Raw genomic sequence first — 115,343 nt, 5'->3', positions numbered from 1 at the left:
GCCCCTGTCCTGCAGGCGCCGACGCTCGCCGCCTGCTCCGCGGTCCCGGCCGCGCAGTGGACCGACCGGGTCCTGCTCACCGCGCTGCTGCCCACCGCGAAGGTCTGCGTCCGCACCGGCGAGCAGCGCTTCGGCTGGTTCAGCCCGCGGTCCGGCGACGCCGTGATCAGCGGCCAGCTCTACACCACGTATCTCGATTTCACGGTGTGGAAGAAGACCGGCGACTGACCGCTCAGGCCGGCACGTCGGCGAAGTGCTCGACCGTCGGCGCGCCGTCGAAGAACGGGCCGAGCAGCGCGCGCCACTGCGTGAACCGGTCGGTGGCGCGGAAGTTGTCCAGGTGCGCGTCGACCGAGTCCCACTCGACCAGCAGCACGAACCGGGTCGGTGACTCGACGCCGCGCGTCATGCGCACCGACCGGCAGCCGGGGGTGGTCGCGAGCAGGGTGTGTCCCTTGCGGTACGCGGCGGAGAACTCTTCCTCGCGACTGGCGAGCACGTCGATGAGCGCAACTTCCAAGACCATCCGGAAAGGGTAGAGGACATCGTGCTCGACTGGCTCACCTCCGCTGCCTTCCATGCTTTCGGTGCCCCGACCACCTGGGCGGAGCTGCTGGGTTTCCTGACCGGTCTGGTCACGGTCTGGCTGGTCGTGCGGCAGCACATCGCGAACTGGCCCGTCGGCATCGCGAACGTGCTGCTGCTCATGGTCGTGTTCTGGCACGTCGGCCTCTACGGCGACGCCTGGCTTCAGGTGGTCTATGTGGTGCTCGGCGCCTACGGCTGGTGGCGGTGGCGTCCGGGTGCCTCGACGGTAGTGCGACGCACGAGCCGCGTCGAGTGGGGTGCACTCGCCGTCGCCGGAATGTTGCTCACCGTGATTCTTTGGTGGTACCTCGACCGGTTCACCACCTCCACCGTGCCGCTGCCGGACGCCGCGACGACCGCCGTCTCGCTGCTCGCGACCTACGGCCAGACCCGCCGCCTGGTGGAGAGCTGGTGGCTGTGGATCGCCGTCGACGTCGTGTACGTGCCGCTCTACGGATACAAGGACCTGTGGCTCACCGCGGTGCTGTACCTCGCCTTCCTCGCCCTCTGCGTCCTGGGCCTGCGCGCCTGGCGGGAGGCGCTGGCCCCGAGCCCGCATCCGGTGCCGGCGTGACGCACGGCCTCGTCGTCGGCAAGTTCTATCCGCCGCACGCCGGACACCACCACCTCATCGACACCGCGGCCCGCGCCTGCGACCGGGTCACCGTCGTCGTCGCGCCGTCCAGTGCGGAGTCCATCCCCCTCGAGACCCGCCTCGCCTGGCTGCGTGAGGTGCACTCGGCCAGCCCGCACGTGCGTTTCGCCGGCGTCTACTGCGACCTGCCCATCGACTACAACGACCCCGACCTCTGGCAGGCGCATTACGAGGTCTTCCGCGGGGCCGTCGGCCCGTCGCAGGTGGACGTGGTCTTTTCCTCCGAGGTGTACGGGGATGAGCTCGCCCGCCGTTTCGACGCCCGGCATGTGGCGGTCGACCCTGGCCGGGTCGGTGTGCCGGTCTCGGGCACGGCGGTGCGCGCGGATCCCGTGGCGAACTGGGCGTTCCTGGCGCCGCCGGTACGCGCCTGGCTGGCCCGCCGGGTGGTCGTCGTCGGCGCCGAGTCGACCGGCACCACCACCCTGGCGCGCGCCCTCGCGGCCCAGTTCCGGCTGCGCGGCGGAGCATTCGCCGGCACGCGGTGGGTGCCCGAGTACGGCCGGACCTTGACGGAACTGAAGATGGCCGCCGGGCCGGGCGGCAGTGTCAAGGTCGAGGACCTCGTCTGGGACCGTGGGGACTTCCTGACCGTCGTGCGGGAGCAGAACGCCGCCGAGGACGCCGCGGCGCGGGCCGGTGGGCCGCTGCTGATCTGCGACACCGACGCGTTCGCCACGGCGATCTGGGAGGAGCGGTACCTCGGCTCCACCTCGCCGCAGGTCCGTGCCGCCGCCCGCGAGCCGGCCCTGTACCTGCTGACCTCCGACGACGGCGTGCCGTTCGAGGACGACGGGATGCGCGACGGCGAACATCTGCGCGGATGGATGACCGGGCGGTTCCGGACCGAGCTCGCGGCCGGCCGGGTGCCGTGGATCGAGCTGACCGGGACGTACCGGACGAGACTGCGCACCGCGCTCGCGGCCTGCGACGATCTGCTGGTGCGGGGCTGGCGGTTCGCCGCGCCGCAACTGCCGCGCTGACCGCTGGCCCGGGCGCCCGTTTCGGGGGCTGGTTCAGTGCCCGGGCGGGCCCCCGGAATTGTCGGTGGGTCCTGTTAAGGTCCGGCGCATGAGGCACATCACGACGTTTGCCGGGCTTCCGGTGATCGAGTTCGAGCCCGGCATCGTCGACAAGCTGGACGTCGAGGGGACCCCGCGCAGCGCCGTCGCCTGGCGGATCTCGGCGGACTACGAGGACACCGAGGAGGCGTTCCGGGTCCTCCTCGACCGGTGCCTAGACGTCGTCGGCGGCGAGTCCGTCCAGGCGCTCGTCATCGGCGAGTGGGGCGAGGCGTATGACACGCCACCGCCGCTGCACCTGCTCGTCGCCGCCCGCGCGCGGCTGCCGCACCTGCGGGCGCTGTTCCTCGGTGAGATGACCGGCGAGGAATGCGAGATCTCCTGGATCAACCACACCGACGTGGCGCCGCTGCTCGCCGCGTTCCCGGGGCTGGAGATCCTGCGCATCCGCGGCGCCGAAGGGCTGCAGCTGTCCCCGGTGCGGCACATGCGCCTGCGTGAACTGGCGGTGGAGAGCGGTGGGCTGCCCGCCGGCGTGGTGCGCGGCATCACCGACTCGCACCTGCCGGCCCTGACCGATCTGGAGCTGTGGCTCGGCGTCAGCCAGTATGGCGGCGACGTCACCGTGGAGGACCTGGCGCCGGTGTTCAGCGGCACGGGCCTGCCCCAGCTGCGCCGGCTCGCGCTGCGCAACGCGGAGATCGCCGACCAGGTCGCGGCCGCGCTCGCCGGCGCGCCGGTCGTGCCGCGCCTGGAAGCACTCGACCTGTCGCTGGGCATCCTGTCCGACCGGGGCGCCGAGGCGCTGCTGCTCGGCCAGCCGCTGACCCACCTGCGCCGGCTCGACCTGTCCCACCACTTCATCTCGGCCGAGCTGGCCGACCGGCTCCGGGCCGAACTGCCCGGCGTCGACGTCGACCTGTCCGACCAGCAGGAGGAGGACGACGGCGAGCGCTACACGGCAGTGTCGGAATGACCGCCGTCACCGTCGTCGGCGTTCCCGGCCATCGGCGCGTCCGGCTGTTCCGGGACGCGGCCGTCGCCGCGGGCCTGCCCGAGCCGACCGTGGTGAGCTGGCGCGACGTGTGCGCCGGCGACTTCGCCCTGGGCGGCGACCGCATTCCGGGCAGCGACCGCATTCTGGATGGCGCAGCGTGGACGGGCGATGGGCCGGTCTGGGTGCGGTTGGAGTCGCCGGGTGAGGACGCGGAGACCGACCGGCTGCTGCGGGGCGCGCCCACGCGCGCCGCGCACGGTGAGATCGTCGGGCTCGCCGCCTGGCACCGCGGTCTCGTTGCCGCGGCCCGCCGGGTCGAGGCCCGTGGGGTGCCGCTGCTGACCGCGGTGGACGAGCTCGACGTCATGTTCGACAAACGTCGCTGCCACGCGCTGTTGCGGTCCCGGGGCGTGGCCGTGCCCGAGGCGTTCACCGCGGGCAGCTACCAGGAGATCCGGGACAGAAGCCGGCAGCAGGGCGGGCAGCAGGACGGCAAACAGGGCTGGCGGCGGGTGTTCGTCAAGCCGCCGCACGGGTCGTCGGCGTCGGGGGTCGTCGCGCTCGCGTTCGGTGGGGCGCGGGGGGAGGACCGGGCGGGTGGGGTCCGCCGGGTCAGCGCCTACACGTCCGCGGTGCTCGACGGCGACCGGCTGTACAACGAGCTGCGGGTCCGCCACTACACCGACGAGCGGACCGTCGCCGCGATCATCGACCGGCTCGCCGCCGACAGCCTGCCCGCCGCCGGCGGTCTGCACGTTGAGCGCTGGCTGCCGAAGGCGTCCCATGACGGGCTCGTGTTCGACCTGCGGGTGCTCGTCGTCGCCGGCCGCGTCAGCCACGTCGTCGTGCGCACCGGCCGGTCACCGATGACCAACCTGCACCTCGGCAACGCCCGCGGCGACCTGCCCGGCGTCCGGGCCGCCGTCGGTGAGGAGCGCTGGGCCGCCGCGATGCGCACCTGCGAGGCGGCCGCCGCCTGCTTCCCCGGCAGCCTGCACGTCGGCGTGGACCTGATGTTCGGCCGGGACTACGGCACCCACGCGGTCGCCGAGGTCAACGCCTTCGGCGACCTGCTGCCAGGGCTGCTCGTCAACGGTCGCGACACCTACGCGGCGGAGCTCGACGCGCTGCTGTCGGGCCGGTTCACGGCACCACCGGCGGCCACCCGCCCCGGCGTGCTGGCCGGTGCCCCGTGAAGGCGCTCGTCGGCAGCCACGACCTGCTCTTCGTCACCCTCGACACGCTGCGCCACGACGTCGCCGCCGGGCAGCTCGCGGCCGGACGCACCCCCAACCTTGCGAGGGTGCTCCCCGGTGGGGTGTGGCAGCGGCGGCATACGCCGGCGTCGTTCACGTATGCGGCGCACCACGCGTTCTTCGGCGGGTTCCTGCCGACGCCGGTGACGCCGGGTCCGCACCAGCGGCCGTTCGCGGCCAGGTTCCCGGGCAGCACCACCGTCGGGGAGGACACCTGGGAGTTCGACGCCGCCAACGTCGTCACCGGGCTGCGCGCGGCCGGCTATCACACGGTCTGCATCGGCGGGGTCGGCTTCTTCGCGATGACGTCGGCGCAGGGCGCGGTGCTGCCCGGCCTGTTCGACGAGGCGCACTGGACCCCCGAGTTCGGCGTGACCAACCCGGCCTGCTTCGAGGCGCAACTCGACCGGCTCAAGACCGTGATCCACGAAGGCAAGCACGACAAGCACAGCGACGGGCCGCTGTTCACGTTCGTCAACGTCGCCGCCATGCACCAGCCCAACCGGCACTACCTGCCCGGCGCGGCGCAGGACACGGTCGCGTCACACGGTGCGGCCCTGGCGTATGTCGACCGGCACCTGCCGGCGCTGTTCGGCCTCGTCACGTCCCGCGGCCGGCCCTGCCACGTGATCATGTGCAGCGACCACGGCACCGCCTACGGCGAGGACGGGCACACCGGGCACCGCCTCGCGCACGAGGTCGTGTGGACCGTGCCGTATGCCGAGTTCACCCTCGAACCAGGGGAGTGGTGATGCTCGGCTCTCCCTACCAGGGTTACCTGTATGCGTATCCGCACAAGACCGCGTACCGGCCGCTGCGCCCCCGGCCGCGGCTCGCCGACGTGTGGGCGGGCGAGCCGACGGACGCGCTGTTCCTCTACGTCCACGTGCCGTTCTGTGAGATGCGGTGCGGGTTCTGCAACCTCTTCACCCGCGCCAATCCGCCCGCCGAGCAGGTCACCGCCTACCTCGACCAGCTGCGGCGGCAGGCGGACCGGGTCGCCGCCGCGGTGCCCGCCGCGACCTACGCCCGGGCCGCGATCGGCGGCGGGACCCCGACGTATCTGACCGCGGCCGAGCTGACCCGGCTCTTCGACACCGTCGAGCGAGCCACCGGCGCGGACCTGCGGGCCGTGCCGACGTCGGTGGAGACGTCACCGGCGACCGCGACCGCCGACCGGCTCGCGGTGCTGCTCGACCGCGGCACGAGCAGGGTCAGCATCGGGGTGCAGAGCTTCCTGGACGCCGAGGCGCACGCCGCCGGCCGGCCGCAGCACCGCGCCGAGGTCGACCGGGCCCTCGACACGATCCGAGCCGCCGGCCCGGTCGAGCTCAACATCGACCTCATCTACGGCATCCCCGGCCAGACCGTCGACACCTGGACGGGTTCGCTGCACACCGCCCTGACCTGGCGGCCCGAGGAGCTGTACCTGTACCCGCTCTACGTCCGCCCGATGACCGGCCTCGGCCGGCGGGCACCCGGCACCCCCGACCCCGAGTGGGACGCGCAGCGCCTCGCCCTCTACCGGCACGCCGTCGACCTGCTCGCCGCCGCCGGCTATGAGCAGCAGTCGATGCGCGCATTCCGCCGCCGGGACGCGCCGCCGACCGGCGCCGCCACTGCCGACCCCGCCGGCGGTGCCACTGCCGGCGGTGCCACCGCCGTTCCCGGCTACTGCTGCCAGGACGACGGGATGGTCGGGCTGGGGTGCGGGGCCAGGTCGTACACGTCGAGGCTGCACTACTCGTTCGACTATGCGGTGAGCGTCCGGCAGGTGCGGGGCATCCTCGACGACTATCTGGCCCGGCCGGCGGAGGACTTCGACGTCGCCGAGGTCGGGTTCGCCCTCGACGGCACCGAGCAGCGCCGCCGCTGGCTGCTCAAGTCGCTGCTGCGGGCGCCCGGGATCGCGCCCGGCGACTACCTGGCGCGCTTCGGCACCGGCGTCGACGACGACTTCCCGGCGCTGCGCCTGCTCCGCGAGACCGGCCACCTCGACGGGCACCGGCTCACGGCGGAGGGGCTCGCGCACTCCGACGCGATCGGGCCGTGGCTCATCTCCGACGGCGTCCGCGCCGCCATGGCCGGGCACGTGCCGCGGTGAGGATCCTCTACCGCGGCCCGCTGGCCAGCTGCAACTACGACTGCGCGTACTGCCCGTTCGCGAAGCGGCGCGACCCGCCCGACCTGTTGCGCGCCGACCGGGCCGCGCTCGAACGGTTCGTCGGCTGGGTCGCGGCACACGAGCCACCCGGCGGCGAGCCGGTCGAGGTGCTGTTCACGCCGTGGGGTGAGGGGCTGACCCGGTCCTGGTACCGGGCGGCGCTCATCCGCCTCTCGCACCTGCCGCACGTCGGGCGCGCCGCGATCCAGACGAACCTCGCCGGCCGGCTCGACTGGGTCACCGAGGCGGACCCGGACACCCTGGCGCTGTGGTGCACGTTCCACCCGGGGCAGGTCGGCCTGGAGCGGTTCCTGCGGCAGTCGGCGACCCTGCACCGGCACGGGATCCGGCATTCGGTCGGCGTCGTCGGCCTGCCCGAGCACCTCGCCGCCGCCGTCGCGCTGCGCTCGGCATTGCCCCGCGACGTGTACCTGTGGGTCAACGCCGCCGACGGCCACACGTACACGCCGGCGGAGGAGGAGGCGTGGACGGCGATCGACCCGCTGTTCGGCTACAGCGTCCGGCCGCACCGGTCGCTGGGGCGGGCCTGCCGGACCGGCGACGAGGTGATCTCCGTCCTCGGCGACGGCACGGTCCGCCGCTGCCACTTCGTGCCCGAGCCGCTCGGCAACCTGTACGACGGGACCTGGCGGCCGACCACGCGACCGTGCCCGAAGGAGGAGTGCGACTGCCACATCGGCTACGTGCACCTGCGGACACTGCCGCTGTATGACGTGTTCGCCGGCGGCGTGCTGGAACGCGTCCCGCACGAGCTGCCGCTGTGGTCCGTGCCGGCAGCCGCGCTCAAGGAGACGCCGGCCGCGCTGCGGGAGACGGCAACGGGGGCCGCGTAGCGGCCCCCGTTGATCAGCAGATGTTGATCAGCAGATCAGGCGTGCGAACGCTTCCGGGCGGAGCGCTCGCGGTCCTTCTGGTCGAGCATGACCTTGCGGATGCGGACTGCGGTCGGGGTGACCTCGACGCACTCGTCCTCGCGGCAGAACTCGAGCGCCTGCTCCAGGGTGAGCTTGCGCGGCGGGATCAGCTTCTCCGTCTCGTCGGAGGCGGAGGAGCGCATGTTGGTGAGCTTCTTCTCCTTGGTGATGTTGACGTCCATGTCGTCGGCGCGCGAGTTCTCGCCGACGATCATGCCCTCGTACACCTCGGTGGTGGGCTCGATGAACATCGAACCGCGCTCCTGCAGGTTCATCATCGCGAACGGGGTCGCGACGCCGGCCCGGTCGGCGACCAGGGAGCCGGTGGCGCGCATGCGCAGCTCGCCGAACCACGGCTCGTACTTCTCGAAGACGTGGTGCAGGATGCCGGTGCCGCGGGTGTCGGTGAGGAACTCGGTCCGGAACCCGATGAGGCCGCGGGCCGGGACCAGCCACTCCATCCGGATCCAGCCGGTGCCGTGGTTGACCATCTGCTCCATGCGGCCCTTGCGGGTGGCGAGGAGCTGGGTGATCGCGCCGAGATACTCCTCGGGCGAGTCGATGGTGAGCCGCTCGACCGGCTCGTGCACCTTGCCGTCGACCTCGCGGGTGACGACCTGCGGCTTGCCGACGGTCAGCTCGTAGCCCTCGCGGCGCATCTGCTCCACGAGGATGGCCAGGGCCAGCTCACCACGGCCCTGGACCTCCCAGGTGTCGGGGCGCTCGGTGGCCAGGATCCGCAGCGACACGTTGCCGACCATCTCGCGGTCGAGCCGGTCCTTGACCAGGCGCGCGGTGACCTTCGTGCCCTTGACCTTGCCCGCGAGGGGCGACTGGTTGGTGCCGATGGTCATCGAGATCGCGGGCTCGTCCACGGTGATGAGTGGCAGCGCGATCGGGTTCTCCGCGTCGGCGAGGGTCTCGCCGATCATGATGTCGGGGATGCCGGCGAGGGCGATGATGTCGCCCTGCCCGGCCTCCTCGGCGGGCTTGCGCTCCAGGCCCTGGGTCATCAGCAGCTCGGAGATCCGCACGTTCTGCACGGTGCCGTCGATGCGGATCCAGGCGACGGTCTGACCCTTGCGGATGCGGCCCTCGCGGACGCGGCACAGGGCGAGCCGGCCGAGGAACGGCGACGCGTCGAGGTTGGTGACGTGCGCCTGCAGCGGCGCGCCCTCGGTGTAGGACGGGGCCGGGATCGTGCCCAGCAGCGTCTGGAACAGCGGCTGCAGGCTGTCGCTGTCGGTGGGGACGGTGCCGTCCTCCGGCTGGCTCAGCGAGGCGACGCCGTCGCGGGCGCAGGCGTAGACGATCGGGAACTCGATCTGGTGCTCGTCGGCGTCGAGGTCGAGGAAGAGCTCATACGTCTCGTCGATGACCTCCTTGATCCGGGCGTCGGGCCGGTCCACCTTGTTGATCACCAGGATGATCGGCAGGCGGGCCTTCAGCGCCTTGCGCAGCACGAACCGGGTCTGCGGCAGCGGGCCCTCGCTGGCGTCGACGAGCAGGATCACGCCGTCGACCATGGTCAGGCCGCGCTCCACCTCGCCGCCGAAGTCGGCGTGGCCGGGGGTGTCAATGATGTTGATCGTGGTCGGGTCGCCACCGTCGGCGGGGACGTAGCGCACGGCGGTGTTCTTGGCGAGAATGGTGATGCCCTTCTCGCGCTCCAGGTCCCCTGAGTCCATGACCCGGTCGATCTGCTCCGCGCGCGCGTGGAACGCTCCGCTCTGGCGCAGCATCGCGTCGACAAGGGTGGTCTTGCCGTGGTCGACGTGGGCGACGATGGCGACGTTGCGGAGGTCTGCGCGGGTCTGCATGACCTCCATTGTTCCAGGCGCACTCAGGTTGCCGTCACGCACTGTGCGCGATGTGACGTTCCGCGCCCCGCCCATCGAAATCGGCGCCCCCGGCGTCTTAGGGGACAGCGGGCATCAGCCGTCCGCGATAGCGTGCCAGAACGGGGAGGCATCGATGAGCTACGGCAGCTTCTATGACGACGACAACACCGCTGAGCAGCCCTGGGACGACGACCGGGCGGACCGGCCGCGCAGGCGCCGCGCGGGGTTGATCTTCCTGGTCGGCGCGCTGGTCGTGGTCGGCCTGATCGCGGTCGGCGGGCTCACGGTCCTGCTCAAGGGGCACGACACGGTGCCGACGGCGGTCGAGTCACGCCCGTCCAGGAGCGCGGCGGAGCCGAGCGTCGAGCCGACGGAGGTGGTCCTGGAGACCACGTCGGCGCCGCCGAGCCCGACCCCGTCCGCCACGCCGTCGAAGACCCCCGCGGCGAAGAAGTCGATCGCGCCGCCGAAGCAGACGGCGCTGCCACCGCCGCCGCCCAAGGTCAGCACGAAGCCCGGCTGTCAGCCCGAGTACAAGGGCACGCAGCTGCCGAAGTCGACGGTCCGGGAGTATCTCGACGCGGCATCGGTGAAGCAGTTCTGGGGCAGCGCCACCCCCGCCGAGGTGCAGGCGATCCGGGTGCCGAAGCGCCTCCTGTACGGCGTCGCGGAGCAGGAGAGCGGCTGGCAGTCCAACATCTACGCCTGCGACGGCGGGGTCGGCGTCATGCAGATCATGCCCGACACCGAGACCTGGATGAACCAGCGCTTCGGCACGTCCTGGAAGATCGGGACCCCGCAGGACAACGTGATGCTCGGCGGGCAGTATCTCGCCTGGGCGATCCGCTACTTCGGCGAGCAGCTCGGCACCTTCGACGTCATGGGCGAGGACACGACGCTGCTCAACGCGGTGATCTCCGCGTACAACAACGGCGCGGGCGCGGTCGACCTCACCAAGGGTAACGCCGGGATCACCAACTGGACCTACGTGAACAACGTCAGGGCGCTCATGACCAGGTGCTGCGCCAACTACTGAGTGCCGGCCACTAAGGCTCCAGAGCGGGAGACAGAGCGGGAGACACGCCAGGGGCTAACGTAGGGCGGCATGAGGCTCGACCCGGTAGGCCGACTGCTGAAGCTGCCGCCCGCGCTGACCGGGCGGGTCCGCACCACCAAGGGCATCCCGGTCCGTATGCGGGACGGTGTGATCCTGCGCGCCGACCACTACGGGCCGGCCCTGGACGCCGAGCTGCCCACGGTGCTGGTCCGCACGCCGTACGGCAGGGGCGCGCCGACCAGCCTGCTGTGCCGGGCCGTCGCGCAGCGCGGCTTCAACGTGCTCATCCAGTCCTGCCGCGGGACCGGCGACTCCGGGGGCACCTTCGAGCCGCTGCTGCAGGAGCGCGAGGACGGCCTCGACACGCTCGACTGGTTGCGCCTGCAGCCGTGGTACGACGGCCGCCTCCTCACCTACGGCCCCAGTTATGTGGGTTTCGTGCAGTGGGCCCTCGCCGCCGAGGCAGGCGACGAGCTCAAGGCGATGGCCACGATCGTCACCGCGTCGGACTTCGGCCCGCCGACGTACGCCGGCGGTGCCTTCTCCCTCGACACCGTCCTCACCTGGTCGGCGATCCTCGACGCCCAGCGCGGCCCGCGGCTGGAGAACGCCGTCGAGCTGCTGCGCGGCCAGCCGAGGCTGCAGCGCGGGCTGGCCCGGGTACCTCTGGCGGAGGCCGACCGGATCACCACCGGCGCGGAAATCGAGTTCTTCCAGCGGTGGCTCGCCGAGGCCGACCCGACCTCCGCCTACTGGACCCAGCGCGGCCACACCCACAGCCTGCCGAAGATCACCGCTCCCGTGCTCATGATCGGCGGCTGGTATGACATCTTCCTGCCGTGGCAGCTGGTCGACTACGCGGCGCTGCGGGCAGCGGGCCTCCAGCCGCACCTGACCGTCGGCCCGTGGCACCACGGCAGCGCCGGGCTGTTCCAGCACTCCGCGGCCGAGGCCGTCGCCTGGTTCCGCGCCCACACCGGCGGGCCGGAACGCATCCGTGAACGTCCCGTCCGGGTCCATGTCGGCGGCACCGCGGGCTGGCGAGAGCTGCCCGAGTGGCCTCCCGTCACGAGCCAGACGCAGCCCTGGTACCTGCGGCGGAACGCCACCCTCAGCACGACACCGGCACCCGGCGGTGAACGCCTCGACGGCTTCACGTATGACCCGAAACACCCGACGCCGGCGCTGGGCGGGCCGCGGCTCATCGGCAAGATCTCCGGCCGGCGCGACAACCGCCCCCTGGAGGCGCGCCCCGACGTGCTGACGTTCACGTCGGAGCCGCTCACCGAGCCCCTCGAGGTGGTTGGCCCGATCTCCGCCGAGATCACCGTCCACGCGACCTGCGTGCGGCCGAACGGGTCGACACCCCCGACCCGTGATCTGGTGCCGTACTTCGACGTGTTCGTCCGGCTGTGCGAGGTCGACGAGCAGGACCGGTCATGGAACATCTGCGACGGCCTGGCCCGCGCGGCGGCGACCGAAACGGGCCCGGCGACCGGCACGGACCCGGCGAGCGAGCCGGCCGCGGCGGGGCAGACCGTGCGGGTGGAGCTGTGGCCGACCGCGTACCGGTTCGCGGCGGGGCGACGCATCCGGGTGCAGGTCAGCGGGGGAGCGCATCCGCGCTTCTCCCGGAACCCGGGCACGGGCGCGCCGCTCGGCCATGAACTGGAGCTGCGCGCCGTCCGGCAGGAGATCCTGACGCCGTCGTCGATCAGCCTGCCGGTACTGCGACCAGAACCGGAGCCAGAATCAGAGCTGGCGCAAGAATCGGAGCCGGTGGCTCAGTCCTCGAACGTGGACGGGCCGACGTCGGTGTAGGTGCCGGCTTCGGCGTCCCACTCGAACTGCCGCCCCTCGGAGCCGGCGCTGACGATCTTGCCGAACGCCGGGTAGCGCTCGACGAGCCACTCCAGATCGGGCATCAGCAGCTCACCCGCGTCGGCGAGCTGTTCGTCGGTCTCGTCGCCGACCAGCAGGTTCCACCCGCTGGCCTTGCGGCCGTCGGGCGCGGCCGGCAGGGTGGCGTCCTCGGGGTCGTGGTACACGTACCCGGGGAGCAGCGACTCGTCCTCCACCAACCGCCGCGACGCGAACGCGATCAAGTAGCTCATGCGCTCAAGTATCCCCACGCCCGACCGTGACCTCGGCGGTGGGGAGCCCCCGCGCCGCCGCCAGCCATTGCGCCTCGGCGTCGATCGCGGCCCGGACCGGGGCCCGCAGCGGCGCCCAGGGCGACACCGTCACCGCGAGTCGCTTCCCGGCGATCCTGGCCCGCCACGTCCCGGCGAGGTCCCCGTCGAGCAGCAGCGCGCCGGGGTTGCCGAGCACCCGCCACACCTCCTTCTCCCGCGTCTTGTCGGGGGTCAGCACCGACCGGTCCCGGGCCTGCAGGAACGGATCCGACGACGGCAGCAGCCGCACGCCGCGCACCGGCTCCGCCTCGATGAGCCCGGTGAGCGACTCCTGCGGTATCCACGCCTTCCGCCCGTCGACGGTGACCTCGGCGAGCCCGCCGGGCCAGGCCGGTCTGAGCGCGGTCACCGTCGTGCCGAGGTACTTCGCCACGTCGGCGGGCGTGGCCGGGCCGAGCAGCCGCAGATACGCGTGGATGAGCCCGGACGGGTCGCCGGGCCCGTCGGGGACCGCCGGCGCGCCGTCGATCGGCAGCAGCACGGTCGTCGTCGCGGCCTCGTCGAGCTGGACCCCGCCGGCGAGGCCGGCCTGCTGGAACACCGAGCCCGAGATGTGCCGGGCCTTGCACGGCCCGCAGTAGTAGGTCAGCGCCTCCGGGACCCGGTCGCTGACGCCGCGGCTCGCGTCGCCCTTCGACGTCGGCCCGGCGACGACGGCCGCGAACGCCTCGGCGGTCGCCCGGAACGCGGCGATCCCCAGCTTGCCGCCGTCGGGGATCTGCTTGCTGCCGAACCGCGCCTCCGCGTCGGCGTCGCTGATCGGCCACAGCGCCGTGACGAGCCCCGGCAGATCCTCGGGCCGGTGCAGGTGCCGCGCACCCCGGGCCGACCAGACCAGGCTGAGCGGTGCGTCGTCGGCGCTGAACCTGCTCGTCCGCGCGGCCAGGGCCTGCCGCGCCGTCCCGGCCGGAACGTTGGGCACCCCGAGGTCGAAGACCGCCAGGTCGCCGGGGTCGGCGTCGACCCGCTCGTGCAGCTGGTTGGTGACGGCCCGGTACGCGAGCACCTTCGCCCGTCCGACAGTCGGCATCGACCCATTCTCACGCCGCCGGCGGCGCCCCGCATCCCGCACCGAAGAGCCCGCAGAGCTCCCAGAGCCCGCGCCGCCGGAGTTGCTTGCGCGACCGGGCCGCGCGGCGGGACGATCGAACCATGACCAGTGAGGCGAGCCGGGCCGGGGACGGCTCGGGCGAGATCCGATTCTCCGATCCCGACCTGGCGTTCCTGCGCCACGCCAGGTTCGGCGAGCTGCCCGCCAGGGTCCGCCCCGCCGAACTGGTCGAGCTGGTCGAGACCGACCCCCGCCGCGACTGGCCCGACACGGGGCCCAGCCGGGAGCAGGCCGAGACCCACTGGGGCGGCGGCTGACCACAGCCGGCCCGCTGCGGAGACCCGCGGTCAGGGCTGCGGGTCAGGTCTGCACGAGCGGCTGATACTCCTCCTCGGTGAGGCCGAACGTCCATGCGACGCCCGCGCGGGCGGTGCGGGTCGTCGGGGGGACGCGCAGCCAGTAGACCCGGCTGGTGCCGTCGGGCTCGGGGGTGCTGTTGACGACCTCGACCATCGTCAGCGGCTCGTCGTCGTTGAAGCTCAGCTGCCACAGCACGCCGCACGCGTCGGCGCCGAGGCGCCGGGCGCCGGCCTCACGCAGATAGCGCTCATAGCCGAAGTGCTCCAGCATGACGCGGCGCAGCTCGGCGTTGCGCTCGGCGGCGATCTGCGCGTGCGTCAGGTGGGCGAGCCGATGGACGAGCTCCGACGGGATCGGCATGCCCCGCCACGCGTGCAACGCGAACCCGTCGCTGTAGTGCAGGGCCGGCGTCTCCGCGGCGTGCAACCGGCCGACGTTGTCCCGGTGCAGCTCGTCGGGGCGGTCGGTGAGGACGGCGACGTTGGCATACGGCCACCACCAGCCGGCGGACCGGGCCACCCCGGCCAGCCCGGCGAGACGCTGCGCCGCGCCGAGCACCGCCGCGGGCGCCTCTCCGCGGACGCCCCGGGAGCCCTGGCCCCCTTGGAAGCTCTGGGCGTGGTCGGCCCGGGAGGCGGCGGCGTCGAACGCGGCCAGCCAGCCCGCGTCGTGCTGACCGCCGACGGCGTCGAGGAGCACGGCGCGCACGTGGGTGGGCAGCTCGTTGCGCAGGTGCGTGCGCAGCGGGACGGCGACGCGGTCATTCACCATCCGCCACACGTCGGCGCCGCAGGCCGCCCAAAGTCGGGCCCAGCCATCGGGGCCGAGCGACTCGTGGACCTCGGCGCGGGCCGCCGCCCATGGAGCGGTGCGCACCGCCGCGCGCACCGACACGCCGGCGGTGCCCGGGACCGGCGGGCAGCCCTGCGCCCGCAGCTCCTCGGCGACGATCGTGTCCGCGGAGGCGGGGACCACGCCGGTGGAGACGCCCAGGCGCGCGGTGGGCAGGGTGAGACCGGCCCGGGCGGCGCGACGGGCGGCGGTGGTCATGGGCCGGGCACGTTCGGGAGCAAGGCCGTGGCTGTGCGGCGAGCCGGGAGCGAAGCCAGAAGCTGAGCCGGGAGCTGCGCCGGGGAGGTCGCGGCGGCCGGTGAGCAGGGCCGCCGCCCTGGCACCCGCCGCCGGTGAGGCGAACCACACCACGTGGGCGGGCTCGGGCAGTCCGGCGGAGCGATATGCGAGGCGGACCGCGTCCGCGGCGGCGGCACGGTCGGCGGGCGCCGTGGACAGCCCGGCCGCCAGCCACTTCGCCGCGTTGGCGCCGAGCGCCGCGGCGCTGGTCTCGTCGGTGAGCGGGGTCGTGGTCATCAGTCGGCCACCGGACGCCACGAGCCCGGCACGTATTCGCGCTGGCGGACGATCCGATACGACCCGGCCGGGATCGCGATCGTGCCGTGCTCCTCGTGCACGACCCTTGCCCGGGACACGACCTTGACGAAGAGCCGGTCGATGTCGTCGCGGTCGGCGAGCAGCAGCGTGTCGGGGCCGACGATCACGTGGGCGTGGCCGGTGGCCTCGCCGCGGGCGAGAATCATGCGGCCGGAGCGGTCGCGGGGGGCGGGCACCGCGGTCACGGGCACCTCACCCGCGGCGATGGGCACCAGCAGGACGTCACCTTGTCGATACACGGCCGGACCTCCCAGCGGGAAACGACGAACCAACAAATGTTCGAACCAGCAGATCGCACGATATCCGGGGGGTACGACATTTTTTTCCGCGCGCCCCCGGGTCCCGAATTCAGGGCCCGTCCGGTCAAGCCCAATAGCTACGTCTGTGCGAGGAACGCGTAACTAGACAAGCGCGGAGAAACCGGGCCGAAGGCATCGAACAGGGTCGCGGAAAGCTGGAAAAGACGCGACCATGAAGATCTCGCGGCGCAAGGGGGTGCATCATGCAGTCGACGCTCGCGGTCCTGTGCCCGTTCACGCCGCTTTTATCACCGCACGTCGATCTCGTCCAGCGCTGGTCGCTGCACTGGGCCACCAGACACGGCCTGCTCGACCGGCCGGGCGCCCGGGCCGCGTTCGCCCGGGCCAGGTTCGCCAACCTGATGGCCCGCACCTACCCGGACGCCGATCCCGCCGAGCTCCAGCTCGCCACCGCGTGGCTGATCAGCGTCTTCGCCCTCGACGACCACCTTGAGCGCGCCGGCGACCCGGCCGCGACCAGGCACCTCGTCGACGAGGTCCTCGACCTGCTCACACACCACGACCGCGGCACGCACGAACCCGACACGCACGAATCCGACACGCACGAACCCGACATGCACGAACCCGACATGCACGAGCCGCCGAAGGGTCACCTGCGCGCGCTCGCCGAGGTGTGGCGCCGGACCAGGCCGCGGGTCAGCCCCGCCTGGCGGGCGCGGTTCATCGGCCACGTCGGCGACTATCTCGAGGCCACCGTCTGGGAGGCCGGCAACCGGGCCGCGAACCGCCCGCCGCCGCTCGCCGAATACCGCACGATGCGGTTCCGCACCGCCGCGATCGACATGTTCTTCGACCTCATCGAGCCGGTGCACGGCGTCGAACTGCCCGCGCCGGTCTTCGCCGACCACGACTTCGCCGCGATGCGCCGCTCCGCCGGGATGATCACCGCGATCTTCAACGACCTCGTGTCGTGGCCGAAGGAGGAGGCCGCCGGCGACCACCACAACATCGTGCTCGCCCTGCGGCACGAGCGGCGGCTGCCGGTGGAGGCCGCGGTCCTCGCCGCCGTCGCCGAGCACGACGCCCTCGTCGAGGACTTCGTGGCGGCCCGGGAGCGGTTCACGGCCGGGCCGCTCGCCGCGGACCCGGCGGTCGCCGCGGTCGCCGGTGACTTCGTGCACTGGATCCGCGGCAACGTCGACTGGTCGATGGAGTCCGGGCGCTACACGCCGTCGGACGACACCCGCGAGGACCAGCCGGCCGGCGGCACCGGGCCGATCGCGATTCCCGCGCAGCGCCACCCGGTCGAATAATCCGGTGCGTGCCGGCGCCGACCGCTGGTACCGTCGGCGCAGTTTCTTCTTGGAGGATGCCATGCCTGCCCGGGACCCAGTCCCGGGTCGCCGGTGACCACGGACCGACCGGGTCCGCTGGTGTGCCGTGGTGTGCCCGGGCGACGACCTTCCCCGATCGCGCACACCCAAGAGGAGATCCTCAGTTGTCACCGCACGTCCCATCCGCTGTTCCCGCAACCTGGTACGCGGACTTCTTCACCGAACTGCCCAACGAGTTCTGGCGCCGTGCCGCGGCGCCGCAGCTGACCGCCGCCGACGTCGGCTTCGTGCAGGACCGGCTCGGGCTGGCACCCGGGTCGCGGCTGCTCGACGTGCCCTGCGGCAGCGGCCGGCACAGCATCGCCCTCGCCGCCCTGGGACACCGGGTCACCGGCGTCGACATCTCCCCGGAGGCCGTCGGGCACGCCCGGCGGGCCGCGGCCGGGCAGGGCCTCGACGTCGAGTTCCTGGTCGCCGACATGCGGGACATCCCGCGGACCGGCGACTTCGACGCCGTGCTCTGCCTCGGCAACAGCTTCGGCTACCTGGAGCCCGCCGACCTGGTCGTGTTCGTCGCGGCGACCGCCGCGGCGCTGCGGCCCGGCGGCGGCCTCGTCGTCGACTTCAGCGCGACGGCGGAGACCGTCCTGCCCGGCTTCACGGGGCAGGACCGGGTGATGCGCACCGGCGACATCACCGTCGAGGCGGCCACCGAGTACGACGTCGCCGCCAGCCGGCTGCTCAGCCGGTACACCTTCATCCGCGGGGAGGAACGGCTCACCGCGACGGCCGTGCACCACGTCTACACCAGCGGGCACCTCGGCGCCCTGCTGCGCGATGGCGGGTTCACGGACGTGACGCTGTCCGGCGGGCCGGACGGTGCGCCGTACACGGTGGGCAGCGACCGCCTGCTCATCACCGCGCGCCGGGTCTAGCCGGCACACGCACGCCGGCCGGTCAGCGCGAACGCTGGCCGGCCGGCCTTTTCCGGTGCGGTGGAGGGTGAGGCTAGATGGCGTGCCGGGAGTCGTCGGGGTCCGGCATGCGGTTCACGTCGCTGCTCTGGGTCATGTCGGGCGCCGCCTGGATCGCGTCGGAGCCGGCGGGCGTGCCGCCGGGTGCGATCCACGAGCCCGGCTTCGGCGGGGTCCCAGCGGTGCCGGTCGCAGCAGTGCCGGCCCCAGCGGTGCCGGCCCCAGCGGTGCCGGCGGCCGCGCCCGGCCGGTCGACGTCGCCGCGCCACGCGCCGGACTCGGTGCCCCGGTGCTCGATGAACTCACGGAACTTCGCCATGTCGGACTTGATCAGCCGGTCCACGATGCCGGCCTTGTCGGCGACGTTCTCGACGAACCCCTCGGGGTCGATGTCGAGCTGTGCGGTCACCCGGCTGTGCGTGTCGTCGAGCCGGTGGAAGGTGACCACCCCGGCGTGCTTCGGGCCCTCCGTCGACGTCCACGCGACCCGCTCGTCCGGGTGCTGCTCGGTGATGCGCGCGTCGAACTCACGGCGTACCCCACCGAACTCGACCACCCAGTGCAACCTGGTGTCATCGAGCTGGCGGATCTCCCGCACGCTGTTCATGAACGCCGGGAACTCCTCGAACTGGGTCCACTGGTTGTACGCGGTCCGGACGGGCACGGCCACGTCCACGGTCTCCACAACCTGACTCATGTGCGATCACTCCTCTCGGTGCTCACCTTTGGCTACCCCCACGGGGTGAGGGCAAACCCGCACAAGTTGTCCGACCGGCCGAACCATCGGGCTGGCTGAATGGGCGTCCGTGCAGCATTTCGCCTACGGCGCCATCACGCCCGCGCTCGCCCTCACCCTGTCGTTCCTCGGCTGCCTGCTCGGCGTGTTCATCGCCGCCCGGTCCCGGGCCTCCAACGGCGGCAGCAGGGCCCGCTGGCTGACCTTGTCGGCGGTCGCGATCGGGGGAGCGGGCACCTGGGTGCCGCATTTCATGGCGCTGCTCGGCACCGACGTGCCGAACTCGGTGGTGCGCTACGACGTGCCGATCACCGCGCTCGGATTCGGTATCGCGGTGGTGGTGTACTGCCTGGGCCTGTACATCGTCGGCTTCGGCCGGCCGTCGTTGTGGAAGGTCCTGCCGGCCGGGATCGTCGCCGGTCTCGGCCTGGGCGCGGTCTACAGCACCGCGCCCCTGGCCATGCGGGTGGCCGGGACCGTCGGCTACGACCCCGCGACGGCGGTCGCGGCGCTCGCCGCGTCGGTCGTGGGGGCGACGGTGACACTGTGGTGCGTGTCGACGGTCCGCGGCACCAAGGCCCTCGTCGTCGCCGCGGCGATCATGGCCGTGGCGGCGTGCAGCACCCATTACACGGTGATGGCGGCGGTACGCCTCGACCCCACCCCGGCCGCCGGAGAGCTGCGGGGCGCGAGCCCGCTGGAGCTGCTCACCCCGGTCTGCGTGCTCGCGTGCCTGCTGCTGAGCGTCCTGGCCTACACCACCGTCGGGTTCTCGGTGCGGCAGAACACCGCGTCGGAGGAGGAGCTGCTGCGCCGGGCCCGCGACATGTACTCGGTCGCGACGTTACATCGCGCCGCCGCCGCCAGGCACGAAGTGAGGGACCGCGGCGGCGCCGCGGTCCCTCACTGATCTGCGGTTCGTTACTTCAGTGCGGCTGCCGGGTCGGCGGCCACCTGGGAGAGACGCTCGGGGGTCACCGCGCCGACCAGGACCCGGCCGTCGTCGGTGATGAGGACGCTGAACAACTTGCTGTTGAACGTCCGGCCGCCGTTGCCCAGCGGGAGCTGGTTGATGGCGTCCTGCGCCTTCTTGGCCTCCGCGTCGCCGGGTGCGGCCTGTGCCGGGGTGCCCGTCCGAAGGACGAAGACCGAGGTCCAGCCGGTACCGATGACGGCGCTCTTGGGCTTTTCACCGGAAGTCGACTCGTCGACCTTCGGCTTCCCCTCGGCGCCGGCTGCGGCCGGGTCCGCCTCTTCGACCTTGGTGCCGGCCGGCGGGTTGAACACGAACTGACCGTCGTCGGGCCGGGCGAAGCTCACCTGCGTGAACGCCACCTCGAACGCCGGGTTGGACTGCCCCTTCGCCAGAACCTGCACGCGCAGCGGCAGCTTCTCCTGGGCGTCGATCGCCAGGCGGACCTGGCCGATGAGCGACGCCGTGTCCCGCGGGCGCAGGACGAGCTCGTAGGCGTCCCGTCCGGCGATCTTCGCCGAGTTGCCGATGGAGACCTGCGTGGTCGGGTCGATCGCCTTGAGGGCGAGGTCGGCCGCTTCCTGCGGGCTCTTCGGCACGTCGCTCGGGATCGCGGCCGGGCCCTTCGACGGGTTCTCGGCGTCGCCGGAGCCCTTGAAGTGCTGCGCCTTGCCGGACTTGCTGTTCCAGGTCCAGGTGTCGAGGCCGTTGTGGATGATGTCGCTCTGCCCCTGCGTGCCCAGCAGCGACACGCGGGCCTTGTCCGGGCCCGAGTACCACACACGCAGGGTGTGCTTGCCCGACACGAGCGACGTGAGCTCCGAGCTCTGGTCGCCCAGCAGGGACGGCAGGGCCGGCAGGCCCAGGTCCGCGCGCTCCACGACGGTGCCGGACAGTCCGTCCAGCTGTGCGGTCTGCAGGTCGACCAGCAGCTGCGCGGCGGTGCGCGGCGGCAGGTTCGGCTCGGCGGCGACGGCGAGGGTTTTTGCGGCCACGCCCGCACCTACCACAGCGACCGCGGCAAGCGCGGGCACCGCCCACCGTAGGACAGGTCGTGACGTGAACTTCGACATTGGGTACACCTCCTGCCGACCATGGTGCTCGGGGTCGGCTGTGACATCGCTGAGACCGCCTGTGCGTTCCCACAGCACAGCGTGCCACGCTGGTGCTCGTGCGGCTGCTGGTGGTTGAGGATGAGATTCGTATGGCGGGAGCGCTGCAGCGCGGCCTGCAGGCGGAGGGTTTCGCCGTGGACGTCGCCGGGGACGGGCCCACGGGCCTGGAGCTGGCCAGACACGGCGGCTACGACGCGGTGATCCTGGACATCATGCTGCCCGGCCTGTCCGGGTATCGGGTGGTCTCGGCGCTGCGCGCCGAGAAGAACTGGGTGCCGGTGCTGATGCTGTCCGCGAAGGACGGCGAGTACGACCAGGCCGACGGCCTCGACTGCGGCGCCGACGACTACCTGACCAAGCCGTTCTCCTATGTGGTGCTGGTCGCCCGGCTCCGTGCGCTGCTGCGCCGCGGCGCGCCGGAGCGGCCGAGCGTGCTGACGGTCGGCGAGCTGACCCTGGACCCGGCGCGGCGGCGGGTGACCAGCGGCGGCGAGGAGATCGTGCTGACGGCGCGGGAGTACGCGCTGCTGGAGTACCTGATGCGCCGCCCGGGACAGGTCGTGTCCAAGACGGAGCTGCTCGACCACGTGTGGGACGCGAGCATCGACACCGCGCCGAACGCCGTCGAGGTGTACGTCGGCTACCTGCGGCGCAAGCTTGGCCGCGACGCCCTCGAGACGGTCCGCGGCGCCGGATACCGGCTGAGGACAGCATGATCTGGTGGTCGCGGCTGTCGCTGCGCGGGCGGCTGGTGCTCCTGGGCACCAGCGGGCTCATCGTCGGGCTGGCGATCGCCGGCGTGGCGATGGCGACCGCGATGACGTACAGCTTCCGGGGCACCCTGGACCGCTCGGCCGACGCGACCGTCCTGGAGATCGCCGCCCTGCTGGAGGAGGGCTCGACGCTGCCGTCGCCGCTGCCGGCACCCGCGGGCCAGGTCGTGCAGGTGCTCGACGCCCAGCACCGGGTCGTCGCCGGCGACCGCAACGCGGACCTGCTCGTGCCGCTGCTGCAACCCTCGGAGGTCGCCGCGGCCCAGCGCGAGCGGATCACCGTGCCCGGCGACCGGGCGCTGCAGCGGGACCCGTTGCGGGTCACCGCGCGGCAGGTCGGTGACGGCCGGGTCGTCGTGGTCGCGGTGCCGCTCGGCGACTACAACCGCAGCCTCGAGCTGCTGAAGACATCGTTGTGGGTGACGTACCCGGCCCTGGTGACCATCCTGGTCGCGATCGCCTGGAAGGTGGTCGGGCAGGCCCTGGCGCCCGTGGACCGGCTCAGCGCGTCCGCGGAGCGGATCACCGGCGCGGCGACCGACGAGCGGCTGCCGGTGCCGCCGTCCAGCGACGAGATCCAGCGCCTCGCGGTGACGCTCAACCACATGCTGGACCGCCTCGCCACGACCCGGGCTAGGCAGCGTTCGTTCATCGCGGACGCCGCGCACGAGCTGCGCAGCCCCCTGGCCAGCATGCGCATCCAGGTCGAGGTGGCGCAGAAGCTGGGCGACTGGGACGCCGTCGGCGACGACCTGCTGACCGACCTGGACCGGCTGTCGCGGCTGGTCGACGACCTGCTGCTGCTGGCGAGGGCGGACGAGCGCGACGGGCGCCGGGTGGCGCGGGAGCCGGTGGAGATGCAGAGCCTGCTGACGAACCTGGCGAAGCGGTACGCCACCGTCACCGTCGATGCGTCCGGGCAGTCGCTGTGGGTCGAGGGTGAGCAGGACGCGCTGCTCAGGGTCGTGTTGAACCTCGTCGACAACGGGGTGCGGCACGCCCGCACGGGGGTCGTGCTGCGCGCGGAGGCCGAGGGCCAGGAGGTCCTGGTCAGTGTCACCGACGACGGGGAGGGCATCCCCGGCCCGCTGCGGGAGCGGGTCTTCGACCGTTTCACCCGCCTCGACGACGGCCGGGCCCGCGACGCCGGCGGCACCGGGCTGGGGCTGGCGATCGTGCGGGAGCTGGTCCGCCGGCACGGCGGCACGGTGCGGCTGCTCGACGCGCGCCCGGGGGTGCGGGCCGAGGTGCGGCTGCCCCGCTTTGTTGACAGTGTCATGTGACAGTGTCATAGTTGTCGTGTGACCGCGACAGGATGGACGCTCGACGAGCTGACGGCACGGGTTGCCGCCGCGCTTGAAGGCACCGCCTATGCGGGCGCACCCAACGGTCGGGTGCGCGACGTTCCCGACGCCCGTGCCATCAGGTGGTATGCGACGATCGGGCTCGTCGACCGCCCGACCATGCGGGGCCGCACCGCGCTCTACGGTCCGCGACACCTTGCGCAGCTGGTGGCGATCAAACGCCGGCAGTCGGAGGGCAGGCGGATCGCCGACATCCAGATCGAGCTTGCCGAGGCACCCGACGCGCTCCTGTGGGAGATCGCCGACCTGCCGAAGCATGAGCAACCCAGGACACGGTTCTGGACCGAACCGCCCGCACCGCACACACCGCCACCGGCGCCACCCCCCGCACTGCTCAGCGGGGTGCCGCTGAGCGGCGACGTGACACTGCTGCTGCCCGGCACGCCGGGACCCGACGACGTGGCCGCGATCCAGGCGGCCGCCCAGCCGCTGCTGGACCTGCTGGCCGCCCGTGGGCTGACGCGCGAGCCCGCCCGTGATCCGAGCCCTGAGCGAGGGAGTGTGCAATGAGAGTCGCCACCATGAGCGAGGCGGAGGCCCTGCGGGTCGCCGCGCCGAAGGACGACGCCGGTCTCGGCGCGCTGCGCACCGAGCGCGGCAACCTGCCGCTCGACCGGATCGACGTCCACACGGCCATCACCGGCCTGGTCGCACGGATCGACCTCACCCAGGAGTTCGTCAACGTCCACGACGAGGCCCTTGAGGCCACTTATGTCTTCCCCCTGCCCGACCGGGCCGCGGTGACCCGCATGGCGATGACCGCCGACGGGCGGGTCGTCGAGGCGGAGCTGCAGGAGCGCGGCGCCGCTCGCGAGACGTATGACCGGGCGGTCGCCGCCGGCCAGCGCGCCTCGATCGCCGAGGAGGAGCGGCCCGACGTGTTCACCATGCGGGTCGGCAACATCCTGCCCGGTGAGCGGGTCAGCGTGGCACTGTCGCTGGCCGGGCCGCTGTCGTTTGAGGACGGCGAGGCCACGTTCCGGTTCCCCCTGGTCGTCGCCCCCCGATACATCCCGGGTGGCGCGCTCGACGGTGACAGTGTCGGCGTCGGTCACGCCCTCGACACCGACGCCGTGCCCGACGCGTCCCGGATCACGCCCCCGGTGCTGCTGCCCGGGTTCCCCAACCCGCTGCGGCTGAGCATTGACGTCGACATCGACCCCGCGGGGCTGCCGCTCGGCGAGGTCCGCTCCAGCCTGCACACGGTGCAGCAGACGGAGCGCACCGTGTCGGTGCTGCCGGGGGAGCGGGCCAACCGGGACTTCGTCCTGCGGCTCGCCTACGGGCCCGGCGAGGCCGGGCTGGCCCTCGTCCCCGACACGACCGGCGAGGAGGGCACCTACCGGTTGACCGTGCTGCCGCCGGCGTCGCAGGCGCCGCCGAAGCCCAAGGACGTGGTGCTGCTGCTGGACCGCTCCGGCAGCATGGGCGGCTGGAAGATGGTCGCCGCCCGCCGGGCCGCCGCCCGCATCGTCGACACGCTCACCGTCGCCGACCGGTTCGCCGTCCTCGCGTTCGACGACCGGGTGGAGATGCCGGCCTCGCTGCCGTCCGGCCTGGTCGACGGCACCGACCGGCACCGCTTCCGGGCCGTGGAGCACCTGTCGCGGGTCGACGCCCGCGGCGGCACCGAGCTGCTCCAGCCGCTGCTCGACGGGCTGAAGCTGCTCGACGCCGCCACCACGACCGGCGAGCCCGCGACCGCCGGTGGCGCCGCGGGCGGCCGGGACCGCGTCCTCGTCCTGGTCACCGACGGGCAGGTCGGCAACGAGGACCAGATCCTGCGGACCGTCGCCGGGGCGCTGCGCGGGGTGCGGGTGCACACCGTCGGCATCGACCAGGCCGTCAACGCCGGGTTCCTCGGCCGGCTCGCGATCGCCGGCGGGGGCCGCTGCGAGCTGGTCGAGAGCGAGGACCGCCTCGACGAGGCGATGGACCGCATCCACCGGCGCATCGGCGCGCCAGTCGTCGGCGGCGTCACCGTCACCCCCGAGGGGCTCGACCTGATCGACGGCACGCAGGCACCGGCCCGGCTGCCCGACGTGTTCCCCGGCGTGCCGTTCGTGGTCACCGGGCGGTATCGCGGCGCGGCCGAGGGCGCGCTGACCGTCGCCGGCACCATGCGCGACGGCACGCCCTGGTCGACCGCGGTCACCGCGACCCGGCACGACAACCCGGCGCTGACCGCGATCTGGGCCCGGGCGTTGCTGCGCGACCTTGAGGACGCCTACGTCTCGGGACTGGCCGGCGGCGAGGAGCTCGAGCGGCGGATCACCGAGGTGTCGCTGCGCTTCCAGGTGCTGTGCCGCTTCACCGCGTATGTCGCGGTCGACAAGCGCGTCGTCACGGAGGGCGGCCAGCCGCGCCAGGTGGTCCAGCCCGTCGAGACACCGGCCGGCTGGGAGCTGCCGACCGCGGTGCCACCGCCGCCGCTGCACCCGACGGCGATGCCGATGGCCATGCCTGCGAGCGCGCCCTATCGGAGCCGGAGCGCGGCGATGCCCGCCCCGGGCGGGCCGCCGCCGATGATGCCGCCGATGCCGGCGATGACGCCGCCCCCGCCGCCGATGTCCGGCGCGCCGGCGCAGGACACCACGGAGACGCAGCGCAAGGCCGGCGGCTTCCGCGGCGGTTCCGGCGGCGGTGGCTTCCGTCCCGGGAGCGGCGCGGTCGGGCGGGCGCTGCGCGGCCGGGGATCCGTCCGGCCACAGGTGCCCCCGACGGCGCAGCCGTCGGTCGAGGCGGAGCGGCAGCGGTCCGACGCCGCGGAGCTGCGGGAGCTCGCGGCGGGCGAGGCCCAGCGGCTGCGGGACGCCGCGGGCCGGCCCGAGTTCGAGCGGCGCGAGCTGCTCGAGGACCTCGGGTCGCGGCTGGCGGTGCTGGGCATCGGCGTCCTGCGGGTCCTCGCGGAGCGGCTCACCCCGGCGGCGATCGCGGCCCGGCCCCTGGAGGAGCTGTGGCGGGAGGTCCTGGCGGAGCTGGACAAGGTGGCCGGCGCCGGACCCGAGCCGGCCGCGACCCGGGGCGCGTTCTGGAAGCGCTGAGCGGCACAGGCTGAGATCGTCCGGCCGATGGACTTCAAACGGGGGAGTGCATCGGCCGGCGTCTCTTTCTGTACGGTACTGCGGTGATCTTCCAGCGCATCGCCCGTGCCGTCACCGAGCTTCTCGCCCCAGCGGTGCTGGTGTCGGTGCTCCTCGTGCTGCTTGCCGTGCACGGCGCGCCGAGCGTGGGGCGGGGGCTGCTGCTCGGGGTCGTCGCCGCGCTGTTCGAGAGCGTGCTGCCGTTCTTGTACATCCTGCGCGGGGTCCGCCGCGGCGACCTGACCGACCACCACGTCGGCGACCACCGGCAGCGGCGCGGCCCGCTGCTCGTCGGGCTCGCCTCCGTCACCGTCGGGTTCGCGGTGCTGCTCGGCCTGGACGCGCAGCGGGAGCTGCTGGCGGCCGTCGTCGCCGGCGGGGTCGGGCTCGTCGTCGCCGCCGTCGTCAACCACTGGTGGAAGATGTCGATCCACACCGCGGTCGCGGCCGGCGCGCTGGTCATCCTGGTGCTGGTCTACGGCTGGCCCCTGGCGGCCACCGCACCGCTCGTCGCCGCCGTCGGATGGTCCAGGGTGGCGTTGAAGGACCATACCGTGGCGCAGGTCGTCGTCGGCGCGCTCGTCGGCGCGGCCGTGGCGGGCGGGGTGTTCTCGGCCCTGCGGTAGCGCGACGGATAGAGTTCGCAGGGAATCAGACCTCTTCACGCTTGGGAGCAGACCGTGTCCACAGTGCGCTCGAATACCCTCGTGGTCACGGCCGGCACGACCGCCGCCGCCGCGGTCGCCGAGGCCGGGCTGCCGACCAGCGGACCCAAGGCCATCGTCGTGGTCCGCGAGGCAGACGGCAGCGGGACCGGCCGGCTGCGTGACCTCGACTGGACGCCGGCGCAGGACACCGAGGTCGAGGCCGTCGACCTGTCCTCACCCGACGGGCTCAACGTGCTGCGGCACTCGACCGCGCACGTGCTCGCCCAGGCCGTGCAGGACCTGTTCCCGGAGGCGAAGCTCGGCATCGGCCCGCCGATCGACAACGGCTTCTACTACGACTTCCAGGTCGACAAGCCGTTCCACCCGGACGACCTGGCCAAGCTCGAGAAGCGCATGCAGGAGATCATCAAGTCGGGCCAGCGGTTCCGCCGCCGGCGGTTTGACTCGATCGAGCAGGCCAAGGAAGAGCTGAAGGACGAGCCGTTCAAGCTGGAGCTCGTCGACGTGAAGTCCGACAGCGGCCAGTCGTTGGACACGAGCGAGGTCATGGAGGTCGGCGGCGGCGAGCTGACGATCTACGACAACCTCGACGCCCAGTCCGACAAGGTCTGCTGGTCCGACCTGTGCCGCGGCCCACACCTGCCGACGACCCGCATGATCCAGGCGTTCAAGCTCACCCGCATCGCCGCCGCCTACTGGCGCGGCTCGGAGAAGAACCCGCAGCTCCAGCGGGTCTACGGCACCGCCTGGCCGACCCGCGACGCCCTCAAGGAATACCAGAAGCTCCTGGAAGAGGCGGCCCGGCGCGACCACCGCAAGCTCGGCGCCGACCTGGACCTGTTCAGCTTCCCCGACGAGATCGGCTCCGGCCTCGCCGTCTTCCACCCCAAGGGCGGCATCATCCGCCGGGAGATGGAGGCGTACTCGCGCCAGCGGCACGAGGAGTCCGGCTACGAGTTCGTCAACACGCCCCACATCAGCAAGGCCAACCTGTTCCAGACGTCGGGTCACCTGCCGTACTACGCCGACACCATGTTCCCGCCGATGGAGATGGAGGGCGCGGAGTACTACCTGAAGGCGATGAACTGCCCGATGCACAACCTGATCTTCCGGGCCCGCGGCCGCTCCTACCGGGAGCTGCCGCTGCGCATGTTCGAGTTCGGCACCGTGTACCGCTACGAGAAGTCCGGCGTCGTGCACGGCCTCACCCGGGTGCGGGGGCTCACGCAGGACGACTCGCACATCTACTGCACCAAGGAGCAGATGCCGGGCGAGCTGCGGGACCTGCTGCAGTTCGTGCTCAACCTGCTGCGTGACTACGGCCTCGACGACTTCTACCTGGAGCTGTCCACCCGCGACGATTCGCCGAAGTTCATCGGCGACGTGGCGGACTGGGAGGAGGCGACCGAGGCGCTGCGCAACGCGGCCCTCGACTCCGGCCTGGAGCTGGTGCCGGACCCGGGTGGCGCGGCGTTCTACGGCCCGAAGATCTCCGTGCAGGCCCGCGACGCGATCGGCCGGACCTGGCAGATGTCCACCATCCAGGTCGACTTCAACCAGCCGAAGCGCTTCGCCCTGGAGTACCAGGCGTCCGACGGCACCCGGCAGCAGCCGGTGATGATCCACCGGGCGCTGTTCGGCTCGATCGAACGGTTCTTCGGCGTCCTCACCGAGCACTACGCGGGCGCGTTCCCGGCGTGGCTGGCCCCGGTGCAGGTCGTCGGCATCCCGGTCCGCGGCGACCACGCCGACTACCTCGCCGACTTCGCCGCCCGGCTGCGCAAGGAAGGCATCCGCGTCGAGGTCGATTACTCCGACGAGCGGATGCAGAAGAAGATCCGCACCGCGCAGCAGCAGAAGATCCCGTTCATGGCGATCGCCGGCGACGACGACGTCAGCGGGGGCACGGTCTCCTTCCGGTACCGCGACGGCTCGCAGCGCAACGGCGTCGCGCTCGACGAGGCCGTGGCGCACGTGGTGGAGGTCGTCCGGTCCCGCACGAACGTGGGACCGTCGGCAGCGGAGTCGGCGGAGTCAGCGGAGTCAGCGGAGTCAGCGGAGTCGGCAGCGGAGGCGACCGCATGATCGGTTCGCTGCGACGCGGGGAGGTGACGTGACCGGGACCCCGGATGATCTCGAACGGTTGTGGACGCCGCACCGGATGGCCTACATCAAGGAGGACCGGGCCGGCGACCACGACGAGCCGACCGGGTGCCCGTTCTGCCGGGCGCCCGGCCTGCCCGACGACGAGAGCCTTGTCGTCGCCCGCGGTGACCTCGTGTTCGCGGTGCTCAACCTGTACCCGTACAACCCGGGGCACCTGATGGTCTGCCCGTATCGGCACGTCGCCGACTACACGGACCTCACCGGCGCGGAGACGGTGGAGCTGGCGACGTTCACGCAGACCGCGATGCGCGTGATCCGCCGGGCCAGCGGCGCGCACGGCTTCAACCTGGGCATGAACCAGGGCTCGGTCGCCGGCGCCGGCATCGCCGCCCACCTGCACCAGCACATCGTGCCGAGGTGGGGCGGCGACACCAACTTCATGCCCGTCGTCGGCCGGACCAAGGTCCTGCCGCAGCTGCTCGGCGACACGCGGAAGCTGCTCGCCTCCGTCTGGGAGTGAGCTGATCAGGCAGTGAGCTGATCAGGACGTGCGCTGATCAGGACAGGTGCGCCACGGCCTCGAGCCCGGGGTCGTAGGCGCGCTTGACCTTCGCCTTGCCGGCTGCGGCCGGGCCGGCGCCTTGGCCGGCTGCCCCGCCGCCCGCCCAGCCAGCGGCGGCCGCGGTGAGCTCGTCGCCGGCGGACGACGCGCCGTCGACGTAGTAGTGCAGCGTTCGCTGGCCGCCGGTGGTCTCGTGCGCGACCAGCTCGCCGTTGCCGTGCAGCGCCGTCTCCAGCGGGCCGTCCTCGAACGCGCTCAGCGCGTCGGCGACCTCGTCGGAGGGCAGCCCCTCGGCGCCGTCGCGGTACGGCAGCACCACCGCCACGTGCGTGTCGAACCGCGGCCAGCGGGCCGACCGCAACGGCCGCTGCGCGATCCCGGTCACCGGGCGGCCGCGCAGCTCGGCGGAGAAGACCACCCACTGCGGCTCGCGGTGCTCCTCGCGCAGCGCGTCGACGGCGGCGGCCAGGTCGAGGGGGTCGCGGGCGCCGTCGGGCTCCTCGGCGCTGAAGTCGACCGCGCCGACCCACAGCTCGACGCCCTCCTCACCGAGCAGCCAGTCGAGGGCGAGGAACGTGATCTGGCCGCGGACCGGCTCCGGCAGCTTGCGGAACAGCGGGTGGTGACCGATGACGTCGATCGCGGCGGAGTCCTCGTCGCGGCTGAACGCGAACCGCAGCAGCGCCAGGTCCAGCTTCGCGCCGGCGATCTCGATGGTGGCGCTGAGCGTCTCGTGGTCGGGCTGGCGGGCGGTGTGGAACTCCCACTCCGGGTCGGCGGCCGGCGCGAGCGCACCCCAGCGGGCCACGGTCGCGCGCAGCGCGGGGTTGCCGCCGGGTGAGACGACCAGCGCGTGCCGCGCGCCGGCGCCCTTGCTGAACTCCCAGGTCAGGTCCTTGTGGATGGCCGCGACCCGCTTGCTGATCTGCGGGGTGAGCGGCTCGAACGCACCGGTGGCGATGGCCTCGGTGACGGCGGGGCGGATCGTCGGCCACCAGGCCCAGAACTCGACGACCGGATCCTGCTTCCTGCCCCGCGAGAAAATCATGCCGCGCAGTGTAGGCCGACCTGGGTCTGGCTGGACCGGGAGATCCAGCCAGACCCGTGAGGCGTCACCGCGACGCGGCGTGCTCCTTCTTCACCGCGTCGGCCAGGTGCGACGGCATCGGGTCGTGCCGGGCGAAGACGCGGCTGAACGTGCCCGAGCCCGACGTCATCGCCCGCAGCTCGACCGCGTAGCGGACCAGCTCGGTCGCGGGGACCTCGGCGCGCACCAGGGTCCGCTCGTGCCCGGCGGGGTCCGGCTCGTTGCCCAGGACCCGGCCGCGGCGGCCGGACAGGTCGCTCATGACCGCGCCGACGAACTCGTCGGGGACGCGGATGGTGACCTCGTCGATCGGCTCCAGGAGCGTCGTCTGGCCCTGCTCGGCGGCCTCGCGCAGGGCGAGGGCGCCCGCGGTCTGGAACGCCGCGTCGGAGGAGTCGACCGAGTGGGCCTTGCCGTCGACCAGGGTGACCCGCACGTCGACGACGGGGTAGCCGGCGACCATGCCACGCTCCATCTGGTGCCGCACCCCCTTCTCCACCGACGGGATGTAGTTGTGCGGGACGACCCCGCCGACGATCTTGTCGACGAACTCGAAGCCGGTGCCGCGCGGCAGCGGCTCGACCTTGATGTCGCAGACCGCGTACTGGCCGTGGCCGCCGGACTGTTTGACGTGCCGGCCGTGGCCCTGGCTGGGTGCGGCGAACGTCTCGCGCAGCGCGACCCGGACCGGCTCGGTGTCCAGGTCCACGCCGCCGGAGCGCAGCCGGTCCAGCACGACGTCGGCGTGCGCCTCGCCCATGCACCACAGCACCAGCTGGTGGGTCTCGGCGTTGCGCTCCAGGCGCAGCGTCGGGTCGCCGGCGACGAGGCGGCCGAGGTTCTTGGCCAGGGCGTCCTCGTCGGAGCGGGTCTTGGCGACGATCGCGACCGGCAGCAGCGGCTCCGGCATCACCCAGGGCGCCATGAGCATCGGGTCGTCCTTGCCGGAGATCGTGTCGCCGGTCTCGGCCGTCGTCGACTTGGTGATCGCGACGAGGTCGCCGGCCACCGCGTACGGCACCTCCCGCAGGGTCGCGCCGAGCGGCGAGAACAGGTGCGCGAACCGCTCGTCGGCGTCGTGGTCGGGGTGGCCGCGCTCGGCCATGCCGTGCCCGGAGATGTGCACCGGGTGGTCGGGGCGCAGCGTGCCGGAGAAGACCCGCACGAGGGAGACCCGGCCGACGTACGGGTCGATCGTGGTCTTGACCACCTCGGCGATGAGCGGACCGGCCGGGTCGCACCGCAGCGGGGCGTGCGGGTTGCCGGCGACGTCGGTGACGGGCGGCACGACGTGCTCCAGCGGCGAGGGGAACGCGTCGGTCAGGACTTCCAGCAGGGAGTCGATGCCGAGGCCCGTCTGTGCGCAGACGGGCACGACCGGGTAGAACGTGCCGCGGGCGACGGCCTTCTCCAGGTCCTCGATGATCACCGCGGTCTCGATGACCTCACCGCTGACGTAGCGCTCCATGAGCGTCTCGTCCTCGCTCTCGGCGATGATGCCCTCAAGGAGGCTGTTGTGCGACTCCTCGATCGCCGGCAGGTGCTGCGGCTCGGGGTCGCGCACCACCGGCGGGTAGCCCGCGGAGTAGTCGAAGACCCGGTGCGTGATCAGCCCGATCAGCCCTTCGACCGCCGCGCCGTCGTCGCCGAGCATCGGCAGGTACAGCGGCAGCACGTTGTCGCCGAAGACGTCCTGGCAGTGATCGAGGGTGTCCTGGAAGTCGGCGCGCGGGTGATCCAGGCGGGTGACGGCGACCGCGCGGGGCATCCCGACGGCGGCGCACTCCTCCCACAGCGCCGCGGTGGCGGCGTCGACGCCGTCCACCGACGACACGACGAACAGTGCCGCGTCCGCGGCCCGCAGGCCGGCGCGCAGCTCCCCGACGAAGTCGGCGTAGCCGGGGGTGTCGAGCAGATTCACCTTCGTGCCGTCATGCATCAGCGGGGCGCAGGACAGCGTCACCGACCGCTGCTGCCGCTGTGCCGCCGGGTCGTGGTCGGTCACCGTGGTGCCCTCGGCCACCGCGCCTGCCCGCCCGATCGTGCCGGTCGCCGCGAGCAGCGCCTCCACGAGGGTCGTCTTCCCGGCGCCGGAGTGTCCGACGACGACCACGTTGCGTACCCTGCCGGGGTCATCAACCGCCGGCACCGGGCCGGCGACACCCTTCTCCTGGACCTTCTGCGCCATCACGCGCCTCCCGTCCTGCCCTCTGTGAGCAGTCTCACAGTCACGACCTGTTCACCGATCCCACACCCGAACCATCACCGACACAAGCCCGCCGACTCCCACAGGCGTCATACGGTTTACTCAAGCACCGTGAGCAGGCCCACGCGCAGGTATCCGGCAAGCTCTGCCGCCGTTATCGTGGGAGCGCCATGGCGAAGATCCTCAGCGTAGTCAGCAAGGCCGGACTGGCCCGCATCGTCAACCCCGTCGCAGCCGCGTTGCTGCGCGCCCGGGTGACGCCCAACGCGGTGACCGTCGCCGGCACGGTCGGCGTGCTCATCGGCAGCGTCGGCTTCGCCACGCGCGGCCACATGGTCATCGCGCTCGTTATCGTCACCGTGAGCTGCCTCACCGACATGCTCGACGGGGCCATGGCCCGACAGCTCGGCGTCAGCAACAAGTTCGGCGCCCTGCTCGACTCCGCCATGGACCGCGTCTCCGACGGCGCCATCTTCGGCTCCGTCGCGTTCTGGTTCGCCTCGCAGGGCCAGCTACGCGAGTGCGCGGCCGCGCTGCTGTGCCTGCTGACCGGGCAGGTCGTGTCCTACGTGAAGGCCCGCGCGGAGGGCCTCGGGATGACCGCCAACGTCGGCCTGGCCGAGCGGACCGAGCGGCTCATCCTCGTCGGCATCGGCGGCCTGCTGTTCGGCTTCGGCGTCCCGCACGGCATGGAGGCGGCCCTGTGGCTGCTGGTGCTGTTGTCGGTGATCACCATCTGGCAGCGGATGTCGCACGTGTACCGGCAAGCCCGCGACATCGCGGCTGCGGCCACTCCGGGTGACGCGGCGTCCGCCGGCGATCGGGTCGCTCCGTGAACCTTGCGGAACTCGGCTACGCTGCCGCCTTCTCGCTCATCCCGAAGCTTCCCCGTTCCGCCGTCTGGCCGTTCTTCGCGGCTGCCGCGGCGCGTGGCGCCCGCCGGTACCGTGGCGGCAACGGGGGCAAGGGCACCGTGACGCTCGCGTCCAACCTGCGACGGGTCGTCGGCGAGGGGCCGTCGGAGGCCGAGCTCGCCGACCTCGTCGGCCGCGGGCTGCGCTCCTACGCGCGCTACTACCTGGAGGCGTTCCGGCTGCCGGGCCGCCCCAAGGCCGAGCACCTGACCGGGTTCCGGCTGGAGCGCGGCGAGCTGCTCGGCCAGCACGTCGCCGACAAGGTCGGCGCGGTCATCGCGCTGCCGCACGCGGGTAACTGGGACGCGGCCGGCGCCTGGGTCGCGGCCAACGGCTGGCCGATCGTGACGGTCGCCGAGCGGCTGAAGCCGGAGAGTGTATATCGCCGGTTCCTGCATTTCCGTCGCTCGCTGGGTATGGAGATCCTTCCGACGACCGGCGGCGACCGGCCCGCGTTCGACGTCCTGGAGGAGCGGCTGCGGGCCGGATACGTGGTGCCGCTGCTCGCCGACCGGGATCTGACCGTCCGGGGCGTGGAGGTCGACTTCTTCGGCGGCCGGACCAAGATGCCGGCCGGTCCGGCGCTGCTCGCCCTGCGCACCGGCGCCCCGCTGTATGCGGTGTCGATGTGGTTCGACCCGGATGCGGCCGCCGGGCGCCTCGAGGGGCCGATCCCGCTGCCGGCGCCGGAGGAGGGGGCGCTCGACGTGCGGGTCCGGCTGCTCACCCAGCGCATCGCGGACGTCCTTGCCGAGGGGATCGCCCGCAACCCGCAGGACTGGCACATGCTGCAGAGACTCTGGATCGACACCCCCGTCACCAGCAGCACCTCGGTTTGAGGAGGGCCCTGTTGCGCATCGGGATCGTCTGCCCGTACTCGTTCGACGTGCCCGGCGGCGTGCAGAACCACGTCCGCGACCTGGCCGAGACACTCATCGCGCTCGGCCACCATGTCAGTGTCCTGGCGCCCGGCGACGAGGAGAGCGGCGAACAGCCCTATGTCGTGCCGGCCGGGCGGGCCGTGCCGGTGCCGTACAACGGTTCCGTCGCCCGGGTGTCGTTCGGCCTCATCTCCGCGACCCGGGTCCGGCGGTGGATGGCGGCCGGCCGGTTCGACGTGCTGCACGTCCACGAGCCGCTCATCCCCAGCCTGTCGATGCTGGCGGTGCTGTCCGCGCGCGGGCCGGTGGTCGCGACGTTCCACACCGCGATGACCCGGTCCCGTGCCCTGGCCGCCGCGCAGGGGCTGCTGCAGCTGGTCCTGGAGAAGATCACCGGGCGGATCGCGGTGAGCGAGCTGGCCCGCAAGGTCCAGGTGGAGCACCTGGGCGGCAGCGCCTGGGAGATCCCGAACGGGGTGCAGGTGTCGCGGTACCGCTCGGCCGTGCCGCTGCCCGGGTGGCCGGGAACCGGCGGGACGCTCGGGTTCCTGGGACGGTTCACGGAGCCGCGGAAGGGGTTCCCGTTCCTGCTGCGGGCGTTCGCCTCGCTCGCCGCCACGCGGCCGGGGCTGCGGCTGCTGGTCGCCGGGCCGGGTGACGTCGACGAGGTGATGTCCGATTTTCCGGACATTTTGCCCTTCCGGGATCGGATCGTGTTCCTCGGGAAGGTGTCGGAGGAGGACAAGGCGCGGATGCTGCGCAGCGTCGACCTGTACGTCGCGCCCAACACCGGCGGCGAGTCCTTCGGCATGATCCTCACCGAGGCGATGTCGGCCGGCACGACCGTCGTGGCCAGCGACCTCGACGCGTTCCGGCGGGTCCTGGACGGCGGGCGGGCCGGCGCGCTCTTCCCCGTCGGCGACAGCGCCGCCCTGGCCAGGACGGTCGCCGGCCTGCTCGACGACCCCGCCCGCCGGGCCGCCCTCGCGGCCCGGGCGACCGCGGTGGTCTCCGCGTACGACTGGCCCGTCGTCGCCGAGCGTGTCCTGGAGGTCTACGCCACGGTGATCGAGGTCGCGGGCGCCGTCGTGGAGCAGCCCGTCCCGTAAGCTGCGTGCCGTGTGGTGGGTGATCACGGTGGTGGCGGTGGTGGTGCTCGTGGCCACGTACCTCACCTGGCTCGCGGCCCGCGTCGACCGGCTGCACGCGCGGGCGGTCGCGGCCTACGCCACGCTCGACGCCCACCTGCTGCGCCGCGCGGTCGCCGCGGTGGCCCTCGCCGAGGCGGCGCAGCTGCCCACCCTCATGTACGCGGCCCGCATCGCCGTGGACGCCCGGCCCGAGGACCGCGAGGTCGCCGAGAACGACCTGACCCGGCACCTGCGCGAGGCCGTGGCCGGCCCGAACGAGGCCCTGGACGGGTTGGTGCAGGTGAGCCGGCGGGTCGCGCTGGCCCGGCAGGTGCACAACGACGTGGTCCGCGACGCCCTCGCGGTCCGGCGGCGGCTGCTGGTCCGGCTGTTCCGGCTGTCCCGCAAGCACCCCCGTCCGGCGTACTTCGACGTCGACGACCCGTCGCTGCCGTAGCTCGAGCGGTCGTAGCTTGGCGGTCGTAGCTTGGCGGTACCGGAGCTGCTTGTGCTTTTTGGGCTTTCCTGGCTTTTTGGGTTTGTGGGCCGCGAGGTTCCCATTGGACGTCGGAAGTGGTCACCCCCTCGGCGTAAACTCAAGGTGAATCCCGCTCATCCCTGTTAGGAGTGCTTCGTCGTGTCCGAGTCGCCCACCACCAGCACGTCAGTCACCGGCACCGCGCGCGTCAAGCGGGGCATGGCAGAGATGCTCAAGGGCGGCGTCATCATGGACGTCGTCACTGCCGAGCAGGCGAAGATCGCCGAGGACGCCGGCGCCGTCGCCGTCATGGCCCTGGAGCGCGTGCCCGCCGACATCCGCGCGCAGGGCGGTGTCTCCCGGATGAGCGACCCCGACATGATCGACGGCATCATCGCCGCCGTCTCCATCCCCGTCATGGCGAAGGCCCGCATCGGCCACTTCGTCGAGGCCCAGGTCCTGCAGGCGCTCGGCGTCGACTACGTCGACGAGTCCGAGGTCCTCACCCCGGCCGACTACAGCAACCACATCGACAAGTGGGCGTTCACCGTGCCGTTCGTCTGCGGCGCCACCAACCTCGGCGAGGCCCTGCGCCGCATCACCGAGGGCGCCGCCATGATCCGCTCCAAGGGTGAGGCCGGCACCGGCGACGTCTCCAACGCCACCACCCACATGCGCAAGATCCGCGGCGAGATCCGCCGGCTGACCTCCCTGCCGGAGGACGAGCTGTTCGTCGCCGCCAAGGAGCTCCAGGCGCCGTTCGACCTGGTCAAAGAGGTTGCCGAGACGGGCAAGCTGCCGGTCGTGCTCTTCACGGCGGGTGGCATCGCCACGCCCGCCGACGCCGCGATGATGATGCAGCTCGGCGCCGAGGGCGTCTTCGTCGGCTCCGGCATCTTCAAGTCCGGCAACCCCGAGCAGCGCGCCGCCGCCATCGTCAAGGCCGTCACCTTCCACGACGACCCCGACGTCATCGCCAAGGTCTCCCGCGGCCTGGGCGAGGCCATGGTCGGCATCAACGTCGAGGACATCCCGCAGCCGCACCGTCTCGCCGAGCGCGGCTGGTGACCGGCAACATGATCATCGGTGTGCTCGCCCTGCAGGGTGATACCCGCGAACACCTGCACGCCCTCGCCGAGCTGGACGTCATCGCGCGTCCGGTGCGCCGCCCCGACGAGCTCGACTCCGTCGACGCCCTCGTCATCCCCGGCGGCGAGTCGACGGCGATGAGCAAGCTGGCGATCGAGTTCGGCATGACCGAGCCAGTACGCAAGCGGATCGCCGGCGGCATGCCCACCTACGGCTCCTGCGCCGGCATGATCATGCTGGCGACCACGATCCTGGACGGCCGTGCCGACCAGGTGCCCTTCGGCGGGATCGACATGACCGTCCGGCGCAACGCGTTCGGCCGGCAGGTCGACTCGTTCGAAGGCACCGTGGACATTTCCGACATTGACGGCGGCCCGTTCTCCGCGGTCTTCATCCGCGCGCCATGGGTCGAAGCGGTCGGACCCGACGTGCGGGTGCTGGGGCGTGTGAACGCCGGACCGGCCGCCGGTAGGATTGTCGCGGTTCGGCAGCAGCACCTGCTTGCGACCGCTTTCCATCCCGAGCTCACCGGCGACCTCCGAGTCCATCGGTATTTCGTGGAGATGGCGCGTGAGGCGGGTCAGACGACGGAGGGTTAGGCCATGTCGGGGCACTCAAAATGGGCGACGACCAAGCACAAGAAGGCGGTCATCGACGCCAAGCGCGGCAAGCTCTTCGCCCGCCTGATCAAGAACGTCGAGGTCGCCGCCCGCACGGGTGGCGGCGACGTGGCCGGCAACCCGACGCTCTTCGACGCCATCCAGAAGGCGAAGAAGAACTCGGTGCCCAACGACAACATCAACAACGCGGTGAAGCGCGGCTCCGGCCTCATCGGCGGCGGCGCCGACTGGCAGACCGCCATGTATGAGGGCTACGGCCCCAGCGGCGTCGCGATCCTCATCGAGTGCCTCACCGACAACCGCAACCGCGCGGCGACCGAGGTCCGGGTCGCGCTCACCCGCAACGGCGGCAACCTCGCCGACGCCGGCAGCGTCTCCTACATGTTCACCCGCAAGGGTGTCATCATCGTGCCCAAGGCCGGTGCGCTGACCGAGGACGACCTGCTGCTCGCCGTCCTGGACGCCGGCGCCGAAGAGGTCAACGACCTCGGCGAGGCCTTCGAGATCATCAGTGAGGCCACCGACCTCGTCGCCGTCCGCACCGCCCTGCAGGACGCCGGCATCGACTACGAGTCGGCCGACTCCTCGTTCGTCCCCAGCGTGACGGTCCCCTTGGACGAAGAGGGCGCCCGCAAGGTCTTCAAGCTGATCGACGCCCTGGACGACTGCGACGACGTGCAGAACGTCTTCGCCAACTTCGACGTCTCCGACGAGGTCATGGCCCTGGTCGAGGCCTGACCAGCGCTCCGGCCGGTCGCGGCGCCCCACCCGCTCGCGGGCCGGGGCGCCGCAATCGTTCGATGCCGAACAAGATTTTCGCTTATGAGCATATGCTGTCATGATGAGGAGGTGACAATGACAATGGCTGAGAACGCAGTGGACGGTGGTTCCCTCGCGGGACTCGATCGCGGCCTCCTCGCCGAGGCGCAGCGCCACCTGGAGGGCGCCTCCGAGGTTGAGACGCTCAACGCCGCGCTGGAGCAGTTCGTCGAGGAATGGCGCGAACGGCGCGGACGGGCGTTCGATCGCCTGCAGGCGCTGGCCGACGAGGGCGGGTTCGACTTCGCCGCCATCGATGAGGCTGATCGATGAAGTATCTCGTCGACACCAGCGCGCTCGTCCGGCTCTGGCGCAGGCAGGCAGACCCCGCATGGCGGGAGTTCGCGAGGCGAGGGCTCATCACGGTCTGTGAACCAGTGCTCGCTGAGACGCTTGTCTCGGCCGGCGCCAAGCAATACGAAGCTACCGAGGAGGAGTTCCGCGACACCTACCTCGTGGCGACGATCCCGGCCGGCATCTGGGACCTGACCGCTGTCATTCGCCGTGAGCTGGCACCACGAAGCGTCCATCACGGGCTGTCCGTCACTGATCTGATCGTGGCCGCGACGGCGATCAAGCTGAAGTTGGAAGTGCTGCACGAGGACGCCGACTTCGAGACGATGGCGCGGTTCGTGCCCGAGCTGCGGCAGCGCCGGGTCAGCGCCGGGCCGTAACGATCGCTCGCATCGTGTGCCTCCCATTCGGCCGTGAGGAGTTCCCGGATGTCCGAGTCGCTCGCCGCGCTGGTGCGGTCCTTCCTCGACGAGCCGCTGCGGCTCGACGCCGGCGACCCTGTGACCGAGCGGCACACCAACACCGTGGGGTTCGGCATCCGGGACGAGCCGGTGGACCCGCTCGCGGTCGCCGCGGCGCTGGAGGAGGTCGGCCGGCAGTTGCGGGTCAGGTTCGGCGACGCACCTGGTCCGGTCACCTTCTACGCCTGGTATGACGAGCAGGCCGGCCAGCTCCGCTGCACGATGCGGTCCGTTGCCCCCGCCGCGTTGTCGTTCGGCGCCCCGCACCTGGTCGTCGAGCGGGCGGAGCCGGTGGTCGCCCTGGTCGCCGCCGACGAGCACCCCGGCGTCGTACCGTGGGAGGACCTCACTGAGACTTCCCCACGCGTCGCGGCCGATCCCGACCCGCAGCCGGCGCCGTTCCCGGTCTTCGCGGTCACGATCGCCCTCTGAAATCCGCTCATCGCTGCGGCGCTCGGCTGGTTCAGGTGCTCCCCGGGCGGATCAGGCCTGACTCGTAGGCGTAGACGACGGCCTGGACGCGGTCGCGGAGGGCGAGTTTCATCAGCACGCGGGCGACGTGGGTCTTGACCGTGGCCTCGCCGACGGTGAGGGTGGCCGCGATCTCGCCGTTGGACAGGCCGCGGGCCATGAGGCGCAGGACGTCGGTTTCGCGCGGGGTGAGGTCGGCGAGTTCCGGGGGTGGCTGTGGGCCGGGGGTGCCGGCGTAGGAGGCGATGACCCGGGTCGTGACCGCGGGGTCGAGCAGGGCCTCGCCGCCAGCAACCACGCGGATCGCGGTGATCAGGTGTTCGGGGGAGGAGACCTTCAGCAGGAAGCCGCTGGCGCCGGCGCGGAGCGCCTCGTACAGGTTGTCGTCGGTGTCGAACGTGGTGAGCACGATGACGCGGGGCGGGTGCGGTGCGGCGAGGAGGGCGCGGGTCGCGGCCAGGCCGTCCTGGCGGGGCATCGCGATGTCCATGAGCACCACGTCGGGGCGTAGCCGGCGGGTGAGGGCGACCGCGTCGACGCCGTCGCCGGCCTCGCCGACGACCTGCATGTCGGGCTCGGTCTCGATCACCATGCGCAGGCCGGCGCGGACCATGCGCTGGTCGTCCGCGATCACCACACTGATCCTCGAGGCGCCAGGGACGCCAGAGGCGCCATGGACGCCAGAAGCGCCAGAAGCGCCAGAGACGGTCATGACGCCACCAGGAGTGGGAGGCGGGCGTGGACGGCGAAGCCGCCGCCGGGGCGTGGGCCGGCGGACAGGTCGCCGCCGAACAGGGTGGCGCGCTCGCGCATGCCGATCAGGCCCTGGCCGCCGCCGTTCGACGCCACGGTGGCCCGGCCGCCGGAGTCGACGACCGACAGGTGGACGCCGTCGCCGGCGTAGCGCAGTTCGACGGTGACGTGGGCGGGGCCGGCGTGTTTGAGGACGTTGGTCAGGGCTTCCTGGACGATGCGGTACGCCGACAGGTCCGCGGCCGGCAGCAGCGTGACCGGGGTGCCCTCGCGCCGGAGGGTGACCGTGAGTCCTGCCTCGCCGACCTGGGTGAGCAGCTCGTCGAGGCGGTCCAGGCCGACCGGGGCGGCGGTGGTGCCGGTGCCGGCGGTGTCGCCGCGCAGCAAGCCCAGGGTCCGGCGCAGCTCGCCGACGGCGTCGCGGCCGGAGGACTCGATGCTGCGCAGCAGGTCCCCGTCGACGGTCAGGCCGGCGTCGAGGCGGCGGCGGACCACGCCCGCCTGGATCACCATGACGGTGACGCTGTGCGCGACCATGTCGTGCAGCTCGCGGGCGATGCGGACCCGTTCCTCCATGACCGCCTCGCGGACCCGCTGCTCGCGGATCGCGGCGCGGGCCGCGGCGGCGTCGCTGCTCTGGCGGTGCTGGACGGCGAAGGCCGCGCCGAGCAGCCACGGGGCGACGGGGAAGAAGAACGCGGCCATCGGGTCGACCGGGTCGACCTGCCAGAAGACGGCGCCGGTCGCGAAGGTGAGGAGCAGGCCGGTGATTCCGCGGGTCCGGGCCTTCCAGCCGGCGGCGCCGAGGACCGGCACGTGCCGGCCGACCGTATACGTGGCGACGATCATCGCGGCGAGCTGCCAGAGGCGGTAGTCGACGACCTGGTCCGGATACCAGTACTTGAGGCCGGCGACGCAGTTGGCCAGCAGCACGGTCAGCGGGGCGAGCCGGCGCAGGGCCACGAGCGGGGCGAACGCGGCGAGCACGAACGGCCACCAGCTGCCCGGCTGGGGCGCCACGACTTCCTCGGTCAGGGCGAACGCCACCAGCGCGCCCGCCAACGCGAGATCTGTCCGGCTCATCTGCACCTGATGACGGTACGGGCCGGGCGGCGGCGGGTTCGCCAGTCCTGCGGATGACGCGGCGTCCCCCGCGCGGCGGAGACGGGTTCCGTCGCGGTGCGGGCGACCCGCGGGCCGGCGCGTCCTTACGGTGCTGGTCCAACTTCGGTTCGACTCGCTCAGGGGTACCATATGCGGCTTTTCATGCTTCGGTTCTTGCTCTTCCTGGCGCCGGCGGTGCTTGCCGTCGCCACGGCGGTCGACCCCGCCCTCGGCGAAGACCAGGGCGTCGGCGTCTACCGGGCGCACCCGGACGCGATCCAGTGGCACTCGGTGCTGCTGCACTGGTCGTGGGTGCTGTTCGCGCCGGCGTTCCTGGGGCTGCTGGCGCCGATCCGGCGGCGGGGCGCGGTCCTGGCCCGGATCACGTGGTGCGCGATCGTGTTCGGGCTGGTCACGTTCTCCGCGTTGATGGCGTACGACCTGGCGCTGCTCGCGATGGAGCAGACGCTGCCCGACGCTGATGTGACCCGCGTCGACGAGGCGTTCCAGTCGATGCAGTGGGCGGTGTGGGGCTGGCAGACGCCGGGTCTCGCCGGCTGGGCGCTCGCCTTGATCCTGACCCCGGTCACGGCCGCGTACGCGAAGGTCATCTCGTGGTGGACGGCGGGCGCGGCGCTGCTCGGCACCGTGCTGTACCTGCTGTTCGCGATCTCGCCGCTGCCGGTGAACCTCGCCGGGCCGGTCGTGATGCTGGTCGCGTACGCGTTCGCGGGCCGGGAGGTCGGCAGGCACCAGGCACCGACGGCATCGACGGCACCGGCCGAGCCGGACCGGTTCGGTGCGTTCAAGGACGCGGCCGGGCGGGCCGGCCTGGTCGCGGCGCCGGTCGTGTTCGGCGCGGGCCTGCTCACCGTGCCGGGCCTGTCCCCGGACATCGCGGTCGCGGTGCAGCACCCGGGCCTGGCGCAGGCGAGCGCGTTCCTGCTGCACCTGGCGTGGCTGCTGTTCGTGCCGGGGATGCTGCTGCTGATGCGCCGCGGCGGCCGGTTCACGGCCGTGGCGGCCGCGGTCACCGCGTTCGCGCTGATGCATTTCAGCGGGCTGATGGTCGGCGACTACAGCGACCTGGCGGTGCACCGGACGGTGCCGGCGGAGCTCGCGACGAAGGTCAACGACGCGTTCGGCGGGTACGCGCTGTTCACGTTCGGCTGGGCGGTCCCGGCGATGGCACTGAGCCTGCTCGGGCTGATCGCGGTGCCGATCGGCGCGGCGGTCGATGGCCTCGTGCGCTGGTGGGTGCCGGTGCTGACCGGGCTCGGGATGGTGGCGTTCCTCGCCGTCGGCGTCGGCCCGCTGTCGGTGCTCAGCCCGCTGCTCCTCCTGGCCGGCTTCGGCCTCCTGGCCAAGGCCCTGCCGGCGCGCCGGCAGGACCCGGCCGGGGTCGCGGTCGAGGAGCCGGTGGCGGCCTGAGGCGGCGGCCACCAGCGCAGACAAGAAACGCGGACGAGCAATCAGTCCAGGGCGACGCGCAGGTGGCGTGGGCCGCGCAGGACGGCGCTCGGGCGGTATTCGGGCGGGTCCTCCAGGAGGCGGGCCCGCTCGAGCACGGGCGCCAGGGCCCGCAGCGCCACCTGCGCCTCCAGGCGGGCCATGGGTGCACCGAAGCAGTAGTGGATGCCGTCGCCGAAGCCGAGATGCTGCACCGGGCGGCGGTCCGGGTCGAAGCGGTCCGGGTCGCTGATGTGGCCCGGGTCGCGGTTCCCGGCAGCGAGCACCAGGGTGATCGCGGCACCCCGCGGGATGGTGGTGTCGCCGATGGGGATGTCGTCGAGCGCGGTGCGCCACGGCAGGAACTGCACCGGCGGGTCCCAGCGCAGGACCTCCTCGACGAGCGGCACCGCGAACGCCGGGTCGGCCAGGAGCCGGTCCAGCCAGCGCGGCTGGCGCAGCAGCACCAGCGAGGCGTTGGCGATGAGGTTGACGGTCGTCTCGTGCCCGGCGACGAGCAGCAGCAGCGCGGTGCTGACCAGCTCGTCGCGGGTGAGCCGGCCCTCGGGGCCGTCGTCGGTGGCCAGGGACCGCAGCAGGCCCGGCTCCGGGTCGGCGTCGACGAGATCGCCGAGGTAGTCCGCGAGCTCGCGGAACGCCCCCGACTGCCGGGGGTTCCCGGGTGTGGCGAGGGCAGTGTCGATCCACGCCTTGAAGCGGGGCTCGTCCGCCAGGGGTACGCCCAGCAGCTCGCAGATCACCAGGACCGGCAGCGGGTAGGCGAACTGGTCGACGAGGTCCACGGTCGAGGGCGGGAAGTCCGCGACGAGCCGGTCGACGATGCCCTCGAAGGACTCCTGGAGGTCCGCGACGAGCGTCGGGCGGTGCGGCGGGCCGAACTGCCGGGTGGCGAGCCGGCGCAGCCGGTCGTGCTCGGGCGGGTCGGTCCGCAGGAAGCTCGGCACCAGGCCGATCGGGTCGGCTTCGGGGTCGTAGGCGGAGCTGATCCGCGGGTCGTGCAGCAGCGCCGAGATCTCCCGGAACGTGGTCACCAGCCACGAGCCGTCGGGTTCGCGGCCGACCGGGGTACGGCGCAGCGACGTGTACAGCGGATACGGGTCGTGCCGGTTCACGGGGTCGAGGACCGCACCGAACACGGAGCCGACGGACGTCGTCATCGGGTCCCCCTCACGAAAGCCGCGGACCGGGAGCTGGGATCGTGGCCGGTGACGACGACGGTCGCGTCGCGGGCCAGGAACTTCGGGTCGGGCACGTCGGCGGCCACCGGCACCATCGACTCCGGCTGGTCGACGGTGGTGAAGCGCGGCGGGAACGGCGCGGCCTGCTCGATCAGCTGCTCGTAGAACGGCAGCCACTTGCCGTGGTTGAAGGTGACCGCGCCGGTCAGGCGGCCCTTGTACCCGTACGCGGCGGCGAAGCGGCGTTCCTGCACCGAGCCCTGGGTGACGACGACCTCGTCGGCGAAGGTGGGCACGCCGACGGCCTTGATGTTGGTGCCGAACTGCAGCGACCAGAACGACGGCATGTGCAGGTGCGGCCAGCGGTCCGACTCGTCGCTGATCATGTTGTGCGCGGCGACCTCGGCCTGGGAGACGGCGTTCGCCCAGTGTTCCAGGGCCAGGAACTGGTAGCCGAACATCGCGTTCGGTGCCCGGGCCACGTCGCCGGCGACGAACACGTCGTCGAGGACGAGCCCGTTGACGTCGAAGGCGCGGCAGCCGGCGTCGCACGCGACTCCCCACTCCCCGACGGCGAGGCCCGAGTCGTGGAGCCATTCGACGTTGCGGAGCCCGCCGAGCGCGGCCACCACGACGGCGACGTCGGCCGTGGTGCCGTCGGAGAAGCGCGCCCGGCGGACCCGCCCGTCCGGGTCGCCCTCGATGGCCTCGACGGTGACGCCGCAGCGCAGGTCGACGCCGTGCTCGCGCTGCAGGTCGGCGGCGACGGCGCCGACGACCCCGCCGAGCGCGCCGGCCAGGGGGGTCGCGGCGGCCTCGGCGACGATGACGTCCAGGCCCATCGACCGGCACGTCGAGGCGACCTCGGACCCGGCGAACCCGGCGCCGATGACCAGCACCCGCGGCGACGCACCGTCCGCCGGGAGCGGCAAGCCGGCCTTCGGGAGCGGGGCCGGCGGGAGCGGGGTGTCGGCCGGCGGCGCGTCGGTGAGGTGGGCGGCGGCGCCGTACGGGGCGAGCGCGGCCAGCCGCTGGTGCAGGTGCATGGCGTCGTCGCGGGTGCGCAGCACGAACATGCCGTCCAGCGCGGCCTCGACCGGGTCGGGCCACGGCCTGGCGCGCACGCCGGTGGTGATGAGCAGCCGGTCGAACGGCACCGACGTGCCGTCGTCGAGCCGGACCCGCCGCCCGGCGAGGTCCAGGCCGATCGCGGTGACGCCGAGCCGCCAGTGCGCGTCCAGGTCGGCGCGGTGCGGCAGCGCGGTCCCGTGCGGCGCCACCCGGCCGCTGAGGGCCTGCTTCGACAGGGGCGGCCGGTCGTACGGCTCGCAGTCCTCGCAGTCGACGAGCGTCAGCGACCCGGTGAACCCCTCTTCGCGCAGCGCCTCGGCGGCGCGCAGCCCGGCCAGGGACGCGCCGATGATGACGACGCGGGAGGGCCGGTCCTCGACGTTGACCGGCGGCATGTCGTGCACCGACAGCCGGTCGATCTGGATCGCCTGCACGGGGCAGGCGGCCGCCGCCCGGTCGATGCGGTCGCGCTGGTCGTCGGCGGGGGAAGGGTCGTACATGAGGGCCTCGTCGCCCTGCATCTGGAACGAGGACGGCGCCAGGAAGGCGCATTGGGCGTAGCCCTGACACTTGGTGAGATCAACTACCACGCGCATGAGCCAACGGTCACCCTCTGCCGCGGGGCTCGCCTCACCCGGTGAGGACGGCGGCCGAGCTGGGCAGGATCGCGCGGACGACGGTGCCGGCGCCCGGCGCGCTCATCACGTCGAGGGTGCCGTTGACGAGCTCGGCCCTCTCCCGCATGGAGCGCAGCCCGAGCCGCCCCGCCCCGGCGCTCGCGCCGGGCTGGAACCCGACGCCGTCGTCGACGACTTCGAGGACCACCCGGGTGTCGTCGCCGGCGAGCCGCACGGTGACCTGCGAGGCGCCGGCATGCCGGGCGGCGTTGCCGAGCGCCTCCAGGGCGATGCGGTACAGGGCCTCCTCCACCTGAGGGCTGACCGCGGGTTCCGCGTCCAGTTGCAGGCCCCATCCGGGCGGGACGGCGCCGGTGCCGGGCGCGAAGTGCAGCGCGTCGACGATGCGCCGCAGCGCCTCGGCGAGGCCCGCGCCGACCAAGGTCTCCGGGCGCAGCCGGACGATGATGCCGCGCAGGTCGCTGAGGCCGGCGCTGGCGGTCTCCTGGATCCAGGCGAGGGACGCCCGGGCGTTGGCCGGGTCACCGTGCATGAGCTCGGCGGCGGTGCCGGCGCCGAGGCTGATGCCGTACAGGGTCTGCACCACCGAGTCGTGCAGCTCCCGGGCGAGGCGTTCCCGTTCCCGGATGGCCTGGTGTTCGCCGGTGCCGAGGGCGAGCGCGGCCACCGCGGCGAACATCTCCACCCGGTGCGCCGGCGTGGGACGGCGCCGGCCTGCCGCGATGAGCACACCGGGGCTGCGCAGCACGCCGGCGGGGCCGGGCAGCGGCACGCCGCACAGCACACCCCTGCGGGCCGGGCGGGCGGTGCGTACCGCCTCCGCGACGACGGCATCCACGTCGTGCCGGGCGACGTCCGTGGGGAACGCCGACTGCGACACCGTCCGGACGGCGCCCGCGGCGTCCACGATCAGCACGGCCGTCGCCGGCAGGGCGCGCCGGGCCCGGTCGCACACCGCGTCGAGGACCTCGGCCGCCGGCGCACCGCCGCGCAGCATGGCGTGCAGCGCCGCGAGGTGTCTCAACTGGGTGCCGCCGCATGGACCGGCACGAGCCCGACCCGCATCGCGTACAGGGCGGCCTGCGTGCGGCTCTCCGCATTGAGCTTCTGCAGGATGTTGCTCACGTGCGTCTTCACCGTCTGCGGCGCGATGTGCAGCTCCCGGGCGATCTGCCCGTTGGCCCGGCCCCGCGCCAGCAGGACGAGGACCTCCTCCTCCCGCTTCGTGAGCTGCGGCGGGGTGGTCGGCACGTGCACGTCGCGGACCAGCCTGGCGGCGACCGCCGGCGACAGCTGCACCTGACCGGCCGCGGCGGCCCGCACCGCCCGGTGCAGCTCGTCGGAGGAGGTGTCCTTGAGCAGGTACCCGACCGCGCCGGCGTGCAGGGCGTCGGCGATGAGCTGGGGCTCGAGGTAGCCGCTGAGGGCGACGACCTCGACCCCGGGCAGCTCGCGGCGGATCACCGTGGTTGCCGATATACCGTCGAGGACCGGCATGAGCAGGTCCATGAGGACGAGGTCGGGGCGCAGCTCGTGGGCGAGGCGCACGGCTTCCCGCCCGTCGCCGGCGAGGCCGACGGTCTCCAGGTCGCCGCTGAGGGACAGGAAGCCGCGCAGGCCCTCACGGACCATGGCGTGGTCGTCGGCGATCAAGATCTTGATACTCATCGCCGCGCGCTATACCCCGGTGCGGCGTCGAATCACCACGTCCCGGGTGCCGTTCGGAGTACGCCAAATGGGGGAGGACGAAGGTCGCCGCCACCGACCGCCCATGGCGTGATGTAAGGCGCGGCCGGGGCGGGCACCGTTGCACCGTGACGCCCAACTTGCGCCGGCTGGGCCGGTTTTCGCTGGTGGGAGCCGGCGGTGTGGTGGTCAACAACGGTGCGTTGCTCGTGCTGCACGGGGGTTTCGGACTGGCGCTGCTGCCCGCCACCGTCGCCTCGGTCGAGCTTGCGCTGGTCACCAACTACATCCTGCACGAACTGTGGACGTTCCGGCGGCGCCGGCTGTCGCTGCAACGGTTCGCCTACTTCAGCTTGGCCGGTCTTGCCGCTTTGCCGGTCAACGTCGTCGCCGTCCAGCTGCTGGTCGCCCTCGGCATGCACTACCTGCCCGCGAACCTGATCGGCATCGTCGCAGGGTTCGCCGTCAACTTCGCCGTCAGCTCGAAGTGGATTTGGAGTGAACGCACCGATGGAACAGCTGGTGTTGACCATCCTCACCCTGATCTCGCTGGTGCTGACAGTGCAGGCGGCGCACGCGTTGTACCTCATGATCTACACGTGGGACCGGCCGGAGGCCGGAGACAGGGCGCGGGTGCCCGATCGACGTGCTACGCCGACACTCTCCTTCACCGCCATCCTCCCGGCACGGCACGAGGAGGAGGTCATCCAGCACACCATCGCCCGCGCCGCGTCCGCTGACTACCCACCACACCTGGTGCAGATCCTCGTGGTCTGCTCCGCCGACGACGTCGGCACGATCGAACAGGCACAGGCGCAGGTGAACCGGCTGCGCGCGATGGGACGCACGAACGTCGAGGTGGTCGTGTTCGACGACGGCCCGATCAACAAGCCGCACGGCCTCAACACGGCGCTGCGCTACGCCACGAACGACGTCGTGGCGATCTTCGACGCGGAGGACGAGGTCCAGCCGCAGCTGTTCGACATCGTCAACACGATCATGTCGGAGGAGGACGTCGGCTGCGTGCAGGCGGGGGTGCAGCTGATGAACTTCGACTCCAACTGGTACTCGACGTTCAACGTCCTGGAGTACTTCTTCTGGTTCCGCAGCCGGTTGCACTACCACGCGAAGAACGGCGCGATCCCGCTCGGCGGCAACACCGTCTTCTTCAAGCGGACCCTGATCGAACGGCTCGGCGGCTGGGACGAGTCGAACCTGACCGAGGACGCCGACATCGGCCTGCGGCTCTCCAGCATGGGCGAGAAGGTCCGGGTCGTGTACGACGACCGCTACGTCACGAAGGAGGAAACGCCACCGACGCTGCAGAGCTTCATCAAGCAGCGGACCCGGTGGTGTCAAGGCTTCATGCAGACCCTCGGCAAGGGCACCTGGAAGCTCATGCCGACCCGCCGGCAGCGGTTCCTCGCCTGGTACACCCTGGCGTTCCCGCACGTGCAGGCGATGCTCGGGATCTACCTGCCGGTGGCGCTGCTGTCCGCGTTCGTGCTGACGGTGCCGGTGCCGGTGGCGATGCTGTCATGGCTGCCGGTGCTCATGCTCGGCGCGCACTTCGTGATGAGCGTCGTCGGCCTGTACGAGTTCACCGGCGCGCACGGGCTGAAGGCCACCCCCGCCACGGTCGTGAAGATGGCGATCGGCTGGTTCCCGTACCAGATGGTGCTGTCCTACGCGGCGGCGCGGGCGCTGTGGCGGCAGCTCAAGGGTGAACGCAACTGGGAAAAGACCGCACACGTCGGTGCACACCGCACCGCGGCGGAGACGGCGGAGTTGACCAATGTCGGCTGACCTGCTCGACCGGCCCGGAACGCCGGCGGCTACCCCGAAGAAGACGGTCGCGCCGCAGACCCGCGGCTGGCCGCTCATCATCGTCAGCCTGGTCATCGGCCTGGCGACGCACGGCTGGAACATGTTCCGCTACCCGCTGTACCTCACCGACGAGGGCATCTACATGGAGCAGGCGTGGTCCGTGCTCCGTGAGGCGAAACTGTCGCCGTACACGTACTTCTACGACCACGCGCCGTTCGGCTGGCTCACGATCGCGGGCTGGGTCGCGATCCTGCCCGGCGGCTTCAACGCCTTCGGCAACGCCATCAACACCGGGCGCGTGCTGATGCTGATCGTGCACCTGGTCTCGGTGTTCCTGCTGTACGAGATCGTCCGGCGCTTCACCGGCAGCAAGGCCGGCGCGTTCCTCGCGGTGTTCGTGTTCAACGTGTCCCCGCTCGGCGTGTACTACCAGCGCCAGGTCCTGCTCGACAACCTGATGATGCTGTGGATCCTGCTGGGCCTGTTCCTGCTGTCCCGCAAGGACGGCCGGATCGTCACCGTGATGGGCGCCGGGCTGTGCTTCGGCCTGGCGCTGGTGACGAAGGAGAACGCGCTGTTCATCCTGCCCGGCTGCGCGTACCTGCTGCACCGCGCGATCAAACAGCAGCCGAACCGGCGCTTCGGGGTGTCGTTCTGGTGGTTCGCCGCCCTCGCCCCGGTCGTCGGCTACCTGCTCTTCGCGCAGATCAAGAACGAGCTGTTCCCGCAGGGCTTCAACTTCAACCTCGCCGCGGCCACCCCCGGCGACCACGTGTCGCTGCTCTACACCGTGTGGTGGCAGCTGCACCGCAACTCCAACAGCAGCAACGGCCTGTCGTTCACCACCCTGCTGCAGGACAGCTGGCTGTTCAAGGACCGCTACCTGCTCATGGCCGGCACCGCCGCGGCGCTGCTCGGGCTGTTCACGGGGCGGCGCAACAAGCGGCTGCGCGGGCCGCTGCTGGCCTGCTCGCTGATGGCCGTCGGGTACGGCTTCTACCTCACCCGTAGCGCCCTGCTCGACTTCTACATCGCGCCGATGGTCCCGCTGTTCGCGCTGAACCTCGGGATGTTCTTCGGCTGGCTCACCCGGCGCACGAAGCCGGCCGGTGCGGCGGTCCTGGTGGCCTGCCTGCTGGTGCCGGTCGTGGTCATGCCGGGCGGCTTCATGATCAAGTACAACACCAAGGGTGAGCTGGAGTTCAGCGACGCCTACCGGCTGCCGCTGACCCGCCTGCAGGAGCAGCAGGTCGCCTGGATCAAGGCGAACGTGCCGCCCGACGCGAGGCTCATCATCGACGACGACATCTGGGTCGCGCTGCACGACAACGACCCGCCGTACAAGTACGCGCACCCGCACTACAAGGCCACGTCGGACCCGGACGTGCGGGACAAGGTGTTCGCCTCCAGCTGGGAGAACGTCGACTACGTCGTGATGTCGAACAAGATGCGCGACGCCCTCGAGCGCGGTGGCGAGACCTGGATCATCGAGGCGATCGACCAGCACGGGACACCCGTGTGGCAGGCGACCCGCGGCGACGTCTCACTGCAGATCATCAAGATCGGTGCAACCTCGTGAGCGAGCTGGAGTGACGATGCAGACCCTGAAGCGCCGCATTGCACCGGCGAAGCGCCGGGCACCCACGGGCACGACCGGCAACCGCGTGTCCGGCAAACGCCGGTCCCGGAAGCGGCTGTCACGCCCGAAGATCTCCGGCCGCCGGCTGCTCGTCGCCGCCGTCGCCGTGTTCCTGCTGTTCAGCGTCGGGCGTTCGGTGCTGCCGGCGCTCGGCATCGAGGCGCCGGGGCTGCCGTCGTTCGGCGGTGGCGGCGACGACACGCCGACCACGCCGGTGACCAAGGCGCCGAAGGCGCCGACCGTCGACCTGAACGGTGTCATGGTGCCCGGCGGCGGCGAGCCGATGATCACGCTGAACCCGGGCCTGGTGCGCCTCGGCGGCACCGTCACCGTCAACGGATCCGGCTTCGACCAGGGGTCCGTCATCGAGGTGTACCTGGGGTCGCCCGCCACCGCCGCGCAGCCGTCCGGCAAGACGAAGCCGTCCAAGGGCGCCACGGCGAAGCCGGTCCAGGTGGGCACCGCGAAGGCCGGCAAGTACGGCATCTTCACGGTCAACTTCCCGTTCCCCACCAAGATGACCACGCCGGTGCTGGAGGTGACGGCCCAGGCCCGCGGCAGCGACAAGGTCGCCAAGGCCGAGGCGGCGGTCGCGCAGGGCGCCGGGCAGGCGACGCTGTCCGCCATCGTCGGCAAACCCGGCGACGTCATCAACCTGACGGTGAAGGGGTTCTCGCCGGGGGAGAACCTGGCGGTGTACTGGGGGCGCATCAATGGTGACCCGGCCCTCACCCTCAAGGCCGATGAGGATGGCTCTGTGGGTAAGACGCCGATCAAAGTTGGGGTGACGGCGGTCGGGACGACCAGTCTGGTGGTTGTGGGCAAGACGAGTGGCGCGGCGGCGAGTGCCCCGTTCCAGGTGCTGCGGCTGTACCCGTCGATCAAGCTCGCGCCGTACGCGGTGAAGGCGACCCAGTCGATCACCTTCTCCGGCGCCGGGTTCGCGCCGGGGGAGCGGGTCCTGGTGCGGCTGAACTCGGCCGGCGGGCAGCCGGTCATGGCGGTGACGACCGACGGTGCCGGCGGCTTCAAGGGCGCCGGGCTGACGATGCCCTACCAGCTGAAGGGGGCCCAGTCGCTGGTGTTCATCGGCGAGCAGAGCCGCGCCGCGACCTCGACCGGGTTCACGATCCTGCCCTACACGCCGCAGGCCCGCACCAACGCCTACGGCGGCCTGCCCGGCACGGTGGTCAACTTCTACGCGACCCAGTTCGCGCCGAACGAGGCCGTGCACGTGTACGCCAAGACGTCCAAGGGCGCCAAGGGTGACCTGGTGTCGGCGTTCCGGGTGAACAAGGCCGGCACGGCCCGCGCGGTCGGCCAGTACACCATCCCGGGCAACACCGAGAACAGCGTCATCTTCGAGCTGCGGGGGCAGCTCAGCGGCGCGGTCGCGACGGTCAACTTCAAGGTCGACAGTTCCGGCGGCCCGGTCGACATCCCGACGCCGACGCCGTACGTCCTGCCGAAGGATCTGGAGAAGTAACCCCGGTGTACTGGCAGGCATTTCGGGCCGCCCCGGAGGCGTTGGTCGTGCTCGACGCCGCCGGGGTGGTCCGGCTTGCCAGCAGCGCCGCCGAGACGCTCTTCGACCGGGCGACCGCCGACCTCGTCGGCCGCCGGGTCGAGGAGCTGTTCGTCGCCGACCCGCGGACCGCCCTCACCACTGAAACCGCTGCTGAGACCGCTGCTGTGACCGCCGCTGGGACGCCGGCCGGGGCCGAGCCGGTGTACACCACGTCCGCGATCCGGCGGCCCGACGGCGCCGAACTGCCCGTCGACGTGCGGCTGCGGACCCTGCCGGGCGACCCGAGCGGCCTTGTCGTGCTCGCCGTCGACGACCAGGGGTCCGGCGGGCTGTCCCGGGCCAGCCTGGAGCACCGCCTCGCCCGGGTGCAGCAGGCGGGCGAGGCGCAGGGGCAGGCGCTCGGCGACGTGATCCTCAACCAGGAACGGGAACGGGCCCGCATCGCCGCCGGCGTGCACGACGACAGCCTGCAGGTGATCACCGCGGCGATGCTGCGGCTGCAGCACCTGCGCCGCCGGCTGCGCGAGCCCCGCGACCTGGAGCTGCTCGGCAAGCTGGAGGACAGTCTGGCCCTCGCGGCCGACCGGCTCCGCCGGCTGATCTTCGACTTCCGGCCGCCGAAACTGTCCAGCGAGGGCCTCGCCCCGGCCACCCGGGACCTGCTCGACGGGCTCGCCGAGGACCATTCGTTGGTCGTACATTTGGAGAACCGACTGCGCGACGAGCCGGCGCTGCCCACCCGGCTGCTGCTCTTCCGGATGCTGCAGGAGGCCGTCGCCAACGTCGCCAAGCACGCCGACGCCGACCAGTGCACCGTAATCCTCGGCGAGCAGGACGACGGCTACCTGGTCCGGGTCGTCGACGACGGGGTCGGCACCGAACACGCCGACACCGACTTCGAGACCCCGGCCGGGCACCTCGGCCTCGTCCTCATGCGGGAGCGGGCGGCACTTGCGGGGGGTTGGTTCCGCATCAGCAGCGTGCCCCGGGGTAGTCCCAGCAGTGGCACCACCGTCACGTTCTGGGTGCCGCGCGGCGCCGACCTGCAATCCAAAGGAGCCGCCTGATGCGCTACCGCGTGCTGATCGTCGAGGACCACCAGGTGGTCGCCGAGGGCCTTGCCGCGCTGCTCAACGAGCACGACGAGCTGCGGGTCGTCGCGATCGCCGGCGGCGTCGGGGAGGTCGAGCACCTCGCCGACGTCGAGCGGATCGACGTGGTGCTGTGCGACTACTGGCTGCCCGACGGCACCGGCCCCGAGGCGGTCGCCGCACTGCGGCTGCACCTGCCGGACGTGGCCATCGTGTTCCTCAGCGCCGACAACAGCGACGAGGTGGTCCTCGCCGCCCTGGAGGCCGGGGCCGCCGGCTACCTGGTGAAGAGCGCCGCCGGGTCGGACGTCGCCGACGCGGTCCGCCGGGCGATCGACGGGGAGATCCTGGTGCCGGCCCGCCAGCTGGCGAAGCTCCTGGCCCGGCGCCGGGAACGGTCGCACCGCTCCGCGGAGCACGCCCGGCGCCTGGACAGCCTCACCCCGCGGGAGCGGCAGATCCTCAGCCTGATGACGTCGGGCATGGACAACCGTGACATCGCCCGGGAGCTGAACATCAGCTACACCACGGTCCGCAGCCACGTTCGGCACCTGTTGTCGAAGATGGGCGCCCGATCGAAGTTGGAGGCGGTGGTACGGGCCGCGGACTGGGGTGCTCCTACCGTTGCACCATGAGCATTTCGGACATTCGTACGCTGCCCTGAAATTTCCGTATCCGTAAGGTTTTGACCTGCCCGACGTCGTCGTACGTGAGGACAGGTCAAGTTGAAGCGTTCCCGTCTCGTGTGGCTCAGTGCCACCCTGGCGCTTGCCGCCGCCGTCACCGCCGGTTGTACCGCCATGAACAAGTCCGCTGACAAAACCGCCCCGCAGGCCGCCGGGCGGCAGTTGAAACTGCCGCTGCACACCGCTGGCAACCGGATCGTCGACGCCGCCGGCAAGACCGTCACCTTCACCGGCGTCAACTGGTTCGGCCTGGAGACCAACACGTTCGCCCCGCACGGACTGTGGTCCCGCTCCCTGGACGACATGCTTGACCAGATGGCCGCGCAGGGGTTCAACTCCGTGCGCCTGCCGTTCAGCAACGAGCTCTTCGACGCCGCGTCCAAGCCCAACGGCCTCGACTACCATCTCAACCCCACCTTGCAGGGCCTCAACGGCGCGCAGGTCATGGACAAGGTCGTCGAGGGCATCACCAAGCGCGGCATGATGGTGATCCTCGACCGGCACCGGCCGACCTCGCAGGGCCAGAGCAACCTCTGGTACACCGACAAGATCAGCGAGGACCGCTGGATCTCCGACTGGACGAAGCTCGCGAAGCAGTACCGCGACAACCCCCTCGTCGTCGGCGCCGACCTGCACAACGAGCCGCACGGCGAGGCCACCTGGGGCACCGGCGGCGACAAGACCGACTGGCGGGCCGCCGCCGAGCGGGCCGGCAACGCCATCCTCAAGGAGAACCCGAACTGGCTCATCGTCGTGGAGGGCATCGAGTCCTACGACGGCAACGGGTACTGGTGGGGCGGCAACCTGCAGGGCGCGGCCAAGTACCCGGTCCGGCTGAAGGACCCCACGAAGCTGGTCTACTCCGCGCACGACTACAGCCCCAAGGTGTGGTCGCAGCAGTGGTTCACCGACCCGGCGTTCCCGGCGAACATGCCGGCGCTGTGGGACAAGCAGTTCGGCTACCTCGTCAAGAACAACGTCGCGCCGGTGCTGATGGGTGAGTTCGGCGGCCGTTCCGTCGCGGAGACCGACGCCAAGGGCGGCAAGGACCTCGAAGGCATCTGGCAGCGGCACCTGATCGCGTACCTGAAGGACAACGGGCTCAGCTACACGTACTGGTCCTGGAACCCCAACTCCGGCGACACCGGCGGGGTCCTGAAGGACGACTGGAAGACGATCGACCAGCCCAAGATGGACCTGCTCAAGTCCTACCAGTCGGTGCCGGCGGCAAAGAAGCCGTAGGCCGTGGTCGATGGCCCTCCCCATGCTGTTACGTTCAGCATGGGGAGGGCCAATGCCTGTTCAAGAACGGGACACCACGGTCGGCGACCTGAGAGCGATCATCACGTCCGCGGAATCTCCACGGGCCGGGCTCGTGCTGATCGACGGCTCCGGGCCCGCGACCCGGCACGAGTGGATCGGCATCCCGCAGTGGCTCGCCGGCCGGGGCATCGCCACCCTGCGCCACGACAAGCCCGGCTGCGGCGGGTCCCCCGGCGACTGGCGGGCCCAGTCGTTCGCGGACCGGGCCGCCGAGGCCCTCGCCGCCGTCGCCGCCCTGCGCGCCGGCACGGGCGTCGAGCGGGTCGGCCTGATCGGCTACAGCCAGGGCGGCTGGGTCTCCCTGCTCGCCGCCGCCAGCCAGCCCCAAGCGGTCGACTTCGTGGTCACCGTGTCCGGGCCCGCGGTCGGCATCGCCGAACAGGAACGGGTCTCCACCGAACGGTCCCTGCGCCGGGCCGGCCACCCACCCGCCGTCGTCGACGAGGCGATGCGCTGGGTCGACGAGCGCGCCGCCCGCCTCGCCGTCGGCGACCCGCCCGCGGACGTCCTCGCCGCGCAGGCCGGGCACGCCGGCCGGGTCTGGTACGACGTGGTCGCCGCCGCGCCGTACGACACCGTGGAGACCCTCGCGTTCTTCGCCAGGACCCTGGCCTTCGATCCCGCGGCGGTGATCCCGCACCTGCGCTGCCCGATCCTGGCGCTCTACGGCGCCGCCGACGAGAAGGTGCCGGTCGAGCGCAGCGTCGCGGTGCTCGCCGAACGGCTGTCGGGGCTGCACCGCGGGCGCAACGCCGTCGCGGTCCTGCCGGGCGCCGGCCACATGCTCTTCGTCGCCGAGGGTGAGCACTCACCCGCGTTTCTGCCGACGCTGGGGGCGTTCCTCGACCTCGTGGCGCTCTCGTAGGGCGTCCGACCGGGCAACCCGCCGGACTTGTGTGGCCCGCCCACATAGCTCAGTGCCCGACGCCACTCCTAGCGTGTGCGAACACCGCCAGCAGGCGCTGGCCTTAACAAGGCGTTCACACAGGGCTTATACGGAGGAAGCGTGATTCGGCAGACGAGTGCGCCGCGGCGGCTACTGTTCGCGGCGGTCGGCTTGAGCATGGCGGCGGCGTTCACGTCCGCCTGCAGCAGTCCCCAGGAGGCCGCGCAGGAGCCGGCCGGGGACAGCACCCCGATCAAGGTCGGCCTGGTGTACTCGCAGACGGGTGCCCTGGCCGGCTACGGCAAGCAGTACATCGAGGGTTGGAAGGCGGGCCTCTCCTTCGCCACGAAGGGCACCGGCAAGGTCGGCAACCGGCCCGTCGAGGTCAAGGAGGTCGACGACGCCGGCGACCCGGCCAAGGCCGTCTCCGCCGCCAAGGATCTCATCGGGCAGGGCTACAAGATCATCGCCGGGAGCACCGGCTCGGCCGTCGCCGGGCAGGTCGCGCCCCTCGCCGCGCAGAACAAGGTGCTGTTCGTCTCCGGTCCGGCGGCGTCCGACGCGGTCACCGGCGTCAACAAGTACACCTTCCGCTCCGGCCGTCAGTCCTACCAGGACGTCCTCGCGGCCAAGTCCTACCTGCCCTCACCCACGGGCAAGAAGGTCCTCGTGTTCACCCAGGAGGGCAGCTTCGGCAAGTCCAACGCCGACGCGGTGAAGGCCGTCATCGGCGGCGCCGGCGCCACGGTCGACAACCTGTTCGTGCCGGCCAACGCCACCGAGTTCACCGGCTTCGCCGCGCAGGCCAAGAACGCCAAGGCCGACATGATCTTCGTGGCCTGGGCCGGCACCACCGCCCCGGCCATGTGGCAGGCCCTCGACCAGCAGGGCGTGCTCGGCTCGACGATGGTCGTCACCGGCATCGACCAGCGGGCGTCGTGGGCGACGTTCGGCGCGGCCGGCGGCAAGCTGTCGCTGCTCGCGCACTACTTCGACGGCGCCAGCGACAACGAGGCCACCACCGCGCTGCGCAAGGGCGTCGAGGGCGGCAAGGTCGACCTGTTCCACCCGGACGGCTTCACCGCCGCGCAGATGATCGTGCGGGCGGCCGGCGAGGGCGGCGACGACGTCGACAAGATGGTCACCGCGCTGGAAGGCTGGAGCTTCGACGGCGTCAAGGGCAAGCTGACCGTCCGCAAGGAGGACCACGCCCTGCTCCAGCCGATGTTCCAGGGCAAGTTCTCGGGCACCGGCGCCGAGCTGAAGCCGGAGCTCGTCAAGGCGATCGACCCGGCCGACGCGGCCCCGCCGGTCGTCCAGATGAAGGGCTGAGGGTTGTTCCCCCGAAGCAACGCACGAACGTCAGAGCTTGCGGCCGGGGTGCTTGACGCCCCGGCCACCGGCCTGCTGTCCACCAGGCGGCTGACCTGGAAGATCGGCGAGGTCGCGATCGTCGACCACGTGTCGCTCGACCTGGCCGAGGGTGAGTTCCTCGCCGTGATCGGCCCCAACGGCGCCGGCAAGACGTCACTGTTCAACCTGATCTCCGGGCTGCGCCGGCCGACGGACGGCACGGTCACCCTCGCCGGGCACGACGTCACCCGGCTCGCGCCGCACCGCCGGGCCCGCCGCGGCCTCGGCCGCACCTTCCAGTCCTCGTCGGTGTTCGGGTCGCTGACCGTCGCCGCGAACGTGCGTCTCGCCGTCCAGGCCCGCCGCGGCGGCTCGATCCGCCCGTTCCCGCTGCCCCGTTCGGACAAGGACATCGCCGAGCGCGCGGACCGGGTGCTGTGGCGGGTCGGCCTCGACCACCGGGCCGGCACCCTGGCCGGGACCCTCGCCCACGGCGAGAAGCGGAAGCTGGAGATCGCGCTGCTGCTGGCCGGCGAGCCCAGGGTGCTGCTGCTGGACGAGCCGATGGCCGGCGTCAGCGCCGAGGACGTGCCCGGCCTGGTCGCGCTGATCAAGACGCTGACCCGCGACGAGCGGCGCAGCGTGCTCATGGTGGAGCACCACATGGACGTGGTCCTGGACCTGGCGGACCGGGTCGCGGTCATGCACCACGGGGCGCTGCTCATCTGCGACACCCCGGAGGTCGTCATGGCCGACCGGACCGTCCAGGAGGCGTACCTGGGGGAGAAGCTGTGAGCGGCCAGCGGAGCGGCTCGGGCCGCGAACCAGGGGCGCAGGTTGGCTCGCGGCGGCGCCGGAGCGAAGCGGAGGTGACGCTGTGAGCCCGATTCTGGACATCTCGGATCTGTCGGTGAAGGTGGGCGGGTCGCACATCCTGCAGGGCGTCACGTTCAGCGTGCAGCCGCAGGGCGTCACCGCGCTGCTCGGCCGCAACGGCGTCGGCAAGACCACCACCCTCAAGGCCGTCCTCGGCCTGATGCCGCGCGCGGCCGAGATCACCGGCCGGGTCGGCTACGCCGGCGGGAGCATCCTGCGGCAGCCGACGTTCCGCCTGGTCCGGGACGGCCTCGGCTACGTGCCCGAGGACCGTGGCGTCTTCGCCGGGCTCACCGTCGCGGAGAACCTCCGGCTCGCGGAGCGCGCCGGCAGCACCCCCGACTACGACACCGTGCACGGGCTGTTCCCGGAGCTGCGCAAGCGGGCCCGGCAGCGGGCCGGCACCCTGTCCGGCGGCCAGCAGCAGATGCTGGCGATCGGCCGGGTCCTGCTCAACCCGAACCGGCTGCTGCTCATCGACGAGCCGACGAAGGGCCTCGCCCCGAAGGTCGTCACCGAGGTCGCCGCCGCGCTGGAGGCCGTCGCCGCGGTCGTGCCGATGCTGCTCGTCGAGCAGAACCTGGCGGTCGTGCGGCGCATGGCCCGCCACGCCGTCGTGATCGCCAACGGCCGGGTCGCCTACACCGGCGGCGCGAGCGACCTGCTCGATTACACCGAGAAGACGAAGGCGCTGCTCGGCGTCGGCAAGGGGGACCACGCATGAGCGGGCCGGAGCGTAGCGGAGGAGCCGCGAATCAGGGGCTCAGTTTTGGCTCAGGCCGACGCCGGAGCGAAGCGGAGGTGGCGGCATGAGCACGTTCGTGCTGCTGACGCTGACCGGGCTCGGCCTCGCCGCGCTCTACTTCCTCGTCGCGTCCGGCCTCGCACTCGTCTTCGGGCTCGCCGACGTGCTGAACTTCGCGCACGGGTTGTTCCTGTCCGTCGGCGCGTACGGCACCTGGTGGGCCTCCGGGAACCTGCCCGGCGCCGGGGCGTCCGGCTGGGGCTTCGTCCTCGCCGTCGGCTTCGGCGTCGTCTGCGGCACCGTCGTGGCCGCGCTCGTCGAACTCGTCCTCATCCGGCCGCTGTACTCGCGCACCATCGAACAGGTGCTCGTCACCGTCGGGCTGTCCCTGGCCGGGGTGGCGCTGCTGCAGGCGTCCTGGGGCGCCGACCCGCGGACCTACCCGCGGCCGCAGTGGACGCAGGAGCTCACCGAGGTCGCCGGCGCCCGCGTCCCCAACGACCGGTTCCTGCTCATCGGCGCCGCGGTGATCGTGCTCGGCGGCCTCCTCGCGTTCCTCAAGTACACCCGCATCGGCCTGGTCATCCGGGCCGGCGTCGAGGACCGGTCGATGGTCACCGCGCTCGGCATCGACGTGCGGCGGGCGTTCACGCTCGTCTTCGCGATCGGTGGCGCCGCCGCCGCCCTCGCCGGGGCGCTCGGCGGGATCTACGCCGGCTCGATCTCCCCGACCGGCGGCAGCTCGCTGCTCATCTTCGGGTTCATCGTCGTCGTCATCGGCGGCATGGGCTCCGTCGTCGGCGCCGCCTACGCCGCCGTCGCCGTCGGGCTGCTGCAGCAGTTCGTCAACTACACCTCCCCGGGACTCGGCGACATCTGCGTGGTCGCGCTGCTCGCGATCGTGCTGCTCGTCCGCCCGCAGGGCATCACCGGAAAGGTCGCCACCTCATGATGACGGACACCGCGGTGACCCCTCGCGATCCGAAGACGCGGCCGCGGCGCCGGCCGCACCCGGCCCGCTTCGGCCCGCTGCTCTTCCTGGTCGTGCTCATCGCGCTGCCGTACTGGTCGATCTCCATCCCGGGCGTGTTCGACGCGGCGGTCAACAAGCCCGGCACCCTGCAGCTGCTCGCGCTCTGCCTGGTGTTCGGCGCCCTCGCCACCGGCTACGACCTGCTGTTCGGGCGCACCGGCCTGCTGTCCTTCGGCCACGCGCTCTACTTCGCCGCCGGCGTCTACGGCACCGACGTCCTCGTCACCAAGGCCGGCTTCCCGCTGTGGCAGGCCGTCGTCCTGGCGATCCTCGGCACCGCCACGATCGCGGCGGCGCTCGGCGCGGTCGCGCTGCGGACCAACGGCATCGCGTTCGCCATGGTCACCCTCGCCTTCGCCCAGGTCGGCGCGATCACCATCGGCCGCGACCCGGGCGGCGTCACCGGCGGCGAGGAAGGGCTGCCGATGGACACCACGCACGTGCCGGACGCGCTGGTCGGCGTCACCAACACCGTCAACCTGTACTGGCTCGCCGTCGGCGTCGCCGTCGTCACCGTCCTGATCGTGCACGCGATCGCCGACGCGCCCGCCGGCCGGGTCCTCGCCGCGGTCCGCGACGACGAACGCCGCGTCGGGGTCCTCGGCCTCAACCCGTACCGCTACAAGCTGTTCGCGTTCACCGTCGCCGGCGGCCTGGCCGGCCTGGCGGGCGCCATGTACGCGCTGCTGATCGGCGGCGCCACCCCGCACGTGGCGGCCTCCGACCAGACGCTGACGCTGCTGGTCATGGTGGTCCTCGGCGGCCCCGGCACCCGCTGGGGGCCGCTCATCGGCGGGATGCTCTTCACCTACCTGGACTACCGCCTGGTGTCCTTCGGCCACTCCGACGCCGTGGACAGCCTGCCGGGCGTGCTGAGCGGCCCGCTGTCGCAGCCGCTGTTCGTGCTGGGGACCCTGTTCATCCTCGCGGTGTACTTCTTCCCCGGCGGCCTGGCCGGCCTGCGCACCCGGCTGGGCCCCCTCGCCAGGTGGATCCCCGACCGCCGCTGACGGGATCCACCTGCTCGTCAGGCGCCGATCGGTTCGATGCAGATCGAATCGATCGGCGTCTTTTTTGTGTGGTGGGCGGGCACACGGGGACACCGGTAAATGTATGGATCGCCTCCATGGCCTGGGTGTGGCGCCGGTCATAGCGTTCGCCGCAACGGCGGGCCACATGTGCCCGCCGCCCGCCCACCGCCAGGAGGAGGTGTGTCCCCATTGGACGGTCCAGCCGCATTGACCGCACGCGGCCTCACCCGTGACTTCCGCGGCTTCCGCGCCGTCGACCAGGTCGACCTGACCGTCGCCGCGGGCAGCGTGCACGCGCTCGTCGGACCCAACGGCGCCGGGAAGACGACGCTGTTCAACCTGCTCACCGGATTTCTCGCGCCGACCGCCGGGCGGATCGAGCTCGGCGGCCGCGACATCACCGGGCTGCCGCCGGAGCGGGTCGCCCGGCTCGGCGTCGCCCGGTCCTTCCAGATCACCAGCCTCTTCCCGCAGCAGACCGCACGGACCCACGTCGAACTGGCCCTGCAGAGCGCGACCGGGCTCGGCTGGCGGTTCTGGCGCAGCCACCGGCTCCTCGAACGGTTCTCGGCCCGCGCCGGTGAGCTGCTCGACCTCGTCGGCCTCGGCGACGCGGGGGAGACCCTTGCCGGCAGCCTCGCGTACGGGCGGAAACGGGCCCTGGAACTGGCGATCGCCCTGGCGCTGGATCCGAAGGTGCTGCTGCTGGACGAACCAACCGCCGGCATGGGCCTCGAGGACGTCGACCGCACCGTGGAGCTCATCGCCGCCGTCCGCGACGGCCGCACCGTGGTGCTGGTCGAGCACAACATGCGCGTCGTCGGGCGGCTGGCCGACACCGTCACCGTGCTGCAGGCCGGGAAGGTCCTCGTCGAGGGCCCCTACGAGGAGGTCCGCGCCGACCCGCGGGTCATCGAGGCGTACCTGGGGAGTGCGGATGCTGCGCATTGAGAAGCTGTCGGCCTGGCACGGCGAGGCCCGCGTGCTCAGCGACGTCGACCTGCACGTCGAGCGCGGCGAGGTGGTCACGCTCAGCGGGCGCAACGGCGCCGGCAAGACCACCCTGCTGCGGTGCGTCATGGGGCTGCACACCGGCCAGTCGGGTGCCGTACACCTCGCCGGGGAGGACCTCACGGCCCGCAAGGTCCACCAGCGGGCCCGGCGCGGCCTCGGCTGGGTGCCCGACGACCGCGGCGCCTACGCCACCCTGACCGTCGCCGAACACCTCACCCTGCCCCCGGTGGTCGGCCCCGCCCCGTGGAGCCTGGAGCAGGTCCACGAGGCGTTCCCGGCGCTGTACACCCGCCGCGCCAGTCCCGCCACCAAGCTCTCCGGCGGCGAGCAGCAGATGCTCGCCCTCGCCCGGGTGCTGCGGATGGGCGCGACCGTCCTGCTCTGCGACGAACCCACCGAAGGGCTCTCCCCGCTGCTGGTCCAGCAGGTCGGCGAGATCCTGCGGCGGGCCAAGGACCACGGCGTCACCGTCCTGCTCGTCGAGCAGAACATCCACTTCGCCACCACCGTCGCCGACCGCCACTACCTCCTCGCCGAGGGACGCGTCGTCGGCGAGTTCGACAACACCGACATCCGCTCACGCGAGGCCGAACTCCTCGCCCACCTCGGCATCTAGGGGATATTTCGTGAAAAAGACACTCGCGGCCGGTGCCGTGCTCTGCGTTGCCCTGTCCGGCTGCGGCGGCGGTGGCCCCCGCTCCGGCGGGGACTCGAAACTCACCGGCGACAAGATCGTGCTCGGCGTCCTCAACGACCAGTCCGGCGTGTACGCACAGCTGTCGGGCAAGAACTCTGTCGAGGCCGTGAAGATGGCGATCGAGGACTTCAAGGCCAAGTACGGCGACAAGGCCGTCACCAAGAACATCACGGTGGAGACCGCCGACCACCAGAACAAGCCCGACGTGGCGAACACCCGCGCCGCGGAGATGTACGACCGGCTCGGCGTCGACGCGATCCTCGACGTGCCCACGTCCTCGGCCGCACTGAAGGTCGCCGACGTTGCCAAGGCCCAGAAGAAGCTCTACTTCAACATCTCCGGCGCCACCACCGACCTGACCGGCAAGTCCTGCAACAAGTACACGTTCCACTACGCCTACGACACCGCGATGCTCGCCAACGGCACCGGCACCGCGACCACCCAGGCCGGCGCGAAGAACTGGTACATCGTCTACCCCGACTACGCGTTCGGCCAGGACATGGAGAAGTCGTTCAAGGCCGCGATCGCCAAGGGCGGCGGCGCCGTCGTGGCCAGCGACCCGACCCCGTTCCCGAACGACAACTTCTCCACGTTCCTGCTCAAGGCGCCGACGCTGAACCCGAAGCCCGACGTGCTGGGCACCATGCAGGCCGGCGCCGACCTGGTGAACCTGGTCAAGCAGTACAACGAGTTCAAGCTGCGGGACAAGGGCGTCGGGCTCGCCGTCGGCCTGATGTTCCTCACCGACATCCACTCCCTGACCCCGGACGCCCTCGCGGGCACCACGTTCACCGACGCGTGGTACTGGAACTTCGACGCCGAGAACCGTGCCTGGGCCGACAAGTTCTCCGCCCGCGCCGGCGGGCAGCGGCCCACGTTCGCGCACGCCGCGAACTACTCCGCCGCGACCCAGTACCTGGAGGCGGTGCAGGCGGCCGGCACCGACGACGCCGACGCCGTCGTCAAGCAGCTGGAAGGCAAGAAGGTCAACGACTTCTTCCTCCGCAACGGCGAGTTCCGGGCCGCCGACCACCGGGTGCTGCACGACGCCTACCTCGCCAAGGTGAAGCCGGGCAGCGAGGTCAAGGAACCCTGGGACTACGAGCAGATCGTGAAGACCATCCCGGCCCAGGAGGCGTTCCGCGCCCCGTCGGCAGACTGCAAGCTGTAGTCCGATGGGTTTCCTCACCCACACGTTCAACGGACTGGTCGGGGGCAGCTTCTACGCGTTGCTCGCCCTCGGCCTGGCCGTCATCTTCGGCATGCTGCGGGTGGTCAACTTCGCCCACGGCGCGTTCTACATGCTCGGCGCGTTCGGCGCCTACGTGCTGCTCGCCGAGGCCGGGATCTCCTTCTGGTGGGCGCTGCTCGTCGTGCCCGTGGTGCTCGGCCTGCTCGGCATCCTGCTGGAACGCACGCTGATCCGCCGGCTGTCCACATTGGATCCGCTGTACAACTTCCTGCTCACCTTCGGGCTCACGCTGATGCTGCAGGACGTGGTGAAGTCGCGCTACGGCTCGCAGTCCAACCCCTACGGCGCGCCGCCCGGGCTGCGCGGCACCGTCGACCTCGGGCTGTTCGACTTCCCGGCGTACCGCGTCTTCGTCTTCGGCGTCGCCGTGCTGCTGTGCGCGGGCGTGTGGTGGCTACTGACCCGCACCCGGGTCGGCACGGTCGTGCGGGCGGCCACCGAACGCCCCGAGCTCACCCGGGCCCTCGGCATCGACGTCGGGCGGTGGATCGCGCCCGTGTTCGGCTTCGGGGTGGCCCTCGCCGCGCTCGCCGGGGTCCTCGCCGCGCCGATGCGGGCGGTGAACCCGCTCATGGGCGCCGACCTCATCATCGGCGTCTTCGCCGTCGTCGTCATCGGCGGGCTCGGCTCGGTCTTCGGCTCGGTCGCCGCGGGCTTCGGCATCGGCCTGCTGCAGGCGTGGAGCGAGGCCTACGGCCCGGCGCTGCTCGCACAGACCCTCATCTTCCTGGTCATGGCCCTCGTGCTGCTGTTCCGCCCGGCCGGGCTGTTCGGACGGGAGGAGACCCCGGCATGACGTCGTTGTTGTTGCAACGGGTCAGGACGCCTCGCTGGGCCGGTTGGACCCTGGTCGTGGCCGGCGCCGTCGTGGCGCTGTGGCTGCCCAACGGGCTCTACCCGGCGGTCGCCGTCGACATGCTGTGCTGGGCCCTGTTCGCCGTCGCCATCGACCTGCTGCTCGGCTACGGCGGGCTGCTGTCCTTCGGGCACGCCGCGTTCTGGGGCACCTCGGCCTACACCGCCGGGCTCATCGCCGCGCACCTGGGCGTGCCCTTCCCGGTCGCCGTGCTCGGCGGCGCGCTCGCCGCGGCGGGACTCGCGGTGCCGATCGGCTACCTCGCGGTCAAACGCTCCGGGATCTACTTCGCGATGGTGACCCTGGCCTTCGCGCAGCTGGTGTACTTCGTGGCCAACGAGTGGTCGTCGGTGACCGGCGGCGAGAACGGGCTGCAGAGCGTGCCGCGGGAGCTGTTCGGGCTCGACCTGTCCGACCCGTACTACTTCTACTACGCGGCGCTGCCCCTCGCCGCGCTCGGGATGCTGCTCGCGTGGCGGATCGTGCACTCACCCTTCGGGCGGGTGCTCGTCGCGATCCGGGACAACCCCGCCCGAGCCCGCGCGCTGGGCTACCCGGCACACCGGTACAAACTCCTGGTCTTCGTCCTGTCGGCGTTCGTCGCCGGGCTCGGCGGCGGGCTGTTCGCCGTCGCGCACGGGTTCGTGTCCCTGGACGTCGTGCACTGGACGACGTCGGGCAAGGGCGTGGTGCTCGTCGTGCTCGGCGGCATCGGCACCCTGTGGGGCGGGGTGGTCGGCGCGGCGCTGGTGGTCAACCTGGAGGACCAGCTGTCGCAGGCCGGCTTCACCCTCATCGGCCTCGTCACCGGCGGGATCTTCGTGCTCGTCGTGCTGCTCTTCCGGCGCGGGCTGTGGGGCTCGGCGCTGTGGCTGCTCCGCAAGCGTCTGTGATCACGGGCACATTCTGATACGAGACGGTTCCGTATCGCTTGGCCTTCCCTTACGTTGGTCGAGGATACGGAACTGTTCCGTATCGTATCGCGTTCGCTCACTGGGGGCATGGACACATGGACGCCACCACCGCTCCACCCAACACCGGACATCCTCGACGCTGGGCCATCCTCGGCGTGCTCGTCATCAGCCTGCTCGTCGTCGTGCTGGACAACACCGTCCTCAACGTCGCGATGCGCACGATCGCCGATCCGAAGCACGGCCTGGGCGCGACCCAGAGCGAGCTCGAATGGGCGATCAACTCCTACACCCTGGTCTTCGCCGGCCTGCTCTTCACCGCCGGCATCCTCGCCGACCGGCTCGGCCGGCGGATCTCGCTGACCGTCGGCCTGGCGCTGTTCGGCATCGCGTCGCTCGTCTCGGCCTACTCCGAGACCCCCGGCCAGCTGATCTGGGCCCGCGCCCTGATGGGTCTCGGCGCCGCGGCGGTCATGCCGTCGACCCTGTCGATCATCGCCAACGTCTTCGATCCGCGCGAGCGCGGCAAGGCGATCGGCGTCTGGGCCGGCGCCGTCGGTCTCGGCGTCGCGATCGGCCCGATCGTCGGTGGCCTGCTCCTCGAGCACTTCTGGTGGGGTTCCGTCTTCCTGATCAACGTCCCGATCGTGGTTGCCGGCGTGATCATGGTCAGCGTGCTCGTCCCCGAGTCGAAGGACCCGAAGCCGGGCCGCATCGACTTCGTCGGCGTGATCCTGTCGATCATCGGGCTGACCCTGCTCACCTACGGCGTCATCGAGGGCGGCGAGTCCGGCTTCGGCGAGCCGAAGTCGTGGGGCGCGCTGGTCGCCTCCGTGGTCGTCCTCGCCGCGTTCGTGCTCTACGAGCGCCGCGTCGAGTTCCCGTCGCTGGACGTGCGGCTCTTCGCCAACCGTCAGTTCTCGGCCTCCACCGCGATGATCGGCCTGGTCTTCTTCGCCGCCATGGGCGCCATGTTCACCAGCGCGTTCTACCTGCAGCTGGTGCGCGGCTACGGTCCCCTGGCCTCCGGCGCGCTGTTCGTGCCGTTCGCGCTCGGCCAGCTGGTCTTCGCCCCGCGCAGCGCCGCGATGGTGAAGCGCTACGGCCCCAAGGCGGTCAGCACCACCGGCCTGCTCATGGTCGCGGCCGGCCTGGCCGGCTGGATCTTCATCGGTGCCTCGACCCCGATCTGGGTCGTCGGCGCGCTGTTCTTCATCATGGGCGTCGGCATGGCCAACGTGATGCCGCCCGCGACAGAGGCGATCATGGCCGCGCTGCCCCGGGAGAAGGCCGGCGTCGGATCGGCCGTCAGCAACACCATCCGCCAGATCGGCGGCGCCCTGGGCGTGGCCGCGCTCGGCGCCGTCATCAGCTCCTACTACCGCAGCGGCGTCGAGTCCTCCACGACCGGCCTGCCGGCCGCCGCGAAGCACGTCGCGGACGAGTCGATCTCCGGTGCGTACGGCGTGGCGGCGAACGCAGGGCCCGCCGGGCAGGCGCTGATCCAGCACGCGAACGACGCCTTCATCACCGCGATGCACTACTCGGCGATCGGCTCCGCGGTCTTCGCGGTCCTCGGTGCCGCCGTCGCGTTCGTCTGGCTGCCCGGCAAGCGCCCGGCCTCCGCCCCCGCGCCCACGGTCGCGGAGAGCGTCGCCGAGGAGCAGGGCGTCGAGCTGGTAGACGTGTGATGACCGGCGAACCAGCCGTGTGTGGCTTCCAGGTGAGAACTCGGCAACAATGGAAGCCATGACGACGGCGAGCGTGGATGTGGTGGCCGACCAGGACCGTAAGGGTCCCGGTCGGCCCCGCAGCGCCCGCGCGGACGAGGCCATCATCGACGCGGTCATGGAGCTGCTCAGCAGCGGTCAGAGCGCCGACGCGATCTCGATCGAGGCGGTCGCTGCGAAGGCAGGGGTGGGCAAGGCGACGATCTATCGCCGCTGGCCCAACAAGGAGGCGCTGCTCATCGACGCCGTCACGGCGATGAAGGGCCCGCCGCCGGAGCTTGCCGGGGAGTCCGTCCGCGGCGACCTGGTGACCCTGATCTCCGGGATGCGCACCAAGCGCATGGACCACTACGGCAAGGTCACCGCCTGCCTGCTGCCCCAGCTCGCCAAGGGCGAGGAGATGCACCGGGTCTACCAGGGCGTCATCGAGCCCCGCCGGGACGTGATGCGGGCCGTGCTGCGGCGCGGCATGGCTAGCGGCGAGCTGCGGGCCGACCTCGACATCGAGCTGACCCTGCTCATGCTGTCGGGGCCGACCCTGGCGCAGAACATCCTGCGCTGGAACCCGAATGTGGCCGACGAGCAGTTCGCCGAGCGCCTCGTGGACGCGGTGCTGCGCGGCGCCCACGCCTGAGGTTCCCCTCCGGCTGTCCTCGGGCCTTTTCTCGGACATGTCGGCCGGCTGACGCCGACCGACATGTCCGAAATTTCGATATATCGCTGCGCCTGGTTCAGGCGCGCAGGCGATGCAGGCGCAGGGCCAGCTGGACCTCCAGGGCCCGCTCCGGCTTCTGCCAGTCGGCGCCGAGCAGCTGGCCGATGCGTTCGAGGCGCTGCGTCACCGTGTTCACGTGGACGTGCAGCAGCTCCGCGGCGCGGGCCAGGCTGCCGCCGACGCCGAAGTACGCCTCGAGCGTCTTGACCAGAGCGGTGCCGCGGCGCACGTCGTAGTCGACGACGGGGCCGATGGTGGAGCCCAGGAACTGCTCGACGTCACGGTCCCGGCCGTCCGGGGCGGAGCCGAGCAGCAGCCCGACGAAGCCCAGCTCGGCGGTGCTGGCACCGGCGCCGCCCCGGCCGAGGGCCGCGAGGGCGATGACGCACCGGTCCGCGTCGCGGTAGGCCGCGGCGATGCCGGCCGGCCCGGTCGCGGGCCCGCCGGCGCCGGCGGTGACCGGCCGGCCGAGGAGCTTGCCGAGGTCGCGGGCGACCGTGCGGGCCAGGGGACCGGCCGCCTCACCGGGCAGCAGCAGCACCACGTGGCCGTCCCGGGCGGCGGCGAGGCCACCGCGGGCCTGCGCGTAGGTCTGCGCCCACGACACCGCGCGCTGCCGGGCCGAGCCGGCGGCGACGGCGTCCTCGCCGACGGCCACGACGACGTTCGGGGCGTCCAGGTCGACGCCGAGCCGTTTCGCGCGGGTGCGCAGGGACTCGGCGTCGCGGACGGGCCGGGTGATGACGTCGTCGAGCAGCTCGCCGCGGACCCGGCCCTCGGCGTCGGCGACGGTGCGGCGGAAGAGCTGCAGCAGGGCGGTGACGACCGCGGCCCGCTCCAGGATGCGCTGGTCGGCGTCGACCAGGGGACGGTCGGGGCGCAGCACCAGCGCGCCCAGGTTCTCGGCGCCGGCGACGACCGCGGCGACCCACAGCGGGCCGCGGCGCACGCTGCGGCCCTCGGTCCGGGAGGCGGCGAGGGCCTCGGCGATGGCGCTGGCGTCGGGGGCCTCGAGGGCGCCGACGCTGGCCTGTTGCCGGCCGTCGGCGTCCAGGACCAGCAGCGCGCCGCCGAGGACCTCGGTGACCACCTCGGCGATGTCCTCGACGCCGGCGCCGCGCAGCACGAGGGCCGTCATGCGGTCGTGGGCGGCGGCGGCGCGTTCGACGGAGTCGCTGTGGGCGCGGACCATGCCGTTGGCCGCCGACAGCTCCTCCAGGGCCGCCTGGGTCTCGCCGAGCAGCCGGGCGGTGTCGATCGCGACGGCGGCGTTCGCGGCCAGGGACACCAGCAGCGACACCTCCTCGCGGGCGAACGGGCGGGCGGAGCGGTTCGCCGCGTACAGCACGCCGATGATGCGCGAGCCGAGCCGCAGCGGCACGCCCAGGATCGCGACGAGACCCTCCTCGCCGACGCCCGCGTCGATGTCGCCGGTGTGCCGGAAGCGGGCGTCCTCGGGGTAGTTGGCCGTCACGTACGGGCTGCCGGTCTGCGCGACGAGGCCACCGAGCCCGGCGCCCATCGGCAGGCGCAGCGCCTGGAACTTGGCCGAGATCGAGCCGTCGGTGACCCGCATGTAAGTGTCGCCGCGCTGCTCGTCGTTGAGCGTCATGTACGCCACGTCGGCGCCGAGCAGGGTTCGGGCCCGGTGCACGATGGCGGCGAGGACGGCGTCGACGTCGCGCAGGCCGGCGAGGTCGCTGGCGGTGTCGAACAGCCCGGAGAGCTCCTCCTCGCGGCGGCGGCGGCGTTCCAGCAGCGCCCGGACCCGCAGGGCGACGAGCTTGGCCTGTTCGAGCTCGGCGAGGCGGTCCGGCGGCAGGCCGGCGTTGCGCGCGGCGACGAGCGGGCCCTCGAACTCGACCGCGGCGGCCTCCCGCGCGAGCAGCTCCAGGTACTCCAGCATCGTCACGCTCCCATTGTGCTGGTGCCGGTGGTGCTGGTGACGGTCAGTGCGCTGTCCAGCCGCCGTCGATCGCCACCGACGCGCCGGTGATGAAGGAGGCCGCGTCGGTGCACAGGTAGGCGACCAGCTCCGCCACCTCCGTCGGCTCGATCAGCCGCTTGATCGCCGCGCTGGTGAGCATGATCTTCTCCACCACCTCGTCCTCGTCGATGCCGTGGGTGGCGGCCTGGGCCGCGATCTGGCCCTCGACGAGCGGGGTCCGCACGTAGGACGGGTTGATGCAGTTGCTGGTGACGCCGTGCGGGGCGCCTTCCAGGGCGACGGTCTTGGACAGGCCCTCCAGGGCGTGCTTGGCCGTCACGTACGCGGCCTTGAACGGCGAGGCCCGCAGGCCGTGCACGGAGGAGATGTTGACGACGCGGCCCCAGCCCTTCGCGTACATGTGCGGCAGGACCCGCCGGGCGAGGCGGAACGGCGCCTCGACCATGACGGTCTGGATGTAGGCGAACCGCTCCGGCGGGAAGTCCTCCAGGGGCGCCACGTGCTGCAGGCCGGCGTTGTTGACCAGCACGTCGGCCTGCCAGTGCTCCTCCAGCCGGCGCTCGGCGTCAGCGAGGTCGGAGAGGTCGGCGACCACCGGTACCACATCCAGCTCGTCGGCCAGGAGCTTGAGGGGTTCGGCGTCCCGGTCGACGGCGACCACCCTGGCACCGGCGGCGGCCAGGCGCACGGCGACGCCCCGGCCGATGCCGCTGCCGGCGCCCGTCACCAGTGCGGTCCGGCCACGCAGGTCCAGGGCGACCACCTGGTGCGGCGGAACGGGATGTGGCGTCGTCATGGCGGGAAACGTACGAGCCTTCGCGCGTGCGTCCCATGGGGTCCGCCCACATACCTTCGCCGGACTCGGTGTGTGTGTCGTGTTCCCGGTCCGCGCGGCGCGTCGGCTAGTGTGTCGAACACACGTTTGAGGGGGTCTGGGTGCGCGTGCTGGGGGTCGACCCGGGGCTGACCCGCTGCGGCGTCGGCGTGGTCGAGGGCGTGCCCGGCCGGCCGTGCACGCTCGTGCACTACGAGGTGGTCACCAGCGACCCGGACACGGACCTGGCGCACCGGCTGCTCAACCTGGACCAGCGGCTCACCGCCCTCGTCGCCGAGCACCGCCCCGAGTCCGTCGCGGTGGAGCGGGTCTTCAGCCAGCACAACGTGCGCACCGTCATGGGCACGGCGCAGGCGGGCGCGGTCGCGATCCTCGTCGCCGCCCGGGCCGGCCTGCCGGTGCAGACCTACACCCCCAGCGAGGTCAAGGCCGCCGTCAGCGGCAACGGCGCCGCGGACAAGGCACAGGTCACGGCGATGGTGACCAGGCTGCTGCGGCTGCAGGTCGCGCCCCGGCCCGCCGATGCCGCCGACGCCCTGGCTCTGGCAATCTGTCATGTCTGGAGGGGCGGCACCCGGGACCGCATCCAGGCGGCACTGAGGAGAGCACGATGATCGCGAGTGTGCGGGGGCGGGTCGCCGCCGTGTCGCCCGACGGGGCGGTGATCGAGGTCGGCGGGGTCGGCCTCGCCGTGCAGTGCTCCCCGCACACGCTGGCCGAGCTGCGGGTCGGGCAGGAGGCCCGGCTGTCCACGTCGCTGATCGTGCGCGAGGACTCCCTGACGCTCTACGGGTTCGCCGACGACGACGCGCGGCGGCTGTTCGAGCTGCTGCAGACCGCGACCGGGGTCGGGCCGAGGCTGGCGCAGGCGGTGCTCGCCGTGCACACCCCGGAGGTGGTGCGCCGCGCCATCGCCGGCAACGACACCTCGACGCTGACCCGGGTCCCCGGCATCGGCAAGAAGGGCGCCGAGCGCCTCGTCCTCGAACTGCGCGACAAGATCGGCGCGCTGCCCGGCGACGGCGCGGCCCTCGTCGGGGTCGGCGCCGGCGCGGCCTGGGCCGAGCAGGTCCGCCAGGCGCTCACCGGCCTCGGCTGGACCGCGGGCCAGGCCGACCAGGCCGTCGCCGCCGTCGCCGAGCAGCTCGACGGCGGCACCGTGCCGCCGGTGCCGGTGCTGCTCAAGCAGGCGATCCGCATGCTGGGCACCATCCGGTGACCGACCCTCTCGTGAGTGCGTACGCGGCGGAGGAGGACCAGGCCGCCGAGCAGAGCGTGCGCCCGAAGCGGCTCGCCGAGCTCATCGGTCAGCACCGGGTCCGGGAGCAGCTGGACCTGCTGCTGCAGAGCGCGCTGCGCCGCGGCAGCCCACCGGATCACATCCTGCTGTCCGGCCCGCCGGGCCTGGGCAAGACGACCCTCGCCATGATCGTCGCCGCGGAGCTGTCCGCCGGCCTGCGGATGACCAGCGGCCCGGCGATCGAGCGCGCGGGGGATCTCGCCGCGGTGCTCACCAGCCTGTCCGAGGGCGACGTGCTGTTCATCGACGAGATCCACCGCATCGCGAAGCCGGCCGAGGAGCTGCTGTACAGCGCGATGGAGGACTTCCGGGTCGACGTCGTCGTCGGCAAGGGCCCCGGCGCGACCGCGATCCCCCTGGACGTCGAGCCGTTCACGCTGGTCGGTGCGACGACCCGCAGCGGCCTGCTGACCGGCCCGATGCGGGACCGCTTCGGGTTCGTCGGTCAGCTGGAGTTCTACGACCCGGACGAGCTGGAGCTGATCATCGCCCGGTCGGCGCGGATCCTCGACGTGCCGATCACCGACGAGGGGTCCGTGGAGATCGGGCGGCGCTCCCGCGGCACGCCCCGCATCGCCAACCGGCTGCTGCGCCGGGTCCGCGACTATGCCGAGGTGCGCGGCACCGGCGTGGTCGACCTGGCCGCGGCCAAGGCCGCCCTCGCGGTCTACGACGTCGACGAGCTCGGCCTGGACCGCCTCGACCGGGCGGTGCTGCGGGCGCTGATCCGCCAGGGCGGGGGACCGGTCGGGCTGTCCACCCTCGCGGTGGCCGTCGGCGAGCAACCCGACACCGTCGAAGAGGTCTGTGAACCTTTCCTGCTGCGCACCGGGCTGCTGGCGCGTACACCGCGTGGGCGAGTGGCCACGCCGAGCGCATGGCGCCACCTCGGACTGCCGGTTCCCGCTGGTACCGTCGGTGGCGGGAGCCACGCAGGGGGAACATCGTCGCAAATGCCCGATCTTTTCAGCTTGGAGCCGTAGCGTCCCAAGCTGTCGTGATCGGACCGTGATAGATGCCGGTCTGCGTGTCTTCCGACACACCGACTAGACTCGCCGCGGTCCGCCGCGCGGACTTCATACTTCGCTCGGAGCGCCCAGACCCCTGGGTCCCGAGCCGACTGGAAGGCCATGATTGTGCTGTTCGCCGAGGCGCAGGGTTCAGGTGGCGGAGGGTATTCCGGCTTTCTGCTCATTCTCGGGGCGTTCGTCCTCATCTACTTCATGATGATCCGCCCGCAGCAGCGCCGCCGCCGGGAAGTGCAGAACATGCAGTCGACGATGGGGGTCGGCGACGAGATCATCACGGTCGGCGGGCTCTATGGCACCGTCGTGAGCATCGAGGACGACAGCGTCCTGCTGGAGATCGCGCCCGGCGTCACCGCCAGATACGCCAAGGCCGCGATCGGCAAGGTGAACCAGAAGGCCGCCAGTGACGACGCCCTCGACGACGAGGCCGCCACCGAGACGATCGAGGAAGAGTCGCCGGCGCCTGGGACCACGCCCAAGTCGCTGGACTGATCGCTGACTGACCGCCGCCACCACCACGAACAAGCACGCCGCGCACCCCGCCGGCGTTAGTGCAGGGAGACCCGACAGCCGTGGCACAACCTCAGGCACCGATGCACCCGGGCCGTCAGCTCGGTGTGCTCGGCACCATCTTCGTTCTGCTCGCCATCTGGGTGTGGTTCGGCGGTGACGGCGGCTGGCGCGACCGGCTTGAGCCGAACCTCGGCCTGGACCTCATCGGCGGGACCACGGTCACGCTGCAGGCGAAGACCGACAACGGCAAGCCGCCCACGAAAAAGCAGATGGAGACCGCCAAGGACATCATCGACAGCCGGGTCAACGGCCTCGGTGTCTCCGAGGCCGAGGTCGTCATCGAGGGCAACTCCAACATCATCGTCTCCCTGCCGGGTAAGAGCGACGACCGGTTGAAGCAGATCGGCCAGACCGCCGAGCTGCGCTTCCGCAAGGTGCTGAACCAGACCACGGACGCCGGTGAGACCGACCCGTCGGCCTCGGCCTCGGCCTCCCCGTCGGCGTCCGGGTCCGCGCCCGCCTCGCCCTCCGCGTCGGCGTCCTCCAGCGCGAAGCCGTCCACGTCGGCCTCGGCGCCCGCGTCCGCGTCCCCCTCGGCACCGGCGTCCTCCGCCGCGCCGTCCGCGTCCGCCTCAGCGGCCGCGTCGGCGTCCTCCGAGGCGCCCGTGGCTCCCGACGTCGCCCAGCTGCGCGCCTCGGTGCAGAAGAAGCTCGGCGACTCCGTCATGGCCGCCGCGATCCAGGAGACCGCACCGGTCGACCTGGCCGCCGACCCGTCGAAGGCCCAGCTCTACGCGCCGTTCAAGACGCTGACCCCCGAAGAGGTCGCGGTCCTGCCGGTGGCGGTGCAGTTCAACATCCCGTACGTGACGTGCGACAAGCTCGACCGGCGCCCGGTCGGCTCGATCCGGGACGACAAGCAGCAGGCCGTCGCGTGCCAGCCCGGCTACAAGTACATGCTCGACGTCGCCAAGGTGCTCGGCACCGACGTGTCCAAGGCCGACTCGTCGATCGACTCGACCAACGGCAAGTGGATCGTCACGATCTCCTTCAAGGGCGGCGGCCAGGACCGGTGGACGGACCTGACCCGCGAGGCGTGGAACAACGGCACCGACAGCTCGCAGGTCGCCGTCGTGCTGGACAACACCGTCGTGTCCGCGCCGGTCATCGAGAGCGTCATCCCCGGCGACGCGCGGATCACCGGCCAGTTCACCAAGCGTGACACCGAGCTGCTCGCCAACCAGCTGCAATACGGCGCGCTCCCCCTGTCCTTCATCCCGCAGGACGCGCAGAGCATCTCCGCCACACTGGGCAGCTCGCACCTGGAGGCGGGCGTCCTCGCCGCCGGCATCGGCCTGCTGCTGGTGGTGCTGTACTCGTTCTTCTACTACCGGCTCCTCGGCCTGGTCATCACGCTCAGCCTGGTGCTGTCCGGCGCGATGGTCTACATGGCCCTGATCATCCTCGGCCGGACCATGGGCTTCACCCTGACGCTCGCCGGGTTCGCCGGCTTCATCGTGTCGCTGGGCGTCGCCGCCGACTCGTTCGTCATCTACTTCGAGCGGCTCAAGGACGAGATCCGCGACGGTCGCAGCCCGCGCAGCGCGGTCCCGCGCGCCTGGGTCCGGGCCCGCCGCACGATCATCTCCGCCAACGCGATCACCCTGCTCGCCGCCGCGGTGCTGTACTTCTTCTCCATCGGCTCGGTCAAGGGCTTCGCGTTCGCCCTGGGCGTCGCGACCATCCTCGACCTCGTCGTCGTGTTCCTGTTCCGCCATCCGATCATGACGTTGTTCGCGCGCAGCAAAGCGTTCTTGTCACCGAGGGTCTCCGGCCTCGGCCGCATCGTCGAGCAGCGTCCAGGCACCGGTGTGGCGCCCTCCGCCCCCCGTCGTAACCGCCCGAAGGAGGTCTGACGATGAGCGGCAAAGGTGGCATCGCAGCCCGGCTCTACCGTGGTGAAGCCAACGTCAACGTCGTCGGTCGCCGGCGGCTCTGGTTCACCGTCGCCGGGATCGCCCTGCTGATCGCGATCGGCAGCATGGCGTTCCGGGGCTTCACGCTCGGCATCGAGTTCGAGGGCGGCAACCAGTACAACGTGCCGTCCAGCGTCGGCTCGCTCGCGTCGGTCGAGAAGGCGTTCGGCGACGCCGGCGTCGAGGTCAAGACCGGCCAGACGGTCGGTGACCAGCAGTACGTCATCAAGACCGAGCTGATCACCGACACCGCCCGGCAGACCGAGATCAAGGAGAAGGTCGCCGACACCTTCAACATCGACCCGAAGCAGATCAGCGACAGCGCCGTCAGCACCTCCTGGGGCGGCCAGGTCACCGAGAAGGCCCTGCAGAGCCTGGTGATCTTCCTGGCGCTGGTGACCGCCTACCTGGTGTTCCGCTTCGAGTGGCGGATGGCCGTGGCGGCGATCGCCTCGCTGCTGCTGGACCTGGTGCTCACCAGCGGCGTCTACTCCCTGGTCGGGTTCGAGGTCACGCCCTCCACCGTCATCGGCTTCCTGACGATCCTCGGCTTCGCGCTGTACGACGTCGTCGTGGTGTTCGACAAGGTGCAGGAGAACACCCGGGGCATCACCGGCAACAACAACAGCACCTACCCGGAGGCCGCCAACCTGGCGGTCAACCAGACCCTGATGCGCTCCATCAACACCGGTCTGGTCGCGCTGCTGCCCGTCGGCGGCCTGCTCTTCATCGGTGCCGGCCTCCTCGGCGCAGGCACGCTGAAGGACCTCGGTCTGGTGCTGTTCATCGGTATGGGCGTCGCGGTCTACTCCTCGATCTTCTTCGCCACGCCGGTCCTCGCGGAGCTCAAGGTCCGCGAGCCGCGCCTGCAGGCGCACGAGACCCGGGTGGCGAACCGCCGCGCGGCGCTCGCCAAGCAGGCCACCCAGGCGCCCGCCGTCGACAGCGACGGCACGCCGATCGGCTCCGGCAAGTCGGCCGAGCGCTCCGAGCTCGCCGGTGCATCGCCGCGCCCCGGTGTCCGCCCCAACAGCCGCCCCGGGCAGCCGAAGCGCCCCCGGGCCGGCGGCAGGCCCGGCAGCGGCCGGCGCTGACCCGTCCCACCCCATCGTTCACCCGGCACGGGCGTCGCTTCGCAGCGGCGCCCGTGCCGCATTGCCGCGGAGGTAACCCGGTGGAGATCTCGGAACTGGTCGCGAGCAAGGTCGTCGACGTGCCCGACTTTCCCAAGCCCGGCATCCTGTTCAAGGACCTGATGCCACTGTTCGCCGACGGCCCGGTGTTCGCCGCCGTCATCGACGCGATCGTCGCCGAGCACGGCGCGGACAGCTTCGACGTGGTCGCCGGGATCGAGGCCCGCGGGTTCGTGATCGCGGCGGCCGTGGCGTACGCCACGGGCAAGGGCGTCGTGCCGGTCCGCAAGGCCGGCAAGCTGCCCCGCGCCACCGTCTCGGCGAGCTACGCCCTGGAGTACGGCGAGGCGGTCCTCGAGGTCCACGAGGACGCCTTCATCGCGGGGGAGCGCGTCCTCGTCGTCGACGACGTGCTCGCGACCGGCGGCACCGCCGCCGCCACCCTCGGACTGGTCGAACGCGCCGGCGGCCGGGTCAGTGGCTTCAGCGTGCTGCTGGAGCTCGCGTTCCTGGGCGGGCGGGCCCGGATCGCGCCGCGTCCGGTTCATGCCCTCCTGACCGTCTCCTGACCATGTGCTGACCATGTCCTGGCAATGTCCGGACCGTTGTTGGGGCCGTCCGTCGGACTGGGAATGTCGGCAGGGGCGGGTACGCTTGCGGTTCATGCGTTGACGGCGATGAGGAGTGGCCGGTGACCGGCGACATCGCATCCCCGCTGGGGGGTACGGTCAAGCCGATGGGCGCTGCGTCGACACCGGAGGCGGTCCACGTGCAGGACGACCAGCAACAGGCACCGCAGGGCAACGAGCCGGAGACGGCCGAGGCCGGCGGGGTGGTGCTGCAGTTCCCGACTCCCGACGGTGTGGTGCACAACCGCCGCTCGACCGACCCCGGCTACAGCCGGCCCGCCGGGCGTGGTGAGTCTGCCGGGCGTGGTGAGTCTGCCGGGCGTGGTGAGCCTGCCGGGCGTGGTGAGCCTGCCGGGCGTGGTGAGCCTGCCGGGTCGTCGGGTCCGCCCGCCGCCGTGCCGTCGCCTGCCGCCGTGCCGTCGCCCGCTGCCGTGCCGTCGCCCGCGCCGCTGCGGCGGGTGGTCGAGGACGGGCCCGGTGAGGACACCGAGGACCTGACCGAGGCCGCCAACTCGATGGCCGGCACCGCCCTGGGCCTGGTCGGCGCCGCGCCCACCGGCCGCCGCGTCCGCGCCCGCCTGGCCCGGTTCAACGCGCCGTGGCAGAGCCCGTCGGTCAGCGAGGTCCTCGAGCCGCTGATCGCGCAGCACAAGGCCAGCCACCCGAAGGCCGACGTGCGGCTGCTGCAGCGGGCCTATGACATGGCCGAGCACTTCCACAAGGGGCAGTACCGCAAGTCCGGCGACCCCTACATCACGCACCCCCTTGCCGTCGCCACGATCCTCGCCGACCTGGGCATGGACACCACGACCCTGGTCGCGGCGCTGCTGCACGACACGATCGAGGACACCGAATACACCATCGAGCGGATCCAGGTCGACTTCGGCGGCGAGGTCACGCTGCTCGTCGACGGCGTCACCAAGCTCGACAAGGTGAAGCTCGGCGACGCGGCGAAGGCCGAGACGATCCGCAAGATGGTCGTCGCCATGGCCAAGGACCCGCGGGTCCTGGTCATCAAGCTCGCCGACCGGCTGCACAACATGCGGACCCTGACCTTCCTGCCCCGCCCCAAGCAGGAGCAGAAGGCCAAGGAGACCCTGGAGATCCTCGCGCCGCTGGCGCACCGCCTCGGCATGAACACGATCAAGTGGGAGCTGGAGGACCTGGCGTTCCGCACGCTGTTCCCGAAGCGGTTCGACGAGATCAGCCGGCTCATCGCCGAGCACACCCCGCAGCGTGACTCGCTGCTGCGCACCGTGACCCAGAAGGTGGCCACCGACCTCAAGTCGGCGAAGATCAAGTCCGAGGTCACCGGCCGGCCGAAGCACCTCTACTCGGTCTACCAGAAGATGATCGTCCGGGGCCGGGACTTCGGCGACATCTACGACCTCGTCGGCGTGCGCATCCTGGTCGACACGGTCCGCGACTGCTACGCCGCACTCGGTGTCATCCACGCGAACTGGCAGCCCGTCCCGGGCCGGTTCAAGGACTACATCGCGATGCCGAAGTTCAACATGTACCAGTCGCTGCACACCACCGTGATCGGCCCCACCGGCAAGCCGGTCGAGCTGCAGATCCGCAGCTACGCGATGCACCGCACCGCCGAGTACGGCATCGCCGCGCACTGGCGCTACAAGGAGTCCAAGAACGCCACGATCGCCGGCCCGCCCGCCCACATCGACGAAATGACGTGGCTGCGGCAGCTGCTGGACTGGCAGCGGGAGGCCAGCGACCCGTCGGAGTTCCTCGACGCGCTGCGCTTCGACCTGTCCAGCCAGGAGGTCTACGTCTTCACGCCGAAGGGCGACGTGATCGCGCTGACCACCGGCTCGACCCCGGTCGACTTCGCCTACGCGGTGCACACCGAGGTCGGCCACAAGTGCATCGGCGCCCGGGTCAACGGCAAGCTCGTCCCGCTCGAGAGCACGCTGTCCAACGGCGACGTCATCGAGATCTTCACCTCGAAGTCGGAGACCGCCGGCCCGACCCAGGACTGGCTGGGCTTCGTCAAGAGCCCCCGGGCCCGGACCAAGATCCGGCAGTACTTCAACAAGGAGCGCCGCGAGGAGGCGATCGAGGCCGGCAAGGAGGCGATCGTCAAGGCCATGCGCAAGCAGGGCCTGCCGCTGCAGCGCCTGCTGACCTCAGAGTCGCTGATGACGATCGCCCGCGAGCTGCACCTCGCCGACGTCGCGGCCCTCTACGCCGCCGTCGGCGACGGCCAGGCCTCCGCCCAGTCGATCGTGCAGCGCCTCGTCGCCGGTTACGGCGGTGAGGAGGGCGCGGTCGAGGACATCGCCGAGACCGCGATCCCGACCCGGCCGTCGCGGACCCGCACCGCCGCCTCCGACCCGGGCGTCGAGGTCCTCGGCGTCGACGACGTCTGGATCAAGCTCGCCCGCTGCTGCACCCCGGTCCCGGGCGACGCCGTCTTCGGCTTCGTCACCCGCTCCGGCGGCGTCAGCGTCCACCGCGACGACTGCGCCAACGCCGGCGACCTCAAGGAGCAGCCGGAGCGCGTGCTCGAGGTCAACTGGAAGCCGACCAGCGCCTCCACGTTCCTCGTCGCCATCCAGGTCGAGGCCCTCGACCGGCACAAGCTCCTCGCCGACGTCACCCGCGTCCTGTCCGAGGAGAAGGTCAACATCCTCTCCGCGACGGTCACGACGACCCGCGACCGGGTGGCGATCAGCAGGTTCAGCTTCGAGATGGCCGACCCGAAGCACCTCAACCACCTGCTGGCCGCGGTGCGGCGCATCGACGGCGTGTACGACGCGTACCGCGTCACCTCCGGCGCCTGACCGGTTCCAGATCGGTCCCCGGACCGGAGCAATGCGAAAGGGCCGCAGCTCGGGTGAGCTGCGGCCCTTCCTGCGGTGTGGAGCGTCAGCTGGCGGGGCTCATCGTCAGGGTCTTGATCTTCACTTCGGTCTTCGGGGCGCCGTCACCGGAGGCGGCCGCGGCGGGGTCGCCGGAGGCGGCGGGGTCCGGCACGGTGCCGGCCTCGGCGACCTTCTTGATCAGGTCCAGGCCCTCGGTGACCCGGCCCAGGACCGTGTAGTCGGCCGACAGGGACTCGATGTCCTTGTAGACGATGAAGAACTGGCTGCCGCTGCTGGCCGGGTTCTGCGTCTTGGCGATCGCGACCATGCCCTCGGTGTACGCGGGGCGGCGGCCGGTCGGCAGGTTCTCCTCGGCGTAGCGGTACGTCGGGCCGCCGAGGCTGGTGCCGGACGGGTCGCCGCACTGCAGGACGTAGATGCTCTGGGTCACCAGGCGGTGGCACTTCGAGTCGTCGAAGAACTTCTTGCTGGCCAGGTACGTGAAGCTGGCCGCCGCGCACGGGGCGTTGGCGGTGTCCACCTTGATCTTGATGGTGCCGACGCTGGTGTCCATCGTCATGATCTGAGACCCGGTGCGGGGCTCGCCGGACGCCGGTGGGGTGCCGACGTCCTTCACCTCCTTGGGGATCTCCGGCGCGGGCGACGCCGACGGGTCGACCAGCGGCAGCCAGGTGCAGCTGGTCGGGGCCGCCGAGGCGGACGCGGCGGCGGAGGCCTCCTCGCCCTTCTTGTCGTCGCCCTTGGTCAGCACGACCACCAGCCACGCCACACCGAGCAGGACAACCAACCCACCGGCCGTTGCGGCGATCGTCGTGTTCCTGCGCCGTCGGCTGGCTGAGCGCTCTGCGCGGTCGGCCATCTCCCGCTCCAGCCGCGCACGCGCTGCGGCGCGCTGGCGGTCCCGGTTGGAGGTCACGGTTGGTACTCCTTGCTCAGCAGGGATTGGGGTGGGATTACGACTTGCTGGAGGCGCTGGCCGACGGGCTCGCGGAGCTCGACGCGGCGGGCGCCGAAACGGACGCGGACGGGGCGGCCGTCGGGTCCTCCTGCGGGGCGACGTCGGTGACCGTCAGTGTGGTGATGTTGGTTGCGTCCTTGGGCTCGCCGTCGGTGGACGCCGCGCCGTCGGCCCCCGGCTTCGTGCCGTCCGCGCCGATCTTGGTGAGGATGTCCATGCCGCCGACGATCGTGCCGAAGACGGTGTAGTTCGGCGGCAGCATGATGTCCTTGAACACCAGGAAGAACTGGCTGCCGTTGGTGTCGACGCCGGAGTTGGCCATCGCGACGGTGCCGGCCGGGTAGAGCACGTTGGGGTCGGCGGCGGCGCTCGGGTCGGCCGAGGGGTCCGCCGACGGGGCGGCGGGCGGCGGGTTGTTCTCGTCCGCGAAGCGGTACGAGGGGCCGCCGCTGCCGGTGCCGGACGGGTCGCCGCACTGCAGCAGCGAGTTGTTGAGCATCCGGTGGCACTTCGAGCCGTCGAAGAACTTCTTGCCGGCCAGGTACGTGAAACTCTCCACCGTGCACTTCGCCTTGCTCGGGTCGAGCTTGACGGTCACGGTGCCCTGGGTGAGCGCGACGCTCATGGTCTTCACGCCGTTGGTGACCACGTCATTGGTCCTCGGCTTGCCGACGTCCTTGACGCCGTCGCCGGCATCGACCGGCGTCCACGAACATTGCGCCACCGGAATCTTCTCGGGGTCGAAACCACCGGTCTTCCAGATCACGGCCAGGACCAGCAGGGTCAGTGCCACCGCCCCGCCGATGCCGGCCTGCCATTGCCGACGACGCCTCGCCGCTGCCGCCCGACGGGCGATCTGCCGCTCGGTCTTCGCCCGCGCCAAGGCGCGTTGCCGGCTCTTACTGGAAGCCACCGGTGCTCCCCTCCAGGAAAATACGTTTGGGTGCCATGTCACACGCCCGCCAGAGTGTACGGGTAGAAACCGGAATGGTGGTCGCCGCCCGGTCACGGTTCGCTGTGCCTGACCTCCGGATAGGGTCTGAGGGGTCATTGCACGGACATCGACGGCTCCATTGATAGGGAGGACAGACGCCTTGCTCGTCGCCGGCTTTCCCGCCGAGGCGTTCGGGACCAACTGCTACGTGGTCGCGCCCGCGCCCGGTGAGCAGTGCGTCGTCATCGACCCCGGGTTCGGGGTCGTCGAGCAGCTCGACGCGGTGCTCGCCCAGCACCGCCTCCAGCCCGCCGCCGTCCTGCTCACCCACGGCCACCTGGACCACACCTTCTCCGTCACGCCGGTCTGTGGCGCCCGCGGCATCACCGCATACATCCACCCGGACGACGGCGAGATGCTCGCCGACCCCGCCAAGGGCCTCAGTGCCGACCTCACGTCGTTGTTCGGCGGCAGGTTCACCTGGGCGGAGCCCGAGGACGTGGCCCCGCTGCAGGACGGGATGATCCTGAAGATAGCCGGGCTGGAGCTGATCGTCGACCACGCGCCGGGCCACACCCGCGGATCCGTGATGTTCCGGTCCGAGCAGGAGTGCTTCACCGGCGACGTGCTGTTCCAGGACTCCATCGGACGCACCGACCTGCCCGGCGGCAGCATGGCGCAGATGATGGCGAGCCTGCGGGACAAGGTGCTCACACTGCCCGACGAGCTCGTCGTGCTGCCCGGCCACGGGCCGCACACCACGATCGGCCGTGAGCGCGCCCGCAACCCGTATCTGCGTGAGGCGTCCAGCGGCGCCCCGAACAAAGGCTGGTAGGAAGCGATGACCCGTCCCACGCCGCTGTCCGGGTTCCCGGAGTGGCTCCCCGAGCAGCGCCTCGCCGAGCAGCAGGTCCTGGACCGGCTGCGCCGCACGTTCGAGCTGTATGGCTTCTCGCCCCTGGAGACGCGCGCGGTCGAGCCCCTCGACCAGCTGCTGCGCAAGGGCGAGACCTCCAAGGAGGTCTACACGCTGCGCCGGCTGCAGGCCGCGGACGGCGACGACGAGCAGCACCTCGGGTTGCACTTCGACCTGACCGTTCCGTTTGCCCGTTATGTCCTTGAGAATGCCGGAAAGCTCCAGTTCCCGTTCCGGCGGTACCAGATCCAGAAGGTGTGGCGCGGCGAGCGCCCGGCGGCGGGGCGCTACCGCGAGTTCCTGCAGGCCGACATCGACATCGTCGACCGCGGCACCCTCCCCGCACACTATGAGGCCGAGATCCCCCTGGTCATCGGCGACGCGCTGCGGTCGCTGCCGATCCCGCCGGTGAAGATCCTGGTCAACAATCGGAAGCTGTGTGAGGGCTTCTACCGCGGGCTCGGTCTCGAGCAGCCCGAAGAAATTCTCAGAATAGTCGACAAACTGGACAAAATCGGTCCAGCCGCTGTTTCGGTCGAAATTCAGAAGGCGGGTGCCAGCGAGGCGCAGGCCGACGCCTGCCTCGCCCTGGCCGCGATCCGGGCCACCGACGCGTCCTTCGCCGACGCGGTGCGCGGCCTCGGCGTCGAGCACCCACTGCTCGACGAGGGCGTCGCGGAACTCGTCGCCGTCGTGGAGACCGCCCGCGAGCACAGCCCCGGCCTGGTCGAGGCGACCCTGAAGATCGCCCGGGGCCTCGACTACTACACCGGCACCGTGTACGAGACCGAGCTCACCGGCTTCGAACAGTTCGGCTCGATCTGCTCCGGCGGGCGGTACGACAACCTCGCCAGCGCCGGCAGCGACGTCTTCCCCGGCGTCGGCATCTCCATCGGCGTGTCCCGGCTGCTCGGCCTGCTGTTCAAGGCCGACGCGCTCAGCGTCTCCCGGCCCGTGCCGACCGCGGTCCTCGTCGCGCTGTGGACCGAGGAGGAGCGCGCCGCCAGCAACCGGATCGCCGCCGCGCTGCGCGCCCGGGGCATCGCGACCGAGGTCGCCCCCGTGCCGGCGAAGCTCGGCAAACAGATCCGTCACGCCGAACGGCGCGGGATTCCGTTCGTCTGGTTCCCCGCCAACGGTGAGCAGCCGGACCAGGTCAAGGACATCCGTTCCGGCGAGCAGGTGCCCGGCGACGCGACCGTGTGGGCGCCCCCGGCCGAGGACATGACGCCGACGCTGCGGTGACAGAATGACTACGACCTGCCCAGCACGAAGGAGAGAGTCCCTGTGATCCGATCCCATGAGTCCGGCACCCTGCGTGGCAGCGACGCCGGCACGACCGTGACGCTCGCCGGCTGGGTGGCCCGCCGCCGCGACCACGGCGGCGTCATCTTCGTGGATCTCCGGGACGCCTCCGGCGTGGTCCAGGTCGTGTTCCGCGAGGACATGCAGGTCGCGCACGCGCTGCGCAACGAGTACTGCGTGCTCGTCACCGGCGAGGTGCGCGCCCGGCCGGCCGGCAACGAGAACCCGGACCTGCCCACCGGCGAGGTCGAGGTCGTCGCCACCGCCCTGGAGGTGCTGTCGGAGGCCGCGCCGCTGCCGCTGCCCGTCGACGACGGCGACGCCGCCAGCGACGACGTGCGCTACCGGTACCGCTACCTCGACCTGCGCCGCTCCGGCCCGCACAAGGCGATGAAGCTGCGCTCCCGGGCCAACCAGATCGCCCGCAACCTCCTCGCCGACCGGGACTTCGTCGAGGTCGAGACGCCGACGCTGACCCGCTCCACGCCCGAGGGCGCCCGCGACTTCCTGGTCCCCGTCCGGCTGCAGCCCGGCACCTGGTATGCACTGCCGCAGTCGCCGCAGCTGTTCAAGCAGCTGCTCATGGTCGGCGGCCTGGAGCGGTACTACCAGATCGCCCGCTGCTACCGCGACGAGGGCTTCCGCGCCGACCGCCAGCCGGAGTTCACGCAGCTGGACATCGAGATGTCGTTCGTCACCCAAGACGACATCATCGAGCTCGGCGAGTCGATCGTGAAGGCGCTGTGGTCCGACCTCGCCGGGCACGAGATCACCGCCGACATCCCGAAGCTGACCTGGCACGACGCGTTGTCGCGGTACGGCTCCGACAAGCCCGACCTGCGGTACTCCGTCGAGCTGACCGAGCTGACGGACTACCTGCGCGGCACCGAGTTCCGGGTGTTCGCCGGCGCGATCGACGCCGGCGGCTACGTCGGCGCGGTCGTCATGCCCGGCGGCGCCGCCCAGACCCGCAAGGAGCTCGACGGCTGGCAGGACTGGGCGAAGGCCCGCGGCGCCCGCGGCCTCGCCTACGTGGTCCTGGACGCCGAGACCGGCGAGCCGAAGGGGCCGGTCGCGAAGAACCTCACCGCCGAGCACCTCGGCGGCCTCGCCGACGCCGTCGGCGCCAAGCCCGGCGACGCGGTCTTCTTCGCCGCCTCCACCGAGCGCCGCGAGGCGCAGGAGCTGCTCGGCGCGGCCCGCATCGAGATCGCGAAGCGGGCCAAGCTCGTCGACGAGTCGGCCTGGTCGTTCTGCTGGGTCGTCGACGCGCCCATGTTCGAGCCGACCGACCCCGAGGCCGGCGGCACCGGCGGCGGCGCGAAGGGCTGGACGGCCGTGCACCACCCGTTCACCTCGCCTAACCGCGAATGGATCGACCGGTTCGAGGAGTCACCGGGCGAGGCCCTCGCGTATGCGTACGACATCGTCTGCAACGGCAACGAGATCGGCGGCGGCTCGGTCCGTATCCACCGCGGCGACGTGCAGCGGCGCGTCTTCGACATCCTCGGCATCGGCGCCGAGGACGCCGCGGACAAGTTCGGCTTCCTGCTCGAGGCGTTCAAGTACGGCCCGCCGCCGCACGCCGGCATCGCCTTCGGCTGGGACCGCATCTGCATGCTCCTCGCCGGCGCCGACTCGATCCGCGAGGTGATCGCGTTCCCGAAGACCGGCGGCGGCTTCGACCCGCTCACCGGCGCGCCGACCCCGATCACCGCGCAGCAGCGCGCCGAGGCCGGCGTGGACGCGAAACCCAAGGCCGCCGCGGCACCCGCTGCGGCACCCGCGGAGGTCAAGGCTTGACGGTGCTTGTGACCGGCGCCTCCGGGTATCTCGGAGGCGCCGTCGCCGCCCGCTGCGGGGCCGTGAAGGCACCCAGGGTGGACATCAGAGACCTGGGTGCCCTGTCGGCATTGTTCGCGTCGGTACGACCAGCGACCGTCGTGCACACGGCCACCACCCTCGGCAACAAGGGCGGATCCCCCGAGGATCTCTGGCCGGTGGTCGCGGCCGGCGCCGCCAACGTGGCGATCGCGGCCCGTTCGGTCGGCGCCCGCCTCGTCCACGTCTCCTCCGACGCGATCTTCGCGGGTCGTGACGCACCGTACACGGAGGCGGACGTGCCGTCGCCGGTGTTCGACTACGGCGCCGCGAAGGCCGCCGCCGAGGAGGCCGTCGCCGCTGTCGACCCGGGCGCGGCCCTGGTCCGCACGTCACTGATCGTCTCCGGTGGCCGTGGCGAGCTTTCCAGGCACGAACGCACCTGCCTGGACCTGGCGAAGGGCGCCGCGTCCGGGGCGCTGTTCACCGACGAGATCCGCTGCCCGATCGCCGTCGACGACCTCGCTGCCGCCCTGGTCAAGGTGGCCGCGACCGACTACGCCGGGGTGCTCAACGTCGCCGGCCCAGAGGCGCTGTCCCGCCACGATCTCGGTGTGCGGGTCGCCTTGAGGCACGGCCTGGACCCCGCCGCGGTGCCCGCATCGACACTCGCCGAGAGCGGCCTGCACCGCCCCGGCAAGGTCGTCCTCGACTCGTCCGCCGCCGTCGGACTGCTCGGCCTCACGCTTCGTAACATCTAGCGAATCTGTTTCGCAGCGCAAACATGTAGGGTCTGGGGCCGTGGACGGCTTGTTTGAGGTGCAGCCCACCGGTGGCGGCGATCCCGCGCACACCGGCGGCTTCGACGACGTCGCCGGCGACGCCCCCCTCGCGGTGCGGATGCGCCCGCGGACCCTGGACGAGCTCATCGGCCAGGAGAAACTCCTGGTGCCTGGCGCGCCGCTGCGGCAGCTCGTCGGCGGGGACGCGCCGATGTCGGTGATCCTCTACGGCCCGCCCGGCTCCGGCAAGACGACCGTCGCGCACCTCGTCGCGGGCGCCACCGACCGGCGGTTCGTGGCCCTGTCCGCGCTGACCTCCGGGGTCAAGGACGTCCGCTCGGTCATCGATGTCGCACGCAAGGAACGCCGCCGCGGCGGCCCGCCGACCGTGCTGTTCATCGACGAGGTCCACCGCTTCAGCAAAACCCAGCAGGACTCGCTGCTGGCCGCCGTCGAGGACCGCACCGTCACGCTGCTCGCCGCGACCACCGAGAACCCGTTCTTCTCCGTCATCAAGCCGCTGCTGTCACGGTGCGTGCTGCTGAAACTGGAGCCGCTGACCGACGACGCGGTCCGCTCCCTCGTCCGCCGCGCCGTGGCCGACCCTCGCGGGCTCGACGGCCGGGTCACGCTCGCCGCGGACGCCGAGGCGCATCTGGTACAGCTGGCGTTCGGCGACGTCAGAAAGGCCCTCACCGCGTTGGAGGCGGCTGCCGGTGCCGCCGTCGCGCAGGGCGCCACCGAGGTCGACCTGGCCACCGCGGAACAGGCCGTCGACGTGGCCGCGCTGCGCTACGACCGGGACGGCGACGAGCACTACGACGTGGTCAGCGCGTTCATCAAGAGCATCCGCGGCTCCGACGTCGACGCGGCCCTGCACTACCTGGCGCGGATGCTGGTCGCGGGGGAGGACGCCCGGTTCATCGCCCGGCGCCTCGTCGTGCACGCCAGCGAGGACGTCGGCATGGCCGACCCGACCGCGCTGCAAACGGCGACGGCCGCCGCGCACGCCGTCGAATACGTCGGACTGCCCGAGGTCCAGATCGTCCTCGCGCAGGCGGTGATCCACCTCGCGCTCGCCCCGAAGTCCAACGCCGTCGTCGTCGCGATCGGCGCCGCGATGGCCGACGTCCGCGCCGGACACGGTGGTGCAGTTCCCGCGCATTTACGCGATTCGCACTACAAGGGCGCATCTGACTTCGGCCACGGCAAAGGGTACAAATATCCCCACGACGATGCCCGAGGCGTTGTCCCGCAACGGTACGCCCCGGAAGGGCTCGACGACCGGGAGTACTACCGCCCTACGGGCCATGGCGCTGAGCGCGCTGTGGCGGAACGATTGCCGAAACTGCGGCGTATCGTGCGGGGGACCACAGAGCCAGCAGCAGGACCTGCGACCGACGGCGTGACCAGCATGGTGGAGGAGCGGCACCGGTGACATCGGGTCGAGACGAGGCCAAGAAGCGGCGTGGCCGCGGCAAGGCCGAAGAAGGCCCGAGCGACGAGGACCTCGGCTGGCTCGCCGAACTCCGCAGCGCCCGAGGCGACGAGGACGCCCTGCAGCAGCCGCCGGCCGCCCCCCGCGCCGGCGACCGCGACGTGCTGGACCAGCCGCCGGCGGACCCGCGCCGCCGCCCCGACCCGCCGCGCCAGGCCGAGCCGACCCAGGCGTGGCAGGTGCCGCGCGAGTCCCCGTCGGGCGGTGTCCCGGCCGCCGGTCGTCGTGGTCCGGCGGAGCCGCCGTCGGGCAGCATTCCCGCGGCCGGCCGTCGTGGTCCCGTGGAGCCGCCGTCGGGTGGTATTCCGGCCGCTGGTCGTCGTGGTCCCGTGGAGCCGCCGTCGGGCAGCATTCCCGCGGCTGGCCGTCGTGGGCCCGCCGAGCGGGAGGCACCGGCGAGCGGGACCTGGCAGGCCGGTCGGCCCGCCGCCGGCAGGAGCGAGCCGGACCGGGAGTCGCCGTCCGGCGGCCTGCCCGCGGGCGGGCGGCGCGCCGCTGAGCGTGAGTCGCCGTCCGGGGGCGTCCCGGCGGGCGGGCGTCGCGCCGCCGAGCCGACCTCCGCCTGGCCCAGGGGGCGGGCCGCGGGTCGTGACGAGGCCGAGCGTGAGTCGCCGTCCGGGGGCGTTCCCGCCCGCGGCCGGGGGAGCGTGCCGGAGCCCGCGGCACCGTGGCAGCCGGAGACCTCACAGTCGTCGGGGCGCCGCGCCGCCCCCGACGCCGGACCGTGGCAGCAAAAGGCCGAACCGGCGGGGCGCCGCGAGCCGTCGACCGGCTCCGTGCCCGCCGGACCGCCGGCAGGTCCCGTGCCGTCCGCCGGTCGCGCGCCCCTGCCTGGTGCCGAGCCCGTGGGCAGAGGCACTGGGGCCGGGCCCGCCGCCGGTCGCATGCCCGTCGCCGGCGCCGCACCGTCCACCGGTCGCCCGTCGGCGTCCGGGGGTGCCCAGGTCCCGGGCCGCCCGCCCGCGCCGGGTGCCGAGTCCGGGGCGAGAGGTCCGGGCGCCGGCCCTGCCGGCCGTCCGTCGGCGTCCGGCACCGGGCCCGTCACGGGCCGCACGTCCGTGCCCGGTGCCGTGCCCGGCTCTGGTCCTGTTCCTGGTCTCGGTGCTGGTCTCGGTGCTGGTCTCGGTGCTGGTCCCGGTGCGGGTGCACGGCCGGGTGCCGGGCCTGTCGCAGCGCCCGGCGGGGTGCCGTCGGCGTGGGACTCGCCGGCCCGCGAAGCACCGGCGGGCGGCCACCGCGCGCCCATCGATGAGCGGCGCGCAGACGACGAGTCGCCGTCGCGTGGCCGTCGGGCCGTGCCGGAGCCGCGGGTTGATGACGAGTCGCCGTCGCGCGGGCGTCGGGCCGTGCCCGAGCCGCGGGTCGATGACGAGTCGCCGTCGCGTGGCCGTCGTGCCGTGCCCGAGCCGCGGGTTGATGACGAGTCGCCGTCGCGCGGCCGCCGGGCCGTGCCGGAGCCGCGTCGCGGCGAGCCCGACCTGGAGCAGAGCGGCGGACGCCGGGCGTTCGAGGCCGCCGCCGCGGAGGTTCCCGGCCGGTACGCCGCCGACAGCACCCCACCGGCGCAGCGCCGCGGCGGGTCCGGCGCCGAGGCGACCGGTCGTTTCGCCGCAGAGCCGGGTGTCGCCGGGTCGCCGGGCAGGGGCGGGCGCGCCCAGGTCGGCGGCGCCCCGATCCAGGCCACGGCAGGTCCCGTCCCCGGCGCCGCGCCGGGCGGACCGGGCGGACCGGGCGGACCGGGCGGCGGACCGAAGGGTGGGCCGCAGCACAGCGCCCAGCACGGTGCCCACGGCGATCCGCACACCCGCGGTCAGGGCGCAGGCCCGCAGGGGCGGTCACAACCGGGCGGCGGGCCGCAGGAGCCCGGCTCCCAGGGTTTCCAGCGCGGCAACGGACCGCAGGGCGCGCCCCGCGGCGGGCCGCAGCAGCGCGGACCCCAGGGCGGACCGCACGGCGGACCACAGGGCGGCCCCGGCGGCCGGCCGTCGCCGTACGGCGTGGTCCGGCAGCCCGGCGAGGCGCCACCGAAGCCGTTCGTGGACCTGGCGCGGTTCGACCGGAACCCGGCGACCACGTACCGGGGGACGGCCACCACCCCGGGCGCGTTCGACTGGGAGTCCACGACGCAGATCGCGCCGTTCGGGCTGCTGCAACTGGCGCAGGCGAAACGGGTCCGGCAGCTGCGTCTCGCCACGATCATCTTCGTGGTGCTCGCGGTCGTCAGCGCGCCCGCGGCGTTCTTCGTGATCCGCGAGTTCACCCGGGACCCGGTGTTCGTCGAGCTCGACAACCTCAACCTGCCCGAGTGGGCGGCCCGGAACCCGACCGACGGTGCCCTCGGCAGCCGGTGGTGCATCCGTGAATGCCGGTCCCGGCAGCGGACGTGGGAGTCGGCGCGCGGGCCGGAGGAGACCAACCGGGCGTTCGTCGGCAAGCTCAAGGACGCCGGCTGGGTCGAGTGGGACATCCCCGACTGCCAGGCGGAGGGCGTCGACGGCATCGAGACCTGCTGGCAGCGCGACGAGTACGTCCTCGACCTGTGGGTGCGTGCCGCCGTCTGTGACGTGAAGAACGCCCGGCCGACGGTGAACCCGTCGCAGCCGCCGGCGTCACCGGGCAAACCGACGGCGAAGGCGCCGGCGAGCCCGGCCACGTCACAGGAGCCCGGCCCGCAGCCGTCCGAGATGGACAGTCCCGGCCCGGCGCCGACCGCGATCTGCCCCCTCGCGGTGGCCACGATCAAGGTCTTCAACCGGATCAGCTACGGCCCTGGTGGGGAGCAGGGCGGCGGTTGACGCCGATACCGGCCGGTCGAGAAGCGCTGCTACATCACGGAGGGTAGGGTTCCTCCGTTGGATGAGCGCATCCACGCGGGTGAAGGAGGTCGGGCGTGTCCACGTCCCTGGGCGGTATCGCGGCGCTGGTCGCGTCGGGTGGTTTTTTCGTGCTCGTGCTCGTGCTCGCCGTGCCGATCCTGCGGGTCCGGCACACGATCGACGCGGCCACCGGCGCGTTGCGCGACGTCGCGGACCAGACGACCCCGATGCTGGAGCGGGTCAACACCACGATCGACAATGTCAACGTGGCGCTCAACCAGGTGCACACCACGCTTGACGGGGTCAACATGCAGCTGGCCCGCATCGACACGATCACCGAGAACGTGTCGCACGTGAGCGCCAACGTCGCCAACCTGTCCACAGTGGTCAGCGCGGCCGCGGCGAACCCCCTGGTGAAGGTCGCCGCGTTCGGTTACGGCGTGCGCAAGGCCGCCGCGAACCGTCGCGCCGCCGCCGACGAGGCCGAGGTTCGCGAGCAGATCAAGCAGTCGCGGCGCAAGCGGGCGTAGTTCGCACCCGGCGCGGCGCCAGTACACCATCCAAAACGAGAACAGAGAGGTTGAGCCATGCGGCGGTTGCTGTGGCTCGGGATCGGACTTGCCGTCGGCGCGCTGGTGGTCCGTGCGGTGACGAAGAAGGCGCAGGCGTTCACCCCGCAGGGCATCGCCGCGCAGGCGCGCGACTCTGCCGCCGGGTTCGCCGGGACGGTCCGCGGATTCGTCGACGACGTCCGCGACGGCATGGCGGAGCGTGAGGCCGAGATCCACGCAGCGTTCACCGATGGTTCGACCCTGGACGAAGACCTTTACCCGGAAGGCCGGCAGCACCGATGAAGACCGCGGAGATCAAGCGTCGTTTCCTCGCCCACTTCGAGGAGGCGGGGCACACGGTCGTGCCGAGCGCGCCGCTGCCGGCGATCGCCGACCCGAACCTGCTGTTCATCAACGCGGGCATGGTCCAGTTCGTGCCGTACTTCCTCGGGCAGCGCACCCCGCCGTATCCGCGGGCCGCGTCGGTGCAGAAGTGCATCCGCACCCCCGACATCGACGAGGTCGGCAAGACCAGCCGGCACGGCACGTTCTTCCAGATGAACGGCAACTTCTCCTTCGGCGACTACTTCAAGGAAGGCGCGATCAAGCTCGCCTGGGAGCTGTCGACGAACCCGGTCGACAAGGGCGGCTTCGGCCTGGACCCGGAGCGGATCTGGGCGACGGTCTACCTCGACGACGACGAGGCGATCGAGCTGTGGAAGAAGATCGGCATGCCGGCCGAGCGGATCGTGCGCCGCGGCAAGAAGGACAACTTCTGGTCCATGGGCATCCCCGGCCCCGCCGGCCCGTGCTCCGAGCTGTACTACGACCGCGGCCCCGCCTACGGCAAGGAGGGCGGCCCGGAGGTCGACGAGGACCGGTACCTGGAGTTCTGGAACCTGGTCTTCATGCAGTACGAGATCGCCAACGTGACGTCGAAGGAAGACTTCGACATCGTCGGTGAGCTGCCGAACAAGAACATCGACACCGGCATGGGCCTGGAGCGCATCGCGTCGATCCTGCAGGGCGTGGACAACCTGTACGAGATCGACGAGGTCAAGCCGATCCTCGCCAAGGCCGCCGAGATGACCGGGAAACGCTACGGGCAGGCCGTGTCGCACGTGGCCGCCGAGTCGCACCCCGACGACGTGCGGCTGCGCGTGATCGCCGACCACGTCCGCACCGCCCTCATGGTGATCTCCGACGGTGTGACGCCGAGCAACGAGGGCCGTGGCTACGTGCTGCGCCGCATCCTGCGCCGCGCGATCCGCTCGATCCGCCTCCTCGGCTGGCACGAGGGGCCGGCGCTGCCGATCCTGCTGCCGATCGCCCGGGACTGCATGGCGCCGTCCTACCCGGAGGTCGCCGCCGACTTCGACCGGATCTCCTCCTACGCGTACGGCGAGGAGGAGGCGTTCCTGCAGACGTTGCGGGCCGGGACGACGATCCTTGACGTCGCGATGAGCGACACCAAGGCGGCCTCGAAGTCCGTGCTGCCGGGGGACAAGGCGTTCCAGCTGCACGACACGTACGGGTTCCCGATCGACCTGACCCTGGAGATCGCCGCCGAGCAGGGCCTCACCGTCGACGAGGACGGCTTCCGCCGGCTCATGGCGGAGCAGCGCACCCGCGCGAAGGCCGACGCGAAGGCCCGTAAGACCGGCCACGCCGACCTGTCGCAGTTCCGTGCCGCGCTCGAGCAGGGCGGGCCGGTCGAGTTCACCGGGTACCGCGAGGTCGCCCGCGAGTCGTCGGTGCGTTCGCTGCTCGGTGTCGCCGCCGCCACCCAGGGCGACGAGGTGTCCCTGGTCCTGGACGCGACCCCGTTCTACGCCGAGGGCGGCGGTCAGATGCCCGACCTGGGCGTCATCACCACCGGCGGCGGCAAGGTCGAGGTCCTCGACGTGCAGACCCCGCTGCCCGGCCTGATCGTGCACCGGGTCAAGGTCCTCGAAGGTGAGATCCGGCCCGGCGAGTCCGCGTTCGCGGAGATCGACACCGCGCGCCGGCGGGCCGTGTCCCGGGCGCACACCGCGACCCACCTCATCCACCAGACGATGCGCAACTTCCTCGGCGAGTCTGCGACCCAGGCCGGTTCGCTCAACGCGCCCGGCCGGCTCCGCTTCGACTTCAACACCCCCGGCGCCGTGCCGCAGAGCGTCCTGACCGACGTCGAGCAGCAGGTGAACGAGGTGCTGCTGCGTGACCTGCTCGTCCACGCGTTCATCACCTCCCAGGAGGAGGCGCGCAAGCTCGGCGCCATGGCGCTGTTCGGCGAGAAGTACGGCGACGAGGTCCGCGTCGTCGAGGTCGGCGACTACGCCCGTGAGCTGTGCGGCGGCACCCACGTCGAACGCTCCAGCCAGCTGGGCCTGGTGAAGATCCTGTCCGAGTCGTCGATCGGCTCCGGGGTACGGCGCGTCGAGGCGCTCGTCGGTCTCGACGCGTTCGGTCACCTGGCCCGGGAGCACGTCCTCGTGTCCCGCCTCGCCGAGTTGTTCCGGGTCCCGGGCGACCAGGTCGCCGACCGGGTCGAGCAGACCGTCGCGCAGCTGCGCGACGCCGAGCGGGAGCTGGAGAAGCTGCGCACCCAGCTCGTCCTCGCCGGCGCCGGCGGGCTCGCCGACACGGCGAAGGACGTCCACGGCGTCGCGTACGTCGGCACCGAGGCGCCCGAGGGCACCTCCGCCAACGAGGTCCGGACCCTGGTCCAGGAGATCCGCGGCCGGATCCCGGCGGACCGGCCCGCGATCGTCGCCGTCACCGCCCGTGCCGGCGGCAAGGCGTCGCTCGTCGTCGGGCTCAACGCCGCCGCGAAGAGCCGCGGGCTGTCCGCCGGTGACCTGGTCAAGGGCGCCCTGTCCGGGCGCGGCGGCGGCAACGCCGACCTCGCGCAGGGCGGCGGCGTGCCGGCCGCGGAGGCACCGAACCTCCTCGCGGCCGTCGAACGCGCGCTGTAAGACACACCGCATGCGGGTAGGTGAATTCGTCGATTCACCTACCCGCCGGCGTTCGCGGGGTGCGCGGTGCGCATAGGGTGCTACCCGTGAGGACTGAGCCGTGGACCCGGGGCCGGCGGATCGGGGTCGACGTCGGCAGTGTCCGCGTCGGGATCGCGATCTGTGACCCCGACGGGATCCTGGCCAGCCCCGTCGCCACGCTGCCGCGCGATCAGGTCACCGAGGGTGACAAGGTTCCATCGGACATATCGGAAATCTTGCGTTTGGTCGCGGAGCACGAAGCGGTGGAGATCATTGTCGGCCTACCAATCAACCTGGCCGGCAACGAAGGGCCCGCAGCGGTCCTGATCAGGCAATATGCCGACCGGCTGGCCGCGCTCGCGGACCCTGTGCCGGTGCTGCTGACGGACGAGAGGATGTCCACCGCGGCGGCAACACGTAGGCTGTCGGAGCGTGGCGTCCGGGGCAGGCGTCAACGCGCGGTCATCGACCAGGTGGCCGCGGTGGAGATCCTGCAACGTTGGCTCGACGCGCGACGGGCCGTTCGCGGCTAAGTGCCAGGAGGCGAAGGACAGATGGGCGAGCTTGACCTGGGCTGGGACGACGAGGAACGGCCCAGTAGACATCGGCGCCGCGCCGCGTCCGCTCCGGCCCGCGGCCGGCGCAAAGGCCGCGGCGGGAGGACCTTCCTCGCGCTCTTCATCAGCCTGGTGGTCTTCGGCGGCCTGGCATACGGGGCGTACATCGGTGTCGACCGGGTCCGGGACATGTTCACCGCTGCCGACTACAACGGCGGCGGCACCGGTGAGGTGACGGTCGAGGTCCTGCCCAACCAGTATGCCGCCGACATCGCCGCCACGCTGGCGGAAAAGGATGTTGTGAAGAGCGCGAAGGCGTTCGTCGAGGCCGCGAAGAAGGACGAGCGCAGCAAGAAGCTGCAGCCCGGCTTCTACAAGCTGCGCAAGCAGATGCGCGCCGCCGACGCCCTGTCGCTGATGCTCGACCCGAAGAGCCGCCTGGTCAACAAGGTCACGCTGCCGGAGGGCCTCACCTTCGTCGACACGTTCAAGAAGCTCTCCGAGGCCACCAAGATCCCCTATGAGGACTTCGAGAAGGCAGCCGCCGACACCAAGGCGCTCGGCCTCAGCGACGTGTGGTTCACCCGGCAGGACAAGAAGGAAGTCGCCAGGAGCATCGAGGGCTTCCTGTTCCCGGCGACCTACGACTTCCCGCCGAACGTCGACGCCACCGGCATCCTGAAGATCATCATCAACCGGTTCAACCAGGAGATCGACGCCACCGGGTTCATCGAGGGCGTGCAGAACGCGCTGCACATCTCGCCCTACGAGGCGCTCATCGCCGCGTCGATCGCGCAGGTCGAGGGCCTCGACAAGGACCAGGAGGGCATCGTGCGGGTGCTCTACAACCGGGTCTACTCGGGCAAGTTCACCTGCAACTGCCTGCAGGTCGACAGCACCGTCAACTACTACCTGCGCATCACCGGCAAGGGCGCGAAGCCCTCGACCGAGCTGCTCAACTCCGAGCTGCACAACAAGAACAACCCGTACAACGCCCACGACGTGCCGGGCCTGCCGATCGGGCCGATCAGCAACCCCGGCACCAGCGCGCTGAAAGCGGCGATCAACCCGCCCAAGCACGACTTCTACTACTTCTGCGCCATCGACACCGCCGGCAACACCGGCTACGCGAAGACGTACTCGGAGTTCCAGAAGATGTGGGAACAGGCGAAGAAGAACGGCGTCAAGTAGGTGCGTGCGGCGGTCCTCGGCAAGCCGGTGAGCCACTCGCGCTCACCGGCGATCCACACGGCCGGCTACGCCGCCGCGGGCCTGCGCGACTGGTCGTACACGGCGATCGAATGCGGTGAACAGGACCTCGCGCCGCTCGTCGCCGGGCTGACACCCGACTGGGCAGGACTGTCGCTCACCATGCCCCTCAAGGAGGTGGCGCTGACGGTCGCGGCGATGGTCGACCCGTTCGCCGCCGCCATCGGCGCCGCCAACACGCTCGTGCGACGCGCCTACGGGTGGCACGCGTACAACACCGACGCCCCCGGCATGGTCCGGGCGCTGCTCGAAGCCGGCGTGGCCCGCACGCCACGGCTCGCCGTGCTCGGCGGCGGCGGGACCGCCCGGGCCGCACTGGCAGCCGCGGCTTCCCTGGCGGCGGACGTCACGCTGTACACCCGCCGCCTTTCCGCCTTTGACGAGCTGCTGCCGGTCGCGTCGGCGCTGGACGTCTCCCTGGAACACGCACCGTGGGACGCGTTGCCCTCGTGCACGTCCTACCCCGTGGTGATCTCCACGGTGCCGAAGGGCGCGGCCGACTCGCTGGCGGTCGCCGACTGGTCCGGGCGGCCCGTCGTCTTCGACGCGATCTACGAGCCGTGGCCGACGCCGCTGGCCGCCGCGGCCTCGGATGCTGGGTGCGCGATCGTGTCCGGGCTGGATCTGCTGCTGTGGCAGGCCGTCGACCAGTTCGAACTGTTCACCTCCACGAAAGCGCCGGTCGCGGCGATGCGGGCGGCGCTTCGTCCCGCCTGACGGGCTGGCGTTACCTCACTGTGGGAAGTGTCGTGCCCGCGTGACATGCTTGCCGACGTGTTGCGCTGGTTGACCGCAGGTGAGTCGCATGGCCCGGCACTCGTCGCGATCCTGGAGGGTGTTCCCGCCGGCATCGAGTTGACGAGCGCGTCAGTGGCGGCAGAGTTGGCCCGTCGACGCCTCGGCTACGGCCGTGGCGCGCGGATGGCGTTCGAGCAGGACGAGGTCGAGTTCGTCGGCGGCCTCCGCCACGGGCTCACCCTCGGCAGCCCCGTCGCGATCCGCGTCGGCAACAGCGAATGGCCGAAGTGGGAGACCGTCATGGCGGCCGACCCCGTCGACCCCGAGCTGCTCGCCGCGCAGGCCCGCAACGCGCCGCTGACCCGCCCCCGGCCCGGCCACGCCGACCTCGCCGGCATGCAGAAATACGGGCACACCGACGCCCGGCCGATCCTCGAGCGCGCCAGCGCTCGCGAGACCGCCGCCCGCGTCGCCGTCGGCACCGTCGCCAAGGCCCTGCTCCGCCAGGCCCTCGGCGTCGACATCGTCTCCCACGTCATCGAGCTCGGCTCCGTCGCCGCCAAACCCGGCCTGCTGCCCCGCCCCGAGGACTTCGACCGCCTCGACGCCGACCCGCTGCGCTGCCTCGACCCCGACGCCAGCGCCCGCATGGTCGAAGAGGTCGACGCCGCGAAGAAGGACGCCGACACCCTCGGCGGCATCGTCGAGGTTTTGGCATACGGGGTGCCGCCGGGCCTCGGCAGCCACGTCCAGTGGGACCGCAAGCTCGACGCCCGCCTCGCCACCGCCCTCATGTCCATCCAGGCGATCAAAGGCGTCGAGATCGGTGACGCGTTCACCCAGGCCCGCTCCCGCGGCTCCCAGGCCCATGACGAGATCATCCCCACCGCCGACGGCGTCCGCCGCGTCACCGACCGGGCCGGCGGCCTCGAAGGCGGCATCACCACCGGCGAGCCGCTGCGGGTCCGCGCCGCGATGAAACCGATCTCCTCGCTCAACCGCGCCCTGCAGACCATCGACATCGTCACCGGCGAGCCCGCGACCGCCATCAACCAGCGCTCCGACGTGTGCGCGGTCCCGGCCGCCGCCGTCGTCGCCGAGGCGATGGTCGCGCTCGTCCTCGCCGAGGCCGCCCTGGAGAAGTTCGGCGGCGACTCCGTGCCCGAGATCCGGCGCAACGTCACCGGATACCTGTCGAACCTGGTGATCCGGTGAGCCCGCGCGCGGTGATCGTCGGACCGCCCGGCGCCGGCAAGACCACCGTCGGGGCGCTGCTCGCGTCGTCGCTCGGCGTGCCGTTCCGCGACGTCGACGCCGACATCGAGGCCACCGCCGGCAAACCGATCCCGGAGATCTTCATCGACGACGGCGAGGAACACTTCCGCGCCCTGGAACGGGCCGCGGTCGCCACCGCGCTGTCGACGTTCGACGGCGTCCTGGCCCTCGGCGGCGGCGCGATCCTGGCCGCCGAGACCCGGGACCTGCTGACCGGGCACACGGTGGTGTACCTGTCGGTGGAACTGTCCGACGCGGTGTCCCGGGTCGGGCTGGGCGCGGGGCGGCCGCTGCTGGCGCTCAACCCGCGGGCGACGCTGAAGTATCTGCTGGACCAGCGGCGGCCGCTGTATGAGCAGGTCGCCACGGTCACCGTCGTCACCGACGGCCGGGAGCCCGAGGACATCGTGACCGAGTTGGCAGGCAAGCTGTGACCGCGCCCGCTGGGTCTGTCGACGGCGCTGGGTCTTCTGGCGGTGCTGGGTCTTCTGGCGGTGCTGGGTCTTCTGGCGGCGCTGGGTCTTTGGGCGGCGCTTCTGCCTCGGCCGGGTCCTCTGTTGTCGAGGTTGACGGCTATTCGGTGCTGATCGGCCGGGGGCTGCTCGACCGGGTGCCGGAGCTCGTCGGCGGCGCCGCGCAGGTCGCGGTGCTGTTCGCCGGCCCCGTCCGCGGCCACGCCGAGCAGGTCATGGCCGCGCTGCGCGCCGCCGGCCGCGGCGTGCTGCCCCTGGAAGTCCCCGACGCCGAAGCGGGCAAGGACATCGCGGTCGCCGCCGGCTGCTGGGACGCGCTCGGCGAGGCCGCGTTCACCCGCAGCGACGCCGTCGTCGGCGTCGGCGGCGGCGCCGTCACAGACCTGGCCGGGTTCGTCGCCGCGAGCTGGCTGCGTGGCGTCCGGCTCGTCCAGGTCCCGACCAGCCTGCTCGGCATGGTCGACGCGGCCGTGGGCGGCAAGACCGGCATCAACACCGCTGCCGGCAAGAACCTCGTCGGCGCGTTCTACCCCCCGGCCGGCGTCGTGTGCGACCTGTCGACCCTGGACACCCTGCCCGCCGACGACCTGCGCGCCGGCATGGCCGAGGTCGTCAAGTGCGGGTTCATCGCCGACCCCGCCATCCTCGACCTCGTCGAGGCCGACCCGGCCGCGGCCCTCGACCCGCGCGGCGTGGTGCTCCCGGAGCTGGTCGAGCGGGCCGTCGCCGTCAAGGCCCGGGTCGTCTCCACCGACCTGCGCGAGTCCGGGCTCCGCGAGATCCTCAACTACGGCCACACGCTCGGCCACGCCATCGAGCGCCGCGAGCAGTACCGCTGGAAGCACGGCCACGCCGTCAGCGTCGGCCTGGTCTATGCGGCCGAACTGGGCAGGCTCACCGGCCGCCTCCCGGCCGGCGTCGCCGACCGGCACCTGCGCGTGCTGACCCTGCTGGGCCTGCCCGTCACGTACGACGCCGCCGCCTGGCCCGACCTGCACGCCGCGATGCGGGTGGACAAGAAAGCCAGGGGTGCGACGCTGCGGTTCGTCGTCCTTGACGGTCTCGCGACGCCGGGCACCCTGGCAGGCCCGCCGGACGAGCTGCTCTTCGAGGCGTACGCGGCCGTCGCGTCCTGACCGCGCAGGCCAGCCGTCACCGCGCAGGCCGGCCGTCCAGGGGTGCGGTAGGTCGCGCGGCCGAACAGAGAGCAGCTGCCGCGCGATGCGTGCCACAGTGCCGCAGCCGGTTGGCCGTGCCGCCGGACCGCTTCGAATCACACGGTACACCCGGCCAGGAAATTGATCTCTAATCGGTAGATGACGCCGTCGCTGTCCGTAGTTTACGCCACTCGGCAGGTGCGTCGGCGTGGGGGACCAGAGCAGGTCACGTGGCCGGGACCAGGGCCGGGACCGGTGGGCGGAGGCGCAGGTAGAGCACGCCCGCCACGGTGCCGAAGATTGCCGCGACGACGGCTTCCGGATACGTGGGAGCGCCGAACGGCAGGAGGAACAGCGAGATGCCGACCGACAGGCGGATCGCTGCCGGCGGCGGACGGTACATGCCGGCGGCGAGCGGGACGATCGGCCACAGCAGGTACCAGGGATGCACGACCGGGCCGCACAGGACGATCGCGGCGAGGGCCAGGCCCAGGCCGGCCAGGGGGTTCGGGGCGCGCAGCAGGGCCCAACCGGCGAGGGCGCAGCCGAGGGCCGCCGCGGCGAGCCGGATGACCGCCATCGCGTCCGGGTGGCCGGCCTCGCCCAGCAGCATGCCGATGTCGGTGCTGAGCGACAGGCCGTTGCGGACGGTTGTCGGGGTGCGCAGGGCGGCGATCCAGCCCAGGCCGAGACCGGACGCGGCCTGCAGCGCGATGAAGGCGAGGACGGCGCCGGCCGCGGTGCGGATGAGCGCGAGGGTACGGCCCCGGGACAGCGCGACGACGGTGATGAGCGCGAGGATCGCCGGGGCCTTGACGAGGGCGGCGGCGACGATGAGGGCGGCGGCGAGCAGGGGCCGGTCGCGGACCGCGGCGAGGAGCCCCGCGGCGAGCAGGCCCACCATGAGGGCGTCGTTGTGGGCGCCGGCGACGAGGTGCAGCAGGAGCAGCGGGTTGAGCGCGCCGAACCACAGGGCGCGCTGCGGGGGCACGCCGAACCGGGCGGCGAGGCCAGGCAGGCATGCCACGACCAGCGCGACGCCGGTGAGGGCGACGAGCCGCATCGCCCACACGCCGATGACGGTGTGTTCGCCGGTGAGGGCGAGGATCGCCGACGCGCAGCGCAGGAACACCGGGCCGTAGGGCGCCGGGGTGTCCTGCCAGATCGCCGGCACGTCCAGGGAGAGGGGGCCGCCGAGGGAGGACGGGCCCCATCGGTACGCGTCGAGGCCGCGGCGGACCATCTCACCCTGGGCGAGGTAGCTGTAGACGTCGCGGCTGAACATCGGGGCGGTCAGCGCGAGGGGGGCGGCCCAGCACAGCAGGGTCCGGATCAGGTCGGCGGGGCGTTGCCCGTCGACGGTGGAGCGCATGCGCAGCCACGCGCCGCACAGCAGGGCCAGCCCGAAGTACGTGCCGGCGACGCCGACGAGGGGGAAGGCGCGCAGCTCGCGGATCAGGGGCCAGTGCTCGAACGGGTCGCGTTGCGGCAACGCGCCCGCGGCCAGGCCACCCACCGCGATGGCGACGGAACCCGCGAAGCCCAGGGTACGGTTGACGATGTCCGGTCTTCCCACCCCGGCACACTGGCGTAGTTTCATGTCCTCGTGGCTAAGGCGACATGAACGGGGGCCTGCCCGACCGGTACACTGCTTCGGGCCTTTCCGCCGGCACTATGCCGCACGGACCAACTGACGAAAGTGACGTCTATCCACATGGCAACCACGAACGACCTGAAGAACGGCCTGGTGCTCAACCTCGACGGCGATCTGTGGGCCGTTGTGGAGTTCCAGCATGTCAAGCCGGGCAAGGGCGGCGCGTTCGTGCGGACCACCCTGAAGAACGTGCTCTCCGGCAAGGTGGTCGACCGCACGTTCAACGCCGGCACGAAGGTCGAGACCGCCACCGTCGACAAGCGCACGATGCAGTACCTGTACATCGACGGTGAAGACTACGTGTTCATGGACCTCCAGTCGTATGAGCAGATCTCGGTCCCGTCCGGCACGGTCGGTGAGGGCACGAAGTTCCTGCTGCCCGAGGCCGAGGTGACGGTGGCGACGCACGAGGGTGTGCCGCTGTATGTCGAGCTGCCGACGTCGGTGATCCTCGAGGTCACCTACACGGAGCCGGGCCTGCAGGGTGACCGCTCCACCGGTGGCACGAAGCCGGCGACGGTGGAGACGGGCGCCACGGTCAACGTGCCGCTGTTCATCTCCACCGGCGAGAAGATCAAGGTTGACACCCGCGACAGCCGTTACCTGGGCCGGGCGTGAGCTTTTCAGGAGGTTCGTTCCTGGGTGGTGACGTCACCGCTCAGATGACGGCGCGCCGGAAGGCCCGGAAACGGGCCCTCGACGTCCTCTACTCGGCTGACCTGCGAGGTGAGTCGCGCGCGTCGACCCTGTCGGCGTATGTGGCCAACCTGGAGGAGCCGAAGCCCGGTTACCTGCCCTACACCGTCCAGCTGGTCGAGGGTGTCGAGAGCCACTCCGTCCGCATCGACGAGCTGCTGTCCAGCTATGCCGAGGGCTGGACCCTGGAGCGGATGCCGGTGGTTGACCGGAATCTGGCCCGGATCGCGGTGTACGAGCTGCTGTACAACGACGAGATCGACAACCCGGTCGCGATCACGGAGGCGGTCGAGCTCGCGGAGACGCTGTCGACCGACGACTCGCCGCGTTTCCTCAACGGCATCCTCGGCCGGATCGCCGACTACGCCACGTAGGACCGCGTGGTGGGCTGGACGAGCGTCGAGCGCGATCCGCCGTCGCACGACGCGGATCCGCTCGACCATCTGCTGTTCCGCCAGCACAACGTCATCTCCCGCCGCCAGGCCCTGCGCCACCTGACCCGAAACACCCTGTATCACCGGGTGGCGTCCGGCAGGTGGCAGCAGCCGGTCCGGTCGATCTTCGTGGCGCACACCGGACCGATCGGCGTCCCGCAGCAGCGCTGGATCGGGGTACTGGCCAGCCGTGGACCTCTCGCTGCGTTCAGTGCGCTGGAAGTCCTGGGCCTCAAGGGGTACCGCAAGCCGTACACCGAGATACTGATCACCGCGAGACGGCGGGTGACGTTGACCCCACCGGACACGGTGATCCGGCGGACGGCCTACCTGCCGACCGAGGACGTGCTCACCGGGGGACTGCCGCCGTCAACGGTGGCAGCGCGGTCACTGGTCGACGCCGCCCAGTGGGCCCGCGACGACGCCGAGGCGACCGCGGTGGTCGCGGCCGCGTTCCAGCAACGGCTGGTCACAGGTGACGAGGTCCTCGCCGTGCTCGGCCGGTTGCAGGGGGTGCGCCGTGAGGCGCTGATCCGGCAGACCGTCGAGGACGCCCGGGGCGGCTCGCACTCGATCTCCGAGGTGCAGTTCCTGCAGCTGTGCCGGCGCAACGGTCTGCCCGATCCGACCCGTCAGGTGGTGCGGAGGGACGAGCGTGGGCGGAAGCGCTATCGCGACGCGCTGTTCGAGGAGTACGGGATCCACGTCGAGATCGACGGGGCCCAGCACATGGAGGTGCGGGCCTGGTCCGCCGACATGGTGCAGCACAACGAGATCGCGATCACCGGCGACCGGCTGCTGCGGTTCACCGCATGGCAGGTCCGCCGCGACCCGGAGACCGTGGTCCGTCAACTGCGCGCGGCACTGCTGGCCGCGGGGTGGCGACCCGCGAGTTGACCTTGGAGAGTTTGTCTTGCCAGGGCCAGACAAAGTCTCCAAGGTCAACTGCGGGGGAAGGAAAAGGGGGCCGTGGAAGCGGCCCCCTTCGAATCGGTCAGGACTGGAACAGGCTGCGCGGGTCGGTGACGAGCACGCCGTGCTCGTTGAGCCGCTCGACCAGGCCCGACGGCGACGCGTCGTAGACGATCGCCAGGGCGCGCAGGTCGTCCGCGCGGATGGACAGCACGCGACCGTTGTAGTCGCCGCGCTGCTGCTGGATGGCACGCGCATAGCGGGCCACGTAGGCCAGGTCCTCGGCGCCGGCGTCGTACAGCCGCTCCAGGTCCAGGACGATCTTGTTGGTGGGCTCGTGCCGCACGCCACTGCCTTCGGGCAGCAGCTCAGCGACGGGGACGCGGTAGAACTCGGCCAGCTCGGCCAGGCGGGACACGGTGACGGCACGGTCGCCCCGCTCATACGAGCCGACGACGACGGCCTTCCAACGCCCTGCCGACTTCTCCTCGACACCCTGCAGAGACAGCCCCTGCTGCTGTCGGATGGAGCGCAGGCGAGCACCAAGAGACTTGGCGTACTCAGACGGCATACGGACACTCCCAGTCACTGGCCTGAGGGGTTTCCCCAGCGATCGCTACGGAGCGTGACCGTAACTGGCGGAAGACGCGTGGTCAAGTGGTCGAGACCCATCCGTTGCCCAGGTCAGGGCGGTTGTTAGGGTGGTTGCCGTTCGACGTCCTTTAACGACCCGTCCGGTGAGGCGGGGAAGGAGGTCTGGTTTGTCGTCCCCGACAACCGGCGCTGAGCTGGGCAAAACCATCCTAACGGCGGCAGATGTTGCCCGGGTGGTGGACCGGATTGCCCATCAGATTCTGGAAAAGACGTCCGGCGCTGCCGAAACGGTGCTGCTGGGCATACCTACCCGAGGCGTTCCCCTCGCTCAGAGGCTGGCCGCACGCATCGCCACCTTCGAGGGCGCAGAGATCCCCGTGGGTGTGTTGGACATCACGCTTTATCGGGATGATCTTCGCCTGCAGGCGACCCGTGCGCTGGGTCACACCGAGGTGCCGCCGGGCGGCCTCGACGGGCGGCGGGTGATCCTCGTCGACGACGTCCTGTTCTCCGGCCGGACCGTCCGCGCGGCGCTGGACGCGCTGAAGGATCTCGGCCGGCCGCGGATGGTGCAGCTGGCGGTCCTGGTCGACCGGGGGCACCGCGAGCTGCCGATCCGGGCGGACTACGTCGGCAAGAACATCCCGACCTCGATCGAGGAGAGCGTCCGGGTGTCCGTCGCCGAGCACGACGGCGAGGACGCCGTGGTGATCGTCAGCAAAGGGAGGCAGGCATGAAGCACCTGCTCAGCGCGGCCGACCTGGACGCCGCCGCCGCGACCCTGGTGCTGGACACCGCGGCGGAGATGGCGAGCATCGCGGGGCGCGAGGTGAAGAAGCTGCCCGCGTTGCGGGGGCGCACCGTGGTGAACCTGTTCTACGAGGACTCGACCAGGACCCGGATCTCGTTCGAGGCGGCGGCCAAGCGGCTGTCGGCGGACGTCATCAACTTCTCCGCGAAGGGCTCCAGCGTCTCGAAGGGCGAAAGTCTCAAGGACACCGCGCTGACGTTGCAGGCGATGGGCGCCGACGCGGTCGTCATCCGGCACCCCGCCAGCGGCGCGCCGCACCGGCTCGCGAACTGGGTCGAGGGCAGCGTCGTCAACGCCGGTGACGGCACCCACGAGCACCCGACGCAGGCCTTGCTCGACGCGTACACCATGCGCAGCCGGCTCAAACGGCTCGCCGGGCTCAACGTGGCGATCGTCGGCGACGTGCTGCACTCACGGGTGGCCAGGTCCAACGTGCTGCTGCTGCACACGCTCGGCGCGAAGGTGACGCTCGTCGCACCGCCGACGCTGCTGCCCGTCGGGGTGGGCGCGTGGCCGGCGGAGACGTCCTACGACCTGGACGCGGTGGTGCCGGATTCCGACGTCGTCATGATGCTGCGGGTCCAGCGGGAAAGAATGAACCAGGCGTACTTCCCCTCGGAGCGGGAGTACGCGCGACGCTACGGCTTCGACGTGCCGCGCATGCGCCGGCTGCCCGAGCACGCGATCGTCATGCATCCCGGCCCGATGAACCGGGGCATGGAGATCGCGCCGGAGGTCGCCGACTCGCCGCGCTCCACGATCGTCGAACAGGTCGCCAACGGGGTCTCCGTGCGAATGGCCGTCCTCTACCTGCTGCTCGGAGGCAAAGCGTGATCACGAACCTGGGCGAGATCACCGTCGAAGACGGGGTCATTGTCAGCATAAATCCGGACAAGAAGGGGCCGAAGGTCGCGCTGCCCGGCCTCGTCGACCTGCACACCCACCTGCGCGAGCCGGGCCGCGAGGACGCCGAGACCGTCGAGTCCGGGTCGAGGGCCGCGGCGCTCGGCGGGTACACCGCGGTGTGCGCGATGGCGAACACGTCCCCGGTCGCCGACACCGCCGGCGTCGTGGAGCAGGTGTGGCGGCTCGGCCGCGAGGCGGGCCTGGTCGACGTGCAGCCGGTCGGCGCCGTCACCGTCGGCCTCGGCGGCGAGCAGCTCGCCGAGCTCGGCGCGATGGCCGACTCCGCCGCCAAGGTCCGGGTCTTCTCCGACGACGGGCACTGCGTCAGCGACCCCCGCCTCATGCGCCGCGCCCTGGAGTACGTCAAGGCGTTCGACGGCGTCATCGCCCAGCACGCCGAGGAGCCGCGGCTGACCACCGGCGCCCAGATGAACGAGGGCGAGGTCGCCGCCCGGCTCGGCCTGATCGGCTGGCCCGCGGTCGCCGAGGAGGCGATCATCGCCCGGGACGTGCTGCTCGCCGGGCACGTCGGCGCCCGCCTGCACATCTGCCACGTGTCGACCGCCGGCAGCGTCGAGCTGATCCGCTGGGCGAAGTCAAAGGGCTGGCGGGTGACGGCCGAGGTGACGCCGCACCACCTGCTGCTCACTGAGGACCTCGCCGTCGACTATGACCCGGTGTACAAGGTGAACCCCCCGCTGCGGACCGAGGCCGACGTCCTCGCCCTGCGCAGGGGGCTGCAGGACGGCACGATCGACTGCGTCGCCACCGACCACGCCCCGCACAGCGTCGAGGACAAGGAGTGCGAGTGGGCGTACGCCAGGCCCGGCATGCTCGGCCTGGAGACCGCCCTCGCGATCGTCGTACAGACGATGGGGCCGCAGTGGGACCGGATAGCGGACTGGATGTCCGTCGCGCCCGCGAAGATCGCCGGCCTGGCCGGGCACGGCCATCTCCTCGCGCCGGGGCAGCCCGCGAACATCACGATCTTCGACCCGGACGTCAGGTGGACGGTCGACCCGACCGCCCTGGCCAGCAGGTCGCGCAACACCCCATACGCCGGAATGGAGCTGCGCGGTCGCGTCGAGGCGACCTACCTGCGCGGCGAGCCGACGGTGTTGAACGGAAAGGCGACTCGGTGAAGCGCAGGGCAGCATTGTTGGTACTGGAGGACGGCCGCACCTTCCGCGGCGAGGCCTTCGGCAGCATCGGGGAGACGTTCGGCGAGGCGGTGTTCAACACCGGCATGACCGGCTACCAGGAGACGCTGACCGACCCGTCGTACCACCGGCAGGTCGTCGTGCAGACCGCGCCGCAGATCGGCAACACCGGGATCAACGGCGAGGACGACGAGTCCGACCGGATCTGGGTCGCCGGCTACGTGGTCCGGGACCCGTCGCGGACGTACTCCAACTGGCGGGCCACCGGCAGCCTCCAGGACCGCCTGGCCGTCGAGGGGGTCGTCGGCATCAGCGGCGTCGACACCCGGGCGCTGACCCGGCACCTGCGCGACCGCGGCGCGATGCGGGTCGGCGTGTCCAGCGTCGACGACGACCGCGACGGCCTGCTGCAGCGGGTCCGGCAGCAGCCGCAGATGCTCGGCGCCGACCTGTCCGCGGAGGTGAGCACCCCGCAGCGGTACACGGTCGAGGCCGAGGGGGAGCACCGGTTCACGGTCGCCGCGATCGACCTGGGCATCAAGCGCAACGTCCCGCGCCGCCTCGCCGCCCGCGGGGTCACCACGCACGTGCTGCCCGCGGCCACGACCCTGGAGGAGATCCGGGCACTCAACGCGGACGCGGTGTTCTTCTCGCCCGGCCCGGGGGACCCGGCCACCGCGGACGGTCCGGTAAATCTGGCGAAAGCCGTCATGTCCGCAAAAATCCCCCTTTTCGGCATCTGCTTCGGCAGCCAGATCCTCGGCCGCGCGCTCGGGTTCGGCACGTACAAGCTTGGCTACGGGCACCGCGGCATCAACCAGCCGGTGCTCGACCGGACCACCGGCAAGGTCGAGGTCACCAGCCACAACCACGGCTTCGCCGTCGACGCGCCCCTCGAAGGCCGCACCAGCACCGAGTTCGGCGAGGTCGAGGTCAGCCACGTCTGCCTCAACGACAACGTCGTGGAGGGCCTGCGCTGCCTGGACGTGCCGGCTTTCACCGTGCAGTACCACCCGGAGGCGGCAGCGGGGCCGCACGACGCGGACTACCTGTTCGACAGATTCGCGGAGTTGATGAACACAAATGCCTAAGCGGACCGATCTCCGGCACGTCCTCGTCATCGGCTCCGGCCCGATCGTCATCGGCCAGGCGTGCGAGTTCGACTACTCCGGCACCCAGGCGTGCCGGGTGCTGCGCGCGGAGGGGTTGCGGGTCAGCCTCGTCAACTCCAACCCGGCGACGATCATGACCGATCCCGAGTTCGCCGACGCCACGTACGTCGAGCCGATCACCCCGGAGTTCGTCGAGCAGGTGATCGCCCGGGAACGCCCCGACGCGCTCCTGGCGACCCTGGGCGGGCAGACCGCGCTGAACACCGCGGTCGCGCTGCACGAGGCGGGTGTCCTGGACAAGTACGGCGTCGAGCTCATCGGCGCCAACATCGACGCGATCCGCCGCGGCGAGGACCGGCAGCTGTTCAAGGACATCGTGGCCAAGGCCGGCGGCGAGACCCCGCGCAGCCGGGTCTGCCACTCGATGGACGAGGTCCGCGAGACCGTCGCCGACCTGGGCCTGCCGGTCGTGATCCGGCCGTCGTTCACCATGGGCGGGCTCGGCTCCGGCATGGCGCACAACGACGCCGACCTGGAACGGCTCGCCGGCGGCGGCCTGGTCGCCTCCCCGGTGCACGAGGTCCTCATCGAGGAGAGCGTGCTCGGCTGGAAGGAGTTCGAGCTGGAGCTGATGCGCGACAAGCACGACAACGTCGTCGTCGTGTGCTCCATCGAGAACGTCGACGCGATGGGCGTGCACACCGGCGACTCCGTCACGGTCGCGCCGGCGATGACGCTCACCGACGTGGAGTACCAGCGGCTGCGCGACCTCGGCATCGCCGTGCTGCGCGAGGTCGGCGTCGACACCGGCGGCTGCAACATCCAGTTCGCGGTGCACCCGCAGACCGGGCGCCTCGTCGTCATCGAGATGAACCCGCGGGTGTCGCGCTCCAGCGCCCTGGCGAGCAAGGCGACCGGCTTCCCGATCGCCAAGATCGCCGCGAAGCTGGCCATCGGCTACACCCTGGACGAGATCCCCAACGACATCACCCTGAAGACCCCGGCGGCGTTCGAGCCGTCGCTGGACTACGTCGTGGTGAAGATCCCGCGGTTCGCGTTCGAGAAGTTCCCCGGGGCGGACGCGGAGCTGACCACGACGATGAAGTCCGTCGGCGAGGCCATGTCGATGGGGCGCACCTTCCAGGAGGCCCTGGGCAAGGCGATGCGGTCGATGGAGACCAAGGCCGCCGGCTTCTGGACCACGCCGGACAAGGAGGGCCTCGACGCGCTCGAAGCGCTGCGCACCCCGCACGACGGCCGGCTGTACACGGTGGAACGCGCGATCCGCGAAGGGCACAGTGTCACGGCGGTCGCCGAGGCGAGCGGCTTCGACCCGTGGTTCGTCGACCAGATCGCGGGCCTCGTCGACCTGCGCGCCGAGATCCTCAACGCCGCCGTCCTGGACGAGCCGCTGCTGCGCACCGCGAAACGGGCCGGGCTGTCGGACCGGCAGATCGCCGCGCTGCGGCCCGAGTTCGCCGGCGAGGACGGGGTACGCAGTCTCCGCCAGCGCCTGGGCCTGCGGCCCGTGTACAAGACCGTCGACACGTGCGCAGCGGAGTTCGGGGCGAGCACCCCGTACCACTACAGCACCTACGAGGAGGAGACCGAGGTCGTCCCGTCGGACCGGCCGAAGGTGCTCATCCTCGGCTCCGGCCCGAACCGCATCGGCCAGGGCATCGAGTTCGACTACTCGTGCGTGCACGCGGTCATGGCGCTGCGGGCCGTGGGCTACGAGACCGTCATGGTCAACTGCAACCCGGAGACGGTCTCCACCGACTACGACACCGCCGACCGCCTGTACTTCGAGCCGCTCACCTTCGAGGACGTCCTGGAGGTCGTGCACGCCGAGGACGAGTCCGGCAAGGCCGCCGGCGGTCCCGGCGTCATCGGCGTCGTCGTGCAGCTCGGCGGGCAGACCCCGCTCGGCCTCGCCCAGCACCTCGCCGACGCGGGCGTGCCGATCGTCGGCACCTCACCCGAGGCGATCGACCTGGCCGAGCACCGCGGCGCGTTCGGCAAGCTGCTCGCCGGGGCCGGGCTGACCACCCCGGCGCACGGCACCGCGACCAGCTTCGCCGAGGCGAAGCTCATCGCCGACGAGATCGGCTACCCGGTGCTGGTGCGGCCCTCGTACGTGCTCGGCGGCCGCGGCATGGAGATCGTCTACGACGAGGAGACGCTGCGCGGCTACATCGGCCGGGCGACGGAGATCTCCCCGGCGCACCCGGTGCTGGTCGACCGGTTCCTCGACGACGCCATCGAGATCGACGTCGACGCGCTGTGCGACAAGGACGGCGAGGTCTACGTCGGTGGGGTCATGGAGCACATCGAGGAGGCCGGCATCCACTCCGGCGACTCCTCCTGCGTCCTGCCGCCGATCACCCTCGCCACCGTGCACCTGGACGAGGTGCGCCGCTACACGGTCGCCCTGGCCCGCGGGATCGGCGTGCAGGGGCTGCTCAACGTCCAGTACGCGCTCAAGGACGATGTGCTGTACGTCCTGGAGGCCAACCCGCGCGCGTCGCGCACCGTGCCGTTCGTGTCGAAGGCGACCGCGGTGCCCCTGGCGAAGGCCGCGGCCCGCATCGCCCTGGGCGCCACGATCGCCGAGCTGCGTGCCGAAGGGCTCCTGCCGGCGCATGGCGACGGGGGTACCCCGCCCGAGCACGCGCCGATCGCGGTCAAGGAGGCGGTGCTGCCGTTCAAGCGGTTCCGCACCGTCGAGGGCAAAGGCGTGGACAACCTGCTCGGCCCGGAGATGAAGTCGACGGGTGAGGTCATGGGCATCGACACGTCCTTCGGGCACGCGTTCGCGAAGTCCCAGGCCGCCGCGTACGGCTCGCTGCCGACCACCGGCACCGTCCTCGTCACCGTCGCCAACCGGGACAAACGCGGCATCGTGTTCCCGGTCAAGCGCCTCGCCGACCTCGGGTTCGCGATCGTGGCCACCGCCGGCACCGGTCAGGTGCTGCGCCGGTACGGGGTCGCCTGCGAGATCGTGCCGAAGCACTTCGAGGAGGGCAACGGCCGCAACGCGGTGTCGATGATCGCCGGCGGCGAGGTCGCCCTGGTGATCAACACTCCGCAGGGCTCCAGTGGCCGGCAGGACGGCTACGAGATCCGCAGCGCCGCGGTCGTCGCCGACATCCCGTGCATCACCACGCTGCCCGGCGCGGCGGCCGCCGTCATGGGCATCGAGGCGCTGCTGCGCGGCGAGATGACGGTCCGCCCGCTGCAGGAGCTGCACGCCGCGCTGCGCGGGCAGCAGTGACCTACGAACGCCTCGTCAGGCCGGTCCTGTTCCGTCTCGGCGGCGGCGACGCCGAGACGGTCCACGAGCTGACCCTGCGGTGGCTGGCCCGGCTCCCGCGCGGATCCGCGTACAGCCCGCCGGGCGCGCGCCGGACCGTGTTCGGGATCGACTTCCCGAACACGGTCGGGCTGGCCGCCGGCATGGACAAGGACGGCCGGGCGCTGCGGGCCTGGCCGCGGCTCGGGTTCGGCTTCGTCGAGGTCGGCACCGTCACCTGGCACCCGCAGCCCGGCAACGACCGGCCCCGGCTGTTCCGCTTCCCCGCCCACGAGGCGATCGTCAACCGGATGGGGTTCAACAACGCGGGCGCCCGGGCCCTCTCGGCGCGCCTCGCCGCGCTCGGGCCGCTGCCCGTGCCCCTCGGGATCAGCCTCGGCAAGTCCAAGGTGACGCCGCTCACCGGCGCCGTCGAGGACTACGTGAGCAGCTTCCGGCAGCTGTACGACCAGGGCGCGTACTTCGCTGTCAACGTGAGCTCGCCGAACACGCCGGGGCTGCGCGAACTGCAGGACAAGGCGCACCTGTCGGCGCTGCTCGGCGCCCTGCACGCGGAGAACCCGGCGGGCCGGCCGGTCCTGGTGAAGGTCGCGCCCGACCTCACCGACGCCGCGCTCGGCGAGCTGCTCGACGTGTGCCTCGCCCACGGCGTCGCCGGGCTCATCGCCACCAACACCACGATCGAACGGCCCGGCGTGCCCACGGCCGAGGCGGGCGGGCTCAGCGGCCGTCCCCTCGCCCCGCGGGCCCTGGAGGTCGTGCGCTTCGTGGTCAAGGAGAGCGGGCTGCCGGTCGTCGGCGTCGGCGGGATCAGCACCGGCGACGACGTCACCCGGATGCTGGACGCCGGCGCCTCGCTCGTGCAGCTCTACACGGGACTCATCTACCACGGCCCCCGCCTCGTCCGGCAGGCCGTGCAAGCCACCAGGGGGAAACGGTGACCGAACACTTCGGCGCGCGGCTGCGCGCCGCCATGGACACGCTGGGGCCGCTGTGCGTCGGGATCGACCCTCACCCCTCCCTCCTGGCTGCCTGGGGGCTCTCCGACGATGTCAAGGGCCTGGAAGCGTTCAGTCAGACGGTGGGGGAGGCCCTGGCCGACCGGGTCGCAGTGATCAAGCCCCAGTCTGCCTTTTTTGAGCGTTTCGGCTCCAGGGGCATAGCGGTCCTGGAGTCGACTATCCGACAGTTGCGGCTGACCCGAACTCTTGTAGTTCTCGACGTCAAGCGGGGTGACATCGGCTCCACGGCCGCCGCGTACGCCGATGCGTACCTCGATCCGGCGTCCCCGCTGTGCGCCGACGCGATCACCGTCAGCCCCTATCTCGGGGTCGGCGCGCTGCGCCCGATCATCGACAAGGCGGCCGCGCACGGGCTCGGCGCGTTCGTCCTCGCCCTCACCTCCAATCCCGAGGGCGCCGCCGTCCAGCGGGCCGTCGGTACCCTCGGAAAGACCGTCGCACAGACCGTCATTGACGAGATTTCGCAGGTCAACGCGGGTGTGACGCCGCTCGGCGACGTCGGCGTGGTGATCGGCGCCACGCTCGGGCAGCACGGGCACGATCTGACGAACCTCAATGGCCCGATCCTGGCGCCGGGCCTCGGCGCGCAGGGTGGAACGGCCGCCGGGCTGCGCGCCGCGTTCGGTGATCAAGCCTCTGACGTGCTGCCGTCGTACTCCCGGGAGATCCTCGGCGCGGGCCCCGGCATCGCCACGCTGCGTGCCGCCGCGGAGCGGGCGCGTGACGAATGCGCCGCCGCTCTGGCGGTCACCGCCTGATCATCTGGCCGCCACCGGCCGTCGATCATGTGATTCCCACGTTGCCGAAATGGCTCGTGACCGCTAGTTTTCCCGGCGCTAGACCATCAACATTCTTTTCAAGGGACCTGAGGAGACCTGGTGCCGCTCCCGTCACTGAGCCCGGAACAGCGCGCAGCCGCTTTGGAAAAAGCGGCTGAGATTCGTAAGGCTCGCGCTGAGCTGAAGGAGCAACTGAAGCAGGGGAAGACCACCCTCGCTGCCGTGCTCGATCGTGCGGAGTCCGACGACGTCGTCGGCAAGCTTCGGGTTTCGGCCGTGCTGCAGGCAATGCCCGGCATCGGCAAGATCCGCGCGACGCAGATCATGGAGAAGCTGAAGATCGCTGACAGCCGCCGCCTTCGCGGCCTCGGCGACCAGCAGCGCAAGGCACTGCTCGGGGAGTTCGCCGGCGGCAAGTGACTGCCGCCAGGTAGGTCCCCCCGGACCAGTGCTAGGACCTCGACGCGCCCGGACCCTTCGGTCCCGGGGGGGCGTTGGGTATGGGGCCGGCCCCCCGGGGGGGGGGGCGGGGGGGGTGGGCGTTTTGGTTGTGTGGGTGGGGTGGGCGGGACTCTTGTGGGGGGTGGTGGGGGGTGTGTCGTCTGGGGTGGCGGTCTCGGCCCGCGGGGCGTGCCGCCCCCCCCCCCGCCCCG

Annotated in this window: 107 protein-coding genes and 1 pseudogene (1 of these 108 running past the window's edge); 86 read left to right on the top strand and 22 right to left on the bottom strand. The window is 71.7% G+C overall.

The window, feature by feature from the left end:
• On the top strand, positions 1-228 hold the 3' end of the coding sequence (locus tag AB0K00_RS07210) for a hypothetical protein (protein WP_363516737.1). It extends 801 nt beyond the left edge of the window; the window shows 228 of its 1,029 coding nt (coding positions 802-1,029); its start codon lies off the left edge, out of view; its stop codon occupies positions 226-228.
• Between the two features lie 4 nt (positions 229-232).
• Here AB0K00_RS07210 and AB0K00_RS07205 read toward each other — a convergent pair whose 3' ends face one another.
• Positions 233-526, bottom strand: coding sequence for an antibiotic biosynthesis monooxygenase family protein (locus AB0K00_RS07205; protein ID WP_363516734.1), 294 nt, complete (start codon positions 524-526; stop codon positions 233-235).
• 21 nt (positions 527-547) lie between these two features.
• On the opposite strand from AB0K00_RS07205, the gene pnuC reads away from it, so the two are divergent.
• The 7 genes from pnuC (at position 548) to AB0K00_RS07170 (ending at position 7,536) form a co-directional block, all read left to right on the top strand.
• Entirely contained in the window at positions 548-1,162 is a 615-nt protein-coding gene (pnuC, locus tag AB0K00_RS07200; protein WP_363516731.1) for a nicotinamide riboside transporter PnuC, read from the top strand.
• Positions 1,159-2,226 carry an AAA family ATPase gene (locus tag AB0K00_RS07195; protein ID WP_363516729.1) on the top strand — a complete coding sequence of 356 codons (1,068 nt, stop codon included), beginning with the start codon at positions 1,159-1,161 and terminating at the stop codon, positions 2,224-2,226. Before pnuC ends, AB0K00_RS07195 begins: the two co-directional genes overlap by 4 nt.
• An 88-nt stretch (positions 2,227-2,314) precedes the next feature.
• Entirely contained in the window at positions 2,315-3,241 is a 927-nt protein-coding gene (locus tag AB0K00_RS07190) for an STM4015 family protein (protein WP_363516726.1), read from the top strand.
• Positions 3,238-4,458, top strand: coding sequence for an STM4014 family protein (locus tag AB0K00_RS07185; RefSeq protein WP_363516723.1), 1,221 nt, complete (start codon positions 3,238-3,240; stop codon positions 4,456-4,458). The genes AB0K00_RS07190 and AB0K00_RS07185 overlap by 4 nt, the downstream gene beginning before the upstream one ends.
• The gene (locus AB0K00_RS07180) at positions 4,455-5,270 is read left to right on the top strand and encodes an STM4013/SEN3800 family hydrolase (RefSeq protein WP_363516720.1); all 816 of its coding nucleotides are present in this window, start codon (positions 4,455-4,457) and stop codon (positions 5,268-5,270) included. Before AB0K00_RS07185 ends, AB0K00_RS07180 begins: the two co-directional genes overlap by 4 nt.
• Positions 5,270-6,622, top strand: a complete 1,353-nt coding sequence (locus tag AB0K00_RS07175) for an STM4012 family radical SAM protein (protein WP_363516717.1) — start codon at positions 5,270-5,272, stop codon at positions 6,620-6,622. Before AB0K00_RS07180 ends, AB0K00_RS07175 begins: the two co-directional genes overlap by 1 nt.
• Positions 6,619-7,536: an STM4011 family radical SAM protein gene (locus AB0K00_RS07170; protein ID WP_363516714.1), complete on the top strand. Its 918-nt coding sequence runs from the start codon at positions 6,619-6,621 to the stop codon at positions 7,534-7,536. Before AB0K00_RS07175 ends, AB0K00_RS07170 begins: the two co-directional genes overlap by 4 nt.
• Positions 7,537-7,571: 35 nt before the next feature.
• On the opposite strand, the gene typA is transcribed toward AB0K00_RS07170, so the two are convergent.
• A complete protein-coding gene (typA, locus tag AB0K00_RS07165; protein ID WP_363516711.1) occupies positions 7,572-9,437 on the bottom strand; it encodes a translational GTPase TypA in 1,866 nt (621 codons plus the stop codon).
• 154 nt (positions 9,438-9,591) lie between these two features.
• Here typA and AB0K00_RS07160 point away from each other — a divergent pair, with 154 nt between their 5' ends.
• Positions 9,592-10,494, top strand: a complete 903-nt coding sequence (locus AB0K00_RS07160) for a lytic transglycosylase domain-containing protein (RefSeq protein ID WP_363516708.1) — start codon at positions 9,592-9,594, stop codon at positions 10,492-10,494.
• A 69-nt stretch (positions 10,495-10,563) separates the two neighbouring features.
• Complete coding sequence (locus AB0K00_RS07155; protein ID WP_363516705.1) at positions 10,564-12,336, top strand: CocE/NonD family hydrolase; 1,773 nt, start codon at positions 10,564-10,566, stop codon at positions 12,334-12,336.
• On the opposite strand, the gene AB0K00_RS07150 is transcribed toward AB0K00_RS07155, so the two are convergent.
• Positions 12,300-12,629: a hypothetical protein gene (locus tag AB0K00_RS07150; RefSeq protein WP_363516702.1), complete on the bottom strand. Its 330-nt coding sequence runs from the start codon at positions 12,627-12,629 to the stop codon at positions 12,300-12,302. The two genes, AB0K00_RS07155 and AB0K00_RS07150, sit on opposite strands and share 37 nt — an antisense overlap.
• 4 nt (positions 12,630-12,633) lie before the next feature.
• Positions 12,634-13,740, bottom strand: a complete 1,107-nt coding sequence (locus AB0K00_RS07145) for a winged helix DNA-binding domain-containing protein (protein ID WP_363516700.1) — start codon at positions 13,738-13,740, stop codon at positions 12,634-12,636.
• A gap of 122 nt (positions 13,741-13,862) precedes the next feature.
• Between AB0K00_RS07145 and AB0K00_RS07140 the strand changes: the two genes are divergently transcribed.
• The gene (locus AB0K00_RS07140) at positions 13,863-14,078 is read left to right on the top strand and encodes a hypothetical protein (RefSeq protein ID WP_363516697.1); all 216 of its coding nucleotides are present in this window, start codon (positions 13,863-13,865) and stop codon (positions 14,076-14,078) included.
• A 43-nt stretch (positions 14,079-14,121) separates the two neighbouring features.
• On the opposite strand, the gene AB0K00_RS07135 is transcribed toward AB0K00_RS07140, so the two are convergent.
• Both AB0K00_RS07135 and AB0K00_RS07130 read right to left on the bottom strand, forming a co-directional pair.
• A complete protein-coding gene (locus AB0K00_RS07135) occupies positions 14,122-15,489 on the bottom strand; it encodes a DUF6745 domain-containing protein (RefSeq protein ID WP_363516695.1) in 1,368 nt (455 codons plus the stop codon).
• Positions 15,489-15,809, bottom strand: coding sequence for a hypothetical protein (locus tag AB0K00_RS07130; RefSeq protein ID WP_363516692.1), 321 nt, complete (start codon positions 15,807-15,809; stop codon positions 15,489-15,491). The genes AB0K00_RS07135 and AB0K00_RS07130 overlap by 1 nt, the downstream gene beginning before the upstream one ends.
• 263 nt (positions 15,810-16,072) lie before the next feature.
• On the opposite strand from AB0K00_RS07130, the gene AB0K00_RS07125 reads away from it, so the two are divergent.
• Together AB0K00_RS07125 and AB0K00_RS07120 are read left to right on the top strand one after the other, a co-directional pair.
• The gene (locus AB0K00_RS07125) at positions 16,073-17,143 is read left to right on the top strand and encodes a hypothetical protein (protein ID WP_363516689.1); all 1,071 of its coding nucleotides are present in this window, start codon (positions 16,073-16,075) and stop codon (positions 17,141-17,143) included.
• 185 nt (positions 17,144-17,328) lie between these two features.
• A complete protein-coding gene (locus AB0K00_RS07120; RefSeq protein WP_363516686.1) occupies positions 17,329-18,099 on the top strand; it encodes a class I SAM-dependent methyltransferase in 771 nt (256 codons plus the stop codon).
• Between the two features lie 283 nt (positions 18,100-18,382).
• Here the strand turns inward: AB0K00_RS07120 and AB0K00_RS07115 are convergent.
• Positions 18,383-18,835, bottom strand: a pseudogene (locus AB0K00_RS07115) (SRPBCC family protein); the annotation flags it as partial.
• A 109-nt stretch (positions 18,836-18,944) separates the two neighbouring features.
• Between AB0K00_RS07115 and AB0K00_RS07110 the strand changes: the two are divergent.
• Positions 18,945-19,784, top strand: coding sequence for an MHYT domain-containing protein (locus AB0K00_RS07110; RefSeq protein WP_363516683.1), 840 nt, complete (start codon positions 18,945-18,947; stop codon positions 19,782-19,784).
• An 11-nt stretch (positions 19,785-19,795) separates the two neighbouring features.
• On the opposite strand, the gene AB0K00_RS07105 is transcribed toward AB0K00_RS07110, so the two are convergent.
• Positions 19,796-20,920 carry a sigma-E factor regulatory protein RseB domain-containing protein gene (locus AB0K00_RS07105; protein ID WP_363516681.1) on the bottom strand — a complete coding sequence of 375 codons (1,125 nt, stop codon included), beginning with the start codon at positions 20,918-20,920 and terminating at the stop codon, positions 19,796-19,798.
• Positions 20,921-21,018: 98 nt separating this feature from the next.
• Here AB0K00_RS07105 and AB0K00_RS07100 point away from each other — a divergent pair, with 98 nt between their 5' ends.
• The 7 genes from AB0K00_RS07100 to AB0K00_RS07070 all read left to right on the top strand — a co-directional run bounded on the left by AB0K00_RS07100 (position 21,019) and on the right by AB0K00_RS07070 (position 29,476).
• Entirely contained in the window at positions 21,019-21,678 is a 660-nt protein-coding gene (locus AB0K00_RS07100) for a response regulator transcription factor (protein WP_327009457.1), read from the top strand.
• Positions 21,675-23,018 carry an ATP-binding protein gene (locus AB0K00_RS07095; protein WP_363516677.1) on the top strand — a complete coding sequence of 448 codons (1,344 nt, stop codon included), beginning with the start codon at positions 21,675-21,677 and terminating at the stop codon, positions 23,016-23,018. Before AB0K00_RS07100 ends, AB0K00_RS07095 begins: the two co-directional genes overlap by 4 nt.
• Positions 23,019-23,036: 18 nt before the next feature.
• A complete protein-coding gene (locus AB0K00_RS07090; RefSeq protein ID WP_363516674.1) occupies positions 23,037-23,609 on the top strand; it encodes a MerR family transcriptional regulator in 573 nt (190 codons plus the stop codon).
• Positions 23,606-26,143: a VIT domain-containing protein gene (locus AB0K00_RS07085; RefSeq protein WP_363516672.1), complete on the top strand. Its 2,538-nt coding sequence runs from the start codon at positions 23,606-23,608 to the stop codon at positions 26,141-26,143. The genes AB0K00_RS07090 and AB0K00_RS07085 overlap by 4 nt, the downstream gene beginning before the upstream one ends.
• Positions 26,144-26,226: 83 nt before the next feature.
• Positions 26,227-26,808 carry a phosphoesterase PA-phosphatase gene (locus AB0K00_RS07080; protein WP_363516669.1) on the top strand — a complete coding sequence of 194 codons (582 nt, stop codon included), beginning with the start codon at positions 26,227-26,229 and terminating at the stop codon, positions 26,806-26,808.
• Positions 26,809-26,862: 54 nt separating this feature from the next.
• On the top strand, positions 26,863-28,935 hold the full coding sequence (gene thrS / locus AB0K00_RS07075; RefSeq protein ID WP_363516666.1) for a threonine--tRNA ligase: 2,073 nt from the start codon (positions 26,863-26,865) through the stop codon (positions 28,933-28,935).
• 76 nt (positions 28,936-29,011) lie between these two features.
• Complete coding sequence (locus AB0K00_RS07070; protein ID WP_363517625.1) at positions 29,012-29,476, top strand: HIT domain-containing protein; 465 nt, start codon at positions 29,012-29,014, stop codon at positions 29,474-29,476.
• Between the two features lie 37 nt (positions 29,477-29,513).
• Here the strand turns inward: AB0K00_RS07070 and AB0K00_RS07065 are convergent, their stop codons facing one another.
• Both AB0K00_RS07065 and AB0K00_RS07060 read right to left on the bottom strand, forming a co-directional pair.
• Entirely contained in the window at positions 29,514-30,566 is a 1,053-nt protein-coding gene (locus AB0K00_RS07065; RefSeq protein ID WP_363516663.1) for a hypothetical protein, read from the bottom strand.
• Positions 30,567-30,630: 64 nt separating this feature from the next.
• Positions 30,631-32,793: an elongation factor G-like protein EF-G2 gene (locus tag AB0K00_RS07060; protein WP_363516659.1), complete on the bottom strand. Its 2,163-nt coding sequence runs from the start codon at positions 32,791-32,793 to the stop codon at positions 30,631-30,633.
• Between the two features lie 188 nt (positions 32,794-32,981).
• Here AB0K00_RS07060 and pgsA point away from each other — a divergent pair, with 188 nt between their 5' ends.
• The 10 genes from pgsA to AB0K00_RS07010 all read left to right on the top strand — a co-directional run bounded on the left by pgsA (position 32,982) and on the right by AB0K00_RS07010 (position 39,929).
• Entirely contained in the window at positions 32,982-33,647 is a 666-nt protein-coding gene (pgsA, locus tag AB0K00_RS07055; RefSeq protein WP_363516657.1) for a phosphatidylinositol phosphate synthase, read from the top strand.
• A complete protein-coding gene (locus AB0K00_RS07050; RefSeq protein ID WP_363516654.1) occupies positions 33,644-34,564 on the top strand; it encodes a phosphatidylinositol mannoside acyltransferase in 921 nt (306 codons plus the stop codon). The genes pgsA and AB0K00_RS07050 overlap by 4 nt, the downstream gene beginning before the upstream one ends.
• 11 nt (positions 34,565-34,575) lie before the next feature.
• On the top strand, positions 34,576-35,715 hold the full coding sequence (locus tag AB0K00_RS07045; RefSeq protein WP_363516651.1) for a glycosyltransferase family 4 protein: 1,140 nt from the start codon (positions 34,576-34,578) through the stop codon (positions 35,713-35,715).
• Between the two features lie 10 nt (positions 35,716-35,725).
• Positions 35,726-36,193: a hypothetical protein gene (locus tag AB0K00_RS07040; protein WP_363516648.1), complete on the top strand. Its 468-nt coding sequence runs from the start codon at positions 35,726-35,728 to the stop codon at positions 36,191-36,193.
• Positions 36,194-36,373: 180 nt separating this feature from the next.
• Entirely contained in the window at positions 36,374-37,282 is a 909-nt protein-coding gene (gene pdxS, locus AB0K00_RS07035) for a pyridoxal 5'-phosphate synthase lyase subunit PdxS (RefSeq protein WP_363516645.1), read from the top strand.
• 8 nt (positions 37,283-37,290) lie between these two features.
• Positions 37,291-37,902 carry a pyridoxal 5'-phosphate synthase glutaminase subunit PdxT gene (pdxT, locus tag AB0K00_RS07030; RefSeq protein WP_363516642.1) on the top strand — a complete coding sequence of 204 codons (612 nt, stop codon included), beginning with the start codon at positions 37,291-37,293 and terminating at the stop codon, positions 37,900-37,902.
• 3 nt (positions 37,903-37,905) lie between these two features.
• A complete protein-coding gene (locus AB0K00_RS07025) occupies positions 37,906-38,661 on the top strand; it encodes a YebC/PmpR family DNA-binding transcriptional regulator (protein WP_363516639.1) in 756 nt (251 codons plus the stop codon).
• Between the two features lie 123 nt (positions 38,662-38,784).
• Positions 38,785-39,015, top strand: coding sequence for a DUF2191 domain-containing protein (locus AB0K00_RS07020; protein WP_363516636.1), 231 nt, complete (start codon positions 38,785-38,787; stop codon positions 39,013-39,015).
• Positions 39,012-39,416 (top strand): PIN domain-containing protein, encoded by a 405-nt coding sequence (locus AB0K00_RS07015; RefSeq protein ID WP_363516633.1) that lies wholly within the window; start codon positions 39,012-39,014, stop codon positions 39,414-39,416. Before AB0K00_RS07020 ends, AB0K00_RS07015 begins: the two co-directional genes overlap by 4 nt.
• 48 nt (positions 39,417-39,464) lie before the next feature.
• Positions 39,465-39,929, top strand: coding sequence for a hypothetical protein (locus AB0K00_RS07010; RefSeq protein WP_363516630.1), 465 nt, complete (start codon positions 39,465-39,467; stop codon positions 39,927-39,929).
• Between the two features lie 31 nt (positions 39,930-39,960).
• On the opposite strand, the gene AB0K00_RS07005 is transcribed toward AB0K00_RS07010, so the two are convergent.
• Both AB0K00_RS07005 and AB0K00_RS07000 read right to left on the bottom strand, forming a co-directional pair.
• A complete protein-coding gene (locus tag AB0K00_RS07005) occupies positions 39,961-40,680 on the bottom strand; it encodes a response regulator transcription factor (RefSeq protein WP_363516627.1) in 720 nt (239 codons plus the stop codon).
• Complete coding sequence (locus AB0K00_RS07000) at positions 40,677-41,804, bottom strand: sensor histidine kinase (protein WP_363516623.1); 1,128 nt, start codon at positions 41,802-41,804, stop codon at positions 40,677-40,679. The genes AB0K00_RS07005 and AB0K00_RS07000 overlap by 4 nt, the downstream gene beginning before the upstream one ends.
• Before the next feature lie 183 nt (positions 41,805-41,987).
• On the opposite strand from AB0K00_RS07000, the gene AB0K00_RS06995 reads away from it, so the two are divergent.
• Positions 41,988-43,256, top strand: coding sequence for a hypothetical protein (locus tag AB0K00_RS06995; RefSeq protein ID WP_363516620.1), 1,269 nt, complete (start codon positions 41,988-41,990; stop codon positions 43,254-43,256).
• Positions 43,257-43,297: 41 nt separating this feature from the next.
• On the opposite strand, the gene AB0K00_RS06990 is transcribed toward AB0K00_RS06995, so the two are convergent.
• From AB0K00_RS06990 to AB0K00_RS06975, 4 genes are read right to left on the bottom strand one after another with little or no spacing between them, the layout of a single operon-like run.
• Positions 43,298-44,452 (bottom strand): cytochrome P450, encoded by a 1,155-nt coding sequence (locus AB0K00_RS06990; RefSeq protein WP_363516617.1) that lies wholly within the window; start codon positions 44,450-44,452, stop codon positions 43,298-43,300.
• Entirely contained in the window at positions 44,449-46,140 is a 1,692-nt protein-coding gene (locus AB0K00_RS06985; protein WP_363516614.1) for an FAD-dependent oxidoreductase, read from the bottom strand. The genes AB0K00_RS06990 and AB0K00_RS06985 overlap by 4 nt, the downstream gene beginning before the upstream one ends.
• A 34-nt stretch (positions 46,141-46,174) precedes the next feature.
• A complete protein-coding gene (locus AB0K00_RS06980) occupies positions 46,175-47,206 on the bottom strand; it encodes a sensor histidine kinase (protein ID WP_363516611.1) in 1,032 nt (343 codons plus the stop codon).
• Positions 47,203-47,850 carry a response regulator transcription factor gene (locus AB0K00_RS06975; protein ID WP_363516608.1) on the bottom strand — a complete coding sequence of 216 codons (648 nt, stop codon included), beginning with the start codon at positions 47,848-47,850 and terminating at the stop codon, positions 47,203-47,205. The genes AB0K00_RS06980 and AB0K00_RS06975 overlap by 4 nt, the downstream gene beginning before the upstream one ends.
• Before the next feature lie 146 nt (positions 47,851-47,996).
• Between AB0K00_RS06975 and AB0K00_RS06970 the strand changes: the two genes are divergently transcribed.
• The 20 genes from AB0K00_RS06970 to AB0K00_RS06875 all read left to right on the top strand — a co-directional run bounded on the left by AB0K00_RS06970 (position 47,997) and on the right by AB0K00_RS06875 (position 68,980).
• Positions 47,997-48,608, top strand: coding sequence for a GtrA family protein (locus AB0K00_RS06970; RefSeq protein WP_363516606.1), 612 nt, complete (start codon positions 47,997-47,999; stop codon positions 48,606-48,608).
• The gene (locus AB0K00_RS06965; RefSeq protein ID WP_363516603.1) at positions 48,502-49,674 is read left to right on the top strand and encodes a glycosyltransferase; all 1,173 of its coding nucleotides are present in this window, start codon (positions 48,502-48,504) and stop codon (positions 49,672-49,674) included. The genes AB0K00_RS06970 and AB0K00_RS06965 overlap by 107 nt, the downstream gene beginning before the upstream one ends.
• Entirely contained in the window at positions 49,664-51,274 is a 1,611-nt protein-coding gene (locus AB0K00_RS06960) for a glycosyltransferase family 39 protein (RefSeq protein WP_363516600.1), read from the top strand. Before AB0K00_RS06965 ends, AB0K00_RS06960 begins: the two co-directional genes overlap by 11 nt.
• 16 nt (positions 51,275-51,290) lie before the next feature.
• Positions 51,291-52,820, top strand: coding sequence for a hypothetical protein (locus AB0K00_RS06955; protein WP_363516597.1), 1,530 nt, complete (start codon positions 51,291-51,293; stop codon positions 52,818-52,820).
• 5 nt (positions 52,821-52,825) lie between these two features.
• Entirely contained in the window at positions 52,826-53,929 is a 1,104-nt protein-coding gene (locus tag AB0K00_RS06950; protein WP_363516594.1) for an ATP-binding protein, read from the top strand.
• On the top strand, positions 53,929-54,588 hold the full coding sequence (locus tag AB0K00_RS06945) for a response regulator transcription factor (protein ID WP_363516591.1): 660 nt from the start codon (positions 53,929-53,931) through the stop codon (positions 54,586-54,588). The genes AB0K00_RS06950 and AB0K00_RS06945 overlap by 1 nt, the downstream gene beginning before the upstream one ends.
• 90 nt (positions 54,589-54,678) lie before the next feature.
• Positions 54,679-55,881 carry a glycoside hydrolase family 5 protein gene (locus AB0K00_RS06940; RefSeq protein ID WP_363516588.1) on the top strand — a complete coding sequence of 401 codons (1,203 nt, stop codon included), beginning with the start codon at positions 54,679-54,681 and terminating at the stop codon, positions 55,879-55,881.
• Between the two features lie 52 nt (positions 55,882-55,933).
• Positions 55,934-56,827 carry an alpha/beta hydrolase gene (locus AB0K00_RS06935; RefSeq protein WP_363516585.1) on the top strand — a complete coding sequence of 298 codons (894 nt, stop codon included), beginning with the start codon at positions 55,934-55,936 and terminating at the stop codon, positions 56,825-56,827.
• Positions 56,828-57,025: 198 nt separating this feature from the next.
• The gene (locus tag AB0K00_RS06930; protein ID WP_363517622.1) at positions 57,026-58,180 is read left to right on the top strand and encodes a substrate-binding domain-containing protein; all 1,155 of its coding nucleotides are present in this window, start codon (positions 57,026-57,028) and stop codon (positions 58,178-58,180) included.
• Between the two features lie 72 nt (positions 58,181-58,252).
• On the top strand, positions 58,253-58,996 hold the full coding sequence (locus AB0K00_RS06925) for an ABC transporter ATP-binding protein (protein WP_363517620.1): 744 nt from the start codon (positions 58,253-58,255) through the stop codon (positions 58,994-58,996).
• Positions 58,997-59,078: 82 nt separating this feature from the next.
• Positions 59,079-59,801, top strand: a complete 723-nt coding sequence (locus AB0K00_RS06920) for an ATP-binding cassette domain-containing protein (protein ID WP_363516582.1) — start codon at positions 59,079-59,081, stop codon at positions 59,799-59,801.
• Between the two features lie 85 nt (positions 59,802-59,886).
• Positions 59,887-60,774 carry a branched-chain amino acid ABC transporter permease gene (locus AB0K00_RS06915; protein ID WP_363516579.1) on the top strand — a complete coding sequence of 296 codons (888 nt, stop codon included), beginning with the start codon at positions 59,887-59,889 and terminating at the stop codon, positions 60,772-60,774.
• Positions 60,771-61,865 (top strand): branched-chain amino acid ABC transporter permease, encoded by a 1,095-nt coding sequence (locus AB0K00_RS06910; protein WP_363516576.1) that lies wholly within the window; start codon positions 60,771-60,773, stop codon positions 61,863-61,865. Before AB0K00_RS06915 ends, AB0K00_RS06910 begins: the two co-directional genes overlap by 4 nt.
• A gap of 210 nt (positions 61,866-62,075) precedes the next feature.
• Positions 62,076-62,837 (top strand): ABC transporter ATP-binding protein, encoded by a 762-nt coding sequence (locus AB0K00_RS06905; RefSeq protein ID WP_363517617.1) that lies wholly within the window; start codon positions 62,076-62,078, stop codon positions 62,835-62,837.
• Positions 62,824-63,516 carry an ABC transporter ATP-binding protein gene (locus tag AB0K00_RS06900; protein WP_363516573.1) on the top strand — a complete coding sequence of 231 codons (693 nt, stop codon included), beginning with the start codon at positions 62,824-62,826 and terminating at the stop codon, positions 63,514-63,516. The genes AB0K00_RS06905 and AB0K00_RS06900 overlap by 14 nt, the downstream gene beginning before the upstream one ends.
• A 10-nt stretch (positions 63,517-63,526) precedes the next feature.
• The gene (locus AB0K00_RS06895; protein ID WP_363516570.1) at positions 63,527-64,768 is read left to right on the top strand and encodes an ABC transporter substrate-binding protein; all 1,242 of its coding nucleotides are present in this window, start codon (positions 63,527-63,529) and stop codon (positions 64,766-64,768) included.
• Between the two features lie 4 nt (positions 64,769-64,772).
• Positions 64,773-65,645: a branched-chain amino acid ABC transporter permease gene (locus tag AB0K00_RS06890; protein WP_363516567.1), complete on the top strand. Its 873-nt coding sequence runs from the start codon at positions 64,773-64,775 to the stop codon at positions 65,643-65,645.
• Positions 65,642-66,598: a branched-chain amino acid ABC transporter permease gene (locus AB0K00_RS06885; RefSeq protein ID WP_363516564.1), complete on the top strand. Its 957-nt coding sequence runs from the start codon at positions 65,642-65,644 to the stop codon at positions 66,596-66,598. The genes AB0K00_RS06890 and AB0K00_RS06885 overlap by 4 nt, the downstream gene beginning before the upstream one ends.
• Positions 66,599-66,714: 116 nt before the next feature.
• The gene (locus tag AB0K00_RS06880; RefSeq protein ID WP_363516561.1) at positions 66,715-68,307 is read left to right on the top strand and encodes an MFS transporter; all 1,593 of its coding nucleotides are present in this window, start codon (positions 66,715-66,717) and stop codon (positions 68,305-68,307) included.
• A 58-nt stretch (positions 68,308-68,365) separates the two neighbouring features.
• Positions 68,366-68,980: a TetR/AcrR family transcriptional regulator gene (locus AB0K00_RS06875; protein WP_363516558.1), complete on the top strand. Its 615-nt coding sequence runs from the start codon at positions 68,366-68,368 to the stop codon at positions 68,978-68,980.
• A gap of 97 nt (positions 68,981-69,077) precedes the next feature.
• On the opposite strand, the gene AB0K00_RS06870 is transcribed toward AB0K00_RS06875, so the two are convergent.
• Positions 69,078-70,967 carry a helix-turn-helix domain-containing protein gene (locus tag AB0K00_RS06870; protein WP_363517614.1) on the bottom strand — a complete coding sequence of 630 codons (1,890 nt, stop codon included), beginning with the start codon at positions 70,965-70,967 and terminating at the stop codon, positions 69,078-69,080.
• A gap of 43 nt (positions 70,968-71,010) precedes the next feature.
• Positions 71,011-71,805, bottom strand: a complete 795-nt coding sequence (locus AB0K00_RS06865; RefSeq protein ID WP_363516555.1) for a 3-hydroxybutyrate dehydrogenase — start codon at positions 71,803-71,805, stop codon at positions 71,011-71,013.
• A gap of 140 nt (positions 71,806-71,945) precedes the next feature.
• Here AB0K00_RS06865 and ruvC point away from each other — a divergent pair, with 140 nt between their 5' ends.
• From ruvC to AB0K00_RS06825, 8 genes are all read left to right on the top strand, one after another.
• A complete protein-coding gene (gene ruvC / locus AB0K00_RS06860) occupies positions 71,946-72,458 on the top strand; it encodes a crossover junction endodeoxyribonuclease RuvC (RefSeq protein WP_363516552.1) in 513 nt (170 codons plus the stop codon).
• Positions 72,455-73,063: a Holliday junction branch migration protein RuvA gene (ruvA, locus tag AB0K00_RS06855; protein ID WP_363516549.1), complete on the top strand. Its 609-nt coding sequence runs from the start codon at positions 72,455-72,457 to the stop codon at positions 73,061-73,063. The genes ruvC and ruvA overlap by 4 nt, the downstream gene beginning before the upstream one ends.
• Positions 73,060-74,127, top strand: coding sequence for a Holliday junction branch migration DNA helicase RuvB (ruvB, locus tag AB0K00_RS06850; RefSeq protein WP_363516546.1), 1,068 nt, complete (start codon positions 73,060-73,062; stop codon positions 74,125-74,127). The genes ruvA and ruvB overlap by 4 nt, the downstream gene beginning before the upstream one ends.
• Before the next feature lie 153 nt (positions 74,128-74,280).
• Complete coding sequence (gene yajC / locus AB0K00_RS06845; protein WP_363517612.1) at positions 74,281-74,664, top strand: preprotein translocase subunit YajC; 384 nt, start codon at positions 74,281-74,283, stop codon at positions 74,662-74,664.
• An 80-nt stretch (positions 74,665-74,744) separates the two neighbouring features.
• Positions 74,745-76,601 carry a protein translocase subunit SecD gene (gene secD / locus AB0K00_RS06840; RefSeq protein WP_363516543.1) on the top strand — a complete coding sequence of 619 codons (1,857 nt, stop codon included), beginning with the start codon at positions 74,745-74,747 and terminating at the stop codon, positions 76,599-76,601.
• A 2-nt stretch (positions 76,602-76,603) separates the two neighbouring features.
• Positions 76,604-77,755, top strand: a complete 1,152-nt coding sequence (gene secF, locus AB0K00_RS06835) for a protein translocase subunit SecF (protein ID WP_363516540.1) — start codon at positions 76,604-76,606, stop codon at positions 77,753-77,755.
• Between the two features lie 53 nt (positions 77,756-77,808).
• Positions 77,809-78,363 (top strand): adenine phosphoribosyltransferase, encoded by a 555-nt coding sequence (locus tag AB0K00_RS06830; protein ID WP_363516537.1) that lies wholly within the window; start codon positions 77,809-77,811, stop codon positions 78,361-78,363.
• Between the two features lie 167 nt (positions 78,364-78,530).
• The gene (locus tag AB0K00_RS06825; RefSeq protein WP_363516534.1) at positions 78,531-81,224 is read left to right on the top strand and encodes a bifunctional (p)ppGpp synthetase/guanosine-3',5'-bis(diphosphate) 3'-pyrophosphohydrolase; all 2,694 of its coding nucleotides are present in this window, start codon (positions 78,531-78,533) and stop codon (positions 81,222-81,224) included.
• Between the two features lie 85 nt (positions 81,225-81,309).
• Here the strand turns inward: AB0K00_RS06825 and AB0K00_RS06820 are convergent, their stop codons facing one another.
• Positions 81,310-82,182, bottom strand: coding sequence for a peptidylprolyl isomerase (locus tag AB0K00_RS06820; protein ID WP_363516531.1), 873 nt, complete (start codon positions 82,180-82,182; stop codon positions 81,310-81,312).
• Positions 82,183-82,219: 37 nt separating this feature from the next.
• Positions 82,220-83,137, bottom strand: a complete 918-nt coding sequence (locus AB0K00_RS06815) for a peptidylprolyl isomerase (RefSeq protein WP_363516528.1) — start codon at positions 83,135-83,137, stop codon at positions 82,220-82,222.
• A gap of 181 nt (positions 83,138-83,318) precedes the next feature.
• Here AB0K00_RS06815 and AB0K00_RS06810 point away from each other — a divergent pair, with 181 nt between their 5' ends.
• From AB0K00_RS06810 to aroB, 15 genes are all read left to right on the top strand, one after another.
• Positions 83,319-83,993, top strand: coding sequence for an MBL fold metallo-hydrolase (locus AB0K00_RS06810; protein ID WP_363516525.1), 675 nt, complete (start codon positions 83,319-83,321; stop codon positions 83,991-83,993).
• Positions 83,994-83,999: 6 nt separating this feature from the next.
• Positions 84,000-85,319 carry a histidine--tRNA ligase gene (gene hisS, locus AB0K00_RS06805; protein WP_363516523.1) on the top strand — a complete coding sequence of 440 codons (1,320 nt, stop codon included), beginning with the start codon at positions 84,000-84,002 and terminating at the stop codon, positions 85,317-85,319.
• A 42-nt stretch (positions 85,320-85,361) separates the two neighbouring features.
• The gene (gene aspS, locus AB0K00_RS06800) at positions 85,362-87,182 is read left to right on the top strand and encodes an aspartate--tRNA ligase (protein WP_363516520.1); all 1,821 of its coding nucleotides are present in this window, start codon (positions 85,362-85,364) and stop codon (positions 87,180-87,182) included.
• Positions 87,183-87,184: 2 nt separating this feature from the next.
• Positions 87,185-87,961: a sugar nucleotide-binding protein gene (locus AB0K00_RS06795; RefSeq protein WP_363517610.1), complete on the top strand. Its 777-nt coding sequence runs from the start codon at positions 87,185-87,187 to the stop codon at positions 87,959-87,961.
• A 58-nt stretch (positions 87,962-88,019) separates the two neighbouring features.
• Positions 88,020-89,420, top strand: a complete 1,401-nt coding sequence (locus tag AB0K00_RS06790; protein WP_363517607.1) for a replication-associated recombination protein A — start codon at positions 88,020-88,022, stop codon at positions 89,418-89,420.
• Positions 89,417-92,275, top strand: coding sequence for a hypothetical protein (locus AB0K00_RS06785; protein WP_363516517.1), 2,859 nt, complete (start codon positions 89,417-89,419; stop codon positions 92,273-92,275). The genes AB0K00_RS06790 and AB0K00_RS06785 overlap by 4 nt, the downstream gene beginning before the upstream one ends.
• Before the next feature lie 95 nt (positions 92,276-92,370).
• The gene (locus tag AB0K00_RS06780) at positions 92,371-92,826 is read left to right on the top strand and encodes a DUF948 domain-containing protein (protein ID WP_363516514.1); all 456 of its coding nucleotides are present in this window, start codon (positions 92,371-92,373) and stop codon (positions 92,824-92,826) included.
• Between the two features lie 57 nt (positions 92,827-92,883).
• Positions 92,884-93,150 carry a hypothetical protein gene (locus tag AB0K00_RS06775; protein ID WP_363516511.1) on the top strand — a complete coding sequence of 89 codons (267 nt, stop codon included), beginning with the start codon at positions 92,884-92,886 and terminating at the stop codon, positions 93,148-93,150.
• Positions 93,147-95,807, top strand: coding sequence for an alanine--tRNA ligase (alaS, locus tag AB0K00_RS06770; protein WP_363516508.1), 2,661 nt, complete (start codon positions 93,147-93,149; stop codon positions 95,805-95,807). The genes AB0K00_RS06775 and alaS overlap by 4 nt, the downstream gene beginning before the upstream one ends.
• A gap of 86 nt (positions 95,808-95,893) precedes the next feature.
• On the top strand, positions 95,894-96,361 hold the full coding sequence (gene ruvX / locus AB0K00_RS06765) for a Holliday junction resolvase RuvX (RefSeq protein WP_363516505.1): 468 nt from the start codon (positions 95,894-95,896) through the stop codon (positions 96,359-96,361).
• A 21-nt stretch (positions 96,362-96,382) separates the two neighbouring features.
• On the top strand, positions 96,383-97,576 hold the full coding sequence (mltG, locus tag AB0K00_RS06760; protein ID WP_363516502.1) for an endolytic transglycosylase MltG: 1,194 nt from the start codon (positions 96,383-96,385) through the stop codon (positions 97,574-97,576).
• Positions 97,577-98,371: a shikimate dehydrogenase gene (locus AB0K00_RS06755; protein ID WP_363516499.1), complete on the top strand. Its 795-nt coding sequence runs from the start codon at positions 97,577-97,579 to the stop codon at positions 98,369-98,371.
• Positions 98,372-98,428: 57 nt separating this feature from the next.
• Positions 98,429-99,607, top strand: a complete 1,179-nt coding sequence (gene aroC / locus AB0K00_RS06750; RefSeq protein ID WP_363516497.1) for a chorismate synthase — start codon at positions 98,429-98,431, stop codon at positions 99,605-99,607.
• On the top strand, positions 99,604-100,101 hold the full coding sequence (locus AB0K00_RS06745; protein ID WP_363516494.1) for a shikimate kinase: 498 nt from the start codon (positions 99,604-99,606) through the stop codon (positions 100,099-100,101). Before aroC ends, AB0K00_RS06745 begins: the two co-directional genes overlap by 4 nt.
• Before the next feature lie 89 nt (positions 100,102-100,190).
• Positions 100,191-101,276: a 3-dehydroquinate synthase gene (gene aroB / locus AB0K00_RS06740; RefSeq protein WP_363516492.1), complete on the top strand. Its 1,086-nt coding sequence runs from the start codon at positions 100,191-100,193 to the stop codon at positions 101,274-101,276.
• Between the two features lie 247 nt (positions 101,277-101,523).
• Here the strand turns inward: aroB and mptB are convergent, their stop codons facing one another.
• Entirely contained in the window at positions 101,524-102,873 is a 1,350-nt protein-coding gene (gene mptB, locus AB0K00_RS06735; RefSeq protein ID WP_363516489.1) for a polyprenol phosphomannose-dependent alpha 1,6 mannosyltransferase MptB, read from the bottom strand.
• 138 nt (positions 102,874-103,011) lie between these two features.
• On the opposite strand from mptB, the gene efp reads away from it, so the two are divergent.
• From efp to AB0K00_RS06720, 3 genes are read left to right on the top strand one after another with little or no spacing between them, the layout of a single operon-like run.
• Positions 103,012-103,569 carry an elongation factor P gene (gene efp / locus AB0K00_RS06730; RefSeq protein WP_327009531.1) on the top strand — a complete coding sequence of 186 codons (558 nt, stop codon included), beginning with the start codon at positions 103,012-103,014 and terminating at the stop codon, positions 103,567-103,569.
• A gap of 44 nt (positions 103,570-103,613) precedes the next feature.
• Positions 103,614-104,021, top strand: a complete 408-nt coding sequence (nusB, locus tag AB0K00_RS06725) for a transcription antitermination factor NusB (protein WP_363516486.1) — start codon at positions 103,614-103,616, stop codon at positions 104,019-104,021.
• A gap of 9 nt (positions 104,022-104,030) precedes the next feature.
• Positions 104,031-104,978, top strand: coding sequence for a hypothetical protein (locus tag AB0K00_RS06720; protein ID WP_363516483.1), 948 nt, complete (start codon positions 104,031-104,033; stop codon positions 104,976-104,978).
• A 97-nt stretch (positions 104,979-105,075) separates the two neighbouring features.
• Here the strand turns inward: AB0K00_RS06720 and AB0K00_RS06715 are convergent, their stop codons facing one another.
• On the bottom strand, positions 105,076-105,564 hold the full coding sequence (locus AB0K00_RS06715; protein ID WP_033356835.1) for a transcriptional regulator: 489 nt from the start codon (positions 105,562-105,564) through the stop codon (positions 105,076-105,078).
• Between the two features lie 190 nt (positions 105,565-105,754).
• On the opposite strand from AB0K00_RS06715, the gene pyrR reads away from it, so the two are divergent.
• The 8 genes from pyrR to mihF all read left to right on the top strand — a co-directional run bounded on the left by pyrR (position 105,755) and on the right by mihF (position 115,110).
• Positions 105,755-106,324: a bifunctional pyr operon transcriptional regulator/uracil phosphoribosyltransferase PyrR gene (pyrR, locus tag AB0K00_RS06710; protein WP_363516480.1), complete on the top strand. Its 570-nt coding sequence runs from the start codon at positions 105,755-105,757 to the stop codon at positions 106,322-106,324.
• Entirely contained in the window at positions 106,321-107,232 is a 912-nt protein-coding gene (locus AB0K00_RS06705; RefSeq protein ID WP_363516477.1) for an aspartate carbamoyltransferase catalytic subunit, read from the top strand. The genes pyrR and AB0K00_RS06705 overlap by 4 nt, the downstream gene beginning before the upstream one ends.
• 17 nt (positions 107,233-107,249) lie before the next feature.
• Complete coding sequence (locus tag AB0K00_RS06700) at positions 107,250-108,446, top strand: dihydroorotase (protein WP_363517604.1); 1,197 nt, start codon at positions 107,250-107,252, stop codon at positions 108,444-108,446.
• The gene (gene carA, locus AB0K00_RS06695) at positions 108,443-109,555 is read left to right on the top strand and encodes a glutamine-hydrolyzing carbamoyl-phosphate synthase small subunit (RefSeq protein WP_363516473.1); all 1,113 of its coding nucleotides are present in this window, start codon (positions 108,443-108,445) and stop codon (positions 109,553-109,555) included. Before AB0K00_RS06700 ends, carA begins: the two co-directional genes overlap by 4 nt.
• The gene (gene carB / locus AB0K00_RS06690) at positions 109,548-112,850 is read left to right on the top strand and encodes a carbamoyl-phosphate synthase large subunit (protein ID WP_363516470.1); all 3,303 of its coding nucleotides are present in this window, start codon (positions 109,548-109,550) and stop codon (positions 112,848-112,850) included. The genes carA and carB overlap by 8 nt, the downstream gene beginning before the upstream one ends.
• Positions 112,847-113,830 (top strand): quinone-dependent dihydroorotate dehydrogenase, encoded by a 984-nt coding sequence (locus AB0K00_RS06685; RefSeq protein WP_363516467.1) that lies wholly within the window; start codon positions 112,847-112,849, stop codon positions 113,828-113,830. The genes carB and AB0K00_RS06685 overlap by 4 nt, the downstream gene beginning before the upstream one ends.
• Positions 113,827-114,669: an orotidine-5'-phosphate decarboxylase gene (gene pyrF / locus AB0K00_RS06680; protein WP_363516464.1), complete on the top strand. Its 843-nt coding sequence runs from the start codon at positions 113,827-113,829 to the stop codon at positions 114,667-114,669. The genes AB0K00_RS06685 and pyrF overlap by 4 nt, the downstream gene beginning before the upstream one ends.
• A 120-nt stretch (positions 114,670-114,789) precedes the next feature.
• Complete coding sequence (mihF, locus tag AB0K00_RS06675) at positions 114,790-115,110, top strand: integration host factor, actinobacterial type (protein ID WP_033356842.1); 321 nt, start codon at positions 114,790-114,792, stop codon at positions 115,108-115,110.
• Positions 115,111-115,343 lie beyond the last annotated feature (233 nt).

The organism is Dactylosporangium sp. NPDC049525, from assembly GCF_040676755.1.
Classification (GTDB): Bacteria; Actinomycetota; Actinomycetes; order Mycobacteriales; family Micromonosporaceae; genus Dactylosporangium.
Note: the sequence above shows the minus strand (reverse complement) of the source record. Positions and strands in the feature narration are given on the sequence as shown.

Excerpts from the sequence above, each read along its gene's own strand:
- AB0K00_RS07205 (WP_363516734.1), bottom strand. The coding sequence starts at position 526 with ATGGTCTTGGAAGTTGCGCTCATCGACGTGCTCGCCAGTCGCGAGGAA.
- AB0K00_RS07190 (WP_363516726.1), top strand. The coding sequence starts at position 2,315 with ATGAGGCACATCACGACGTTTGCCGGGCTTCCGGTGATCGAGTTCGAG.
- AB0K00_RS07185 (WP_363516723.1), top strand. The coding sequence starts at position 3,238 with ATGACCGCCGTCACCGTCGTCGGCGTTCCCGGCCATCGGCGCGTCCGG.
- AB0K00_RS07175 (WP_363516717.1), top strand. The coding sequence starts at position 5,270 with ATGCTCGGCTCTCCCTACCAGGGTTACCTGTATGCGTATCCGCACAAG.
- typA (WP_363516711.1), bottom strand. The coding sequence starts at position 9,437 with ATGCAGACCCGCGCAGACCTCCGCAACGTCGCCATCGTCGCCCACGTC.
- AB0K00_RS07160 (WP_363516708.1), top strand. The coding sequence starts at position 9,592 with ATGAGCTACGGCAGCTTCTATGACGACGACAACACCGCTGAGCAGCCC.
- AB0K00_RS07155 (WP_363516705.1), top strand. The coding sequence starts at position 10,564 with ATGAGGCTCGACCCGGTAGGCCGACTGCTGAAGCTGCCGCCCGCGCTG.
- AB0K00_RS07150 (WP_363516702.1), bottom strand. The coding sequence starts at position 12,629 with ATGAGCTACTTGATCGCGTTCGCGTCGCGGCGGTTGGTGGAGGACGAG.
- AB0K00_RS07145 (WP_363516700.1), bottom strand. The coding sequence starts at position 13,740 with ATGCCGACTGTCGGACGGGCGAAGGTGCTCGCGTACCGGGCCGTCACC.
- AB0K00_RS07140 (WP_363516697.1), top strand. The coding sequence starts at position 13,863 with ATGACCAGTGAGGCGAGCCGGGCCGGGGACGGCTCGGGCGAGATCCGA.
- AB0K00_RS07135 (WP_363516695.1), bottom strand. The coding sequence starts at position 15,489 with ATGACCACGACCCCGCTCACCGACGAGACCAGCGCCGCGGCGCTCGGC.
- AB0K00_RS07125 (WP_363516689.1), top strand. The coding sequence starts at position 16,073 with ATGCAGTCGACGCTCGCGGTCCTGTGCCCGTTCACGCCGCTTTTATCA.
- AB0K00_RS07105 (WP_363516681.1), bottom strand. The coding sequence starts at position 20,920 with ATGTCGAAGTTCACGTCACGACCTGTCCTACGGTGGGCGGTGCCCGCG.
- AB0K00_RS07095 (WP_363516677.1), top strand. The coding sequence starts at position 21,675 with ATGATCTGGTGGTCGCGGCTGTCGCTGCGCGGGCGGCTGGTGCTCCTG.
- AB0K00_RS07085 (WP_363516672.1), top strand. The coding sequence starts at position 23,606 with ATGAGAGTCGCCACCATGAGCGAGGCGGAGGCCCTGCGGGTCGCCGCG.
- AB0K00_RS07070 (WP_363517625.1), top strand. The coding sequence starts at position 29,012 with ATGGCCTACATCAAGGAGGACCGGGCCGGCGACCACGACGAGCCGACC.
- AB0K00_RS07065 (WP_363516663.1), bottom strand. The coding sequence starts at position 30,566 with ATGATTTTCTCGCGGGGCAGGAAGCAGGATCCGGTCGTCGAGTTCTGG.
- AB0K00_RS07060 (WP_363516659.1), bottom strand. The coding sequence starts at position 32,793 with ATGGCGCAGAAGGTCCAGGAGAAGGGTGTCGCCGGCCCGGTGCCGGCG.
- pgsA (WP_363516657.1), top strand. The coding sequence starts at position 32,982 with ATGGCGAAGATCCTCAGCGTAGTCAGCAAGGCCGGACTGGCCCGCATC.
- pdxT (WP_363516642.1), top strand. The coding sequence starts at position 37,291 with ATGATCATCGGTGTGCTCGCCCTGCAGGGTGATACCCGCGAACACCTG.
- AB0K00_RS07025 (WP_363516639.1), top strand. The coding sequence starts at position 37,906 with ATGTCGGGGCACTCAAAATGGGCGACGACCAAGCACAAGAAGGCGGTC.
- AB0K00_RS07020 (WP_363516636.1), top strand. The coding sequence starts at position 38,785 with ATGGCTGAGAACGCAGTGGACGGTGGTTCCCTCGCGGGACTCGATCGC.
- AB0K00_RS07015 (WP_363516633.1), top strand. The coding sequence starts at position 39,012 with ATGAAGTATCTCGTCGACACCAGCGCGCTCGTCCGGCTCTGGCGCAGG.
- AB0K00_RS07010 (WP_363516630.1), top strand. The coding sequence starts at position 39,465 with ATGTCCGAGTCGCTCGCCGCGCTGGTGCGGTCCTTCCTCGACGAGCCG.
- AB0K00_RS07005 (WP_363516627.1), bottom strand. The coding sequence starts at position 40,680 with ATGACCGTCTCTGGCGCTTCTGGCGCTTCTGGCGTCCATGGCGCCTCT.
- AB0K00_RS07000 (WP_363516623.1), bottom strand. The coding sequence starts at position 41,804 with ATGAGCCGGACAGATCTCGCGTTGGCGGGCGCGCTGGTGGCGTTCGCC.
- AB0K00_RS06995 (WP_363516620.1), top strand. The coding sequence starts at position 41,988 with ATGCTTCGGTTCTTGCTCTTCCTGGCGCCGGCGGTGCTTGCCGTCGCC.
- AB0K00_RS06990 (WP_363516617.1), bottom strand. The coding sequence starts at position 44,452 with ATGACGACGTCCGTCGGCTCCGTGTTCGGTGCGGTCCTCGACCCCGTG.
- AB0K00_RS06985 (WP_363516614.1), bottom strand. The coding sequence starts at position 46,140 with ATGCGCGTGGTAGTTGATCTCACCAAGTGTCAGGGCTACGCCCAATGC.
- AB0K00_RS06975 (WP_363516608.1), bottom strand. The coding sequence starts at position 47,850 with ATGAGTATCAAGATCTTGATCGCCGACGACCACGCCATGGTCCGTGAG.
- AB0K00_RS06960 (WP_363516600.1), top strand. The coding sequence starts at position 49,664 with ATGTCGGCTGACCTGCTCGACCGGCCCGGAACGCCGGCGGCTACCCCG.
- AB0K00_RS06955 (WP_363516597.1), top strand. The coding sequence starts at position 51,291 with ATGCAGACCCTGAAGCGCCGCATTGCACCGGCGAAGCGCCGGGCACCC.
- AB0K00_RS06945 (WP_363516591.1), top strand. The coding sequence starts at position 53,929 with ATGCGCTACCGCGTGCTGATCGTCGAGGACCACCAGGTGGTCGCCGAG.
- AB0K00_RS06935 (WP_363516585.1), top strand. The coding sequence starts at position 55,934 with ATGCCTGTTCAAGAACGGGACACCACGGTCGGCGACCTGAGAGCGATC.
- AB0K00_RS06930 (WP_363517622.1), top strand. The coding sequence starts at position 57,026 with ATGGCGGCGGCGTTCACGTCCGCCTGCAGCAGTCCCCAGGAGGCCGCG.
- AB0K00_RS06915 (WP_363516579.1), top strand. The coding sequence starts at position 59,887 with ATGAGCACGTTCGTGCTGCTGACGCTGACCGGGCTCGGCCTCGCCGCG.
- AB0K00_RS06910 (WP_363516576.1), top strand. The coding sequence starts at position 60,771 with ATGATGACGGACACCGCGGTGACCCCTCGCGATCCGAAGACGCGGCCG.
- AB0K00_RS06900 (WP_363516573.1), top strand. The coding sequence starts at position 62,824 with ATGCTGCGCATTGAGAAGCTGTCGGCCTGGCACGGCGAGGCCCGCGTG.
- AB0K00_RS06890 (WP_363516567.1), top strand. The coding sequence starts at position 64,773 with ATGGGTTTCCTCACCCACACGTTCAACGGACTGGTCGGGGGCAGCTTC.
- AB0K00_RS06885 (WP_363516564.1), top strand. The coding sequence starts at position 65,642 with ATGACGTCGTTGTTGTTGCAACGGGTCAGGACGCCTCGCTGGGCCGGT.
- AB0K00_RS06880 (WP_363516561.1), top strand. The coding sequence starts at position 66,715 with ATGGACGCCACCACCGCTCCACCCAACACCGGACATCCTCGACGCTGG.
- AB0K00_RS06875 (WP_363516558.1), top strand. The coding sequence starts at position 68,366 with ATGACGACGGCGAGCGTGGATGTGGTGGCCGACCAGGACCGTAAGGGT.
- AB0K00_RS06870 (WP_363517614.1), bottom strand. The coding sequence starts at position 70,967 with ATGCTGGAGTACCTGGAGCTGCTCGCGCGGGAGGCCGCCGCGGTCGAG.
- AB0K00_RS06865 (WP_363516555.1), bottom strand. The coding sequence starts at position 71,805 with ATGACGACGCCACATCCCGTTCCGCCGCACCAGGTGGTCGCCCTGGAC.
- ruvA (WP_363516549.1), top strand. The coding sequence starts at position 72,455 with ATGATCGCGAGTGTGCGGGGGCGGGTCGCCGCCGTGTCGCCCGACGGG.
- secF (WP_363516540.1), top strand. The coding sequence starts at position 76,604 with ATGAGCGGCAAAGGTGGCATCGCAGCCCGGCTCTACCGTGGTGAAGCC.
- AB0K00_RS06825 (WP_363516534.1), top strand. The coding sequence starts at position 78,531 with ATGGGCGCTGCGTCGACACCGGAGGCGGTCCACGTGCAGGACGACCAG.
- hisS (WP_363516523.1), top strand. The coding sequence starts at position 84,000 with ATGACCCGTCCCACGCCGCTGTCCGGGTTCCCGGAGTGGCTCCCCGAG.
- AB0K00_RS06775 (WP_363516511.1), top strand. The coding sequence starts at position 92,884 with ATGCGGCGGTTGCTGTGGCTCGGGATCGGACTTGCCGTCGGCGCGCTG.
- alaS (WP_363516508.1), top strand. The coding sequence starts at position 93,147 with ATGAAGACCGCGGAGATCAAGCGTCGTTTCCTCGCCCACTTCGAGGAG.
- mltG (WP_363516502.1), top strand. The coding sequence starts at position 96,383 with ATGGGCGAGCTTGACCTGGGCTGGGACGACGAGGAACGGCCCAGTAGA.
- efp (WP_327009531.1), top strand. The coding sequence starts at position 103,012 with ATGGCAACCACGAACGACCTGAAGAACGGCCTGGTGCTCAACCTCGAC.
- nusB (WP_363516486.1), top strand. The coding sequence starts at position 103,614 with ATGACGGCGCGCCGGAAGGCCCGGAAACGGGCCCTCGACGTCCTCTAC.
- AB0K00_RS06715 (WP_033356835.1), bottom strand. The coding sequence starts at position 105,564 with ATGCCGTCTGAGTACGCCAAGTCTCTTGGTGCTCGCCTGCGCTCCATC.
- AB0K00_RS06705 (WP_363516477.1), top strand. The coding sequence starts at position 106,321 with ATGAAGCACCTGCTCAGCGCGGCCGACCTGGACGCCGCCGCCGCGACC.
- carB (WP_363516470.1), top strand. The coding sequence starts at position 109,548 with ATGCCTAAGCGGACCGATCTCCGGCACGTCCTCGTCATCGGCTCCGGC.